Annotated in this window: 99 protein-coding genes, 1 tRNA gene and 3 pseudogenes (1 of these 103 only partly in view); 67 read left to right on the top strand and 36 right to left on the bottom strand. The window is 68.0% G+C overall.

The window, feature by feature from the left end; translation table 11 throughout:
• Positions 1–838, top strand: an 838-nt coding sequence (locus tag AC099J_RS26080; protein ID WP_479618199.1) for an efflux RND transporter permease subunit, incomplete at its 5' end; no start/stop codon positions are given.
• A 114-nt stretch (positions 839–952) separates the two neighbouring features.
• Here the strand turns inward: AC099J_RS26080 and AC099J_RS26075 are convergent.
• The 8 genes from AC099J_RS26075 to AC099J_RS26040 form a co-directional block, all read right to left on the bottom strand.
• Complete coding sequence (locus AC099J_RS26075; protein WP_479618198.1) at positions 953–1,609, bottom strand: DsbA family protein; 657 nt, start codon at positions 1,607–1,609, stop codon at positions 953–955.
• Positions 1,606–2,046, bottom strand: a complete 441-nt coding sequence (locus AC099J_RS26070; protein ID WP_479618197.1) for a disulfide bond formation protein B — start codon at positions 2,044–2,046, stop codon at positions 1,606–1,608. Before AC099J_RS26070 ends, AC099J_RS26075 begins: the two co-directional genes overlap by 4 nt.
• Positions 2,047–2,075: 29 nt before the next feature.
• Positions 2,076–2,576 carry a methyltransferase family protein gene (locus AC099J_RS26065; protein WP_479618196.1) on the bottom strand — a complete coding sequence of 167 codons (501 nt, stop codon included), beginning with the start codon at positions 2,574–2,576 and terminating at the stop codon, positions 2,076–2,078.
• A 147-nt stretch (positions 2,577–2,723) separates the two neighbouring features.
• Positions 2,724–3,776 carry a DMT family transporter gene (locus tag AC099J_RS26060; RefSeq protein WP_479618195.1) on the bottom strand — a complete coding sequence of 351 codons (1,053 nt, stop codon included), beginning with the start codon at positions 3,774–3,776 and terminating at the stop codon, positions 2,724–2,726.
• 4 nt (positions 3,777–3,780) lie between these two features.
• Positions 3,781–4,131: a DUF6488 family protein gene (locus AC099J_RS26055; RefSeq protein WP_479618194.1), complete on the bottom strand. Its 351-nt coding sequence runs from the start codon at positions 4,129–4,131 to the stop codon at positions 3,781–3,783.
• A 46-nt stretch (positions 4,132–4,177) separates the two neighbouring features.
• Positions 4,178–4,969, bottom strand: a complete 792-nt coding sequence (locus AC099J_RS26050; RefSeq protein WP_479618193.1) for a HupE/UreJ family protein — start codon at positions 4,967–4,969, stop codon at positions 4,178–4,180.
• Between the two features lie 182 nt (positions 4,970–5,151).
• A complete protein-coding gene (locus AC099J_RS26045) occupies positions 5,152–5,514 on the bottom strand; it encodes a hypothetical protein (RefSeq protein ID WP_479618192.1) in 363 nt (120 codons plus the stop codon).
• A gap of 46 nt (positions 5,515–5,560) precedes the next feature.
• The gene (locus AC099J_RS26040) at positions 5,561–6,544 is read right to left on the bottom strand and encodes an arsenic resistance protein (RefSeq protein ID WP_479618191.1); all 984 of its coding nucleotides are present in this window, start codon (positions 6,542–6,544) and stop codon (positions 5,561–5,563) included.
• A gap of 219 nt (positions 6,545–6,763) precedes the next feature.
• Here AC099J_RS26040 and arsN2 point away from each other — a divergent pair, with 219 nt between their 5' ends.
• From arsN2 to AC099J_RS26015, 5 genes and pseudogenes are all read left to right on the top strand, one after another.
• Positions 6,764–7,594: an arsenic resistance N-acetyltransferase ArsN2 gene (arsN2, locus tag AC099J_RS26035; protein ID WP_479618190.1), complete on the top strand. Its 831-nt coding sequence runs from the start codon at positions 6,764–6,766 to the stop codon at positions 7,592–7,594.
• Positions 7,594–8,313 carry an arsenical resistance protein ArsH gene (gene arsH, locus AC099J_RS26030; protein WP_479618189.1) on the top strand — a complete coding sequence of 240 codons (720 nt, stop codon included), beginning with the start codon at positions 7,594–7,596 and terminating at the stop codon, positions 8,311–8,313. Before arsN2 ends, arsH begins: the two co-directional genes overlap by 1 nt.
• Positions 8,310–8,801, top strand: a pseudogene (locus AC099J_RS26025) (chromate transporter); the annotation flags it as partial. The gene arsH and the pseudogene AC099J_RS26025, both read left to right, overlap by 4 nt.
• Positions 8,802–8,970: 169 nt before the next feature.
• The gene (locus AC099J_RS26020; protein WP_479618188.1) at positions 8,971–9,597 is read left to right on the top strand and encodes a chromate transporter; all 627 of its coding nucleotides are present in this window, start codon (positions 8,971–8,973) and stop codon (positions 9,595–9,597) included.
• 113 nt (positions 9,598–9,710) lie between these two features.
• A complete protein-coding gene (locus tag AC099J_RS26015; protein WP_479618187.1) occupies positions 9,711–10,013 on the top strand; it encodes a flagellar basal body protein in 303 nt (100 codons plus the stop codon).
• A gap of 34 nt (positions 10,014–10,047) precedes the next feature.
• On the opposite strand, the gene AC099J_RS26010 is transcribed toward AC099J_RS26015, so the two are convergent.
• Positions 10,048–10,317 (bottom strand): DUF2277 domain-containing protein, encoded by a 270-nt coding sequence (locus AC099J_RS26010; protein WP_479618186.1) that lies wholly within the window; start codon positions 10,315–10,317, stop codon positions 10,048–10,050.
• A gap of 87 nt (positions 10,318–10,404) precedes the next feature.
• Positions 10,405–10,718, bottom strand: a pseudogene (locus AC099J_RS26005) (transposase); the annotation flags it as partial.
• Here AC099J_RS26005 and AC099J_RS26000 point away from each other — a divergent pair.
• Both AC099J_RS26000 and AC099J_RS25995 read left to right on the top strand, forming a co-directional pair.
• Positions 10,714–10,850: pseudogene (locus tag AC099J_RS26000) on the top strand (arsenical resistance protein ArsH); the annotation flags it as partial. The pseudogenes AC099J_RS26005 and AC099J_RS26000 sit on opposite strands and share 5 nt — an antisense overlap.
• Positions 10,851–11,178: 328 nt before the next feature.
• Positions 11,179–12,021 (top strand): winged helix-turn-helix domain-containing protein, encoded by an 843-nt coding sequence (locus AC099J_RS25995; RefSeq protein WP_479618185.1) that lies wholly within the window; start codon positions 11,179–11,181, stop codon positions 12,019–12,021.
• A 112-nt stretch (positions 12,022–12,133) separates the two neighbouring features.
• Here the strand turns inward: AC099J_RS25995 and AC099J_RS25990 are convergent, their stop codons facing one another.
• On the bottom strand, positions 12,134–13,039 hold the full coding sequence (locus AC099J_RS25990) for a LysR family transcriptional regulator (RefSeq protein WP_479618211.1): 906 nt from the start codon (positions 13,037–13,039) through the stop codon (positions 12,134–12,136).
• Positions 13,040–13,276: 237 nt separating this feature from the next.
• Between AC099J_RS25990 and AC099J_RS25985 the strand changes: the two genes are divergently transcribed.
• Both AC099J_RS25985 and AC099J_RS25980 read left to right on the top strand, forming a co-directional pair.
• Positions 13,277–14,497, top strand: a complete 1,221-nt coding sequence (locus tag AC099J_RS25985) for an SGNH/GDSL hydrolase family protein (RefSeq protein ID WP_479618210.1) — start codon at positions 13,277–13,279, stop codon at positions 14,495–14,497.
• A 46-nt stretch (positions 14,498–14,543) separates the two neighbouring features.
• Entirely contained in the window at positions 14,544–15,338 is a 795-nt protein-coding gene (locus tag AC099J_RS25980; protein WP_479618184.1) for an SDR family NAD(P)-dependent oxidoreductase, read from the top strand.
• 192 nt (positions 15,339–15,530) lie between these two features.
• Here the strand turns inward: AC099J_RS25980 and AC099J_RS25975 are convergent, their stop codons facing one another.
• Positions 15,531–16,295, bottom strand: a complete 765-nt coding sequence (locus AC099J_RS25975; protein ID WP_479618183.1) for an SDR family NAD(P)-dependent oxidoreductase — start codon at positions 16,293–16,295, stop codon at positions 15,531–15,533.
• 401 nt (positions 16,296–16,696) lie between these two features.
• Here AC099J_RS25975 and AC099J_RS25970 point away from each other — a divergent pair, with 401 nt between their 5' ends.
• The 7 genes from AC099J_RS25970 to AC099J_RS25940 all read left to right on the top strand — a co-directional run bounded on the left by AC099J_RS25970 (position 16,697) and on the right by AC099J_RS25940 (position 29,246).
• The gene (locus tag AC099J_RS25970; protein WP_479618182.1) at positions 16,697–17,833 is read left to right on the top strand and encodes a family 1 glycosylhydrolase; all 1,137 of its coding nucleotides are present in this window, start codon (positions 16,697–16,699) and stop codon (positions 17,831–17,833) included.
• Between the two features lie 4 nt (positions 17,834–17,837).
• On the top strand, positions 17,838–19,409 hold the full coding sequence (locus tag AC099J_RS25965; protein ID WP_479618181.1) for a glucoamylase family protein: 1,572 nt from the start codon (positions 17,838–17,840) through the stop codon (positions 19,407–19,409).
• 121 nt (positions 19,410–19,530) lie between these two features.
• Positions 19,531–20,889, top strand: coding sequence for an extracellular solute-binding protein (locus AC099J_RS25960; RefSeq protein WP_479618180.1), 1,359 nt, complete (start codon positions 19,531–19,533; stop codon positions 20,887–20,889).
• Positions 20,886–21,761: a carbohydrate ABC transporter permease gene (locus tag AC099J_RS25955; protein ID WP_479618179.1), complete on the top strand. Its 876-nt coding sequence runs from the start codon at positions 20,886–20,888 to the stop codon at positions 21,759–21,761. The genes AC099J_RS25960 and AC099J_RS25955 overlap by 4 nt, the downstream gene beginning before the upstream one ends.
• Positions 21,761–22,594 (top strand): carbohydrate ABC transporter permease, encoded by an 834-nt coding sequence (locus AC099J_RS25950; protein WP_479618209.1) that lies wholly within the window; start codon positions 21,761–21,763, stop codon positions 22,592–22,594. The genes AC099J_RS25955 and AC099J_RS25950 overlap by 1 nt, the downstream gene beginning before the upstream one ends.
• Complete coding sequence (locus tag AC099J_RS25945; protein ID WP_479618178.1) at positions 22,594–25,782, top strand: discoidin domain-containing protein; 3,189 nt, start codon at positions 22,594–22,596, stop codon at positions 25,780–25,782. The genes AC099J_RS25950 and AC099J_RS25945 overlap by 1 nt, the downstream gene beginning before the upstream one ends.
• Positions 25,779–29,246 (top strand): GH36-type glycosyl hydrolase domain-containing protein, encoded by a 3,468-nt coding sequence (locus AC099J_RS25940; RefSeq protein WP_479618177.1) that lies wholly within the window; start codon positions 25,779–25,781, stop codon positions 29,244–29,246. Before AC099J_RS25945 ends, AC099J_RS25940 begins: the two co-directional genes overlap by 4 nt.
• 25 nt (positions 29,247–29,271) lie before the next feature.
• On the opposite strand, the gene AC099J_RS25935 is transcribed toward AC099J_RS25940, so the two are convergent.
• From AC099J_RS25935 to AC099J_RS25915, 5 genes are all read right to left on the bottom strand, one after another.
• Positions 29,272–29,718 carry an acyl-CoA thioesterase gene (locus AC099J_RS25935; protein WP_479618176.1) on the bottom strand — a complete coding sequence of 149 codons (447 nt, stop codon included), beginning with the start codon at positions 29,716–29,718 and terminating at the stop codon, positions 29,272–29,274.
• A 133-nt stretch (positions 29,719–29,851) separates the two neighbouring features.
• On the bottom strand, positions 29,852–33,016 hold the full coding sequence (locus AC099J_RS25930) for a PAS domain-containing protein (protein WP_479618208.1): 3,165 nt from the start codon (positions 33,014–33,016) through the stop codon (positions 29,852–29,854).
• Between the two features lie 15 nt (positions 33,017–33,031).
• Complete coding sequence (locus AC099J_RS25925; RefSeq protein ID WP_479618175.1) at positions 33,032–34,018, bottom strand: Bug family tripartite tricarboxylate transporter substrate binding protein; 987 nt, start codon at positions 34,016–34,018, stop codon at positions 33,032–33,034.
• 39 nt (positions 34,019–34,057) lie between these two features.
• Positions 34,058–35,692 (bottom strand): benzoylformate decarboxylase, encoded by a 1,635-nt coding sequence (gene mdlC, locus AC099J_RS25920; RefSeq protein WP_479618174.1) that lies wholly within the window; start codon positions 35,690–35,692, stop codon positions 34,058–34,060.
• Positions 35,693–35,756: 64 nt separating this feature from the next.
• Entirely contained in the window at positions 35,757–36,713 is a 957-nt protein-coding gene (locus tag AC099J_RS25915; protein WP_479618173.1) for a LysR family transcriptional regulator, read from the bottom strand.
• Positions 36,714–37,033: 320 nt separating this feature from the next.
• Here AC099J_RS25915 and AC099J_RS25910 point away from each other — a divergent pair, with 320 nt between their 5' ends.
• The 3 genes from AC099J_RS25910 (at position 37,034) to AC099J_RS25900 (ending at position 40,391) form a co-directional block, all read left to right on the top strand.
• Positions 37,034–37,435, top strand: a complete 402-nt coding sequence (locus AC099J_RS25910; RefSeq protein WP_479618172.1) for a DUF4398 domain-containing protein — start codon at positions 37,034–37,036, stop codon at positions 37,433–37,435.
• 37 nt (positions 37,436–37,472) lie between these two features.
• Positions 37,473–38,414 carry an OmpA family protein gene (locus tag AC099J_RS25905; protein WP_479618171.1) on the top strand — a complete coding sequence of 314 codons (942 nt, stop codon included), beginning with the start codon at positions 37,473–37,475 and terminating at the stop codon, positions 38,412–38,414.
• Positions 38,415–38,651: 237 nt separating this feature from the next.
• Positions 38,652–40,391 (top strand): alkaline phosphatase D family protein, encoded by a 1,740-nt coding sequence (locus tag AC099J_RS25900; protein ID WP_479618170.1) that lies wholly within the window; start codon positions 38,652–38,654, stop codon positions 40,389–40,391.
• 3 nt (positions 40,392–40,394) lie between these two features.
• On the opposite strand, the gene AC099J_RS25895 is transcribed toward AC099J_RS25900, so the two are convergent.
• Positions 40,395–41,270, bottom strand: a complete 876-nt coding sequence (locus AC099J_RS25895) for an alpha/beta fold hydrolase (RefSeq protein WP_479618169.1) — start codon at positions 41,268–41,270, stop codon at positions 40,395–40,397.
• A 171-nt stretch (positions 41,271–41,441) separates the two neighbouring features.
• Between AC099J_RS25895 and AC099J_RS25890 the strand changes: the two genes are divergently transcribed.
• The 4 genes from AC099J_RS25890 to AC099J_RS25875 are packed head-to-tail and all read left to right on the top strand — an operon-like array spanning position 41,442 to position 46,170.
• Entirely contained in the window at positions 41,442–42,986 is a 1,545-nt protein-coding gene (locus AC099J_RS25890; protein ID WP_479618168.1) for an ABC transporter ATP-binding protein, read from the top strand.
• Positions 42,973–44,058: an ABC transporter permease gene (locus tag AC099J_RS25885; protein WP_479618167.1), complete on the top strand. Its 1,086-nt coding sequence runs from the start codon at positions 42,973–42,975 to the stop codon at positions 44,056–44,058. The genes AC099J_RS25890 and AC099J_RS25885 overlap by 14 nt, the downstream gene beginning before the upstream one ends.
• Entirely contained in the window at positions 44,058–44,978 is a 921-nt protein-coding gene (locus AC099J_RS25880; protein ID WP_479618166.1) for an ABC transporter permease, read from the top strand. Before AC099J_RS25885 ends, AC099J_RS25880 begins: the two co-directional genes overlap by 1 nt.
• Before the next feature lie 37 nt (positions 44,979–45,015).
• Positions 45,016–46,170 carry a BMP family ABC transporter substrate-binding protein gene (locus tag AC099J_RS25875; RefSeq protein WP_479618165.1) on the top strand — a complete coding sequence of 385 codons (1,155 nt, stop codon included), beginning with the start codon at positions 45,016–45,018 and terminating at the stop codon, positions 46,168–46,170.
• Positions 46,171–46,260: 90 nt separating this feature from the next.
• Here AC099J_RS25875 and AC099J_RS25870 read toward each other — a convergent pair whose 3' ends face one another.
• Entirely contained in the window at positions 46,261–47,877 is a 1,617-nt protein-coding gene (locus AC099J_RS25870) for a right-handed parallel beta-helix repeat-containing protein (protein WP_479618164.1), read from the bottom strand.
• Between the two features lie 370 nt (positions 47,878–48,247).
• Here AC099J_RS25870 and AC099J_RS25865 point away from each other — a divergent pair, with 370 nt between their 5' ends.
• The 4 genes from AC099J_RS25865 to dcd all read left to right on the top strand — a co-directional run bounded on the left by AC099J_RS25865 (position 48,248) and on the right by dcd (position 54,690).
• A complete protein-coding gene (locus tag AC099J_RS25865; RefSeq protein ID WP_479618163.1) occupies positions 48,248–49,297 on the top strand; it encodes an adenosine deaminase in 1,050 nt (349 codons plus the stop codon).
• A 17-nt stretch (positions 49,298–49,314) separates the two neighbouring features.
• Positions 49,315–52,785 carry an SNF2-related protein gene (locus AC099J_RS25860; RefSeq protein WP_479618162.1) on the top strand — a complete coding sequence of 1,157 codons (3,471 nt, stop codon included), beginning with the start codon at positions 49,315–49,317 and terminating at the stop codon, positions 52,783–52,785.
• 246 nt (positions 52,786–53,031) lie between these two features.
• Positions 53,032–54,054, top strand: coding sequence for a BMP family ABC transporter substrate-binding protein (locus tag AC099J_RS25855; RefSeq protein ID WP_479618207.1), 1,023 nt, complete (start codon positions 53,032–53,034; stop codon positions 54,052–54,054).
• Positions 54,055–54,123: 69 nt separating this feature from the next.
• A complete protein-coding gene (gene dcd, locus AC099J_RS25850) occupies positions 54,124–54,690 on the top strand; it encodes a dCTP deaminase (RefSeq protein ID WP_479618161.1) in 567 nt (188 codons plus the stop codon).
• 12 nt (positions 54,691–54,702) lie between these two features.
• Here the strand turns inward: dcd and AC099J_RS25845 are convergent, their stop codons facing one another.
• Positions 54,703–55,914 carry an adenylate/guanylate cyclase domain-containing protein gene (locus AC099J_RS25845; RefSeq protein ID WP_479618160.1) on the bottom strand — a complete coding sequence of 404 codons (1,212 nt, stop codon included), beginning with the start codon at positions 55,912–55,914 and terminating at the stop codon, positions 54,703–54,705.
• Between the two features lie 177 nt (positions 55,915–56,091).
• On the opposite strand from AC099J_RS25845, the gene AC099J_RS25840 reads away from it, so the two are divergent.
• From AC099J_RS25840 to AC099J_RS25720, 25 genes are all read left to right on the top strand, one after another.
• The gene (locus AC099J_RS25840; RefSeq protein WP_479618159.1) at positions 56,092–56,385 is read left to right on the top strand and encodes a hypothetical protein; all 294 of its coding nucleotides are present in this window, start codon (positions 56,092–56,094) and stop codon (positions 56,383–56,385) included.
• Between the two features lie 87 nt (positions 56,386–56,472).
• Positions 56,473–57,363 (top strand): KPN_02809 family neutral zinc metallopeptidase, encoded by an 891-nt coding sequence (gene ypfJ, locus AC099J_RS25835; RefSeq protein ID WP_479618158.1) that lies wholly within the window; start codon positions 56,473–56,475, stop codon positions 57,361–57,363.
• Between the two features lie 178 nt (positions 57,364–57,541).
• A complete protein-coding gene (gene rpsO / locus AC099J_RS25830; RefSeq protein ID WP_479618157.1) occupies positions 57,542–57,808 on the top strand; it encodes a 30S ribosomal protein S15 in 267 nt (88 codons plus the stop codon).
• A 254-nt stretch (positions 57,809–58,062) separates the two neighbouring features.
• Positions 58,063–60,222, top strand: coding sequence for a polyribonucleotide nucleotidyltransferase (gene pnp / locus AC099J_RS25825; protein WP_479618156.1), 2,160 nt, complete (start codon positions 58,063–58,065; stop codon positions 60,220–60,222).
• An 85-nt stretch (positions 60,223–60,307) separates the two neighbouring features.
• Entirely contained in the window at positions 60,308–61,294 is a 987-nt protein-coding gene (locus tag AC099J_RS25820; RefSeq protein ID WP_479618155.1) for an NAD(P)H-quinone oxidoreductase, read from the top strand.
• 4 nt (positions 61,295–61,298) lie between these two features.
• On the top strand, positions 61,299–62,045 hold the full coding sequence (gene tpiA / locus AC099J_RS25815; RefSeq protein ID WP_479618154.1) for a triose-phosphate isomerase: 747 nt from the start codon (positions 61,299–61,301) through the stop codon (positions 62,043–62,045).
• Between the two features lie 33 nt (positions 62,046–62,078).
• Entirely contained in the window at positions 62,079–62,486 is a 408-nt protein-coding gene (gene secG / locus AC099J_RS25810) for a preprotein translocase subunit SecG (RefSeq protein WP_479618153.1), read from the top strand.
• A gap of 150 nt (positions 62,487–62,636) precedes the next feature.
• Positions 62,637–62,721 (top strand) — tRNA-Leu (locus AC099J_RS25805).
• Positions 62,722–62,780: 59 nt separating this feature from the next.
• Positions 62,781–63,140 carry an NADH-quinone oxidoreductase subunit A gene (locus AC099J_RS25800; RefSeq protein ID WP_479618152.1) on the top strand — a complete coding sequence of 120 codons (360 nt, stop codon included), beginning with the start codon at positions 62,781–62,783 and terminating at the stop codon, positions 63,138–63,140.
• 27 nt (positions 63,141–63,167) lie between these two features.
• Positions 63,168–63,650: a NuoB/complex I 20 kDa subunit family protein gene (locus AC099J_RS25795; protein WP_056175322.1), complete on the top strand. Its 483-nt coding sequence runs from the start codon at positions 63,168–63,170 to the stop codon at positions 63,648–63,650.
• A 7-nt stretch (positions 63,651–63,657) separates the two neighbouring features.
• A complete protein-coding gene (locus tag AC099J_RS25790; protein ID WP_479618151.1) occupies positions 63,658–64,266 on the top strand; it encodes an NADH-quinone oxidoreductase subunit C in 609 nt (202 codons plus the stop codon).
• Between the two features lies 1 nt (position 64,267).
• Positions 64,268–65,521: an NADH-quinone oxidoreductase subunit D gene (locus tag AC099J_RS25785; RefSeq protein ID WP_479618150.1), complete on the top strand. Its 1,254-nt coding sequence runs from the start codon at positions 64,268–64,270 to the stop codon at positions 65,519–65,521.
• Entirely contained in the window at positions 65,518–66,054 is a 537-nt protein-coding gene (locus tag AC099J_RS25780) for an NADH-quinone oxidoreductase subunit NuoE family protein (protein WP_479618149.1), read from the top strand. The genes AC099J_RS25785 and AC099J_RS25780 overlap by 4 nt, the downstream gene beginning before the upstream one ends.
• Positions 66,051–67,400 carry an NADH-quinone oxidoreductase subunit NuoF gene (nuoF, locus tag AC099J_RS25775; protein ID WP_479618148.1) on the top strand — a complete coding sequence of 450 codons (1,350 nt, stop codon included), beginning with the start codon at positions 66,051–66,053 and terminating at the stop codon, positions 67,398–67,400. The genes AC099J_RS25780 and nuoF overlap by 4 nt, the downstream gene beginning before the upstream one ends.
• A gap of 16 nt (positions 67,401–67,416) precedes the next feature.
• A complete protein-coding gene (gene nuoG / locus AC099J_RS25770) occupies positions 67,417–69,564 on the top strand; it encodes an NADH-quinone oxidoreductase subunit NuoG (protein ID WP_479618147.1) in 2,148 nt (715 codons plus the stop codon).
• Complete coding sequence (gene nuoH, locus AC099J_RS25765; protein ID WP_479618146.1) at positions 69,561–70,637, top strand: NADH-quinone oxidoreductase subunit NuoH; 1,077 nt, start codon at positions 69,561–69,563, stop codon at positions 70,635–70,637. The genes nuoG and nuoH overlap by 4 nt, the downstream gene beginning before the upstream one ends.
• A gap of 14 nt (positions 70,638–70,651) precedes the next feature.
• Entirely contained in the window at positions 70,652–71,161 is a 510-nt protein-coding gene (gene nuoI / locus AC099J_RS25760; RefSeq protein WP_479618145.1) for an NADH-quinone oxidoreductase subunit NuoI, read from the top strand.
• A gap of 29 nt (positions 71,162–71,190) precedes the next feature.
• Positions 71,191–71,841 (top strand): NADH-quinone oxidoreductase subunit J, encoded by a 651-nt coding sequence (locus AC099J_RS25755; RefSeq protein ID WP_479618144.1) that lies wholly within the window; start codon positions 71,191–71,193, stop codon positions 71,839–71,841.
• Complete coding sequence (gene nuoK, locus AC099J_RS25750) at positions 71,838–72,146, top strand: NADH-quinone oxidoreductase subunit NuoK (protein ID WP_056175349.1); 309 nt, start codon at positions 71,838–71,840, stop codon at positions 72,144–72,146. Before AC099J_RS25755 ends, nuoK begins: the two co-directional genes overlap by 4 nt.
• A gap of 9 nt (positions 72,147–72,155) precedes the next feature.
• Positions 72,156–74,192, top strand: a complete 2,037-nt coding sequence (gene nuoL / locus AC099J_RS25745; RefSeq protein ID WP_479618143.1) for an NADH-quinone oxidoreductase subunit L — start codon at positions 72,156–72,158, stop codon at positions 74,190–74,192.
• A gap of 18 nt (positions 74,193–74,210) precedes the next feature.
• Entirely contained in the window at positions 74,211–75,686 is a 1,476-nt protein-coding gene (locus AC099J_RS25740; RefSeq protein ID WP_479618142.1) for an NADH-quinone oxidoreductase subunit M, read from the top strand.
• A gap of 30 nt (positions 75,687–75,716) precedes the next feature.
• Positions 75,717–77,201, top strand: a complete 1,485-nt coding sequence (gene nuoN, locus AC099J_RS25735; RefSeq protein ID WP_479618141.1) for an NADH-quinone oxidoreductase subunit NuoN — start codon at positions 75,717–75,719, stop codon at positions 77,199–77,201.
• A gap of 18 nt (positions 77,202–77,219) precedes the next feature.
• Positions 77,220–77,522: a DUF2818 family protein gene (locus AC099J_RS25730; protein WP_479618140.1), complete on the top strand. Its 303-nt coding sequence runs from the start codon at positions 77,220–77,222 to the stop codon at positions 77,520–77,522.
• Positions 77,523–77,524: 2 nt separating this feature from the next.
• The gene (locus AC099J_RS25725) at positions 77,525–78,127 is read left to right on the top strand and encodes an NUDIX domain-containing protein (RefSeq protein ID WP_479618139.1); all 603 of its coding nucleotides are present in this window, start codon (positions 77,525–77,527) and stop codon (positions 78,125–78,127) included.
• Positions 78,128–78,134: 7 nt separating this feature from the next.
• Positions 78,135–78,599 (top strand): DUF1178 family protein, encoded by a 465-nt coding sequence (locus AC099J_RS25720; RefSeq protein ID WP_479618138.1) that lies wholly within the window; start codon positions 78,135–78,137, stop codon positions 78,597–78,599.
• Between the two features lie 68 nt (positions 78,600–78,667).
• Here AC099J_RS25720 and AC099J_RS25715 read toward each other — a convergent pair whose 3' ends face one another.
• Together AC099J_RS25715 and AC099J_RS25710 are read right to left on the bottom strand one after the other, a co-directional pair.
• Complete coding sequence (locus AC099J_RS25715; RefSeq protein WP_479618137.1) at positions 78,668–79,975, bottom strand: Glu/Leu/Phe/Val family dehydrogenase; 1,308 nt, start codon at positions 79,973–79,975, stop codon at positions 78,668–78,670.
• 211 nt (positions 79,976–80,186) lie between these two features.
• A complete protein-coding gene (locus tag AC099J_RS25710) occupies positions 80,187–81,983 on the bottom strand; it encodes an ABC transporter transmembrane domain-containing protein (RefSeq protein WP_479618136.1) in 1,797 nt (598 codons plus the stop codon).
• 81 nt (positions 81,984–82,064) lie between these two features.
• Here AC099J_RS25710 and AC099J_RS25705 point away from each other — a divergent pair, with 81 nt between their 5' ends.
• The 8 genes from AC099J_RS25705 to AC099J_RS25670 all read left to right on the top strand — a co-directional run bounded on the left by AC099J_RS25705 (position 82,065) and on the right by AC099J_RS25670 (position 89,279).
• On the top strand, positions 82,065–82,604 hold the full coding sequence (locus AC099J_RS25705; RefSeq protein ID WP_479618135.1) for a MarR family winged helix-turn-helix transcriptional regulator: 540 nt from the start codon (positions 82,065–82,067) through the stop codon (positions 82,602–82,604).
• Between the two features lie 251 nt (positions 82,605–82,855).
• The gene (locus AC099J_RS25700) at positions 82,856–83,626 is read left to right on the top strand and encodes an ABC transporter ATP-binding protein (RefSeq protein WP_479618134.1); all 771 of its coding nucleotides are present in this window, start codon (positions 82,856–82,858) and stop codon (positions 83,624–83,626) included.
• Positions 83,626–84,336: an ABC transporter ATP-binding protein gene (locus AC099J_RS25695; protein WP_479618133.1), complete on the top strand. Its 711-nt coding sequence runs from the start codon at positions 83,626–83,628 to the stop codon at positions 84,334–84,336. Before AC099J_RS25700 ends, AC099J_RS25695 begins: the two co-directional genes overlap by 1 nt.
• A 38-nt stretch (positions 84,337–84,374) precedes the next feature.
• The gene (locus AC099J_RS25690) at positions 84,375–85,568 is read left to right on the top strand and encodes an ABC transporter substrate-binding protein (protein ID WP_479618132.1); all 1,194 of its coding nucleotides are present in this window, start codon (positions 84,375–84,377) and stop codon (positions 85,566–85,568) included.
• A 71-nt stretch (positions 85,569–85,639) separates the two neighbouring features.
• A complete protein-coding gene (locus AC099J_RS25685) occupies positions 85,640–86,830 on the top strand; it encodes an ABC transporter substrate-binding protein (RefSeq protein WP_479618131.1) in 1,191 nt (396 codons plus the stop codon).
• Positions 86,831–86,882: 52 nt separating this feature from the next.
• A complete protein-coding gene (locus tag AC099J_RS25680) occupies positions 86,883–87,758 on the top strand; it encodes a branched-chain amino acid ABC transporter permease (RefSeq protein WP_479618130.1) in 876 nt (291 codons plus the stop codon).
• Entirely contained in the window at positions 87,755–88,732 is a 978-nt protein-coding gene (locus AC099J_RS25675) for a branched-chain amino acid ABC transporter permease (RefSeq protein ID WP_479618129.1), read from the top strand. The genes AC099J_RS25680 and AC099J_RS25675 overlap by 4 nt, the downstream gene beginning before the upstream one ends.
• A 307-nt stretch (positions 88,733–89,039) precedes the next feature.
• Complete coding sequence (locus AC099J_RS25670) at positions 89,040–89,279, top strand: PEP-CTERM sorting domain-containing protein (RefSeq protein ID WP_479618128.1); 240 nt, start codon at positions 89,040–89,042, stop codon at positions 89,277–89,279.
• Positions 89,280–89,373: 94 nt separating this feature from the next.
• On the opposite strand, the gene AC099J_RS25665 is transcribed toward AC099J_RS25670, so the two are convergent.
• The 13 genes from AC099J_RS25665 to AC099J_RS25605 all read right to left on the bottom strand — a co-directional run bounded on the left by AC099J_RS25665 (position 89,374) and on the right by AC099J_RS25605 (position 105,565).
• The gene (locus tag AC099J_RS25665) at positions 89,374–89,826 is read right to left on the bottom strand and encodes an SH3 domain-containing protein (RefSeq protein WP_479618127.1); all 453 of its coding nucleotides are present in this window, start codon (positions 89,824–89,826) and stop codon (positions 89,374–89,376) included.
• 128 nt (positions 89,827–89,954) lie between these two features.
• Positions 89,955–91,046: a lipocalin-like domain-containing protein gene (locus AC099J_RS25660; RefSeq protein ID WP_479618126.1), complete on the bottom strand. Its 1,092-nt coding sequence runs from the start codon at positions 91,044–91,046 to the stop codon at positions 89,955–89,957.
• Positions 91,047–91,050: 4 nt separating this feature from the next.
• A complete protein-coding gene (locus AC099J_RS25655) occupies positions 91,051–92,097 on the bottom strand; it encodes a PLP-dependent cysteine synthase family protein (protein ID WP_479618125.1) in 1,047 nt (348 codons plus the stop codon).
• A gap of 77 nt (positions 92,098–92,174) precedes the next feature.
• Complete coding sequence (locus AC099J_RS25650; protein ID WP_479618124.1) at positions 92,175–92,690, bottom strand: retropepsin-like aspartic protease family protein; 516 nt, start codon at positions 92,688–92,690, stop codon at positions 92,175–92,177.
• Positions 92,687–95,368, bottom strand: a complete 2,682-nt coding sequence (locus tag AC099J_RS25645; protein WP_479618123.1) for an ABC transporter permease — start codon at positions 95,366–95,368, stop codon at positions 92,687–92,689. Before AC099J_RS25645 ends, AC099J_RS25650 begins: the two co-directional genes overlap by 4 nt.
• Positions 95,355–96,026, bottom strand: a complete 672-nt coding sequence (locus tag AC099J_RS25640; RefSeq protein ID WP_479618122.1) for an ABC transporter ATP-binding protein — start codon at positions 96,024–96,026, stop codon at positions 95,355–95,357. Before AC099J_RS25640 ends, AC099J_RS25645 begins: the two co-directional genes overlap by 14 nt.
• Positions 96,017–96,979: a tRNA (adenosine(37)-N6)-dimethylallyltransferase MiaA gene (gene miaA / locus AC099J_RS25635; protein ID WP_479618121.1), complete on the bottom strand. Its 963-nt coding sequence runs from the start codon at positions 96,977–96,979 to the stop codon at positions 96,017–96,019. The genes AC099J_RS25640 and miaA overlap by 10 nt, the downstream gene beginning before the upstream one ends.
• A gap of 175 nt (positions 96,980–97,154) precedes the next feature.
• Complete coding sequence (locus AC099J_RS25630) at positions 97,155–98,075, bottom strand: DUF4394 domain-containing protein (protein WP_479618120.1); 921 nt, start codon at positions 98,073–98,075, stop codon at positions 97,155–97,157.
• A gap of 79 nt (positions 98,076–98,154) precedes the next feature.
• Entirely contained in the window at positions 98,155–100,014 is a 1,860-nt protein-coding gene (locus AC099J_RS25625) for a methyl-accepting chemotaxis protein (protein WP_479618119.1), read from the bottom strand.
• Positions 100,015–100,209: 195 nt separating this feature from the next.
• Entirely contained in the window at positions 100,210–101,103 is an 894-nt protein-coding gene (locus tag AC099J_RS25620) for an alpha/beta hydrolase (RefSeq protein WP_479618118.1), read from the bottom strand.
• Positions 101,104–101,298: 195 nt separating this feature from the next.
• The gene (gene mutL / locus AC099J_RS25615; RefSeq protein WP_479618117.1) at positions 101,299–103,272 is read right to left on the bottom strand and encodes a DNA mismatch repair endonuclease MutL; all 1,974 of its coding nucleotides are present in this window, start codon (positions 103,270–103,272) and stop codon (positions 101,299–101,301) included.
• A 166-nt stretch (positions 103,273–103,438) separates the two neighbouring features.
• Positions 103,439–104,584: a zinc ribbon domain-containing protein gene (locus AC099J_RS25610; protein ID WP_479618116.1), complete on the bottom strand. Its 1,146-nt coding sequence runs from the start codon at positions 104,582–104,584 to the stop codon at positions 103,439–103,441.
• 36 nt (positions 104,585–104,620) lie between these two features.
• Positions 104,621–105,565: a zinc ribbon domain-containing protein gene (locus AC099J_RS25605; RefSeq protein ID WP_479618115.1), complete on the bottom strand. Its 945-nt coding sequence runs from the start codon at positions 105,563–105,565 to the stop codon at positions 104,621–104,623.
• A 144-nt stretch (positions 105,566–105,709) separates the two neighbouring features.
• On the opposite strand from AC099J_RS25605, the gene AC099J_RS25600 reads away from it, so the two are divergent.
• The 4 genes from AC099J_RS25600 (at position 105,710) to AC099J_RS25585 (ending at position 108,572) form a co-directional block, all read left to right on the top strand.
• On the top strand, positions 105,710–106,372 hold the full coding sequence (locus AC099J_RS25600; RefSeq protein ID WP_479618114.1) for a DedA family protein: 663 nt from the start codon (positions 105,710–105,712) through the stop codon (positions 106,370–106,372).
• A 66-nt stretch (positions 106,373–106,438) separates the two neighbouring features.
• Positions 106,439–107,776: an SRPBCC family protein gene (locus AC099J_RS25595; protein WP_479618113.1), complete on the top strand. Its 1,338-nt coding sequence runs from the start codon at positions 106,439–106,441 to the stop codon at positions 107,774–107,776.
• Positions 107,777–107,823: 47 nt separating this feature from the next.
• Entirely contained in the window at positions 107,824–108,297 is a 474-nt protein-coding gene (locus tag AC099J_RS25590; RefSeq protein ID WP_479618206.1) for an aromatic-ring-hydroxylating dioxygenase subunit beta, read from the top strand.
• Positions 108,298–108,320: 23 nt separating this feature from the next.
• Positions 108,321–108,572 carry a hypothetical protein gene (locus AC099J_RS25585; RefSeq protein ID WP_479618112.1) on the top strand — a complete coding sequence of 84 codons (252 nt, stop codon included), beginning with the start codon at positions 108,321–108,323 and terminating at the stop codon, positions 108,570–108,572.
• A gap of 115 nt (positions 108,573–108,687) precedes the next feature.
• Here the strand turns inward: AC099J_RS25585 and AC099J_RS25580 are convergent, their stop codons facing one another.
• Entirely contained in the window at positions 108,688–109,590 is a 903-nt protein-coding gene (locus AC099J_RS25580; RefSeq protein WP_479618205.1) for a LysR substrate-binding domain-containing protein, read from the bottom strand.
• Between the two features lie 143 nt (positions 109,591–109,733).
• On the opposite strand from AC099J_RS25580, the gene AC099J_RS25575 reads away from it, so the two are divergent.
• Together AC099J_RS25575 and catA are read left to right on the top strand one after the other, a co-directional pair.
• Positions 109,734–110,921 carry a muconate/chloromuconate family cycloisomerase gene (locus AC099J_RS25575; RefSeq protein ID WP_479618111.1) on the top strand — a complete coding sequence of 396 codons (1,188 nt, stop codon included), beginning with the start codon at positions 109,734–109,736 and terminating at the stop codon, positions 110,919–110,921.
• 71 nt (positions 110,922–110,992) lie between these two features.
• Positions 110,993–111,566, top strand: the 5' portion of a protein-coding gene (gene catA / locus AC099J_RS25570; protein WP_479618110.1) for a catechol 1,2-dioxygenase. Its footprint extends 362 nt past the window's final position; 574 of the gene's 936 nt are visible here — the first part of the coding sequence; the start codon lies at positions 110,993–110,995; its stop codon lies off the right edge, out of view.

Genomic DNA, 111,566 nt, shown 5'->3' with positions numbered 1-111,566 from the left:
GATCAACGTGCGCTACCCGCGCGAGGTGCGTGACTCGCTCGAACGCCTGCGTCAGCTGCCGTTCGTGACCGAGCAAGGCGCGACGGTGCTGCTGCAGGACGTCGCCCGCATTTCCATTCAGGACGGCCCGCCGATGCTGCGCAGCGAGAACGCCCGGCTGTCCGGCTGGATCTATGTCGACGTGCGCGGGCGCGACCTGCGCTCGGTGGTGCACGCGATGCAGGCGGTCGTGGCCAGCCAGGTGGCGCTGCCGGCGGGGTACGCGGTGTCGTGGTCGGGCCAGTTCGAGTATCTGGAGCGCGCCACCGAACGTTTGCGCGTGGTCGTGCCGGCCACGCTGGGGCTCATCTTCGCGATGCTGTACCTGCTGTTCCGCTCGGCCGGCGATGCGCTGCTGGTGATGGTTGCCGTGCCGTTTTCACTTGTGGGCGGCTTTTGGCTGGTGTGGGCGATGGGGCATGCCGTCTCCGTCGCGACGGCGGTGGGGTTCATCGCGCTGGCCGGCCTGGCGGCAGAGTTCGGGGTGGTGATGCTGGTCTACCTGAAGAATGCCTACGCGCAGCGCCTTGCGGCAGGCGAGCAGGACGACGAACAGACCCTGCTGGCAGCCATTCGCGAAGGCGCCGTGCTGCGTGTGCGCCCCAAGGCCATGACGGTGGCCGTCGTCATGGCCGGCTTGCTGCCCATCCTGCTGGGGCAGGGCACGGGCTCGGAGGTGATGACGCGGATTGCCGCGCCGATGGTGGGTGGCATGGTGACGGCGCCGCTGCTCAGCATGCTGGTGGTGCCGGCGGCCTGGTACTTGGTCCATCGGCGCCGTGTGCGGGCGCGGCGATGACGTGATCGCCCTCGGCCGCGATGACGGCACGAGGACGATGCTGGCAGCACCGGCCGCGACGAGTTCGAAGCCGCTCCCACCCGGCCCCCCGGTGGCGGGGCTTCGGCTGCGTGATCAGCGCGCGCTGGCCACCGCGTCCCTGACCTGCTCGGCCAGCACGCGGGGATCGACCTCGCGCAGCGGCGCACCGTTGATGAAGAAGGTCGGCGTGGCGCGCACGCCGACCGCCTGCACATCGGCCATGTCCTGCTGCAGCAGCGCGTCGGCCGCGCCGGTGGCCACATGGGCACGCGCGCGCTCCATGTCCAGGCCGGCCGCGCGCGCGAATTCCCAGGCGCGGTCGGGCTGGGGCGCGCCGTGGCTGGCCCAGACCGGCTGGCCCTCCATCAGCGCCTGCAGCACGGGCTCGAAGAGGCCCTGCGCGCGCGCCGCCTCCAGGATGCGCACGCCCACGACCGACGCTTCCTGGTGGAACGGGGTGTAGCGCACCACCAGCCGCACGTCGCGCGGGTGCTCGGCCAGGATCTGCTTGACGTAGGGGTGAAAGGCGCGGCAGGCCTCGCAGGCCGGGTCGAAGAACTCGACGATGGTGACGGGCGCCGCAGCCGGCCCCAGCACCGGCGAGTGGGCGCGCACCATCACGTCCTGCTGGGCGCTGGCCTGCTCGGCCGCCTGTTGTTGGGTGTGGCGCTGGTACAGCAGCGCGGCGGCAACGAAGGCCGCCAGGGCGACGAGGGCAGTGATCAGAACGGTGAGGGTGCGTCGGGTCATGGGGTGGCTTTGGAACGTGAGAAGAGCACCAGCACGGCGATGGCGCTGAACGCGACCAAGGCCAGCAGCGGCAGCGGCAGGGCGCCGAGGACGGTCATGTCGGCGCCGGTGCACGGCACGCCCTGGCTGCAGGGCGTGATGCGCTCGGGGATGAGCCCGGCGTAGAGCAGGCTGTGAAAGCCCGCCACCAGCACGCCGCCGAGCGCCAGCGGCAGTGCGTAGAGCCAGGCGCCCGGATCCTGACGCAGGCACGCCACGCCCAGCACGATGGCCAGCGGAAACATGAACGCGCGCTGGAACCAGCACAGGTTGCAGGGCGCCTGGCCCATGACCTCGCCGACGAACAGCACCGCCAGCGTGGCTGTGAGTGACAGCAGCCAGGCAGCGAACAACGGCGCCCAGCGGGCGCGTGGCGGGGCGGGCAGGGTAGCGGCCACAGGGGCTGTGCCTGGGGCGCGCGCGGCCGTCACAGCCAGCGCCGCACGCGGGCGGCGTAGGCGTCGAAATCGGCGCCGAAGCGGGCGCGCAGGGCAGCCTCTTCTGGGCCGATCTGCAGGCGGTTCAGGTACAGCACGAACAGCGGCAGCACCAGCAGGGCCGACAGCGTGCCCAGCACGAGCGCCCAACCCAGCAGCACCAGCGCGAAGCCCAGGTACATGGGGTTGCGCGTGCGGTGGTAGATGCCGCGCACCACCAGTGTGCTGGCGGCGCCGGGGTGCATCGGGTCCACGGTCGTGCGGGCGCGGCGAAAGGCCAGCACGCCTGCCACGCACACCGCCACACCTGCCAGCGCGACGACGGCGGCGCACAACAGCCGCCATGGCCCGGCCGGGGGCAGTCGAACGCCCGCCGGCAGGGCCCACATGGCGGCAGCGGCCAGCGCAACCAGTGCCAGCGGCGGCAGTTTGAGTGCCAGCCAGGGCTGCGGCGGGCGTCGGCCCAGCGGGTGGTCGGTGCGTGGGGTCATGTGCGTAGGGGCATCGCGTGGCGCGACGTGGTGGCAGGGGAGGGCGCGACGATACGACCTGCAGCCACATGCGAGTCACGCGCCACGCCCAGCAGCCTTGGGAAGGCTCGGGATATGCGGCCCCGGCAAGGCTGAGCGGGGGGCGATTCAGTGCACATGTTGGTGGTGGGCATCGGGCACATGAGGATGGACATGCTCCATGGGACTGTGGCAATGCGGATGGCTGTGCGTGTCGGTGGGCATCACGCCATGGCTGTGCAGATGGTGACCATCGTCGTGGCTGTGCGCGTGCTCGTGCTCCAGGGCTTCATGCGTGTGGGCGTGCGCATGCCGCTCTGCCAGGTGCAGCACAACACCGCAGATCATGAACGCGCCCCCCAGCCCCATCAGCCAGGACCCTGAGCGTTCGCCCAGCGCGAAGGCGCCCAGGGCGCCGATGAAAGGCGCGAACGCGAAGACCGAACCCGTACGTGCAGCCCCGAACGCGCGCTGCGCGAGCAGGTAGAAGCGCAGGCTCAAGCCGTAGCCGGTGGCGCCCACGGCCATCAGTGCCAACGCCGCACCCAGGCCAGGCAGGGGCTCGCTCCACGCCCAGCCCATCAGCACGGTGGCCAGCGTGCCCAGCACGGCCTTGACCATGACCACCTGGCCGGGGTCGCGGTCTGCCACGCCCCGCGACAGCGTGTTGTCCACGCCCCATGCGACGGTGGCCATGGTGACCGCCAGCAGCCCGAGCAGCTGTGCCTGGCCGGCCAGGCCTTGCTCGAGCACGAGCACGACACCGCCGAGCAGCAGCAAGGTGAGGGCCGCGATGACACGCTTGTCCAGCGTCTCGCCATACCAGCGCCACGCCAGGACGGCCGTGAACACGGCCTCCAGCGTCAGCATCAGCGAGGCGCTGGAGCCGCTGGTGCGCTGGAGACCCCAGGCCAGCGCGACCGGCCCGACCACCGCGCCCATGCCGGCCATGGCCAGCAGGCGCGGCAGATCGCCACGCCGCAGTTGCGCCTCGCGCGTCGCAGGCCGGCGCAGCAGCATGGCCACCAATGCGGCGCCGGCATAGAGCAGCGCCGCCGTGGTGAACGGCCCGATGCCGGCCCCGAAGCCCTGCACCAGCGGCGTGCTCAGGCCGAACAGGGCTGCGGCCAGCAGCGCAAGCCCTCCGCCACGCAGCGCGGGTGAGGTCCGGTCGCGCCGCATGGCTTTACTGGCCCGTGAAGTTGGCGGCGATGAAGTTGCCAGGCAGGCTGTAGAACATGTACAGCGTCTGCTTGCTGGCGTCGGTCACCGCGGGGTTCTTGAAGGTCAGCTTCCACTCCTTGCCCTTCTTGCCATCGACGGTCTCGACCTTCTCGGGCTTGATGGCACTCCATGACTTGTCGATCTTGCCGCCCTTGACCAGCGCCTGTTTGCGTTGGTCGGCGCAGCCGGCGACGACCGACTCTTCGGCAGGCTTGGCGCCGTGGAAGTGGCAGCTGCCGCCCTCGTTGGCGTGGGCAGCAGGTGCCCAGGCAGCGGCGGACAGGACGATGGTGGCGATGAGAGATTTGGTCATGATGGGATCCTTGATGCGGTGAATGGAGGACGAAAGGAGGGCGGTCTTACTTGAGCGTGTTGCGGCTGTCATCCTGGGTGTTCTCGATGTTCATGTCGTCGTGCACATGGCGGTGTTCCAGGGCAGGGAAGCGAAAACTGTCGGGGTGCGCATCGTGCTGGTAGCCGTGCAGCTGGGTGAACAGCAGATACACGCCGGCGTAGACCAGCGCCAGGTTGGCCGCGTAGCTGAACCGCTTGAACGAGGGCCGATGCCGCCAGGCGGCCAGCAGTGCCACCATGGCCGCCAGCGCTGCGATCTGGCCCAGTTCCACGCCGACGTTGAAGGAGAGGATGCGCCCGAGCATCGCCATCGGGTCGTCGCCCAGCGGCAGCTGCTGCAAGCGCGTGGACAGGCCGAAGCCATGCAGCAGCCCGAAGACGAACACGGCCCCCAGCAGGTTCGGCGATTGCATGTCGAACACGCGTTGGAAGCCGCCGTTGTTGTCGAAGCCCTTGTAGATCACGCTTGCGGCAATGATGGCGTCGACCAGGTAGTAGTTCCAGGTGATCTGCAAGTAGGTCGCAAACACCAGCGTGATGCAGTGGCCGATGGTGAAGACGGTCACGAACTTGGCCACGTCCTTGAACGTGGTCAGGAAGAACACCACGCCGAACAGGAACAGCAGATGATCGTAGCCCGTCAGCATGTGGCTGGCGCCCAGGCCGACGTACTGCAGGTAGCCACCTTCGAGCATGCGCTGGCGGTCTTCCTCGGAAATGCCATGGGCCAAGCCCAGTAGCGGGATGCAGCCCAGCAGCAGCAATGCCGCCAGGCGATGTCGAATGGTTCGGGTCATGGACCAGGTCCCTGTGGGTGTTGGATCAGACCGGCCTGGCCCGTCGCGGTGCGACGGCTGGCCAGGTCGAAGATGTGCGTTCAAGACGCGGCGGCGCCTTGGGTGGGGCTGCCAGCGAGCGGGTAGGGTGTCAGCGAAACGCCGGCGTGGCGACGGCTAAGAGCGGCCGTCGCGAAAGCCCGTCAGGCCAGATCAGCGCTGCGCTGCGGAGGTCGCAAGGCGCGTTCGAGAAAGACAGGTGCGTGTCCGGCACCCGCGCTGGCCACCAGCACCGAAGGCTGGGGCTCGCCAGCGGCAAGCGCCATCGCGGGTGGCAGGCCGGGCAACTGCGCAGCCTGGTTGGCGTGCTGGTGGGGCGACTCGCTGTGGTCGTCTTCGAGGTGCAGCGTCTGGTCGGCGTGGTGGTGATGGTCCACCTCCTGCGCATGCACGACCATGTGCGCGATGCCAGCCTTCTGCTGGTCAAGATGGACCGGTGTCAGCCAGGCCAACACCTGCCAGACCATGGCAAGCAGCAACAAGAGGGCCCGGCGCTGGTTCGTCACGGCGCCAGTGTAGGGTTGAGCCGCTTCGATGCGGATTCGACGCCGTTTACCCACGCCCGTGCTGAGGCTTGGTGGGCTCACCCCAACGGCACAGCCAGCGCACGTACACCAGCTCGCAGACCAGCTCGACCAGCGTCTGCAGCACGATGACGGCCGGCAGCAGCGGTACCGCGCCCGGCACCGCCAGGGCCAGCGGCAGCACCACCAGCGAATTGCGCGTGGCGGCGCTGAACGCGACGGCGCGGCCCTGCGCAGGGGCCAGCCTCAAGGCGCGGGCGATGGCCCAGCCCATGAGCGGCGCCACCAGCGCGAAGGCCAGGTAGACCGGCAGTGCGGCCAGCGCAGCGTGCAGCGCCGCGCCCAGGCGCGGCACCACCGCCGCGACGACGACGAACAGCACGGCCGCCGTGGCCGGCACCGGCAGCCAGCCCAGAGCGTCGACCACGCGCGCACCTGCCGGGCGGCGTGCTGCCCAGGCCTGGCACGCCGCAGCCAATGCCAGTGGCACGGCGATCAGTGCCACGAACGCATGGGCGAACGGCTGCCAGCGCAGCAGGCCTGCCGCCGCATCGCCCAGCAGCAGCCACAGGTAGACCGGCAACAGCACCATCTGCAACGCCAGCAGCACCGGCGTGGCGGCCAGCAGCGCGCGGGCATCGGCCCGGCCCAGCTGCGCGAAGGTGACCACGTAGTCGATGCAGGGCGCCAGCAGCACCAGCGCCACGCCCAGGCGCAGCAGGGGCACATCGGGCAGCCAGGGCAAAAGCGCCGCTACCAGCAAGGGCACGGCCACGAAATTGGCCAGCAGCAGCGCGCTGAGGAAGCGCCGGTCGGCCCCCGCCCGGCGCAGCGCGGCCAGCGGCACCTGCAGAAAGGTGGCGAGCAGCATGAGCGCCAGCAGCGGGTCGATGGCGACCGACCAGGCTGCGGTGCCCGGCCACGCCCAAGCCAGCGCGGCGCCGGCCAGCACCGCGGCGAAGTACACGGCACTCTGGTGGTGTTCGAGCGTCTGGCGGGGGGGCACGGGCATGGGCAGCAGGGGGGCGCCAGGGAGGCAGTGGCGATGGCGCCGCGCATTGAAGCACGGGGGGCGCGGGACGGGGCGGCCGTCGGGAGTACTGTCCTCCGCACGGCCTGATAATTCAATGATCGTTGTACTATCGAGGCATGGTCGGCATGGCCGCCGTATCCTCACCCGCCGGGCCCGCCCAGGCCAGTGCGCACCCAAGCCCCTGACGCAGCACCACCGATGAGCACCTTCACGATCTTTCACAACCCCGACTGCGGCACCTCGCGCAACACGTTGGCGCTGCTGCGCGCGGCCGGTGCCGAGCCCACCGTCATCGAATACCTGAAGACCCCGCCCGACCGCGCCACGCTGCAATCGTTGATCGCGCGCCTGGGCATGCCCGTGCGCGACGTGTTGCGCCGCAAGGGCACACCCTACGACACGCTGGGCCTGGAGGCCGCGCATTGGACCGACGCGCAGCTCGTCGACCAGATGCTGGCCCACCCGATCCTGATGAACCGCCCCATCGTCGTGGCGCCGCGTGGCGTGCGGCTGTGCCGGCCGTCCGATCTGGCGGTGGGCTTGCTGCCCGAGGGCGCGCGCGTGGACCTGCGCAAGGAAGAAGGCACGGCCTTTCTGGCCGAATCCGCCATCGACGCTGCCGACCCGGCGTTGGCCGCGGCGCTGCACGAGGCGGGCCTGCCTGCCGACGACCTGGCAGAGCCGGGCCGCCGCTTCTTCGCCTATGACGCGCTGGACGGCACGCGCCTGGGCTATGGCGGCATCGAGCCGCTGGGCGACGACGCGCTGCTGCGCTCGCTGGTCGTGCTGCCGGCAGCACGCCGCCAGGGCGCTGGCGGCACCATCGTCGCGCTGCTGCAGCGGCGCGCCTTCGACACCGGCGCGCGCCGCGCCTGGGTGCTGACGACCGACGCCGCCGCGTATTTCGAACGGGCCGGCTACAAGCCCGTGGCGCGCGACGCTGCGCCCGCAACCGTGCTGGCCACCGCCCAGGCCACCCGCCTGTGCCCCGCCAGCGCCGTGCTGCTGCAGCGCAAGCTGGCCCTGTGATGACGGCGCCGCTCGACGATCTGCCGCAGCTGGTGGCCGAACACTTCCAGCTGCCGCAGCAGGCCCGCCTGCAGGCCGCGCCGCCTACGCACGCGCCGCGATTCCTGTTCCTCTACGGCTCGCTGCGTGAACGGTCCTACAGCCGTCTCGTGGCCGAAGAGGCGGCCCGCCTGCTGCGCGCCATGGGTGGCGAGACGCGCTTCTTCGACCCCACCGGCCTGCCGCTGGCCGACGGCGCGCCCGAGGACCACCCCAAGGTACGCGAGCTGCGCACCTTGGCCGCCTGGTCCGAAGGCATGGTGTGGTCGTCACCCGAGCGCCATGGCGCCATGACCGGCCTCATGAAGACGCAGATCGACTGGATTCCGCTGGCCGAGGGAGCGGTGCGCCCGACGCAGGGCAAGACGCTGGCGCTGCTGCAGGTCTCGGGCGGCTCGCAATCGTTCAATGCGCTGAACCAGATGCGCGTGCTGGGCCGCTGGATGCGCATGCTGACCATCCCCAACCAGTCGTCCGTGGCCATGGCCTACAAGGAGTTCGACGACGCCGGGCGCATGCGTGCATCGGCCTACTACGACCGCGTGGTCGACGTGATGGAGGAGCTGATGAAATTCACGCTGCTGACCCGCGCCGTCTCGCCCTATCTGGTGGAGCGCTACAGCGAGCGCAAGGAGAGCGCGCAGGCGCTGTCCAGGCGACTGGCGCAAACGTCGCTGTGAGCGTGCCGGCCGACACGCCGGCCAACACGCAGCCCGATGCGCCGGCCGATGGGGCCTGGCGCGTCTTTCTGATCTTCCTGAAGCTGGGCCTCACGTCGTTCGGCGGCCCGGTCGCGCACCTGGGCTACTTTCGCACCGAGTTCGTGGAACGCCGCCGCTGGCTGAACGACCGCGCCTATGCCGAACTGGTTGCGCTGTGCCAGTTCCTGCCCGGGCCGGCCAGCAGCCAGGTCGGCATGGCGCTGGGCCTGGGCCGGGCTGGCGGCTGGGGCATGTTCGCGGCCTGGGCCGGCTTCACGCTGCCCTCGGCCACCGTGCTGGTGCTGCTGGCCCAGGCCATCGTGCAGCAGCCGGACTGGGCCAACGCCGGCTGGGTGCACGGTTTGAAGGTGGCGGCCGTGGCCGTGGTCGCGCAGGCCGTGCTGGGCATGGCGCGCACGCTCTGCCCGGACCGCCAGCGCGCCACGCTGGCCATGGCTGCCGCGCTGGTGCTGCTGGCGTGGTCGTCTGCGCTGGCGCAGGTGGTTGCGGCTGCCGGCGGTGCCGGCGGGGGCGGATGCGTCCAAGTACGCCAACGCCGGCCATGCGGGCAACGCGGCCAACGCCGCCAGGGCGGCCGACGTGGAGAACGTGACGAACACGGCGAGGCCATCGATCGTGGCGCCGGCGCCCTTCTCGCGCCGGCTGGGCATCGCCGCGCTGGTGCTGTTCCTGCTGCCGCTTGCGCTGTTGCCCCTGTGGGCCGCCGCCAGTGGGTCGAGCACGGCCGCGCTGGTCGATGGTTTCTACCGCGCCGGTGCGCTGGTGTTCGGCGGCGGCCATGTCGTGCTGCCGTTGCTGCAGGCCACCGTGGTGCCCACGGGAGCCGTGGGCAACGCCGAGTTCCTGGCCGGCTACGGCGCGGCCCAGGCGGTGCCGGGGTCGCTGTTCACCTTTGCCGCCTACCTGGGCGCCGTGGCGCAGGGGCGGCTGCAAGGCTGGTGGGGCGGGCTGGCGATGCTGCTGGTGGTCTTCGCGCCGTCCGCACTGGTGCTGTTGGCCGCGCTCCCGTTCTGGCAGACGCTGCGCCTGCGTCCGGGTGTGCAGGCCGCGATGGCCGGCGTCAACGCTGCGGTGGTGGGCGTCCTGCTGGCGGCGCTGTACGATCCGGTCTGGACCAGCGGTATCCAGAGCCGGGCCGACTTCGGGCTGGCGCTGGCGGCCTGGGGCCTGCTGGTGATCGGCAAGCTGTCGCCGGTGTGGGTGGTGTTATTGGCAGGTGTCGCGGGCCAGCTGCTCGCCTAGCTGCGCAGCCGGTCGCTTTGGATTGACGCACGCTGGCACGTCTGTTCGATTAATGCGCCAATTCCGCCACATATTTGCTTGCATGTCGTGCATGTTTGGCGTGCAATCGCGCCATGGCCTCCATCTCTTCCATCGCGGGCAGCGGCATGCAGGCAGCGCAGCAGCAGCTGCAGGCGTCCGCGCACAACGTTGCCAATCTGCAGTCGCCGGGGTTTCAGCGTCACGAGGTGCAGCAGCAGGCGCGCCCTGACGGCGGCGGTGTGGACGCCACCACGCGCCGCGCGCCAGCGCCCGGTGCGTCCCTCGAAGCCGATGTGATCAACCAGCTCGCGGCGAAGAATGCTTTTGTCGCCAGCGTCGCCGTGTTCCGCACGGGGGACCGCATGGCCGGCGCGCTGCTGGATGAGCGCGCCTGACCCTTTCGGTCCTGGGGCCTGTGCCGGCAGCCGGCTAAGCGCCGAAGCGCGCGACCGATCGCGCGCGGGCCCTGGCCGCTTCCTCGTCCCGGTTCTTGGGCGGCGCCGACGTGACGAGCGACGCCACCAGCGCGCTGGCGGCCAGCGTCACCTGCTCCACCGCTTGCTCGAACGCCGCTTCGTTGGCCTTGGACGGCACGCTGAAGCCGCTGAGCTTGCGCACGAACTGCAGCGCCGCGGCACGCACTTCCAGCTCGGTCGCCGGGGGCTCGAAATTGAAGAGGGTTCGGATGTTTCTGCACATGGTGGGCTCAGCTGAATCGGTGGCCTTCGACTCTGCCTGAGATTTCAGCGGGCCGACACTGCAGGGACAGCCTTTGGATCTTCACGCCAGGATCTGCGGGGCCAGCCTGTGGTCTTCCAACAGCCTGCGGAACCGCAGAATCGTCGTCTCGTCGGGCACGACGGTGTCCCAGTTCAGGCCTGCGAATTCACGGAACAGCGGCACGTCGTGTAGCGCCTCTCCATCGCCGGATCGCTCAGCGCGAACCACTGCTGCATAAAGTGCACGCGCGGCATCGTCTCCACTGCGAAGGGCGGGCGACCGCGCGTGCCCTCCGGTGCGTATGGCGTGATCAAGGCAACCAGTGCTGCCCACGGCATCACGCGTTCCATCTCTGCAAGGAACTCGCGGTTGCGGCGCATGCGTGCATCGGCCTACTACGACCGCGTGGTCGACGTGAGGACCTGATGAAGTTCACGCTCCTGACCCGTGCCGTCTCGCGCTACCTGGTGGTGCGCTACAGCGAGCGCAAGGAACGCGCGCAGGCGCCGTAGCAGCGTTTGGCCCTGACATAGTTGTGAGCACGGCGGATGCAAACGTTACATTTGTTGGTGCTTCAATTGCACGAATAAGTCCGCCTATTGGCTTGCTTGTCGAGCGAGTTGGGCGTGCAATCGTGCTATGGCCTCCATCACTTCCATTGCCGCCAGCGGCCTGCAGGCAGTGCAACAGCAGCTGCAGCCGTCCGCGCACAACGCAGCGAATCGGAGTTTTGCCGGCAAGAGGTGCAGCAGCAGGCGCGGCGCCGATGGTCGCGTTGTGGACGCCACCAGCGGAAAGCACTGCCCCAAGCATTGACGCCAGTGCCAGGATGACCGACGTTTGAACTCAATTGCTCAAGTCGCGAAATCCTGGTGGGAGATTATCTTGAAACATATATGCAATGTATCAATCGCAGTTTTGGACGGTCAAGCCATTCGTCACGGCGACTTTCTACCTCGGCTGCAGCAGACCGAATACTTGCCTTCGATATTCTCGGATGCGTCAGCGCTGTTAACAGCGCTCGCTCTCGGACATCGATTCGAACTGTTGATGCTCCCCGTTCAGCAACAGGCTATGCAAATGGAGCAACTGACGATGGTGTGCAAGACCCTCAGTATGCCAATACTTGTGGTGACAATGCCGCGGCATGCGGACATGGAGCAATCGGGGGCTGAGGTGTTTTTACGGAGCTCTCACGTCGATCTTGTCAGTGCGGACGCTACGGACATTGAAATCGATTGGCGCGTACGCGCGCTGCTTCGGAGAACCCAAGCATCCACTCGGGTGCCGCACCGGCAGCGGGACCTGGTGGTAGGTGGCTACACGTTCGTCGAAGATCAGCGCGCCGTGCTTCTTCATGAGCGGCGCATCACTTTGCAGCCACGCCAGTTCGAGCTGGCGCGTGAGCTCTTTCTGAATGTTGATACGGTTTTGTCTCGTGATCGGCTATTGTTATCGTTATGGGGAATGGCATCGCCGCAAGAAGGCGCTCGGTCGCTGGATGTTTGCGTGACAAATGTGCGTAAGAAACTTGAACTTCGATACGAGAACGGATTCACTTTGCGTTCTGTCTATCGTCTTGGCTACATACTGTCTTCCATGCATCAACCAGCGCCGATTTCTAACCAGACCGTCCGCAGGGTGACCGACCGCCGTAGTCCGGCCACTTCAGAGTTGGCGTAAACCGGCGATTATTTCCGACGACGGGAGGTTGTCGGCGCCGATCGGGTGCGGGAGCTTGCCTCGCAGCGCCCGCTGGACCAACGCCCTTCGATTGCCCGATCGCAAGAACAAATCAGCCCAAATCCACTTTCTCAACGAGAAAATCGAGCAAGGCGCGCACTCGCGAGGGCAGATGACCTCCTTGCCCGAGGAAGACTGCATGTACTTCCTCCATGTCACCTGGGTTGGAATCTTCCAGCACCGTTTGGAGCCGTCCGGCCGCAATGTCGTCTTTGACTTGGAACGCCGCTAGTCGCGCCAGGCCGAGTCCGGCGAGGGCCAGGCGGCGCAGCGCTTCCCCATCGCTGACTTGAGCATTTCCGGTCGTCGCCACGTAGATGGTTTGGCCTTGGTCGAGCAGCGGCCATCCCTCCATCGCCCGCGCATAGTTGAAGCACAACCGGTTGTGCTGCTCCAGGTCGGCCGGGTGTATCGGCATGCCTTGGCGCTCTAGGTACGCAGGGGCGCCGACGATGACCATGCGGGTTGCGCCGAGCTTGCGTGCGAGCAGGCGCGAACTCTTGAGCGGACCGGCGCGTACGGCTACGTCTGCGCGCTGTTCGAGGATGTCGATCACCTCGTCCGTCAGCACGATGTCGAGCGTGATGTCGGGGTGTCTGGCCAAGAACTCAGGCACCAGCGGGAGCAGGAAATGCTGGCCGAACGGCACGTTGGCATTTACACAGAGCCGACCGCGTGGCGCATTGTTGGTGGCGGCGCCGCGCTCCGCTTCTTCCAGGTCGGCCAGTACGTTGACGCTCCGCTCGTAAAACACGCTGCCCTCGGGAGTGAGCTGAATCTGGCGCGTCGAGCGATTGAGCAAGCGCACTCCCAGCCGGCTTTCGAGCCGCCCTACCAACTTGCTCACAGCCGAGGGCGTCATGCGAAATGCCCGCGCGGCGGCTGAGAAGCCGCCTAGCTCGACCACGCGGACGAAAACCTCCATCTCTCCCGATCGGTTGACATCCAGACGCGCCATATGAAGTGAACTCACAAGTGCTGTGCCGTTGAGCAGTCTATCGCATAGGTTGATTTGAATTCACAATTTATTCATTCTCATCAAATGAATTCACAGATCGCCGACCCATACCACTCGCCCTCTAAGCTTCTCCCGAACCCAGTTGACTGAAAGCAAGGACCCACCATGACAACGAACCCTGTTGGCCGCCTTTTCGCTCACCGCTCTGTCCGCCGACTGGCATGGCTCCATCGACTCATGGCGCTCACGCTGGCGGCCGCGGTTGCCGTGCCTGGTGTCGTGAACGCGGCCGAACCCAGCGCCTGGATTGGCACGTGGACTGCCAGCCCACAACCGATCTGGGGGTCCGACTTCGCCTTTCCGACCAATATTCCTGCGACGTTGCAAGACCATACCCTCCGGCAGGTGGCTCGCATCAGTCTGGGCGGCGAGCGTATCCGCATCGTGCTGTCCAACGAGTACGGCACCCAGCCACTGGTAATCGGTGCCGCGCATATCGCGCTGGCTGCTGCTGGATCTGCGATCGTCACCGAAACGGACAAACCGATTACTTTCGGCGGCAAATCCTCTGCCGTCGTGCTGCCGGGTGCTCCGCTGGTGAGCGACCCAGTCGATTTGGCGGTCGCGCCCTTGGCTAGCGTAGCGGTCAGCGTCTTTCTACCGAAAGAAACACAGGCCACCACCTTTCACTGGGATGGTCGCCAAACGGCTTATCTGGTGAATGGCAATCAAGTCGCGGCTCAGCGCATCGATACAGATACCACCACGGACGCGCGCATCTTCCTTAGCGGCATCCAGGTCGAAGCTCCTGCAGCTGCCGGTGCCGTGGTCGTGATCGGCGACTCAATCACCGACGGCAATGGTGCAACCATCGACGCCAATTCGCGCTGGCCCGATTTCCTGGCCGCTCGCCTGGCTCCAAAACACGTGGCGGTGCTCAATGCCGGCATCTCTGGCGCACGCTTGCTCGGCGATCGAATGGGCGCCAATGCATTGGCGCGTTTCGACCGGGACGTGCTGAGCCAACCGAAGGTCAAGACTGTCATCGTGCTGCTCGGCATCAACGACATCAGTTGGCCGGGAACAGCGTTCGATCCCCACGGCATAACGCCATCGGCCGACGTACTGATCTCAGGCTATCGCCAGCTTGTCGCTCGCGCACATGCCCGTGGTGTTCGGGTCGTCGGCGCGACACTGACACCGTTCGAGGGTGCACTGCCTGGCACGCCGCTGGACAACTACTACCAAACTTACAAAGACGAGTTGCGTCAGCAAATCAATGCCTGGATACGCACCAGCGGCGAATTTGATGGAGTACTCGACTTCGATGCGCTGGCAAAAGATCCTTCGCATCCAACGCGTCTCAAGCCGGAATTCGACTCTGGCGATCATCTGCACCCAGGGGATCGCGGCAACAAGGCAATGGCCGAGGCCATCGACCTGGACGCGCTCTTCTAGATGGATCGGGCGCACCTTTCATCTACATCACAAAAGAAAGTCCCTCATGAAAATCGATCTCTCAAGCAAGACCGCCATCGTCACTGGCTCAACGGCCGGGATAGGCTACGCCATCGCAAAAGGCTTGGCGCAGGCTGGCGCCGAAGTGGTGGTGAATGGCCGCACGGCAGCCGCTGTGGAACATGCCGTTGCCAAGCTGACCTCGGAAGTTGCACAAGCGAACATCCGCGCTGTGGCGGCCGACGTCGGCACCGCCGATGGCTGCGCGGCACTGGTGGCTGCGCAGCCATCGGCCGACATTCTGGTGAACAACGTCGGCATCTACGGGCCGCAAGACTTCTTCGAGATTCCGGATGCCGAATGGACGCGCTTCTTCGAGGTGAATGTCATGTCGGGTGTGCGCTTGTCCCGTGCCTATCTACCGGGCATGGTGCAACGTCATTGGGGCCGTGTGTTGTTTCTGTCGTCGGAGTCGGCGCTGAACATCCCCGCCGACATGATCCACTACGGCTTCACCAAGACAGCGAGCCTCTCGATCTCGCGTGGTCTGGCCAAGCGCGTCGCCGGTACGGGCGTTACCGTCAATGCCATCTTGCCCGGCCCGACCTTGTCGGATGGCCTGGAAGCCATGCTGAAGGAAGAGCAAAAGGCATCGGGCCTGTCCATCGAAAAGACAGCTGCCGCCTTCGTGATGAAGCATCGCCCCAGCTCGATCATCCAGCGCGCGGCGACCGTCGAAGAGGTGGCCAATCTGGTTGTCTATGCCGCTTCTCCCCAGGCTTCGGCCACTACCGGCGCGGCGCTCCGGGTGGATGGCGGGGTGGTCGAGACAATCGCATGATGCTGTGAGAGCGCCACCTTGGCCTTGAATGCAGCTGAGCGGTGGCGACGGGGTCTTCTGCTCAGCTGTCAGCTCCTGATCACGGGCTCTGTCCTCGCCCAACGGAGCAGCCGATCCACATTGCCGCGTGTTCAGAATTGCGGAACCGGCTCTCCCTGCCGCAGCTCACCAACGACATGACCTACCCCGCCGTCAACAAGTCACCCCCCCATCGATCACCAGACTCTGCCCCGTCATGAACGCCCCCGCCTGCGACGCCAGAAACACCGCTGCGCCGGCGATCTCGTCCGGCTCGCCAATGCGGCGCAGCGGCGTGGTGGCGGTGCGCTTGGCGAGCGTCTCCTCGTCTTCCCACAGCGCGCGCGCAAAGTCGGTCTTGATCAAGCCTGGCGCGATGCAGTTCACGCGCACGTTGTGCGGCCCGTACTCCACGGCCAGGTTACGCGCCAGCTGCATGTCGGCCGCCTTGGAGATGCAATAGGCGCCGATGATGGGTGAGCCGCGCAGCCCGCCGATGGACGAGACGATGACGATGCTGCCGCGCTTGCGCTCGATCATCTGCGGCGCCACGAAGCCGATCAGCCAGTGGTTGGCGATGACGTTGTTCTCCAGGATCTTGCGGAACTGGTCGTCTTCGATGCCGGCCATCGGCCCGTAGTAGGGGTTGCTGGCGGCGTTGCAGACCAGCGTGTCGACCGGGCCCAGCTGGCGCGTGGTCTCTTCCACCAGCCGCCGCAGGTCGTCTTTGGACGAGATGTTGGCCGGGATGGCAATCGCCGCGCCCGCGCCGTGCGCCTTGCAGATCGCGTCGCGCACCTCTTCGCAGGCCGCAGCCTTGCGCGAGGAGATGACGACCTTGGCGCCTTGCTCGGCCATGCGCTCGGCAATGGCCCGGCCGATGCCGCGAGACGAGCCCGTGATGATGGCCACCTGGCCGGCCAGCGAGAACAGTGACATGTGTTGTCTCCTTCGGTTGTAGGGAGGCGGCAGCATGCCACGGGGCCGCAGGCCGCGCTGGCCCGCAGGTGACTGGCGCGCGAGCGGCCGGCCAGGGCTCTCCGCTGCACATTGCCTTGATGTCCAAGACTATCGCGTCCTGGTCCCTGCCCCATGCAGTGTTTTCGACCATGGCGCTGCAGCGCCTGGCGCCGCACACTGCGCGCTACCGTTTGTCGTCCGATCAATAGCCGCTCAGGCAGAGGGCATGGTCGTGTCGATGGAACTGCTGCGATCATGTGGCTGCGGGATCCGTCGGCAGGGGCCAGCCAGCCAGGCCGGCGCCAGGCGGAAGGTTTGGAAGGTCTGCATGTCCTGGGTCGTGCGGGCTGGCATCGACAGCGGTACAGGGGTGGACAGGCATGAAATTCCCAGACGATTTCCTGTGGGGTGCGGCAACCGCCGCCTACCAGATCGAAGGCTCGCCCCTGGCGGACGGTGCGGGGGCCTCGATCTGGCACCGCTTTTGCCACACGCCGGGCCTGGTGCGCGGCGGGGACACCGGCGATGTCGTCTGCGACCACTACCGCCGCTGGCCCGAGGACATCGCGCTGATTCGGCGCCTGGGGCTGCAGAGCTACCGCTTCAGCATCGCCTGGGGCCGCGTGCTACCGCAGGGCACGGGCGCCGTGAACCAGGCCGGCCTCGATTTCTACGAGCGTCTGGTCGACGCCCTGCTCGAAGCCGGCATCGCGCCCAACGCCACGCTCTACCACTGGGACCTGCCGGCAGCCCTGGACGACCGCGGCGGCTGGCTCAACCGCGACAGCGCCGACTGGTTCGCCGAGTACGCCGAGCGCGTGTTCCGCCGCCTGGACGGCCGCGTGAAGATGTGGACCACGCTCAACGAGCCCTGGGTCGTGATGGACGGCGGCTACCTGTCGGGCGCGCTGGCGCCGGGGCACCGCAACCTGTACGAGGCGCCGATCGTGTCGCACAACCTGCTGCGTGCCCACGGCAAGGCGGTGCAGGCCTACCGCGCCAGCGGTGCGCACCGCATCGGCCTGGTCGTGAACCTGGAACCCAAGTACCCGGCCACCGATGCGCCAGCGGACCGCGCCGCCACGCGCCGCGCCCATGCCTACATGAACCGGCACTTCATGGACCCGGTATTCCGCGGGCGCTACGACGAGGTGCTGGTGCGGATGTTCGGCGCAGCCTGGCCGGCGTTTCCACCACCTGACCTCGACCTCATCCGTACGCCCATCGATTTCCTGGGCATCAACTACTACACGCGCAACGTGGTGTGCGACGACGCGGGCCGCTTCCCGCTGCCCATCGACCGGCCGGTGCAGCCCGGTGCGACCTACTCGGACGACCTGCGCGGCTACTACGCCTGGTCGCTGCTGGACAACCTGGAGTGGTCGCACGGCTACTCCAAGCGCTTCGGCCTGGCGCATGTGGACTTCCAGAACCAGCGGCGCACGCTCAAGGAGAGCGGCGCCTGCTACGCGCGTGTGATCGCCAGCAATGGCCAATGCCTGGTCGACGAGATGTGATGCCATGACCTTCTCCATTTACCCCACCACCGCCATGCCCACGCTGGTCTCGCGCCGCCAGTTCTGCCTTGCCGCGTTGGCCGCGGCGTCCAGTCCGGCGTTGGCCGCAGCGCCCGCGCCCGCGCCCGCGCTGGCAGGCCTGCCCGTCGACACCACCCGGGCGGCGCCGGCCTTCGCGTTCGACAAGCTGCAGCGCCAGACTTTCAATTACTTCTGGGAGACCGCCCATCCGGTGACGGGCCTGGTGCCGGACCGCTTCCCCACGCCCACGTTCTGCAGCATCGCCGCGGTCGGCTTCGGCCTCACGGCCTACGGCATCGGCGCCGAGCGCGGCTACGTACGGCGCGTGCAGGCCGCGGCGCGCACGCGCAAAACGCTGCGCTTCCTGCTGAATGCACCGCAGGGCGAGGCAGAGGTGGGCATGGCCGGCCACCGTGGCTTCTTCTACCGCTTCCTGCATATGGGGAGCGGCCGGCGCTACGGGCAGATCGAACTTTCCAGTGTGGACACCGCGCTGTTGATGGCCGGCGTGCTGTTCGCCGGCCAGTATTTCGACGGCGACGGCCCGGTGGAGCAGGACATCCGCCGACTCAGCGCCGCCTTGTACGAGCGCGTGGACTGGCAGTGGATGCAGGCCCGCCCGCCGGCCATCGCCCACGGCTGGCTGCCAGACGTGCGCAAGGCGCCTGCGGACCTGCTGGTCGCGGGCAGCGACCACAGCGCCAGCGCGAAGGCGCGCCACGCGGGCTTTCTGAGCCTGGACTGGGTCGGCTACAACGAGTCCATGCTGGTCTACATCCTGGCGCTCGGCTCGCCCACCTACCCCGCGCGCGGCGACGCCTACGCCGCCTGGACGCGCGGCTTCGAAGCCCACTGGGGAACCGTCGAAGGCCAGACCCACCTGAGCTTCGGCCCCTTGTTCGGCCACCAGTACAGCCAGGTCTGGCTGGACCTGCGCGGCATCCGCGACGCGTTCATGCGCAGCAAGAACATGGACTACTTCGAGAACTCGCGCCGTGCGACCCACGCGCAGCGTGCCTATGCCGAGCGCAACCCCATGGGCTGGAAGGGCTACAGCGCCACCATGTGGGGGTTGGCCGCCTGCAACGGCCCGGCCGATGTGGTGCGCAACATCAAGGGCACGCCGCGGCGCTTTCGCACCTACGCGGCACGCGGCGTCGACCTGGCCGGCATCGTGGACGACGGCACGATTGCGCCCACGGCGGTCGCCGCGTCCCTGCCGTTCGCACCCGAGATCGTGCTGCCGACCCTGGCCAGCATGGTCAGCAAGCATGGCCCGTACATCATGGGTTCCTACGGCTTCTTCGACGCCTTCAACCAGAGCGTGCCGGCCGATGTGACGTTGAGGCACGGCAGCATCAAGCCGGGCTTCGGCTGGGTGGACACCGACTACCTGGGCATCGACCAGGGCCCCATCGTGGCCATGTTCGAGAACTACCGCAGCGGCCTGGTCTGGGAGCGCATGCGCAGCAACCCTGCGGTGCGGCTGGGCCTGGAGCGTGCCGGTTTCGAGGGCGGGTGGTTGAGCGAGGGCGACGCGGACGAGGTGTCGTGAGCGCCGCGCCGGGCCGCCCCAAGCAAGCTCGCACCGAAGGCGTAGCCGAAGGTACCCCAGTGAGCCTCGCCCGGCCGCCCGAAGAGGCACAGCACCGCAGCGCGCAGCGCGAGGTAACCCAGTGAGCCGCGTGCTCCAGTCAGCAGCGGCAGCACCGGCACCGCCTGGCGGCCTGCGCCGGCGCGCGCTGTTGCAGGGTGCCGGCGCGTCGATTGCGTTGAGCGGCTGCATGGGTTCTACGGCCCGGCAGCCCCTGCAGTTCTGGGCCATGGGCCGGGAGGCCGAGGTCGTCCGGCAGCTGCTGCCGGGCTTCGCGCAGCGGCATCCCGGCATTTCTGTGCAGGTACAGCAGATCCCCTGGTCCTCCGCGCACGAGAAGCTGCTCACGGCCTACGTGGGCAACAGCCTGCCCGACGTGTTCCAGCTGGGCAACACCTGGATTGCGGAGATGGCGCAGCTCGGTGTGCTGGCGCCGCTGCAGGCGCGCGTGCAGGCGTCTGCGGTCGTCGACACGGGCGACTACTTCCCCGGCATCCTGGCCACCAACCGGGCCACGCGCATCGCCGCCCGCGGGGCCACCGGTGCGCCGGCCCTGCTCGGGCTGCCCTGGTACGTGGACACGCGCCTGCTGTTCTACCGCCGCGACCTGTTGGCGCAGGCCGGCTTCGCGCAGGTGGCGCAGGACTGGGGCGCCTGGTCGCAGATGCTGGACGCGCTGAAGGCCCGCCTGGCGGGCAGCGGACACGCGGTGTTCCTGGCCGTCAACGAGTTCGAGCCTCTGCTGGCGCTGGCCTTGCAGCAGGACGAGGGACTGCTCAGGGAGCAGGACACGCGTGGCAACTTCGCAAGCCCCGGCTTCGGCCGCGCGCTGGACTTCTACAGCGCGTTTTTCCGCCGCGGCTGGGCCGACGTTCAGGGCAAGGAGCAGATCAGCAACCTGTGGACCGAGTTCGGCAAGGGCCGCTTCGCCTTCTTCGTGTCCGGCCCCTGGAGCATGGGCGAACTTAAGCGCCGCCTGCCGCCGCAGCAACAGGCCAGCTGGGGCTGCGCCGCGCTGCCCGGGCCCCACGGGCCGGGCGCGTCCATTGCCGGTGGCGCGAGCCTGGTGGTGCACAAGCACAGCCCGCGGCAGGACGCGGCCTGGCGCCTGGTCGAGTACATGGGTGAGCCCGCTGTGCAGGCCCGCTTCCATGCGCTGACCGGCAACCTGCCCGCGCGCCGCAGCGCCTGGCCGCTCGCCGGGTTGCATGCAGATGAGAGGGCGGCCGCCTTCGCCGACCAGTTGCAGCGCGTCAAGCCCGCCCCCGCCGTGCTCGAATGGGAGCGCATCGCCGTGGAGATGCAGCGCGCTGCCGAGCAACTGGTGCGTGGCCCGGGTGCGCTGGCGCCTACACAGGCCGCACTCGATGCCCAGGTCGACGCAATCCTGGCCAAGCGCCGCTGGCTGCTGCAGGCGCCAGGCGCCGAGGCGCGTGCATGACACAGCGCTGGGCGGCCTGGGTGTTCGCGGGGCCCGCGCTCGCGCTGATCGCCGTGTTCTTCCTGCTGCCCGTGCTCATGGCGCTCGTGCTCAGCATCACCGACTTCGACCTGTATGCACTGGCCGACATGCGCCAGCTGCGCTTCGTCGGGCTGCAGAATTACCTGGCCCTGCTGCGCTCGGCGGAGTTCTGGAACGCCCTGGGCAACACGGTGTATTTCGTGCTGCTCGGTGTGCCGCTGTCGCTGGGGCTTTCCCTGCTGTGCGCGTTGCTGCTGCATGCGGCGGCCGCGCGCGTGCAGGGCTTCTTCCGCACGGCGGTGTTCGCGCCCGTGGTGGCGACCATGGTGGCCGTGGCCGTGATCTGGCGCTACCTGCTGCACACGCGCTATGGCTGGGTCAACCACCTGATGGCGCAGGTCGGCATTGCGCCGGTGGACTGGCTCGGCGATCCGCGCTGGTCCATGCCGGCCATCGTGCTGTTCGCGGTGTGGAAGAACTTCGGCTACAACGCCGTGATCCTGCTGGCCGGGCTGCAGGGCATCCCGCGCGATCTCTACGAAGCCGCAGCGATGGATGGCGCCGGCGCCTGGCAGCGCTTTTGCCGCGTGACCCTGCCGCTGCTGGGCCCCACGCTGTCCATGGTGGGCATCCTGACGGTGACGGGCTACTTCCAGCTGTTCGGCGAGCCCTATGTGATGACCCAGGGCGGGCCGGCGCGCAGCACCGTCAGCGTGCTCTACCTGATGTACGAGGAAGGCTTCAAGTGGTGGAACCTGGGCTCGGCCAGCGCCGTCGCCTTCCTGCTGTTCATGCTCATGATGGTCTTCACGAGCGCCTTGCTGGCGCTGCGCCGGTGGAGGCGCTGGTGATGCAGGGGCATGGCAGCGCGTTCAACGGGCAGGGCATCGCCGTGCACGGCCTGCTGCTCTTGATCGCGCTGTTCGCGCTGAGCCCCCTGGTCTGGATGCTCAGCGTCTCGTTCATGGCCCCCGGCGAGGCCAGCACGGTGCCGCCGCCCCTGCTACCGGCGCAGGCCACGCTGCAGAACTACCGCGAACTTTTTGCACTGGAAGGGCTGTGGCGCTACATCGCCAACAGCGTGCTGCTGGCCAGCGCGAGCACGCTGCTGTCGCTGGCCTTCAACAGCGCCGCGGGCTACGCATTCGCCAAGCTCGCGTTCGCCGGCAAGGAGCGCATCTTCCAGCTGCTCGTGAGCGCGCTGGTCATCCCGGGCCAGGTCGCCATGCTGCCGCTGTTCCTGCTGCTCAAGAACATGGGCCTGGTCAACACCTACCTGGGTGTGCTGATCCCCGGCATGGCCAGCATCTTCGGCATCTTCCTGATCCGCCGCCAGGCCGAGACCATTCCCGACGAGCTGCTGGAGGCCGCGCGCATCGACGGCGCGAGCGAGTTCTACATCTTCCGACGCATCGTGCTGCCGTTGCTGCGCCCCGCGCTGGCGACGCTGGCCGTGCTGACCTTCCTCGCAAGCTGGAACGACTTCATGTGGCCTCTGATCGTGCTGACCGGCGACCGCCTGCACACCTTGCCGCTGGCGCTGGCCTCGTTGTCGCGCGAGCATGTGCAGGACAGCGAACTCATGATGGCCGGCGCCGTGGTGACCGTGGCGCCCGTGCTGCTGCTGTTCCTGTGCACCCAGCGCTTCTACGTGAGCGGCGTTCTGTCGGGCGGGGTGAAGTGATGAAGGTGCCCGGCTGGCTGCTGGTGGTGTGCGCCTTGCTCGTGCCGGCGCTGCTCCAGGCGCGGAGCCTGGCCGATTTCGCGGACCTGCAGGCGTGGACGCTGTCGGCCACCGACCAGGTGCAGGCCGAGCTGCGGCCCGCGCCTGACAGCCGCAGTGCGGCCTGCGTGCGCTACGACTTCGGCCGCGTCGCGGGCCATGTGGCCCTGAGCCGCGCGTTGCCGCTGGACTTCGAGGGCAACTTCGCGCTTGGCATCCCGGCGCGCGGGCAGGGCGCGCTGACGGCGCTCGAACTCAAGCTCGTCGACGCGAGCGGCTACAACGTCTGGTGGCACCGGCGCGCGGATTTCAGCGCACCGGCGCAGTGGACGGCCCTGGCCACCAAGCGCCGGCACATCGCATTCGCCTGGGGCCCTGCGGCGGACAAGACCCTGCGCCACACCGAGCGCATCGAGCTGGTGCTGGTCGGCGCACAGGGCGCACGGGGCGAACTGTGCTTCGACGCGCTGGCGATGGAGCCGCTGCCGGAGCCGCCCGCGCAGTGGCCCGATCCGGTGTGGCAGGCGGGCACCGATGCGCCGCAGCCGATGCCCTGGAGCGCTGCGGCGCCCACGGCCGGCCGGCCCGTCGTGCTGCAGACCGACTTCGGCCAGCCGCGCGAACTCAGCGGCATGGTGCTGCACTGGGCACCGGGGCAACACGCCAGCCGCTACCGCGTCGAGGGTTCGCTGGATGGCCGGGACTGGCGGATGCTGCAGACCGTGGCGGCGGGCCTGGGTGGGCACGAGGTGCTCTACGCCCCGGAGCAGGAGGTGCAGCAGCTGCGCCTGGTGGTGGAGCAGGGGGTGGGCGAACGCCTCGCGCTGCGGGGCGTCGAGTTCCTGGGCGCTGGCGCGCTGGGCTCGCTGAACGCCCTGGTCGAGAAGCAGGCGGCGTTCGCCCGGCGCGGGCAGTTCCCGCGCGGTTTCAAAGGCGAGCAGGCCTACTGGACGGTGCTGGGCGTGCCGGGGGGGGCCGAGCAGGCGCTGATGTCGGAAGACGGCGCCGTGGAACCGCTGAAGGCCGGGCCCTCGGTCGAACCCTTCGTCGAGATCGATGGGCAGCTGCACGGCTGGGCCGATGTGCAGCTGGCACACAGCCTGTACCGTGGCTACATGCCGATGCCGCAGGTGTCCTGGACGCACCCGCAGTTCCGCCTGGAGACCACGGCCTTCGCCGACGACCAGGGCGGCTTGCAGACGCAGGTGCGCTACCGGCTGCACAACCCCACGTCGCAGGCCCGCGCCATGACGCTGTGGCTGGCGGTGCGCCCCTTCCAGGTCAATCCGCCGACGCAGTTCCTGAACATCCCGGGCGGCGTCGCGCCACTGCACCGGCTGGACTGGCAGGCGGGTAGCCTGGCGCGCGACGGCCAGCCCCTGCTGGCGACCACCACCCGGCCCACGCGGCTGCTGTTCGGCCAGGGCGGGGCGGGCGGCCTGCACGCGCTGCGGCAGCCGGCCGACGCCGACCAGGCCGTGCGCTGGGAAGACCCGCAAGGCTTCGCGTCGGTCGCGCTGCAATACGACATCCAGCTGCCCGCAGGCGCCAGCCGCGACATCGTGCTGGTGCTGCCGCAAGCGGGACCCGCCCGCCTGCCGCAGGCCGTGGCGCCGGCCGCCTGGTTCGAGGCCGCGCAGCAGCGCAGCGCCGCGCGCTGGGCCTCGCTCCTCCACCGCACCGGTCTGCGGTTCGAGGGCGATACGCAGGGCCTGGCCGATACGGCGCGCACGGCGCTGGCCCACATCCTGATCAACCAGCAGGGCGCGGCCATCCGGCCCGGCACGCGTTCTTACGCGCGTTCTTGGATCCGCGATGGCGCGATGACCAGCGCCGTGCTGGCCAGCCTGGGCCATGTGCAGGCGGCGCAAGACTATGCCGACTGGTTCACGCCGCAACTCTTCGCCAATGGCAAGGTGCCCTGCTGCATCGATGCGCGCGGTGCCGACCCGGTGCCTGAGAACGACAGCATGGGCGCCTACCTGCATCTGCTGGCCAACACCTACCGCCACACCGGCGACCTGGTCTGGCTGCGCGGCCAGTGGCCGGCGGCGAGCAAGGTGCTGGGTTACATGGACAGCCTGCGCGCCGAGGAGGGCGCGCACAAGAACGGCGCGCCCGGGCGCCGTCTCTACCTGGGGCTGTTGCCCCCGTCCATCAGCCACGAGGGCTACTCCGACCAGGCCGCGTACGCGTACTGGGACAACTTCTGGGGCCTCCTGGGCTATGCGGACGGCGTGGCGATGGCGCGGGCGCTCGGCGAGACGGCGACCGCAGCGCACTGGCAGGCGCAGCAGGCCGACTTCCAGCGCGACGTGCTGGCCTCCATCGCACAGGCGCAGCGCCAGTACGACATGGCGGCGATCCCCGGCGCGGCCGACCGTGGCGACTTCGATCCCACCTCCACCACCGTGGCACTGGCGCCGGGTGGCCTGCAGGGCGTGCTGCCGCCGGCCGCCCTGCGCGCCACGTTCGCGCAGTACTGGCAGCACTTCACCGAACGGCGTGACGGCCCCCAGACCTGGGATGCCTACACCCCCTACGAATGGCGCACGGTCGGGGCGCTGCTGCGCCTGGGCGAGCGCGGGCGCGCGCTGGCTGCGGCGGACTACTTCCTGCGCGACCGCCGACCGCTGGGCTGGAAGCAGTGGGCCGAGGTGGTCGGCCGCGACCCGCGCGCGCCGCGCTTCGTGGGCGACATGCCGCATGGCTGGGTGGCATCGGACTTTCTGCGCGCCACGCTGGACCTGTTCGCCTACGAGGCGCCGGAGCGCGCTGCCTGGGTGCTCGGCGCGGGCGTGGCCCCGGCCTGGCTGCTGGGCCAGGGCCTGGCCCTGAGCGACCTGCACACACCGCTCGGGCGGTTGAGCTACCGTGCCCGCCGCGTGGGCGCGACCACCACCGTGGACATTGCGGGTGGCATGCGCCCGCCCGCCGGCGGTCTCGTCATCGCGCTGCCCGGCAGCGCCGCGCCCGCGCGCGCCAGCATCGACGGCATGCCGCTGGCCTGTCTGCCGGCCTCCGGCCTCGTGGTCCACACGCTGCCGGCGCGGCTGCGCTTCACGGCGGCCGCAGGCGGCCGCACGCTGAGGGCGTGCCGCTCCACACCCGGCGATTCCCTCCACCGCTCTCTCCTCCCGCCTCCATGACCGATTCCCCCGATCCAGGCACGCTCTCGTTGCACAGCGCCGGCGGCCTGTCCGCAGACTTCCACGCCAATGGCACGCTGCGCCGCCTGGGCTTCGGCGAGACCACCATCAACCTGTTCGCCGGCAACGCGCTCGAAGCGGCGGTCACGGCCCTGCTGCTGCGGCGCAGGGATGGCGACGTGGTGCTGGACAGCCTGAACCTGCTGTCACCGTCCAGTGGTGCGCAGTGGCGCGTGCACGGCGATGCCTGGCAGGCGCGCGGGCGCTGGGGCGATTTGCGTTACCAGGTGCGCCTGCAGCTGCATGCGACTGCGCCGGTCTGGTCCTGGCATGTGGACCTGCACAACGAGGGCGACAGTTCACTGACGGTGGACCTCGTGCTGCTGCAGGACGTGGCGCTGGCGCCGTATGCCGCGACCCGGATCAACGAGTACTACGTGAGCCAGTACCTGGACCATGTGCCGCTGGCGCACCCGCTGCATGGCCCCGTGCTGGCGACGCGGCAGAACCTGGCGGGAGAGGGCCAACGCCACCCCTGGCTGCTGATGGGCTCGCTGCGGCGTGCGGTCGGCTACGCGACCGATGCGCTGCAGTCCATCGGCCTGGGCTGGCGCAGCGGCGCCGCGCCCGCAGTGGCCACGGCCGACCTGCCGGGCCAGCGGCTGCAGCACGAACACGCCATGCTGGCCTTGCAGGACGAGGCGTGCGTGCTTGCCGCGCACGGGCACGCCCGCCTGGGCTTCTTCGCCGGCGTGCAGGCGGACCATCCCGATGCGACGAGTGCGGCCGACCTGGCGCAGGCCGATGCCTGGGCGGCGCTGGCGGCTGCCGTGCCGGCCGGGCCGGCCACGACCAGTGCGGCCGATCTGGCGCCGGCCGATGCGTGGACGGCGTTGGCCGCTGCCGTGCCGGCCGAGGCCGAGACGAGTCCGCCGTGGCGCGAGGCCGTGCCCAGCCTGTTCACGCAGGCCGGCATGCTGCAGGCGCACGACCTGTCGGAGGCGCAGCTGGCCCAGCGCTTCCCCCGTCCCTGGCGCCACGTGGAGCGCAGCGCGGACGGTCGGCTGTTGTCCTTCTTCACGGCCGGCGGGACGCATGTGGCCTTGCCACACAAGGAGCGGCAGACGCTGCGCCCGCATGGCCAGCTGCTACGCACGGGCGCGCACCTGGTGCCCGACGAGCGCGGCCTCGCCACCACCTGCTGGATGGGCGGCGTATTCCATTCCATGGTGACCGAGGGCCATGTCGGCATCAACCGGCTGCTGTCCACCGTGCGCAGCTATGTTGGGCTGAACCGCAGCAGCGGCCAGCGCGTGCTGGTGGACATCGGCGGGCAATGGCAGCTGCTGGGCCTGCCGTCGGCGTTTGCCATGTACGACCGGCAATGCCAGTGGGTCTACGCCCACGCGGACGGCGTGCTCACGGTCAGCGCCAGCGCCGCAGACGAGGACCATGTGCTGTCGCTCGCGCTGCAGGTGGACGAAGGCCCCGCGCTGCGCTTGCTCGTCACCCACCACCTGGCCCTGCAGGGCGACGATGGCCTGGCACCGGGCATGCCGGCCTGGCAGCGCGGCGAGGACGGCACGGTGACCGTTGCGCCCGTGCCCGGCAGTGACGCGCAGCAGCAGTACCCGGGTGGCTGTTTCCAGCTGCAGCCCGGTGCGCACAGCGCGGCGCTGCTGGACGGGGTGGGTGCGGATGAGATGCTGTACCTGGACGGCGGTTCGCGCGGCCAGCCTTTCCTGTGCCTGCGGACCTTGCCGTGCCAGGCCTTCGGCCTGGCCATCCGCTCCCGGCTGCTCGGCCTGATGGCAGCGCCCGATGGCGCCTTGCCCCGCCTCGCCGCACTGGCCCTGCCGCAGCTGGATTTGCCGACGGGCGCGTCCCGGGCCAAGGTGGCGGCGCTGTCTGAGTGGCTGCCCTGGCTGCGGAACAACGCGCTGGTGCACTACCTCTCGCCGCGCGGCCTGGAGCAGTACACGGGCGGTGGCTGGGGCACGCGCGACGTGAGCCAGGGGCCGGTGGAACTGCTGCTGGCGCACGGCTGCCTGCTGCCGCTGCGCGACCTGCTGCTGCGCGTGTTCGCCGAGCAGCAGCAGGACGGCGACTGGCCGCAGTGGTTCATGTTCTTCGCGCGCGACCGCCTGGTGCGCGCCGACGATTCGCATGGCGACATCGTGTTCTGGCCGCTCGTGGCGCTGGGCCAGTACCTGCAGGCCTCGGGCGACAGCGGCCTGCTCGACGAGGTGCTGCCCTTCTTCCATGGCGAGGGCCCCGCACAGGCCGAGCAGGCCACCGTCTGGCAGCACGTGGAGCGGGCCCTGGGCGTGGTCGCGCGCCGGCGCATTGCGGACACCCAGCTCGCGGCCTACGGCCATGGCGACTGGAACGACTCGCTGCAGCCGGCCGACCCGCGCCTGCGCGAGCGGCTGTGCAGCGCCTGGACCGTGACGCTGCACTACCAGATGCTGCGCACGCTGGGGCAGGCGCTGCAGGGCCTGGGCCGCGCGGCCGACGCCAGCGCACTGCTGGCGCAGGCCGTGGCCGTGCTGCATGACTTCCAGCAGCAGCTGATGCCCGATGGCGTGCTGGCAGGCTATGCCCTGTTCGAGACCGAAGGCGCGCCGCGCTACCTGCTGCACCCGCGCGACGCGGCCACGGGCGCGCACTACAGCCTGCTGCCCATGGTCCACGCCGTGATCAACGAAATGCTGGACCCGGACCAGGCCGACCGGCACCTGGCCCTGGTCCGCGCGCATCTGCTGGGCCCCGACGGTGCCCGCCTGTTCGACCGCCCGCTGGCCTACCGCGGCGGGCCGCAGACGCTGTTTCAGCGGGCCGAGAGCAGCAGCTTCTTCGGCCGCGAGATCGGCCTCATGTACACCCACGCCCACCTGCGCTATGCCGAGGCGCTGGCGCGGCACGGCGACGCAGAGGCATTCTTCGATGCCTTGTGCCAGATCAACCCCATCAGCATGCGGGCCTGGCTGCCGCAGGCGCGGCAGCGCCAGGCCAACTGCTACTACTCCAGCTCCGACGCCGAGTTCAGCGACCGCTACGAGGCTGCAGTGCAATACAACCGCCTGCTGGCCGGCGAGGTGGGCGTGCAGGGCGGCTGGCGTGTGTACTCCAGCGGCGCTGGCATCGCGCTGAGCCTGGTCGTGTGCCAGTTGCTGGGGCTGCGCTGCAGCCACGGCGCGGTGCAGTTCGACCCGGTCATGCCGCAGGGCCTGGACGGCCTGGCCGCACAGGCCACGCTGCGCGGAATGCCCTTGGAGGTGTGCTACCGCGTCGGCCCGCGCGGCTGCGGCGTGCAGCAACTGGTGCTGAACGGGCAGCCGTTGGCGTTCACGCGACTGGACAACCGCTACCGCCCGGGTGCGGCCAGCGTGGCGCTGCAAGACTGGACGTCCGCGCTCGCGCAAGCCGCAGGCAGCGCGAGGCTGGAGATCGTGCTGGGCTGATCAGCCCCGCGGATGCCGCGCGGGGTCAGCCTTCGCACATGGCCCGGATGTCCTGCGGAATCGGCACCGCGCGGATGCCCGGCGCGTCTTGCCGCCGGCTGGCGAAGATGCGGATCTCGTCGCACTCCAGGATCACGTCGGGTTCCAGCGCCGCATCGGCCTGGGCGCGCAGCACGCGGTGGCGCAGCACGAAGCTGCTGCGCCGCCACTCGGTGACGGTGGTGGCGATCTGCAGCATGTCGCCGTAACTGGCGGTCTTGAGGAAGCGCACGTGCGTGTCGACGATGGGCGTGCCGAGGATGCCCGTCTGCTTCTCCAGCACATGCCAGGCGGGCACGCCGCACTGGGTGAAGAAGTGGTGCCCGGCGGCGTCCAGCCAGCGGAAGAAGTTGGGAAACCAGACGATGCCGGCGGGGTCGCAGTCGCCAAATTCGACGCGGATGGTGTGGACGGTGGTGCGGGGCGTGGACATGCGCGGCATTGTGCCAACGGGTGTGCGCGCGCGTGCTTTGCGCGTCCCCCGCCGCGTCCCCCCGCGCGTCACCGGTGTGGCATCGGCGCGGCATCGGCGTGCCAGCGCCAGCGCCAGGGCGAAGGCGTCTGCGCTACGGCGCCGCGCTGCGCGACTGCGTCGCGGCATGCAGGTGCTGGAGTGCGGCGTCGAAGTCGAAATCGGCCAGCGCGCGCTCGAGCGCGGCCAGGGCCGGCGTGCCCAGCAGCGGGCGCAAGGTGTCGCGCTGCGCGGCGAAGAAGTCGGCGGCTTCGGCGTCGTCGGCAGTGAGCAGCCGGGTCAGCGTCGCGGCGTGCTCGGTGGCCAGTGTCAGATCGGTCGTGTCGGTGCCGGCACCGGCCTGGGCCTGGGCAGCGGCCTCCGCTGCAGTCGCTGCCGCAGCCGCCGCCGCGCTGGCCCTGGCTTCGCCCTCGCGCAGCGCCGCGCCAAGCGACTGCAGGGCCTCGCGCAGCTGCGTTTCGAAAGCGCGCAATGCGTCGGCGTGGGGTTCGCCATGCGCCAGTGCCTGCTCCAGCGCGGCAGCGGCCTGTTGCAGCGGGCCCAGGCCCAGGTTGCCGGCCACGGCGCGCACGGTATGGGCCGCACGCTGGGCCGCCGCCGGCTCCCCGGCGGCCAGCGCCTGCGCCACGCGGGCCGGCGCATCGCTCTGGCGCTCCACGAACTGCTGCAGCAGTTGGCGGTACAGCGCGTGGTTGCCTGCCACGCGCGACAGGCCGGTCGCGGCATCCAGCCCCGCCACCTGGGCCAGCGCCGCGTCTGCCAGCGCCGGCGCCGCTGCCGCAGGCGCTGAAACGGCATCCGCAGCGGGCGCGGGGGCCGGCCGCTGCGGTACATGCAATCCGGCGCGGGATGCCTGCTGCGCGTCGCGCCAGCCCAGTTGCACCGTGAAGGCGAACACGCTGCCCGCGCCAGGGGTGGAGTGCACCTCGATCTGCCCGCCCATGGCCTGCACCAGGCGCTTGCAGATGGTCAGCCCCAGCCCGGTGCCGCCGTACTTGCGCGTGGCCGTGCCATCGGCCTGCGAAAACGGCTCGAACAGTTCAGCGCACTGCGCCTGGCTCATGCCGATGCCGGAATCGCGCACTTCCACCCGCAGCACCAGCCCTTCGTCCGTGCGCGAGAGCTGCGTCGCGCTCACCTGCACCTGGCCCTGGGCGGTGAACTTGATGGCGTTGCCGACCAAGTTGCTGAGGATCTGGTCCAACCGCCGCGCATCGCCCAGCAGCACCGGGGGCAGCCCCGGGTCGGCCTGCATCTGCAGCGCGAGGCCCTTGTCCGCGGCCTTGTCGGCCAGCGCGTGGGCCACGCCCTGCAGCAGATCGTCCAGCCGGAAGGGGCTGGCCTCGATCTCCATGCGGCCGGCCTCGATGCGCGAGAAATCCAGGATGTCGTTGACCACGCGCAGCAGCGCGGTGCCGGCGCCGTGCACCTTGCTGACGTAGTCGCGCTGGCGCGCGGTCAGATCGGTCTTCAGCGCCAGGTGCGACAGGCCGATGATGGCGTTCATCGGCGTGCGGATTTCGTGGCTCACATTGGCCAGAAACCGGGACTTGGTGGCCACCGCTTCGTCCGCCAGGCGCTTGGCCTCGCGCAGGGCTTCGGCGGCGGCGTTCTCCTCGGTCACGTCCTCCATGACCCAGACGCTGCCGTGTGTGGAGTTTGGGTCGATGAACTGCGCGCGCATGCGGCACCAGAACATCTCGCCGTTCTTGCGGCGCACCCACTGGTCATGGCGCTGGCCGCTGCCAATGCTTGCGTTGGCCAGCGCGCGGCCGCTCTCGTAGGCGGCGTCGCTGGGGTACCACACGCGCGTGCGCTGCTGCACCAGCTCGCCCGGCTCATAGCCGAAAATGCGTTCGAGCTCGCGGTTGCAGCGCAGCACGATGCCCTGGTGCAGGATGCAGATGCCGACGCTGGCGGTCTCGAAGACGGCCATCTGTGCGGCGTGGGCCACGCGCAGGGAATCCTCGGCGGCCTTCAGCGGCTCCATGTCGACCACCGTGCCGACGATGCCGCCCGGGCTGCCGTCGGGCCGGCGAAACCCGTTGACCGAATACAGCGTGCGGTGCGTCTTGCCGTCGGCAAAGGTCCACCGCGCCTCGCGTTGCAGCGTGGCGGCCGTGGCCAGCACGGTGTCGTCCTCGCGCTGCAGCTGCTCGCGCAGCGGGGCCGGCAGCTGGTCGAGCTCGTCCACGCGCTTGCCGACCAGGTCTTGCAGGCGAAAGCCGAACATCTGCTCGAAGGCCTGGTTGCAGCCCAGCAGCCGCGCGTCCGGGCCCTTGTAGAACACGGCGTTGGGGATGTGGTCGATGCTGCGCTGCAGGAATGTGGTCATGTCCTCCACCGACTGCTGCGCGGCGCGCGCGCTGGTCACGTCCAGCAGCGTGAACTGCAGCAGCGTGCGGCCCTGGAAGCGAAAGCGCACGACCCGGGTGTCGGCGATCCATTCCTGGCCGTCTGGGCGGCGGTGCGGCCAGACGATCTGGCGCGCGTGGTGCTCGTCGTCTGCATTGGCCTGCTGGCAGGCGGCCAGCGCCTCCAGCGTCGTGCCGCCCGCAGTCGGCAGGGGCGACACGTCCCACACCGTCTTGCCCACCAGTGCGGCGCGATTGGCCAGCCCGTAGAGCCGCGCGGCAGCGTCGTTGGCGTCCACGAAGCGGTGGGCCTGCAGGTCGTACACCGCCATGGCAATCGTGGAGTCGCGGAACAGCATGCGGTTGAAGGCTTCGCTGTCGCGCAGCGCCTTCTCGGCCTGCTTGCGCTCGGTGATGTCCAGCACCCAGGTGGCGATCAGCGTCTGGCCGCCCACGGTGATCGGTGTCGCATCGAGCAGGCCCCAGTAGGCTGAGCCGTTCTTGCGCATGAGCCGCACCTCGCGCCCACGCACCTGGCCATCGCGCTCCAGAGCGTGCAGAAACTGGGCGCGCCGCTGCGCGCCTTCTGCGTACAGCGCGAGCGCGCTCAGCGAGCGCGTTTCCTCGCGCGTGTAGCCATGCAATGCCAGCCAGCGTTCGTTGACATCCAGGATCTGACCTTGCGGATCGGTCAGGATCAGGCCGGCAGCGCTCGAGTCGGTCAGCGTCTTGCGCAGCGCCTCGCTCTCGTCCAGCGCCGCACTGCGCCGCGCCAGGTCGGCCTCGAGGGACAGCACCTGGCTGCGCAGCGCGTCACGCTCGCGCAGGCCCCGCCATACGAGCCCGGCCAGCGCGAGCAGCGCCAACAGCGCCAGCGCCAGCGTGCTTTGCACGAGCCAGCCCATCGTGGCCACGCGACATCAATCCGCGCGAATGCCCCGCGTGCGGATCAGCGCGCCGAAGCGCGTCGAATCGTCCACGGCGCGCTGGTGGAACTGCTCGGGCGTGAGCGCCAACGCCTGGCCACCCAGGCTGGTCATGCGTTCGGCCAGGGCCGGCGTGCGCAAGATGGTGTTGATCTCGCGGTTCAGCCGGGCCACCACCTCGGCTGGCGTGCCGGCCGGCGCGTAGAAGCCGAACACGGTGTCGGCGTCGAAGCCGGCCAACCCGGCTTCGGCCAGCGTCGGCACCTCGGGAAACGCGGCCGAGCGCGTGGGGCTGCCCACGGCCAGCAGCTTGAGCTTGCCGGCGCGCACCTGGTTCAGGCCGATGCCGGGGTCGAAGAAGAAATCGATCTGCCCGGCCAGCAAGTCCTGCAGTGCCGGCGCGGCGCCGCGGTAGGGCACGTGCACGGCGAACACGCCGGCCTGGGCCTTCATCATCTCGCCTGCCAGGTGCGGCGAGCTGCCGTTGCCGGGCGAGCCATAGCTGAGCTTGCCTGGGCGGGCCTTCAGGTGGGCAATGAACTCGGCGGCGTTCTGCGCCGGAAAGTCCGGCCGCACCAGCAGGTAGACCAGTACGCGCGCTGCGGCGGCCACCGGCACCAGGTCGCGCGCCGGGTCGAAGGCCATGCGCGCGTACAGATGCGGGTTGACCGAGACCATGCCGCCTGAGCTCATCAGAAGGGTGTGGCCGTCCGGCGCAGCCTTGGCGACGGCCTCGCCACCGATGTTGCCGTTGGCGCCGCCCCGGTTTTCCACCACGACCGGTTGGCCCAACGCCTGCGCCAGCGGCACGCCGACGGCGCGCGCGATCTGGTCGGCCGCGCCGCCGGGCGGGAAGTTGACGACCAGGCGAATCGGCCGGGACGGCCAGGCCTGGGCTTGCGCCTGCGCGGTGTTGGCCAAGGCGGCGGCGGCCAGGGCCGCCAGGAGGGTGCGTCGTTGCAGCGGTTGGGGCAATGGCATGCGGGGTGTCTCCGGTGTTGTTCGATGGGTCACGGCTTGTCAGGCGATCTCGATGTCCAGCAGCGTGGGGCCGGTGGCCGCCAGCGCTTGGGGCAGCAGCGCCTGCAGGCTGGCCGGGTCGGTGGCGCGCAGGCCGGCGCAGCCCTGCGCCTGCGCCAGGCCGACGAAGTCCAGCCCCGGCAGCGCCGTGCCGGGCAGCTCGGCGCCGGGCGTGAAGCCGAAGGCCGGCGCGAACATGTTCAGCGCCGCGTAGCTGCGGTTGTTCAGGATCAGAAAGGTGATCGGCAGGCGCAGCTGGGCCGCGCTCCACAGCGCCTGGATGCTGTACATGCTGGAGCCGTCGCCGATCAGCGCGATTACCTTCTCACCCGGCCGCGCCAGCGCCACGCCGACGGCGGCCGGCAGGCTGTAGCCCAGGCCGCCGCTGCACATGGTGTAGAAGCTGCCGCTCGTGCGCATCGGCAGGTGCTGCTGCATGACGGGGCGGGCGCTGGGCGCCTCTTCGACCACGATGTCGCCGGGCCGGCGCACCTGGTTCAGCACGTGCAGCACGTAGGCGGCCGACATGCGCTCGCCGGCGGCGGGCGCGGCCGGCACGGCGGGGGCAGGGCGGCGCTGCGGCGCGTTGCGGGGCGCACCGGCCACCGGCCGGGCCAGCAGGTCCAGCACCGCCAGGTGGATGTTGGCGACCACGGCCAGGCCGACCGGGCTCCACGCGGCAATCGCAGGGTCGTCGATCAGCTGCGCCAGCTGCGCGCCGGCCGGCAGGTGCGGGCCTTCGCCCTCGACGTGGTAGGTGAACACCGGCGCGCCCACGGCCAACACCTGGTCATGGCCGCCCAGCAGCTCGACGATGCGCTCGCGCATGGCGGGCAGGAAGCCGGCGAACAGCGCGTGGTCTTCCGGAAACCCGGCGCGCCCCGACATGGGCGCGACCCAGACGCGGGCCTGGTAGCGCTCGGCCAGCGCGACCACGGCGTCCCAGGCGCCGGCACGGTCGACGGCGGCGCCCACCACCAGGGCCGGCCGGCGGCTGGCGTCCAGCTGCTGGCCGATGCGCTCGAGCAGCGCCGGCTCCGGCCGCGCCATGGTGCTGACGGTGCGCGGGGCCACCGGCTGGCAGGGCCGCGCCCAGTCGTCCGCCGGGATCGACACCAGCACCGGGCCACGGGGCTCCTGCATCGCCATGTAGTAGGCGCGGGCGATGGCCAGCGGCACGTCTTCGGCACGGGCCGGCTCGCAGCTCCATTTGACGTAGGGCTTGGGCAGTTCGGTGGCCTGGGCCGAGAACAGGAAGGGCTCGAACGGCAGGATCGAGCGTGCCTGCTGGCCGGCGGTGATGACCATCGGCGTGCGGTTCTTGTGCGCCGTGAAGATGTTGCCCATGGCATGGCCCACGCCGGCGGCCGAGTGCAGGTTCACGAATGCGGCGTTGCGCGTGGCCTGGGCGAAGCCGTCGGCCATGCCGACGACCACCGACTCCTGCAGGCCCAGCACGTAGCGAAAGTCGGCCGGGAAATCGAGAAACAGCGGCAGCTCGGTCGATCCCGGGTTGCCGAAGATGGTGGTCATGCGCAAGCTGCGCAGCAGGTCGAGCACGGCCTCGCGCACGGTCGGGGTGCTGGCGGCAGCGGGCTGGGCGGGGGCAGGGTGGGCGATGTGGGTGCTGGGCATGGGGTGGGTGGTGGGGCGGCGGTCGATCTTCCGTGTTTGTGGCTCGTGCATCAACTGTTCCTAATCAAGCGTCTGATCCGCGCAGAGCTTGAACGACGGCCGGCCCGATGGCCTGCATCACGACCTTGATGCGCATGGCGTCGCGCAGCTCCTTGTGCGTGATGAGCCACAGCGGGGTGCGCAGCGCGGCGATGGGCTCGGTCAAGGGCTGCAGTTCGGGGCAGGTGTGCTGCAGGAACGCGGGCAGCAGGGCAATGCCCAGGCCAGCGCGCAGCATGGCCAGCGCGTGCGGGAAGCCGTCCACCCGCAGCACGATGGAGGAGGCGGGTACCGTGGTATCGATCCAACGGTCGAACTTGAGGTCGCGCGCGTCGCTTTCGAAGGCGATCCAGCGCTTGTGCGGCAGCAGCGCTGCGAGCGGGCGAATCGGCTGGCGCAGGCCCGGCTGCTTCAGTCCGTAGACACGGAAATCAAGCAGCGCCAGCTGGCGGCCGATCAGCCAGTCGGGCACGGTATCGCTCACGCGCAGTGCCACGTCGGCCTCGCGGCGCGACAGGCTCAGGTGGTTGCGCGTGGCCAGCAGCTCCAGCGTCACCTCTGGATACGCAGCGGCGAACTGGCGCACCACCTGCGGCATCAGGTAGCTCACCAGCACGCTGGCCGCCGTGATGCGCACATGGCCGCTGGGCTTCAGGTCCTGCCCGAGCACGCGCATCTCGGCCTGCTGGGCCAGCGGCGCCATGGCCTGCGCCGCCCGCACCAGCTCTTCGCCGGCGCCGGTCGGCGTGTAGTGGCCGCGCGTGCGGTCGAACAACCGGGTCTTCAGCCGCGTCTCGATCGAGGCAAGCTTGCGCAGCAGCGTGACGTGGGAGGTGGCCAGCGCCTTGGCGGCTTGCGAGAGCTGGCCGGCTTCTGCCACCGCCAGCACCACCTGGAAGTCGCCCCACCCCAGTCGAAAGCGGCCGGGGGCGGTACGCGGATCGGTGGGCCGGGCCAGGGGGTCTTCGTCGGACGTTGTCATTTTTGAAAACCTGGTTTGTCTTTAATGTACGTTGAAGCTCATTTTTGCAAGCGACAATGGCGCCACGTTGTGCCCTGTACGCCCACGCTGCGATGCGTCCGCGTCCCACAGCCGGCCCGCCGGGCGCCACGTACTGTGTGCAGCACTGGCAGCGCATTTCGACTTCGCCGATGCCCACGTGCTCTATGTGCTCTGTCGCAACACTGCCAATCTGCACCCCGCATGCCGGTCGCCGCCTAACTGGCGCATCGACTGGGCATGGGCAGCTGAGACCTCCGCGGTCTTCGCCGCCAACCATCTTTGTTTTGAAAGGACATCACATGACCACCACCACTTCCACCGCACGCCGCGTGCTGCGCCCGACTGCCGCCGTTCTCGCTCTGTCGGCCACGCTGTTCCTGGGCGCCTGCGCCAGCAAAGGCCCGCCGCCCGTGGACGCGATGACCACGGCGCGCGCCGCGATCACCCAGGCCGAGGCCGCGCAAGCCGGCCAGTTGGCACCGGTGGAACTGCTGGCCGCACGCGACAAGTTGGTGCAGGCCGATGCGGCCGTGCGCGCCGAAGAGTTCGGCAAGGCCCGCCGCCTGGCCGAGCAGGCCGCCGCCGACGGCATGCTGGCCGAGCGCATGGCGCGTGCTGCACGTGCACGCCAGGCCGCCACCGAGCTGGACCGCTCGAACGCCGCGCTGAAGAACGAAGCCACGAACCGCGCGCCCCGCTGAGCGGCCGCCGTCACCGAACCGAACTGAAAGACCCGATATGAAGAACATCCGCTCAACCCTCACCCTGAACCGCGGCCTGGTCCTGGCGCCGCTCGCCGCGCTGCTGCTGGCCGCCTGTGCGTCTTCGCCCGCGACCAACCCCGCGCTGGAGCAGGCGCGTGGCCTCTACACCCGCGCCTCGACCGACGCCGACACCGCCCGCACCGCCCCGCTGGACCTGCGCCGCGCGCAGGAAGCGCTGCGCCAGGGCGATGCGGCGTTGAAGTCGGGTGAAGACCTGGCGACCGTGGAGCACTACGCGTACCTGGCACGCCAGAGCGCCTCGACGGCACTGCAGTCCGGCGAGATCGCCCGTGCCGAGCAGGCCGTGACGACGGCCGGCGCCGAGCGCAGCCGCATCCTGATCTCGGCGCGCGGTGCCGAGGCCGATCAGGCCCGCGCGCAAGCCGAGCGTGAGCGCCAGCAGGCCGACATGGCCCGCAACCAGGCAGAGGCCGCCCGCACCCAGGCCGAAGCCGCCCGCAACCAGGCCCAGCAACAGGGCGCGGCGGCCCAGGCAGCGCAGGCGCGTGTCGCCAGGCTGCAGGCGGAAATGGCCGCGCTGCAGGCCAAGCAAACCGAGCGCGGCATGGTGCTGACGCTGGGCGACGTGCTGTTCGACACCGGCCGTGCGCAGTTGAAGACTGGCGCCTTCGCCACGCTGGACCGCCTGGCCACGTTCATGCGCGACAACCCCGAGCGCACGCTGCAGATCGAAGGCCACACCGATTCCACCGGCTCGGATGCGCTGAACATGTCGCTGTCGCAACAGCGGGCAGAGTCTGTGCGCGGCGCGCTCGTCAGCCGCGGTGTGGACGGCGGCCGCATCATGACCAAGGGCATCGGCCCGGCGTCGCCTGTGGCCAACAACGGCACGGCCGAAGGCCGTCAGCGCAACCGTCGCGTGGAGATCGTGATCTCCAACACGCAGACGGGCTAAGCGCAGCCTGGCGGTCGGCCGCGATATACCGGCCGCCGGCTTTCGCCGGCCCCGCTGCTCGCCGCTGCGCTTGATGCGCACGCGCGCACAGCAGCCACTCAGCCAGCCCATCTGGCGCACAGCCGCTTCAACGGCGCATCGGTTCAGTTCTGGATCGATGCGCCGTTGTGCTTTCACGCGCGCGTCATGTTGCGCTGCCAAGCTGCCGGGTTTTTGCTCTGACCCGAGGCGCTTGCGATGAAAAACGTTCCCCCGATGGTGAATTTGCTGGCCGAGGCCGCGCCCGCGCAGCCGGGCCGCCGCCGCTTCGTGCGCCAGGTGGCAGCGGGCGCTGCGGCGCTCGGCGGGCTGGCGTTGGCCGGCTGCGGCGGTGGCGACGACGATCCGCAGGTGGACTACGCACACGGCGTGGCCAGCGGCGACCCGCTGGCAGACCGCGTGGTGCTGTGGACGCGCGTCAGCACAACCGCCACGCAGGAGATCGCGCTGCGTTGGGAGGTGGCCAGCGACAGTGCATTCACCACGCTGGTGGCCAGTGGCGAGGTGCGTACCTCGGCCGCCCGCGACCACACGGTCAAGGTCGATGCAACCGGGCTGGCGCCGGGGCGCGGCTATTGGTACCGCTTCAACGCGTACGGCCAGCTGTCGCCGGTGGGCCGCACGCGCACACTGCCCGCAGCAGGCGTGGCGCAGGTGCGACTGGCAGTGTTCTCGTGCGCCAACTACCCGGCCGGGTTCTTCAACGTCTATGCCGAGGCCGCCAAGCGCAACGACCTGGATGCCACCGTGCACCTGGGCGACTACCTGTACGAGTACGAGCGTGGTGGCTACGCGTCGGAGAACGCGGCCGCGCTGGGCCGGCTGTCGCTGCCCGCCACCGAGGTCCTGAGCCTGGCCGACTACCGCCAGCGCCATGGGCAGTACCGGACCGACCGCGACCTGCAGGCCCTGCATGCCGCCGCGCCCATGATCGCCGTGTGGGATGACCACGAGATCACCAACGACACCTGGCGCAGTGGCGCGGAAAACCACCAGGCCAGCGAAGGCGATTTCGCTGCGCGCAAGGCTGCTGCGCTGCAGGCCTACCACGAGTGGATGCCGATCCGCAGCGGCGCCGATCTGGCGCAGATCTACCGCAGCTTCGACTTCGGCGGCCTGCTGGCGCTGCACATGCTGGACACCCGCGTGGTCGGGCGCGACGAGCAGATCTCGTACGCGCCGTACTTCACGCCCACGGGTCTGGACGCAACGGGTTTTGCCGCTGCCATTGGCCAGCCTGCGCGCCAGCTGCTGGGCAGCACGCAGGCCGACTGGCTGCGCCAACAGATGACGGCCTCCACGGCCCGCTGGCAGGTGCTTGGCCAGCAGGTGCTGATGGGCCGCATGCTGATGCCCGCGCCCATCCTGCTGGGCCTCCTGGCGCCCAGCAGCCCGGGCAGCGTGACACTGGCCGAATACCAGGCCATCGGCGTCAAGGCGCAGACGGCGCCACAGACCCTGACGGCCACCGAGCTGGCCGTGCTGCAGGCGCCGGCGATCCCGTACAACCTGGACGCCTGGGACGGCTACCCCGCCGCGCGCGAGGCCGTGCTGGCGATGGCGCGCGACCTGGACAAGAACCTCGTGGTGCTGGCCGGCGACACGCACAACGCCTGGGCCAGCGATCTGCTGGACGCGCAGGGCCGACCGGTCGGCGTGGAGTTCGCCACGCCGTCGGTCAGCTCACCGGGCTTCGAGGCGTACCTGTCCGACCTCGACCCGGCCGTGCTGGCAGGGGCGTTGACACAGTTGATCGGCCCGCTGCAGTACACCGACACCGAGCGGCGCGGCTACCTGGTGCTGACGGCCACCGCCGCCGAATGTCGGGCGGACTGGACCTACGTGGACAACATTGCCAGCCGCAGCTACCAGGCCGTGACGGACCAGGCATTGCGGGTGCTGCCGGGCGCGGGGAACCGGCGCATCGTGGCGGTGTGAGGGTCAGGCGGACGCGGCCGTCGCGTCCAGCCACCCCAGCATGCAGGCGTTGAACGCCTCCTGCCGGTTCAGCATCACCCAGTGCCCGGTGGGCAGTGCCTGCACAGCGCTGCCGGGCCGGGCCTGCAACTGTTCCAGCCACTGCGGTGAATGGAACATGAAGTACTTGCGCTCGCCATAGACGAACAGCATCGGGCAGGCCAAATCGGCTACCGGGGCCAGGCCCGCAAACCCACCCGCCGTGCCGAACCAGCGCATGGCGTACGGGTAGCCCATCTGCGCGCCGACCTGCGCCGGCGGCACCGGGCAGCGCAGCCGCGGCGCCATCCAGCGCGCCATGCGGTCGCCCAGCGTTCCCCCGGTCTTGTAAGCCAGCGCCAGCCACACCTGGTACTGCCACACCATGCGCCGGCCCTTGCGGCCGAGTGCGCGCTGCAGCTCGGCACTCTGGTGGTCCCCCACATCCACTCCGACGACCCGCGCCACACGCGCCGGCCGCCGCGCGGCGTACTCATAGCCGAAGGCGCAGCCCCAGTCGTGCGCTAGCAGCGTCACGCGCTGCCCCGGGCAGGTGGCGTCCAGCACGGTGTCGATCAGCTGCACCATGCGCGCGACCGAGGTCGCGCGCGAGGGCTGTGCCAGGTCGAAGCCCGGCAGCGTGAAGCGGATGCAGCGGTACCGTGCGGCCAACGCGGCGACGGTGCCGTCCCACAGGCGCAGTGTGTCGGGCCAGCCGTGCAGCAACAGGATGGGCGGGCCATCTGGCGGGCCGTCGCATTCCACGTCAACGCCGTCGACACGCAGCCGCTGCGGCGCGGTGAGGGCCGTGGGGTTCGGCGCCGGGCGGGGAACTTTTGCGTCTGCAGGGGGCAGGTGCATGGGGTTTCCATGGGCAGGGGGGAGGGGCCATGGTAGCCAGCGGGCACGTAATATCGCGCCGCTTGCCCGCTTTTGGTGCAGCCTGCGCCGGTCCAAGCCGCGCAAGGTGGCATCGAGCTTGCTGTCATGCACGCAGACCGACCACGTCCCCGACCAGGTGCCTTCTCATCCATGACCGAACCCAGACTGGCACTCGCCCACATCACCAAGGCCTACCCGGCGGTGGTGGCCAACAGCGATGTTTCGTTGACCGTGCTGCCCGGCGAGACCCATGCGGTGCTGGGCGAGAACGGCGCCGGCAAGTCCACGCTGATGAAGATCATCTACGGCTCCGTCAAGCCGGACCAGGGCACGGTGCACTTCAACGGCCAGCCGGTGCACATCCGCAACCCGCAGGAGGCGAGGGCGCTGGGCATCAGCATGGTGTTCCAGCACTTCAGCCTGTTCGACACGCTGACCGTGGCCGAGAACGTCTGGCTGGGGTTGGACAAGAGCCTGAAGCTGGCCGAGGTGACGCAGCGTGTGCACGCCAAGGCGGCCGAGTACGGGCTGGACATCGACCCGGCGCGGCCCGTGCACACGTTGTCGGTCGGCGAGATGCAGCGCGTGGAGATCATCCGCGCGCTGCTGACCAACCCCAAGCTCCTGATCCTGGACGAGCCCACTTCGGTGCTGACACCGCAGGCGGTCGACAAGCTGTTCGTCGTGCTCAAGCAGTTGTCATCCGAGGGCTGCAGCATCCTCTACATCAGCCACAAGCTGCACGAGATCCGCGAGCTGTGCACGGCCTGCACGGTGCTGCGCGGCGGCAAGGTGACGGGCGTTTGCAATCCGCAGAACGAGAGCAACGCCTCGCTCAGCCGGCTGATGATCGGCGCCGAGCCGCCGGCCTTGCAGCACCGTGCGTCCAACGCCGGTGATGCCGTGCTGCAGGTGCAGGGGCTCAGCCTGGCGCGCGAAGACCAGTTCGGCGTGGACCTGGACGGCATCGACCTCACGGTGCGGGCCGGCGAGGTGGTGGGCATCGCCGGTGTCTCGGGCAACGGGCAGCGCGAACTGCTGTATGCGTTGTCGGGCGAGGACTGCCGCGCCGCGCCGCGCATGGTGCGCATCTTCGGGCGCGAGGCGGCACGCTTGCGGCCCGGCCAGCGCCGCAAGCTGGGCCTGCATTTCGTGCCGGAAGAGCGGCTGGGCCGCGGCGCCGTGCCCACGCTGAGCCTGGCGCACAACCTCTTGCTGACGCGCAACGACGCCATCGGCAAGAGCGGCTGGATCGGCGTGCGCAAGCTGACCAGGCAGGCGCAGGCCATCATCGAGCGCTTCAACGTCAAGGCCGGCGGGCCGCAGTCGGCGGCCAAGTCGCTGTCGGGCGGCAACCTGCAGAAGTTCATCGTCGGGCGTGAGATCGACGCCGGCCCCAGGCTGCTCATCGTCTCGCAGCCGACCTGGGGCGTCGACGTGGGCGCGGCGGCGCAGATCCGCGGCGCCATCCTGGCGCTGCGCGATGCCGGCTGCGCCGTGCTGGTGGTCAGCGAGGAGCTGGACGAGCTGTTCGAAATCAGCGACAGGCTGCATGTGATCGCCAAGGGCCGGCTCTCGCCCTCGGTGGCGCGGGCCGATGCCACGGTGCCGCAGATCGGCGAGTGGATGTCCGGCCTGTGGAGCGGCGCCGGCACGCAGGCCATCGCGCAGGAGGCGACCCATGCTGAAGCTTGAGGCACGGCCGCAGCCCTCTGCCTTCTGGGGCTACGCCTCGCCTCTGCTGGCGCTGGCGATCACGGTGCTGATCGGCACCCTTTTGTTCATCGCGCTGGGCAAGGACCCGGTGCGCGGCCTGGGCGTGTTCTTCTGGGAACCACTGCGCACCACCTATGCGCTGGGCGAGCTGATGGTGAAGGCGACACCGCTGTTGATCGTCGCGCTGGGGCTGGCGGTGTGCTTTCGCTCCAACGTGTGGAACATCGGCGCGGAGGGGCAGTTCGTGATCGGCGCCATCTGCGCCGGGGGCGTGGCGCTGCTGGCGGGCAAGGGCACGGGCGGGTGGATCGTCGTACCCATTCTGTTGGCCGGCATCCTCGGCGGCATGCTGTGGGCCAGCATCGTGGCGCTGCTGCGCGACCGCTTCAACGCCAGCGAGATTTTGGTCAGCCTGATGCTGGCCTATGTGGCCATCCAGCTCCTGGGCTACCTGGTGCAGGGGCCGTGGAAAGACCCGGGCGGCTACAACTTTCCGCAGAGCAAGACCTTCGAGGCCGTGACGCAGATCCCGCGGCTGATGAAGGGCTCGCGCGTGAGCATCGGCCTGATCATCGCGCTGGTGGGCGCCGGGGTGCTGTGGATCTTTCTGTTCCGCACGCGGGCCGGCTTTGCGCAGCAGGTCGGCGGGCTGGCGCCGGCGGCGGCGCGCTATGCAGGCTTCTCGTCGCGCCGCGCGCTGTGGATCGCGTTGCTGACTTCCGGCGGCGCCGCCGGCCTGGCCGGTGCGCTGGAGGTGGCCGGCCCCATCGGCCAGCTCACGCCCTATGTGCCGGCCGGCTACGGCTTTGCGGCCATCATCGTCGCCTTTGTCGGGCGGCTGCATCCCATCGGCATGGTCTTCTCGGCGATTCTCATGAGCATGTTCTACATCGGTGGCGAGCTGGCGCAGTCGCGCATGGGCCTGCCCAAGTCGCTGACCGGCGTGTTCCAGGGCCTGCTGCTGTTCACGCTTTTGGCCTGCGACACGCTGATCGCCTACCGCGTGCGCTTTACCGGCGGCACGCGGCCGGCCACGGCAGGGGCACGCTGATGGAAGCCTACGCGCTGCTGCTGGCCGCCACGCTGAATGCCGGCACCGTGCTGGCGATCGCCGCCCTGGGCCTGCTCATCAACGAGAAGGCCGGCATCATCAATCTGGGGGCCGAGGGCATGATGCTGTGCGCCGCCATCGCCGGCTTTGCGGCCGTGGTGCACAGCGGCAACAGCTGGGTCGGCTTCGCGGCCGGTATGGCGGCCGGTGCGGCGCTGGCCGCGGCGTTCGGCGTGCTGGTGATCTGGTTCAACACCAACCAGTACGCGACCGGGCTGGCACTCTCCCTGTTCGGCACCGGCTTCTCGGCCTTCGTCGGCGTCTCGTACGTGCAGGAGAAGATTGCCACCGCGCCGCGCTTTGCCATCCCGCTGCTGGCCGACATTCCGTGGGTGGGGCCGGCGCTGTTCCGCCACCACCCGGTGGTCTATCTGACGGTGCTGTTCACCGGCGCGCTGGTCTGGTTCCTCATGCGCACGCGCAGCGGGCTGGTGCTGCGCTCGGTGGGCGAGTCGCCCGAGTCGGCGCATGCGCTGGGCTACCCGGTGCGGCGCATCCGCTTCATGGCGGTGCTGGCCGGTGGCGCGCTGTGCGGGCTGGCGGGGGCGTACCTGTCGGTGGTCTACACGCCGCTGTGGGTCGAGGGCATGGTGGCCGGCAACGGCTGGATCGCGCTGGCGCTGACGACGTTCGCCACCTGGCGGCCGGCGCGCGTGCTGCTGGGCGCTTACCTGTTCGGCGGCGTGGGGCAGCTGGGCTTTTTCCTGCAGAGCCAGGGCGTGCAGGTGCCCAGCCAGTTCCTCTCGATGCTGCAGTACCTGGCACCCGTGGTGGTGCTGGCGATCATCTCGCGCAACCCCGCGTGGATCCGCGCGAACATGCCCAATTCCATCGGCAAGCCGTTTTACCCCGGCTCATAATCTGCCGGTTTTTTCGTTGCAACCCCCAGGAGATTTCATGACCGACCTGTCCAAACGTTCCATCCTCAGAGTGGCCGCGCTGAGCGCGGTGGCCGCCGCCGCGCTGGTCGGCTGCGGCAAGAAGGAGGAGCCCGCGCCCGTGGCGGCAGCACCCGCCGCCGCCCCCGCTGCTGCGCCCAAGGCCGATCCGCTGAAGATCGCGTTCGCCTACGTGGGCCCGGTGGGCGACGGCGGCTGGACGTTTGCGCACGACAACGGGCGCAAGGCCATCGAGAAGGAATTCGGCGACAAGATCGTCACCAGCTTCGTCGAGAAGGTGCCCGAGTCGGCCGACGCCGAGCGCGTGTTCCGTGACCTGGCAGGCCAGGGCAACAAGCTGATCTTCGGCACCACCTTCGGCTACATGGAGCCGATGCTGAAGGTATCGGCCGACCACAAGGACGTGAAGTTCGAGCACGCCACCGGCTACAAGACCGGCGAGAACATGCGCACCTACGACAGCCGCACGTACGAGGGTGCCTACATGGCCGGCGTGATTGCCGGCGCCATGACCAAGACCAACACGCTGGGCGTGGTGGCGTCGATCCCGATCCCCGAAGTCGTGCGCAACATCAACAGCTTCACGATGGGCGCGCAGTCGGTCAATCCGAAGATCACGACCAAGGTGGTCTGGGTCAACGAATGGTTCAACCCGCCCAAGGAGACCGAGGCCGCCACGGCGTTGATCAACGGCGGCGCCGACGTGCTGATGCAGAACACCGACTCGGCCGCCGTGCTGAAGACCGCGCAGGAGCGCGGCAAACGCGCGTTCGGCTGGGATTCGGACATGACGGCCTATGGCCCGCAGGCGCACCTGGGCTCGGCCATCATCAACTGGGCGCCGTACTACATCAAGGCCACCAAGGACGCGCTGGAAGGCACCTGGTCCACCGGCGCGCAGTGGTGGGGCGTGAAGGAGGGCGCGATCGACATGGTGTCGGTCGCCGACGACGTGCCCGCCGACATCAAGGCCAAGGTCGAGACCATCAAGGCCGGCCTGAAGGACGGCACTTTTTCGATCTGGAAAGGCCCCATCGTCGACAGCGCCGGCAAGGAAGTGCTGGCCGCCGGCGCCGTGGCCGATGACCAGTTCCTCTCGGGCGTGAAGTTCTACGTCAAGGGCGTGGAAGGCAAGGTGCCGGGCGACAAGTGAGCCAGCGCCAGCGCTGACCGCTGACCCCAGAACGGCCGCCTTCTGGCGGCCGTTGCGTTGTATGCCCCTGATGGGCCGCGCGCGTGGGCCTCAGCTGGAGGCGATTTCGCAGGATTTGACGACCCCTGCGATCGGGTCGCCGAACGACGCGTTGTTGCAGCTCACTTGGCCGGTAACAGTCTTGACAACGTACCTGCCGTTGGCGCCGTAGCGCACTTGGCGGGTACCCGTCACGTTGCAGCGGCTGGCTTCCGCAGCACAGAAACTCCAGGTTTGGGCCACCGGCGTGTCAGCCTCGACAGTACAGGTTTTGACGACGCCGGGAATCGGATCGCCGAATGTCGCGTTGTTGCACGTGACCTGGCTCGCCACCGTCTTGTAGACGTACTTCCCGTTGGCCCCGTAGCGGATGGTGCGCACGCCGTCCACGGCGCAGACGCCGCTTTCCTGAGCGCACTGAGACCATGTGCCATCGACCGGGGGGGTGATGGGTGCGGGTACCGCGCTGCCGCCTGTCGTGACCGCCGCCGACGTGCTTTCGTAGGCACCGATGTCGATCTTGCCGCCCGCCGCGCGCGTCCGTGACCGTGCGACCGGCAGGTATTCCATGGCTGGCGTCAACGACGTGCCCGACGAAGACGCGCCGGGGGCCGTACCGGTATCGGCGGCCTGGGTGCGAGCCGCAGGGCGCAGGTCGAAATTGGCACGGTCCACGAAGGCGTAGTACGCGACCTTCAGGTTGTTGTGATCAACGGTGCTGCCCTGTGTCGAAAGCGTTCCGGTGCCGACGAACAGATTGTTCCGTGCCACAACGGGAACCGTGACGCCGGAGCCGATCAACAGGAAGGTGCCGCCCGAGCTGCGGTCGTTGATGAAGGTGTTGTTGACGACGTACAAGTCCTTGCCCGTGTTGGAGGCACCTTCCATACCGAAGCTCACCACACCCGGGTTCTCGTTGTCTGCCGGCTGTTGAATCACGTTGCCGATGATGGTCGTGGTGCCGGCGTTCGGCAGATCGATCTCGTAGCTCGGCTTGCCAGTGCTGCTGGAGAACCGGCTGTAGGCGATGGTGTTGGTGTTGGCGCGCGACTTCAGGTTGTGGCCCACGTTGGCGTCGTGCGAGAAGTTGCCACGAAAGACCAGGCTCTTGACCTTGCCGACGTAGAGGTTGTGCGAGTACCCGTCGCCATACCCGTTGAAGCCGAATTCGGTGTTGTCGATGACGATGTCGGAGACACCATCGTTGTTGGTCAGCAGGCCGTTCTCGTTGTGGTGCAGATGGCTGTTGCGCAGCGTCAGGTGCTTGCCGTCCAGACGCAGGGCGGCGCCATTTCTATCGGGAACCTTGGCGCCGAACATTTCGACGTTGTCGATGGTGGTGCCGGTGCCGCCGACGACCCAGATTCCTTTGCCGTTGGCGTTCTTGCCGGCGGCATCGATCTTGGGGCGACCGTTGACGCCGCGAATGGTCAGGTTGTTGGCAAAAAAGGCGCAGACATCACCTGTGTAGGTGGTGCCGCCTGCGATTTCCACCGTGTCGCCAGCCATCGCACGGGTCAGCGCCTGGCAGGGGGTGGTATAGGTTTTGCCCGGGCCGACCGCCAAAGTGGCGGCGGTGGCCGGAAGGCCAACAGAAAGCATGAGGAGAGAGGCGACCGTTGCACCGGTCAGGGAGAGGGTTGAAATGCGAGGAGAAATAGCGTTCACCGTGACGTCAAGTTGAGGTGCCCAAGTGTGTATGCAGGTTTAGCAACAACTCTGTGACCAAAAGTGATGACTGCGGCAGGGGTCACGGACCACCGGATTTCTTTGAGAGCCGCTCCCTGCGCCAAAAAGCGCGCCGTGCAGCGTAGCGGAACGTGTTATTGCTAGTGGACGCTCACTTACACAGTTCACATTGCCTAGCGCGGTTGGCCGCATTTTGATGTGCATGCGTACAGTTGTTGCCTGCGCTCCGGCATGCACTGCGACGTTGCAGACACCGTGACCGCGCTCCTATACGGGGCGCTTGACGTGGGGCAAGCGGAGCCGGGCGCGGGCCCGCCGGCCGCCCCGCACATTGAGTAGAGTTGCGCCCATGACACCGCACGCACCCGACTGCTCCCGAATCGCCGCCGACCGCCTGCCCGCGCTGCTGCGCAGCATGCCCAAGGCCGAGTTGCACATGCACATCGAAGGCTCGCTGGAGCCCGAGCTGATCTTCGCGCTCGCGCAGCGCAATGGCGTGCAGATCCCCTATGCCAGCGTGGAGGAGCTGCGCCGCGCCTATGCGTTCAGCAATCTGCAGAGCTTTCTGGACATCTACTACGCAGGCGCCAGCGTGCTGCTGCACGAGCAGGATTTCTATGACATGGCGTGGGCCTATCTGCAGCGCGCCGCCGCCGACAACGTGCTGCGCACCGAGATGTTCTTCGACCCACAGACGCACACGGCGCGCGGCGTGGCGATGGCCACCGTGGTCAACGGCCTGCACCGGGCTTGTGTCGATGCGCAGGCTCAGCTTGGCGTCAGCGCGGCGTTGATCCTGTGCTTCTTGCGCCACCTCAGCGAAGAGGATGCGTTCGAGACGCTGGAGCAGGCGCTGCCGATGCGCGACAAATTCATCGGCGTGGGCCTGGATTCCAGCGAAGTCGGCCACCCGCCGGAGAAGTTCGCCCGCGTGTTCGCGCGTTGCCGCGCGCTGGGCTTTCATCTGGTCGCGCACGCGGGCGAGGAGGGGCCACCGGCCTATGTGTGGACGGCGCTGGACCTGCTGAAGGTCGAGCGCGTGGACCACGGCGTGCAGTCCACCAAGGATGCAGCGTTGATGCGCCGGCTGGCGGCCGACCGCATTGCGCTGACGGTGTGCCCGCTGTCCAACCTGAAGCTCTGCGTGTTCCCCGATCTGGCGCAGCACAACCTGGGCGCGCTGCTGGAAGCGGGGCTGGTGGCCACGGTCAACAGCGACGACCCGGCCTACTTCGGCGGCTACGTGAACGAGAACTTTGTGCAGACCTTCGCGGCCACCGGCCTCGCGGCGCGCCAGGCCTGGCAACTGGCCGACAACAGTTTTGCCGCCAGCTTTGCACCGGCGGCCGAACGGCAGGCCTGGCGCGACCGGCTGCAAGCGCACTTCGCCACGTTCTGACGCGGGCGCGGTGTGCCGTGGCACTGCTGATCGACCCCCATTCCATCGCCTCGCACCTGCCGCCGGCGACCTACACGCGCGGCCTGCAGGTCTACCTGAACCAGGGCGTCCTGGAACACGCACTGCTGCCCGCCAGCGCCTATGTGTGGCAGGTCGACGGCGTCGTTCGCGGCAGCGAACGCGAACCCTACGACACCAGCCTGACGCTGGAGGTCGCCGAGAACGGTCAGGTGGTGGGCTTCGAGGCCACCTGCTCCTGCCCGGTCGGCAGCAACTGCAAGCATGCGGTGGCACTGGCGCTGAAGGCGGCCTATGCGGCGGGCGCGGCGCGGCGTTCATCTGCAGCTGCGGCTGCGGTTGCGGGCGAGGGCGGCGCCACGCCGCCGGTGGTTGAGACTGCGGCGGCGCCCCGACCAACGCCACCGCCACCGGCACCGGCGCCTTCGCATGGGCACGAGGAGATGCGCCAGTGGCTCGATCTCTTCGACGCCGATCGGGCGGTGCATGCTGCGGTGGCTGCCAACCCGGACATGCCGCTCTACCTGCTCTCCGAGGTGCCGCGCAACCGGTTCGGCCGGCACGAGCCGGCGCGCCTGCAACTGGGCTGGAAGGTCTCGCGCCTGCTCAAGCGCGGCGGCTGGGCCAAGCCCAAGCCACCGGCCTACGACGCGCACTACCGCGTGCCGGTGCTGGCCGCCACCGAGCCCAACGACGACCGCGAGTGCGTGCACCTGATCCAGTCGCTGCGCACGCAGCAGACCAGCTACGGGGAAGGGCGTGTCGGCGTGGTCGATGGCACGATCGGCTCGCTCGCGCTGCAAGCGGCCGCACGCACCGGGCGGCTGTTCGCAGTCGATGCCGAGGGCGACATCGACTTCCAGCCGCTGGCGTGGGGCGCCGCGCGCCGCCTGGTGTGGCAATGGCACGAGGTGACGCAGGTGCGCGAGACCGAAAGCCTTTGGATGCTGCGCGCGGGCGCGGCCGCGCCTGGCACGCAGGCAGCCGATCAGCCGGCGCCCGAGGTGCGCGTGTTCGGCAGCCAGCCGCCGCTGTACCTGGACCGAGAAGCCCACACCTGCGGCCCGTTGGAGCACGCAGGGCTGGATGCCACGCAACTGCACCTGTTGCTCAGTGCGCCGCCGTTGCCGCAGTCGGCCTTCGGCGAATCGCAGAGCCGGCTGCTGGAGCGCTTGGCCGGCCTGCCGTTGCCGCCCGTGGTCACGCCGCCCGAGCGTTGGCCCGACAGCGCGCCGGTGGCCTGCCTGCGTTTGACGCGGGTGCCGGCCGCCGAGCGCGGGCAGCTGGGGCTGTTGCGCGCCACGCTGGCCTTCGATTACGCGGGTCTGCGCGGCCACTGGAGCGGCGACCAGGTCCATCTGCTGGTGGCGCACCAACAGCGCCGCGTGTTGCTGCGCCGCGACCCGGCGGCAGAGCGCGCCGCTGAAGCGCGCCTGCGCGGCCTGGGCCTTGCGGGCGATGCGCTGGCGCGCTTTCACGCGCCGACCGGCATGGCGTGGCTGGAATGGGCGTTGGCAGACTGGGCGCCGCTGCGCGATGCCGGGTTCGTGGTCGAGACCGATGGCGACCTGGCCGGCTTCGTGCAGCAGGCCGACACGCTGGATGTTGCCGTCGCTGCGCCGCCGGGCAACGACGACGCGCTGGGAGACGCGCTGCGCACCGACGCGCAGGCCGCCTGGTTCGACCTCTCGCTGGGCATCGAGATCGAAGGCCAGCGCCACAACGTGCTGCCCTGGTTGCCCGGCCTGCTGGCCCAGGTGGAGCAGACGCCCGAGGGGCCGCAGCTGCCGGCCTGGCTCTGGCGCGAGCTGCCCGATGGCCGCTGGCTGCGATTGCCGTCCGCGCCGCTGCGCCCCTGGCTGCAGGCCCTGCTCGAACTGGTGGGCGAGCGACCGGCGCGCGACCTGGAGGCCGAGGCCTTGCGCCTGTCGCGGCTGGAGGCCCTGCGCGCCGGCGTGCTGCTGGGCGAGGGCGCCGTCTGGCAGGGCGCCGACGGCCTGCGCGCCATGTTGCGCCAGTTGGGCAGCGGTGAACTGCCTGCGGTCGTACCGCCAGCCGGCCTGCAAGCGCAGTTGCGGCCCTACCAGCAGCACGGGCTGAACTGGCTGCAGTTTCTACGCCGCTCGGGCCTGGGCGGCCTGCTGGCCGACGACATGGGCCTGGGCAAGACGCTGCAGACACTGGCCCACCTGCTGCGCGACCATGAGGACGGTGTGGCCGACCGCCCCAGCCTGGTGCTGGCGCCGGTCAGCGTGCTGGGCACCTGGCGACGTGAGGCCGAGCGCTTCGCCCCTGCGCTGCGCACGCGCGTGTGGCATGGCGGTGACCGGCACGGGCAGGATTTCAGCGACGCCGACCTCGTCATCGCCCCCTATTCGCTGCTGCAGCGCGACCGCGCGCTGTGGCAGCAGCAGCGCTGGCACCTGGTGGTGCTGGACGAGGCCCAGCACATCAAGAACGCCAGCACGCAGGCCGCCCAGGTGGTGGCAGCGCTGGACGCGCGCCAGCGCCTGTGCCTGACCGGCACGCCGATGGAAAACCACCTGGGCGAGCTGTGGAGCCTGTTCCACTTCCTGATGCCTGGCTTCCTGGGGAGCCAGGCGCGGTTTCGCGAGGTGTTCCGCATCCCCATCGAAAAGCAGGGCGACACGCAGCAATTGGTGCAGTTGCGCCGCCGCGTCACGCCCTTCATGCTGCACCGGACCAAGTCGGCCGTGGCGACCGAGCTGCCCGACAAGATGGAGAGCATCACGCCGGTCACGCTGCAAGGCCCGCAGGCCGACTTGTACGAGACCATCCGCCTGACCACCGAGAAAGCGGTGCGCGAAGCATTGGAGGGCCGGGGGCTGGCGTGCTCGCAGATCCAGGTGCTGGACGCATTGCTCAAGCTGCGCCAGGTCAGCTGCGACCCGCGTCTGGTCAAGGCCGCGCCGCAGGCGGCCATGAGCGCCGGCTCGGCCAAGCTGGAGCTGCTGATGGAGATGCTGCCCGAGCTGCTGGACGAAGGCCGCCGCGTGCTGTTGTTCTCGCAGTTCACCGGCATGCTGGCGTTGATCGAGGAGGCTTTGCGTGAGCGCAAGATCGCGTTCGTCACGCTGACCGGCCAGACGCAAAAGCGCGACGAGGTCATCCAGCGCTTCACCAGCGGCGCCGTACCGCTGTTTCTGATCAGTTTGAAAGCCGGCGGCACCGGGCTGAACCTGCCCGAGGCCGACACCGTCATCCACTACGACCCGTGGTGGAACCCGGCCGTGGAAGAGCAGGCCACGGCCCGCGCGCACCGCATCGGCCAGACGCGCCAGGTGATGGTCTACAAGCTGGTGGCCGAGGGCACCATCGAAGAGCGCATCCTGGGGCTGCAGGCGCGCAAGGCGGCGCTGGCGCAGGGGCTGCTTCATGGGGCGGCGTCGCGCGAGACGCCGCTGTTCACCGAGGACGACGTGGCCGAGCTGCTGCGGCCAATCGGCTGACGGGCTGCCAGCGTGCTGCGCCCGCAAAGCCGCGCATGGCGGGTTGAGGGACAATCAATGTCCCTTTCCTTGTCCCTGGTGGACACCATCATGAAGAGCGTCACTTCTAAAATACGCAGCAGCGGCCTTGGCCGCGCTTTCATTTCTGCCGACCGCTGCACGGCAACCACCCCCTCTGCATCCGCGCCGCCCGCGCTGTCGCGCCGGCATCTGCTGGCCACCGTGGCGGCCTGCTGGCTGCCCGGCATGGCGGCGGCGGCCGACCCCTTGAGGATCGGCTTCGTCTACGTGGCCCCGCTGACGGATGCCGGCTGGGTGCGCCAGCACGAAGAGGGCCGCAAGGCAGTGCAGGCCGCGCTGGGCGAGCAGGTGCAGACCCGCTACGTGGAGAACGTGGCCGAGGGCGCCGACGCCGAGCGTGTGATCCGCGAGCTGGCGCAGCAGGGCTGCGGCTTGATCTTCACGCCCAGCTTCGGCTACATGGAGCCGACGTTGAAGGTGGCGCGCGACTTTCCGGACGTGCGCTTCGAATCCATCACCGGCTACAAGACCGCGCCCAACGTGGCCACGGCCAACGCGCGCTACTACGAAGGCCGCTACCTGGCGGGCATTGCGGCGGGGCGCATGACGCGCAGCGGCGTCGCGGGCTACGTGGCGGGCTTCCCGGTGCCTGAGGTGCTGCAGGGCATCAATGCGTTCACGCTGGGCTTGCGCTCCGTGGCGCCGAAGGCCGGTGTCAAGCTGATCTGGTTGCAGGCCTGGTTCGACCCGCCGCGCGAGCGCGATGCGGCCATGACGCTGATGAACCAGGACGCGGACGTGATGGCGTTCCATACGGGATCAGGCGCCGTCATGACGGCCGCGCAGGAGCGTGGCCGGCTGGCCATCGCCTACCACTCAGACATGCGCAAGACCGGCCCCGATGCCCAGGTGCTGGCCGTCAAGCACGAGTGGGGCAACTACTACACCCAACGCGCGCGCGCCGTGGTGGACGGCAGCTGGAAGAGCGGTTCGGTCTGGGGCGGTATCCGTGAGGGCATGGTGCGTGTCGGCGATTTCGGCAGCCGCGTGCCCAAGCTGGTGCAGCAGGAGGTGATGGCGCGCCAGGCCGACATCGCGGCGGGGCGCCTGCACCCCTTCCGTGCTGGCGCGGCGGTGCGCGACAACACGGGCCGCGAGGTGATCGCGGCCGGCCAGGTGCTGACCGATCCGCAGATTCTGGCCATGAACTGGCTGGCCGAGGGCGTGGCCGGTGGGCTGCCGAAGTAGCTGAACGCAGGGCGCAAGGCGCAGTGCGCCTTCCTACAATCGCCGCTTCCCAAGGGAGAGAGCTTCAACATGACGATCAAGAGCGACAAGTGGATCCGGCGCATGGCCGAGCAGCACGGCATGATCGAGCCGTTCGCGCCGGCCCAGGTGCGCCAGCAGGACGGCCACAAGATCATCAGCTACGGCACCAGCAGCTACGGCTACGACATCCGCTGCGCGCCCGAATTCAAGGTCTTCACGAACATCCACAGCACGGTGGTCGACCCGAAGAACTTCGACGAGAAGAGCTTCGTGGATTTCCACGGCGACAGCTGCATCATCCCGCCCAACAGTTTCGCGCTGGCGCGCACGATGGAGTACTTCCGCATCCCGCGCAATGTGCTGACCATCTGCCTGGGCAAGAGCACCTATGCGCGCTGCGGCATCATCGTCAACGTGACGCCGTTCGAGCCCGAGTGGGAAGGCTATGTGACGCTGGAGTTCTCCAACACCACGCCTCTGCCGGCCAAGATCTACGCCGGCGAGGGGTGCGCGCAGGTGCTGTTCTTCGAGAGCGACGAGGTGTGCGAGGTCAGCTACAAAGACCGCGGCGGCAAGTACCAGGGCCAGGTCGGGGTCACACTGCCCAAGGCCTGACGGGCTGCTTTGTCAGGACGGCGCGCTCCGCAGCGCGTCCAGTGCGGCCTGCAAATCCTGCAGGGCGCGCGCCCGCGTCTCTTCGGTCAGCCGGGCCGGCTCCAGCGTGAGCTGCAGCCCGGCATAGTTGTGGCGCAGGCCGGGGCGCTGTTCGGCTTCGTCCGGATGGATGCCCTGCAGCGCGAAGCACCGCACGTCGCGCGAGACGCCCTTGGCGGCCAGCGGCTCGCGCTCCTCGGCCTGGAACTCGTCCTTCACCAGCGCATACGTTTCGTAGGACATGACCACCCCGTCGGGGCTGCCGTTTTGCTCCAGACGGGCCGCGATGTTGACCTCGCTGCCGATGATGGTGTAGTCCATGCGCTGTTCGCTGCCGAAATTGCCGACGTGGCAAAAGCCGGTATTGATGCCGATGCGCACCTGGAACGGCTGGCGGTAGCCCTTGTCGCGCCAGACGGCCTGCAGCTCGCGCATGCGGCGCTGCATGGCGACAGCCATGCGCACACACTGGCGCGCGTCCTCCTCGACGCCGCGAGTCTCCGGGTCGCCGAAAAAGATCACGATGGCGTCGCCGATAAACTTGTCGATGGTGGCGCCGTATTCGAGCGCGATCTTCGACATCTCGGAGAAGTAGTTGTTCAGGAAGTAGGTGAGGTCTTCCGGTTGCATGCGCTCGGCGTTGCGCGTGAAGTCCTTGATGTCGGAGAAGAAAATCGTCAGCTTCTTGCGCACGGCCGAGATCGAGACATCCTGCGCGCCCTCGAAGATCGACTTGTAGATCTGCGGCGACAGGTAACGCGACAGCTTGTCCGACAGCGATCGCAGCATGCGCGTGCGGGTGCTCAGCGCGATGTGGTTGTGCACCCGGGCTAGCATGATGGGCGGGCTGATCGGCTTGGTGATGTAGTCGACCGCGCCCAGCTCGAAACCCTTTTCCTCGGAATGCTCGTCCGACATGGCTGTCAGGAAGATCACCGGGATGTGGGCGAGTGCCGGGTCGGCCTTCAGGCGTCGGCAGACTTCATAGCCATCGACCTCGGGCATCATGATGTCCAGCAGGATCAGGTCCGGCGCCGCATTGGCGGCGGTCGCCAGCGCCTTGGCGCCGTGGTTGACCACCTTGACGCGACAGCTGTCGCGCAGCAGCGCGGCCATGAGCGTGAGGTTGTCGGCTGTGTCATCCACCACCAGAACGGTGGGTTTCTCAGCCAATGTCAGGTCCATGGTTGTGCTCCTCATTGCGCCACATGCAGACTGAAGCGGTTGATCGCCTGGGCATCCTAACTGCTTCCGACGGCACTGGGGGGAGCCTGTGTCCTACATGCGCATGCGCCGGTTGCGCGGGCCCTGCGCGGCACCGGTGGCTAGCATCGCCTGCAGCAATTTCACAGGAGCAGCACCGTGATCACTTCCGCCTTCGACAAGTTTCGCGACGAGCCGGGCCACGCATTTGCTGCCATGTTCGGCGTGTTGCTGATCGTCGGCCTGCTCTGGGCAATCGGCCATGTCGTGCAGGGCCAGGTGCTTCAAGCGCAGGTCCGCGGTCACCAGCAACTGCAGGCTCAGGCCATGGCCCTGCGCTGCGGCGCGCCGGGTGCCGCGACGGCTTCGGCGGCGTGCGCCGACCGCGATGCATGGTCGGGTGACAGTGAGGGTGCCGCCATGGGCCAGCCGGTCTACGTGTCGTACCGGTGAGGTAGGCGGACGTTCGCGGCGCCCGGGGCGCCGCGCGTCGGCACGGCTCGGCAGTACCATCGCGCCACTGAACGGCAGGAGAACACCATGCGATGGGAAGGCAACCGCGAATCCGACAACGTCGAGGACAGGCGCGCACAAGGCGGAGGCGGGCGGGGCGGCGGCATGCTTGGCGGGCGCAGCATCGGCATCGGCACCATCGTCATCGCGCTGGTTGGCGGCTGGGTGCTGGGGGTCAATCCGCTGACCCTGCTGGGCATGCTGAGCGGTGGCGCGCCGGTGGAGATGCAGCAACCACAAGGCTCGCAAGGGCCGGCGCAGCGCCCGCCGGCGGACGACCAGATGGCCAAGTTCGTCTCGACCGTGCTGGCCGACACCGAAGACGTGTGGCGCGGCCTGTTCAAGCAGGCCGGCGGCACCTACAAGGATCCGACCCTCGTGCTGTTTCGCGGCGCCACGCGCACGGCCTGCGGCCAGGGGCAAGCGGCCATGGGGCCGTTCTACTGCCCAGCGGACCAGAAGGTCTACATCGACCTGGGCTTCTACGAAACGCTGAAGACCCGGCTGGGCGCGCCCGGCGAGTTCGCGCAGGCCTACGTGATCGCGCATGAAGTGGGTCACCATGTCCAGAACCTGCTGGGCATCACGACCAAGATGGACGAAATGCGCGCGCGCATGAGCCAGACCCAGTACAACGCGATGAGCGTGAAGCTGGAACTGCAGGCCGACTGCTTCGCGGGTGTCTGGGCCAACCGCGCGCAGGAGTCGCGCAAGATCCTGGAGAACGGCGACGTCGAATCGGCCATGAACGCGGCCGCCAAGATCGGCGACGACGCGATGCAGCGGGGCGGGGGCGGCGCGATCGTGCCGGAAAGCTTCACGCACGGCAGCAGCGCCCAGCGCCAACGCTGGTTCGCCACCGGCCTAAAAACCGGCAGCGTCAAGGCCTGCGACACGTTCAGCGCGAGCCAGCTCTGACGGCGCGCGCGCACTGCGCGCCGGCTTGTTGCGGCTACTGGCTATAATCCCGGGGCTTTGCCCTGTGCAGGGCGCACGTTGGCGTCAGTTCCGGCAGCCAACGCAAGTGAAAACCCGCCGGTGCCCTCGCGCAGCAGTTTGCCGCGCGGCAAGGCACGTGCCCATCTGGGAAACCAACATGATTGCATCTTCCATCAAGGCCGAGGTCGTCCAGGCCAACGCACGCAGCGCTACCGATACCGGCAGCCCTGAAGTCCAGGTTGCGCTGCTCACCGCGCGCATCAACGAACTGACCCCGCACTTCAAGACCCACGCCAAGGACCACCATGGTCGCCGTGGTCTGCTGCGCATGGTCAGCCGTCGCCGCAAGCTGCTGGACTACCTGAACGCCAAGGACCACGAGCGTTACGTGGCCCTGATCGCCAAGCTCGGCCTGCGCAAGTAAGTCGCGCTGGAGATTGCGAAGCGCCTGAGTTGGTTCGCTGGCTCAGGCGCTTTGCACTTGTTTTTTGAGACAGGTGCCTGACACGGGTACGCGCTGTGTCATTCCACGAAAGGTCGGGTCGACCATTGGTGGAATGGCATCGTACTTTCGCAGGCACTGCGACGCGGTTCGATCAAGGCCGCATTCACCGGGCGCGACGCGTCCGACCACCCGCAGGCACAGCCCCGATGGCCTGCCACCAGGAGAAAACACACATGTCGATGTTCAATAAAGTCACCAAGACCTTCCAATGGGGTTCGCATACCGTCCGCATGGAGACGGGTGAGATCGCCCGCCAGTCCAACGGCGCCGTGCTGCTGGACATCGAGGGCACCGTGGTGCTGGCCACCGTCGTCGCCAAGAGCGAAGGCAAGGCAGGCCAGGACTTCTTCCCGCTGACGGTCGACTACATCGAGAAGACCTACGCCGCCGGCAAGATTCCCGGCAGCTTCTTCAAGCGCGAAGGCCGCCCCAGCGAGTTCGAGACGCTGACCAGCCGCTTGATCGACCGTCCGATCCGCCCGCTGTTCCCTGAAGGCTTCTTCAATGAAGTCCAGGTCGTGATCCACACCGTGTCTCTGAACCCCGAAGTCGATGCCGACATCGCCGCCCTGATCGCCACCAGCGCTGCGCTGTCGGTCAGCGGCATTCCGTTCGCCGGCCCCATTGGTGCGGCGCGCGTGGGCTACATCAACGGCGAATACGTGCTGAACCCGGGCCAGACCGACCGTAAGAATTCCGTGCTGGACCTGGTCGTGGCCGGCACCGAAGCCGCTGTGCTGATGGTCGAGTCCGAAGCCCAGCAGCTGAGCGAAGAAATCATGCTCGGCGCCGTGGTGTTCGGCCACGAGCAGGGCCGCATCGCCATCGAAGCCATCCACGAACTGGTGCGCGACGCCGGCAAGCCGGTGTGGAACTGGCAGGCCCCGGCCCGCGATGAAGACCTGATCGCCAAGGTCGGTGCACTGGCCAACAGCAAGCTGGAGGCCGCCTACCAGATCCGCAACAAGCAGGCGCGCACGCAGGCTTGCAAGAGCGCCTATGCCGAGGTGATGAGCGCGCTGAAGGCCGAGGGCCTGACATTCGACAGCGTCAAGGTCGAAGGCCTGTTGTTCGACATTGAAGCCAGCATCGTGCGTGGCCAGATCCTGGCCGGCGAGCCCCGCATCGATGGCCGCGACACGCGCACCGTGCGCCCCATCGAGATCCGCAACAGCGTGCTGCCCCGCACCCACGGATCGGCGCTGTTCACGCGCGGCGAGACGCAGGCCCTGGTGGTCACCACGCTGGGTACCGAGCGCGACGCGCAGCGTATCGACGCCTTGTCGGGTGATTTCGAAGACCGCTTCATGATGCACTACAACATGCCTCCCTTCGCCACCGGCGAAACGGGCCGCGTAGGCAGCCCCAAGCGTCGCGAGATCGGCCATGGCCGCCTGGCCAAGCGGGCGCTGATCGCCGTGTTGCCGACCAAGGAAGACTTCCCCTACACGATGCGTGTGGTCAGCGAGATCACCGAGTCCAACGGCTCGTCGTCGATGGCGTCCGTCTGCGGTGGCTGCCTGTCGATGATGGACGCCGGCGTGCCGCTGAAGGCGCACGTGGCCGGCATCGCCATGGGCCTGATCAAGGACGGCAACCGCTTCGCCGTGCTGACCGACATCCTGGGCGATGAAGATCACCTGGGCGACATGGACTTCAAGGTGGCCGGCACGACCAATGGCGTGACGGCGCTGCAGATGGACATCAAGATCCAGGGCATCACCAAGGAGATCATGCAGGTCGCCCTGGCCCAGGCCAAGGAAGCGCGCATGCACATCCTGTCGAAGATGCAGGAGGCCATGGGCGCCGCCAAGACCGAGGTGTCCAGCTTCGCGCCGCGTCTGTTCACGATGAAGATCAATCCCGAGAAGATCCGCGACGTGATCGGCAAGGGCGGCTCTGTCATCCGCGCGCTGACCGAAGAGACCGGCACGCAGATCAACATCGAGGAAGACGGCACGATCACGATCGCGTCCGCCGATCCCGAGAAGGCCGAAATGGCCAAGCGCCGCATCGAGCAGATCACGGCAGAGGTCGAGATCGGCAAGGTCTACGAAGGCGCCGTCACCAAGATTCTGGATTTCGGCGCGCTGATCAATCTGCTGCCCGGCAAGGACGGCCTGCTGCACATCAGCCAGATTGCCCATGAGCGTGTGGAGCGCGTGACCGACTATCTGAGCGAAGGCCAGATCGTCAAGGTCAAGGTGCTGGAGACGGACGAAAAGGGCCGCGTGAAGCTGTCGATGAAGGCCTTGATGGACCGCAGCGAGCGCCCGGCAGCCGCGCCCGCGCCTGCTCCTGCACCCTTCGAGCCGCAAGGCCAGATCGGCTGACGCACCGCCGCGCTTCGGCATTGCTGCCAAGGCATGAAGCTTGGCGGCGTGCCGGGCCGTCCCAACGAACCCTTTCGGAGCCGCCATGAAAGCCATCGAAATCACGTCCTACGGTGCACCCGAGGTGCTGCAGCAGGGCGAGCGTCCCGATCCGGTCGCCGCGGCCGGTGAGGTGCTGTTGCGCGTGCGCGCCAGTGGAGTGAACCGACCCGACGTGCTGCAGCGCACCGGCAATTACCCGGTGCCGCCAGGCGCGTCGGACATTCCGGGCCTCGAGGTATCTGGCGTGATCGAATCCGGCGATGCCGAAGCGCTGCGCGAGGCGGGTTTGCAGGTCGGCGACAGGGTTTGCGCCTTGGTCGCCGGTGGCGGCTACGCAGAGCTCTGCGTCGCGCCGATCGTGCAGTGCCTGCCGGTGCCCACGGGGCTCACCGACGAGGAAGCGGCCTCGCTGCCCGAAACCTTCTTCACGGTGTGGAGCAATGTGTTCGACCGTGCGCGACTGCAGCCCGGTGAGACGTTGCTGGTGCAGGGTGGCTCCAGCGGTATCGGCGTGACGGCCATCCAGATCGCCAAGGCGCTCGGCGCCCGCGTGATCGTGACCGCCGGCAGCGACGACAAGTGCGCCGCCTGTGTGGCGCTTGGCGCCGACCACGCCATCAACTACAAGACCACCGACTTCGCCGAGGCCGCGCTGCAGCTGACGGGCGGCAAGGGCGTGGACGTGATTCTCGACATGGTCGCCGGCGCCTACGTGCCGCGCGAGATCAGCTGCCTGGCCGAAGATGGCCGGCTGGTGATCATCGCCGTGCAGGGTGGCACCAAGAGCGAGATCAACGCTGGGCTGGTGTTGCGTCGCCGGCTGACCGTCACCGGTTCAACGCTGCGGCCACGGCCGGTGGAGTTCAAGGCGGCCATTGCACGCTCGTTGCGCCAGCACGTCTGGCCGTTGATCGAATCCGGCCAGATCAAGCCGGTGATCCACAGTTCGTTCCCGGCCGCGCAGGCCGCCAAGGCTCATGTGCTGATGGAGTCGAACGAGCACATCGGCAAGATCGTTCTGACCTGGTGACACCATGAAGCAACTGATTGCAGGCAACTGGAAGATGAATGCCAGCCTGGCTGGCAGCGAAGCGCTGGTGCGCGCCATTCTCGACGGCCTGCGCGCGGCGCCGGCGTGCGACGTGGCGGTCTGCGTGCCTGCGCCCTATCTCGCATCGGCGCAGGCCTGGCTGCAGGGTCAGGATCGGCTGAAGCTGGGCGCGCAGGACGTGTCGCGCCATGCCGTCGGTGCGTTCACCGGTGAGGTCAGCGCCGACATGCTGCGTGAGTTCGGCACCCGCTACTGCATCGTGGGCCATTCCGAACGGCGCCAATACCACGCGGAGAGCGATGTGGCTGTGGCGGAGAAAGCCCAGCGTGTACTGGCTGCAGGCATCACGCCCATCGTCTGCGTCGGCGAGACCCTGGCAGAGCATGACGCCGGGCACACGCAAGAAGTGGTGCGGCGCCAGTTGGCGGCGGTGATCCATCTCAATGGCCACTGCATCACCGAGGTGGTGGTCGCGTACGAGCCCGTCTGGGCGATTGGCACTGGCAAGACCGCGACGCCCGAGCAGGCCCAGCAGGTGCACGCCGTGTTGCGTGCGCAACTGCAAGCTGCCAGCGCACATGCAGACCGCATCCCGCTGCTGTATGGCGGCAGCATGAACGCGGCCAATGCGGCCAGCCTGCTGGCACAACCCGACATCAACGGGGGGCTGATCGGTGGCGCTTCGCTGAAGCCGGCTGACTTTCTGGCCATCGTGGCCGCTGCGGGCTGATGGCCTGCGCCAACTGAATTCTGGAGTCTTGAGATGAATGTTTTGTTGAATGTCGTGCTGGCGGTGCAGATGCTGTCGGCCCTCGGCATGATCGGCTTGATCCTGGTGCAGCACGGCAAGGGTGCCGACATGGGTGCGGCGTTCGGCAGTGGCGGTGCGGGCAGCCTGTTCGGTGCCAGCGGCAGCGCTAATTTTCTGTCTCGCACCACGTCGGTGCTGGCGGTTGTGTTCTTCGTCTGCACGTTGGCATTGGCATATTTCGGCAACGCCCGGCCCGCCAGCTCCGGCAGTGTGTTGGAGCGCGCCGCGACGATGCCAGCGGAAGTGCCCACGCCAGCCTCGCAGATCCCCTCTGGTGCGATCACGGCACCCGCTGCGCCTGCATCGGCAGCTGCACCGACCGTCCCTGCGTCCGGCGCTGGGCAGATCCCGACGAAATGACAGTCGACGGTGCGCTGTCGCGGCGTACCAAAATTACCCTGATCGCCCCCGATAGCGTGGGTGTTTCAGGGTAAACTCGAATGCTGCCCGGAAAGCCAAAATCCAAGCTTGACAGCTTGGGTTCCTCATGCCATCCGGGCACGAAAAACCGCCGTCGTGGTGAAATTGGTAGACACGCTATCTTGAGGGGGTAGTGGCGAAAGCTGTGCGAGTTCGAGTCTCGCCGACGGCACCAACAAGAGTCGGCACGCAACCTGCGTGCGTGCCGACGCAAGCGGTGAAGAAGTCCTTCAGATGAACCTCGACCAATACCTACCCGTCCTCTTGTTCATCTTGGTTGGTATTGGTGTTGGCATCGCACCGCAGGTCCTGGGCTACATCCTCGGCCCCAACCGGCCCGACGCGGCCAAGAACTCCCCGTATGAGTGCGGCTTTGAGGCCTTCGAGAACGCGCGCATGAAGTTCGACGTGCGCTACTACCTCGTCGCCATTCTGTTCATCCTGTTCGACCTCGAGATCGCATTCCTTTTCCCGTGGGCCGTGGCCTTGAAGGATGTCGGCCTGGTCGGCTTCTGGGCGGTCGTCATTTTTCTGGCGATCCTGGTCGTGGGGTTCATCTACGAATGGAAGAAGGGTGCCCTGGACTGGGAGTGATTCCGGCGGCGGCAACTGGAGAAAACAATGGCCATTGAAGGTGTGTTCAAAGAAGGCTTTGTCACGACGTCGTATGACGCTGTCGTGAATTGGGCCAAGACCGGCTCGTTGTGGCCCATGACCTTCGGTCTGGCCTGCTGCGCGGTCGAGATGATGCATGCGGCTGCCGCGCGCTACGACATCGGCCGCTTCGGCGCCGAGGTGTTCCGCGCCAGCCCGCGCCAGTCCGATCTGATGATTGTGGCCGGCACGCTGTGCAACAAGATGGCCCCGGCCCTGCGCAAGGTTTATGACCAGATGGCCGAGCCGCGCTGGGTGTTGTCCATGGGCTCGTGCGCCAATGGCGGTGGGTACTACCACTACAGCTATTCCGTCGTGCGCGGCTGCGATCGCATCGTGCCAGTCGACGTGTATGTGCCGGGCTGCCCACCCACGGCCGAGGCGCTGATCTACGGGATCATCCAGCTGCAGCAGAAGATCCGCCGCACCCAAACCATTGCCCGCGTCTGAGCTGCCCATGACTGTTTTTGCGATCGATCCCGCAGTCCTCAAGGACACCGTCGCCACCGTGCTGGGCGACAAGGTGCATAAGCTCAGCCTGGCGCTGGGCGAAGTCACGTTGACGCTCAAGGCTGCGGACTACCTGCAAGCCATGCAGACCCTGCGCGACGCGCCCGGCTGCAAATTCGAGCAACTGGTGGACCTGTGTGGCGTCGATTACTCCGCCTACCGTGACGCCGTGTGGGAAGGCCCGCGCTACTGCGCCGTGTCGCACCTGCTGTCGGTCACCCTCAACCAGCGCCTGCGCGTCAAGGTGTTCTGCCCGGACGACGACCTGCCGGTGTTGCCTTCGGTCATGCATCTGTGGAACTCGGCCAACTGGTTCGAGCGCGAAGCCTTCGACCTGTACGGCATCCTGTTCGACGGCCACATCGACCTGCGCCGCATCCTGACCGACTATGGCTTCATCGGCCATCCTTTCCGCAAGGATTTCCCGTTGTCGGGTCACGTGGAGATGCGCTATGACGACGAACTCAAGCGCGTGGTCTACCAGCCCGTGAGCATCGAGCCTCGCGAGATCACGCCCCGCGTCATCCGCGAAGACAACTACGGCGGATTGCACTGACATGGCCGAGATCAAAAACTACACCCTGAACTTCGGCCCGCAGCATCCTGCGGCGCATGGCGTGTTGCGCCTGGTGCTCGAGTTGGACGGGGAAGTCGTGCAACGTGCCGACCCGCACATCGGCCTGTTGCACCGTGCCACCGAGAAGCTGGCGGAGAGCAAGACGTACATCCAGTCGTTGCCCTATATGGACCGGCTCGACTACGTCTCGATGATGTGCAACGAGCACGCCTACTGCCTGGCCATCGAGAAGTTGATGGGCCTGCAGGTGCCGCTGCGTGCGCAGTACATCCGCGTGATGTTCTCCGAGATCACGCGCTTGCTCAATCACCTGATGTGGCTGGGCTCGCACGGCAACGACTGCGGCAGCTCCACGATTCTCATCTACGCGTTTCGCGAGCGCGAAGACCTGTTCGACATGTACGAAGCCGTGTCCGGTGCGCGCATGCACGCGGCCTATTTCCGGCCCGGCGGCGTCTACCGCGACCTGCCGGACACCATGCCGCAGTACAAGGTCAGCAAGATCAAGAACGCCAAGGCCCTGGCGCGCATGAACGAGGACCGTCAAGGGTCCATGCTCGACTTCATCGACAGCTTCACCAAGCGCTTCACGACCTACCTCGGCGAGTACCACACCCTGCTCACCGACAACCGCATCTGGAAGCAGCGCACGGTCGGCATCGGCGTCATGACGCAGGAGCGCGCGTTGAGTCTGGGTCTGACCGGCCCGATGATCCGCGGCTCCGGCATCCCATGGGACTTGCGCAAGAAGCAGCCGTACGACGTCTACGACCGCATGGACTTCGACATCCCCGTCGGCAAGACCGGCGACTGTTATGACCGCTACCTCGTCCGCATGGAAGAGATGGCGCAGTCCAATCGCATCATCAAGCAGTGCGTCGACTGGCTTCGCGTGAACCCTGGCCCCGTCATCACCGACAACCATAAGGTGGCGGCGCCCTCGCGCGAGGGAATGAAGGCCAACATGGAGGAGCTGATCCACCACTTCAAGCTCTTCACCGAAGGTTTCCACGTGCCCGAAGGCGAGGCGTATGCCGCCGTCGAGCATCCCAAGGGTGAGTTCGGCATCTACCTCGTGAGCGACGGTGCCAACAAGCCGTACCGCCTGAAGATCCGTCCGCCTGGCTTTGTGCACCTGGCTGCGCTCGACGAAATGTCGCGCGGCCACATGATTGCCGACGCCGTTGCCGTGATCGGCACGCTGGACATCGTGTTCGGAGAGATCGACCGATGAGTTCTGTTTCGCATTCCGCCGCACCGGCGCCTGCGCTGTCGCAGGAGACCCTGGACCGTTTCGCACGCGAGGTCGCCAAGTTTCCGCACGAGGGCCGCGCCTCGGCCGTGATGCCCTGCCTGGCGATCGCGCAGCAGCAGCACGGCCATGTGTACCCCGAGCACGAGAGGATCATCGGCGACATGCTGGGCATGCCGACGATCGCCGTGCACGAGGTCACGACCTTCTACAACATGTACAACCAGCAGCCCGTGGGCCGCTTCAAGCTGAACGTCTGCACCAACCTGCCGTGCCAGCTGCGCGACGGCCAGCAGGCTCTGCACCACCTCGAGAAGAAGCTCGGCATCACGATGGGCGAGACCACGCCCGACGGCGTGTTCACGCTGCAGCAAAGCGAGTGCCTGGGCGCCTGCGCCGATTCGCCTGTGATGCTGGTCAATGACCGCACCATGTGCAGCTTCATGAGTAACGAGAAGCTGGACCAGTTGGTCGACGGCCTGCGCACGGCGGCCGCATCGGAGGGCAAGGCATGAACGCTGATCAAGTGCTCGCGCAGTTCGCCGCCACCGGCGTGCAAACCTGCTTCCACGGCCGCCACATCAGCCCGCAGATCTACGCCGATCTGAACGGCAGCAATTGGCGCCTGAAGGACTACGAGGCGCGCGGCGGTTACGAGGCTCTGAAGAAGGTTCTGGGCATCGATGGCGGCGACGCGCTGACGCAAGACCAGGTGATTGCCACCGTCAAGGAATCGGCCCTGCGTGGCCGTGGCGGCGCGGGTTTTCCGAGCGGCCTCAAGTGGAGCTTCATGCCCCGCCAGTTCCCCGGCCAGAAGTACCTGGTCTGCAACTCGGACGAGGGCGAGCCTGGTACCTGCAAGGACCGGGACATCATGATGTACAACCCGCACATCGTGATCGAGGGCATGATCATCGCGGCCTACGCGATGGGCATCACGGTCGGCTACAACTACATCCACGGCGAGATCTTCCAGGTCTACGAACGCTTCGAAGAAGCCCTGGAGGAAGCCCGCGCGGCCGGCTACCTGGGCGACAAGATTCTGGGCAGCGGCTTCAGCTTTCAGCTGCATGCCTCGCACGGCTTTGGCGCCTACATCTGCGGTGAAGAGACCGCGCTGCTGGAGTCGCTGGAAGGCAAGAAGGGCCAGCCGCGCTTCAAGCCGCCGTTCCCGGCCAGCTTCGGCCTGTATGGCAAGCCGACCACGATCAACAACACCGAAACCTTCGCGGCCGTGCCGTGGATCATCCGCAATGGCGGCCAGGCCTACCTCGAGTGCGGCAAGCCCAACAACGGCGGCACCAAGATCTTCTCGGTGTCCGGCGACGTCGAAATGCCGGGCAACTTCGAGATCCCCATGGGCACGCCGTTCACCACGCTGCTCGAATTGGCCGGTGGCGTGCGCAAGGGGCGAACGCTCAAGGCCGTGATCCCGGGCGGCTCATCGTCGCCTGTGCTGCCGGCCGCAATCATGAACACCTGCACGATGGACTACGACTCCATCGCCAAGGCCGGCTCCATGCTGGGTTCAGGTGCGCTGATCGTGATGGACGACAGCCGTTGCATGGTCGAGTCCTTGAAGCGCCTGTCCTACTTCTACATGCATGAGTCCTGTGGTCAGTGCACGCCCTGCCGTGAAGGCACGGGCTGGCTGTGGCGCCTGGTCGACAAGGTGCACCGTGGCCAAGGCAAGTCCAGCGACATGGACCTCTTGAACTCCATCGCCGACAACATCCAGGGCCGCACCATCTGCGCGCTGGGCGACGCGGCGGCGATGCCGGTGCGCGCCATGATCAAGCACTTCAGGCCCGAGTTCGAAGCCATGATTCCCAAGACGACGGCTGTGGCGGCGCAGGCCTGAAAGAGAAGCATCCGATATGGTTGAAATCGAAGTCGACGGCAAAAAAGTCGAGATCGCCGAAGGCAGCATGGTCATGCATGCGGCCGACAAGGCGGGCACCTACATCCCGCACTTCTGCTACCACAAGAAGCTGTCCATCGCGGCCAATTGCCGCATGTGCCTGGTCGAGATCGAGAAGGCGCCCAAGCCCATGCCCGCCTGCGCGACCCCGGTCACGCAGGGCATGATCGTGCGCACCAAGAGCGACAAGGCGATCAAGGCGCAGAAGTCCGTCATGGAGTTCCTGCTGATCAACCACCCGCTGGATTGCCCCATCTGCGACCAGGGCGGTGAGTGCCAGTTGCAGGATCTGGCGGTTGGCTACGGCGGTTCGTCCTCGCGCTACCAGGAAGAAAAGCGCGTTGTCTTCCACAAGGACGTCGGCCCGCTGATCTCCATGGAAGAGATGACCCGCTGCATCCACTGCACCCGCTGCGTGCGCTTTGGCCAGGAAGTGGCCGGCGTCATGGAGCTGGGCATGATCCACCGCGGCGAGCATTCCGAGATCACGACCATCGTCGGCGACAGCGTGGACTCCGAGCTGTCGGGCAACATGATCGACATCTGCCCGGTCGGCGCGCTCACCAGCAAGCCCTTCCGCTACAGCGCCCGCACCTGGGAGCTGTCACGCCGCAAGTCGATCAGCCCCCACGATTCCACGGGTGCCAACCTGATCGTGCAGGTCAAGAACCACAGGGTCATGCGCGTCGTGCCGCTGGAAAACGAGGCCGTCAACGAATGCTGGATCGCCGACCGTGACCGCTTCTCCTACGAGTCCCTCAACGGTGACGAGCGCCTGACCCAACCCATGCTCAAGCAGGGCGGCCAGTGGCAGACCGTGGATTGGCAGACCGCGCTCGAATACGTCGCCAACGGCCTGAAGCAGATCACGGCCCAGCACGGCGGCGCCAGCGTCGGCCTGCTGGCCAGCCCGCACAGCACACTCGAAGAGCTGGCATTGGCCGGATCTTTTGTACGCGGGCTGGGCAGCGACAACATCGACCACCGGCTGCGCCAGGTCGAGTTCGCCGCCACCGAAGGCGTGCACTGGCTCGGCATGCCGATCGCCGCGCTGTCCACGCTGCAACGCGTGTTGGTCGTCGGCTCCAACCTGCGCAAAGACCATCCGCTGTTCGCGCAGCGCATCCGTCAGGCCGCACGCAAGGGCTGCAAGGTCGCGGTGCTCGGCTCAGCGACCGAGTTGGCTTCTGCTGACGCCTGGGCCATGCCGATCGCCGCTTCGGTGCAGGCAGACAGTTCCGGCTGGGTGCAGGCACTGGCCGACGTGGCCGTTGCGATTGCGGCCGACAAGGGCATCGACGCACCGGCCAACGGCAACGCCGATGACAACGCCAAAGCTATGGCCAAAGCGCTGCTGTCGGGCGACCGCAAGGCCGTGCTGCTGGGCAATGCCGCTGCCCACCACGCGAACGCCTCCAGCTTGTTGGCGCTAGCCCAGTGGATCGCCGAACACACCGGTGCCAGCTTCGGCTACCTGACGGAAGCGGCCAACACCGTGGGCGCGCAGTTCGTCGGCGCCCAGCCGAAGGCCGTTGGCCAGAACGCCGCCCAGATGCTGGCCGGAGGCCTCAAGGCGCTGGTGCTGCTGAACAACGAGCCGGTGTTCGATTCCGCCGCTGGCGCCGCGGCGGCGCAAGGCGTGAACAAGGCCGAGATGGTCGTCACGCTGAGCCCGTTCAAGGCCAACATGGAGTTCTCTGACGTGCTGCTGCCGATTGCGCCGTTCACGGAAACCTCCGGCAGTTTCGTGAATGCCGAGGGCAGGGTGCAGAGCTTCCACGCCGTTGTGCGTCCCCTGGGCGAGGCGCGCCCGGCCTGGAAGGTGCTGCGCGTGCTGGCCAACCTGCTGGGTCTGCCGGGCTTCGACTTCGAATCGTCGCAGGACGTGCTGGGCTCGCTGGGTCTGTCGCAGGTCGATGGCCAGAGCCGCGTGCCGGCCGAGCGTCTGTCCAACGCGACGCGCGCGGCCATGGCCCCGGCGGCTGCGGCCGATGTGCGTCCGGCGGTTGCCAGCATCTACCAGCTCGACGGTCTGGTGCGTCGGGCCACGTCCTTGCAAATGACCGCAGATGCGCGGCAGGCCATGGGAGCGGCCGCACCATGATCGATTCGATTCACAGCGCCGGCCAGGGCTTGATTGGCGCGAACTGGTGGGCCACCATGGCCTGGCCTGTGCTTTGGGGCCTCATCAAGATCATCTGCGTGCTGGCGCCGCTGATGGGCGCTGTCGCCTACCTGACCTTGTGGGAACGCAAGTTCCTCGGCTTCATCCAGGTGCGCCACGGCCCCAACCGCGTGGGCCCCATGGGCTTGCTGCAGCCGATTGCCGATGCGCTCAAGCTGCTGACCAAAGAGATCATCAGCCCTTCAGCCGCCAGTTCCGGCCTGTTCCGCCTCGGCCCGGTCATGGCGATCATGCCGGCGCTTGCGGCCTGGGTGGCGGTGCCGTTCGGGCCTGAGGCGATCATCGCCAACGTCAACGCCGGCCTGTTGCTGATCATGGCCATCACCTCGATCGAGGTCTATGGCGTGATCATCGCGGGCTGGGCGTCCAACTCGAAATACGCTTTCCTCGGCGCGCTGCGGGCCTCGGCACAGATGGTCAGCTACGAGATCGCCATGGGCTTTTGCCTCGTGGTCGTGATCATGGTGTCGGGCAGCCTGCACCTGGGTGAGATCGTCGCCGGGCAGGCCAAGGGCATGGGCGCTAGTGCCGGCCTCGGGTTCCTGTCCTGGAACTGGCTGCCGCTCTTGCCGATCTTCGTCGTCTATGTGATCTCCGGCGTGGCCGAGACCAACCGTCACCCCTTCGACGTGGTCGAAGGCGAGGCCGAAATCGTGGCCGGCCACATGGTCGAGTACTCAGGCATGGGCTTTGCCATCTTCTTCCTGGCCGAATACGCCAGCATGTGGCTGATCGCCATCCTCGCGACGCTGATGTTCCTGGGGGGCTGGCTGTCGCCGTTCGCTTTCCTCGACTTCATCCCCGGATGGATCTGGCTGGGCATCAAGACCTTCTTCGTGGTCTCGCTGTTCATCTGGATCCGTGGCACCTTCCCGCGCTTCCGCTATGACCAGATCATGCGTCTGGGCTGGAAGATCTTCATCCCGGTCACCCTGGTGTGGCTGCTGGTGGTCGGGGGTTGGATGCAGACGCCCTGGAACATCTGGAAATGAGCGGAGAAGCAAAGATGACAACCGCAACTGCCTCCACGTTCTCGGTCAAGGACTTCCTCAAGAGCTTCATGCTCGCGGAGTTGTTCAAGGGCATGGTGCTGACCGGGCGCTACGCGTTCAAACGCAAGATCACGGTGCAGTTCCCCGAGGAAAAGACGCCGCTGTCGCCGCGCTTTCGCGGCCTGCATGCGCTGCGCCGCTATGAAAACGGCGAAGAGCGCTGCATCGCCTGCAAATTGTGCGAAGCCGTCTGCCCGGCAATGGCCATCACCATCGAATCCGAGGTGCGCGACGACGGCTCGCGCCGCACGACGCGCTACGACATCGACCTGACCAAGTGCATCTTCTGCGGCTTCTGCGAAGAAAGCTGCCCGGTCGATTCCATCGTCGAGACCCACATCCTCGAATACCACGGTGAGAAGCGCGGCGACCTGTACTTCACCAAAGACATGTTGCTGGCCGTGGGCGACCGCTATGAATCCGAGATCGCGGCCGCCAAGGCGGCTGACGCTCCGTACCGCTGACCGCCGGCGCTTCCCAAGAAAAAATCTCCATGGACGTCAAGACTGGCTTCTTCTATCTGTTTTCGCTCGTGCTGCTGTTCGCGGCGTTCCGGGTGATCACAGCGCGCAATCCGGTGCATGCGGTGCTGTACCTGATCCTGGCCTTTTCGCAGGCTTCTGCCATCTGGCTGATCCTGCAGGCCGAGTTCCTGGCCATCGTGCTGGTGCTCGTCTACCTCGGGGCGGTGCTGGTGCTGTTCCTGTTCGTCGTCATGATGCTGGACGTCGACGTCGAAGGCTTGCGACAGGGCTTTTGGCGGCACTTCCCACTGGCCGGCACGATCGGCGCGCTGATCGCGCTGGAAATGGCCGCTGTGCTGATGGGCGGGTTCCGTGTGACCGAGGACGCCCGCACGTTGGCCGGTGCGGCCCCGGCGGCTGCCAACTATTCCAACACCAAGGAGTTGGGCATCCTGCTCTACACCGAGTACCTGTACCCGGTGCAGATCGCGGCCTGCATCCTGCTGGTGGCCATGGTCGCCGCCATCGCGCTGACCCTGCGTGAGCGCAAGGACACCCGCAACGTGCGCCCTGAGGACCAGGTCCACGTGCGTGCCGGCGACCGGTTCTCCGTCGTCAAGATGGATCCCACGCGCCCGGCGCCGCCGCCGGCCCCCGTGGTCGAGGAGAAGAAGCCATGACGCTCAGTCTCGGACATTTCCTGTCGCTGGGCGCGATGCTGTTCGCGCTGTCGGTGATCGGCATCTTCCTGAACCGCAAGAACCTGATCGTGCTGCTGATGGCCATCGAGCTGATGCTGCTGGCGGTCAACATGAACTTCGTGGCGTTCTCCTACTACCTGAACGACATGCACGGGCAGATCTTCGTGTTCTTCATCCTGACGGTTGCGGCGGCCGAGTCGGCCATCGGACTGGCCATCCTGGTGCTGCTGTTCCGCAACCGGTCCAGCATCAACGTGGACGAACTCAACACGCTCAAAGGCTGAGACAAGAACATGAGCCAAACTCTCTCAGCCGCCACCCTGTTGGCGGTGCCGATGGCGCCGCTGGTCGGCTCCGTGCTGGCCGGCATTCTGGGCACATCGTTCGGCGGCAAGTGGATCGGCCGGCGCCTGTCGCATACGCTCACGATCCTGGGCGTCCTGGTGGCCTTCATCATCTCGGCGATGACGCTCAAAAGCGTCGCCCTGGATGGCGCGCGCTTCAACGAGACGCTCTACACCTGGATGGTCGTGGGCAACCTCAAGATGGAGATCGGCTTCCTCGTCGATGGCCTGACGGCCATGATGATGGTCGTCGTCACCTTCGTCTCGCTGATGGTGCACATCTACACCATCGGCTACATGGAAGAGGACGAGGGCTACAACCGCTTCTTCGCCTACATCTCGCTGTTCACCTTCTCCATGCTGATGCTCGTGATGAGCAACAACATGCTGCAACTGTTCTTCGGCTGGGAGGCTGTGGGCCTGGTGTCCTACCTGCTGATCGGCTTCTGGTTCAACAAGCCGACGGCGATCTTCGCCAACATGAAGGCCTTTCTGGTCAACCGTGTGGGCGACTTCGGCTTCATCCTGGGCATTGGCCTGATCGCCGCCTACGCCGGCACGATGAACTACACCGAGATCTTCGGCAAGGCCGGCGAGCTCGGCAAACTCGGCTTCCCCGGCACCGAGTGGATGCTGATCACCGTGATCTGCATCTGCCTGTTCATCGGCGCCATGGGCAAATCGGCCCAGTTCCCGCTGCATGTGTGGCTGCCCGACTCGATGGAAGGCCCGACCCCCATTTCCGCGCTAATCCACGCCGCCACCATGGTGACGGCCGGCATCTTCATGGTTGCGCGCATGTCGCCGCTGTTCGAGCTGTCCGACACGGCGCTCAACTTCATCATGGTGATCGGCGCCATCACAGCCCTGTTCATGGGCTTCCTGGGCATCATCCAGAACGACATCAAGCGCGTCGTCGCGTACTCCACGCTGTCGCAGCTGGGTTACATGACGGTGGCGCTGGGCGCCTCGGCCTATTCGGTCGCGGTGTTTCACCTGATGACGCACGCGTTCTTCAAGGCGCTGCTGTTCCTCGGTGCCGGCTCGGTCATCATGGGCGCGCACCACAACCAGGACATCCGCTGGATGGGCGGCATGCGCAAGTACATGCCGATCACCTGGATCACTTCGCTGCTGGGCTCGCTCGCTCTCATTGGCACGCCACTGTTCTCCGGCTTTTATTCCAAGGACAGCATCATCATCGCCACGCACGCCAGCACGCTGCCGGGCGCGGGCTTTGCGTACTTCGCGGTCATGGCCGGCGTGTTCGTCACGGCGTTCTACTCGTTCCGCATGTACTTCCTGGTGTTCCACGGCAAGGAGCGCTTCGACCAGAACCCGGATGCGCACCACGACGACCACCACGACGACCACCACGGTCACGGCGACCATGGCCACGGCCATACCCCGCATGAATCGCCCTGGGTGGTCACCGGTCCTTTGGTGCTGCTGGCAATCCCGTCGGTCGTGATCGGCTACCTGACCATCGGCCCCATGCTGTTCGGCGAGTTCTTCAAGGATTCCATCTTTGTGAATGGCACGCTGCACCCGGCCATGGCCGCGCTGGCTGAGGAGTTCCACGGCCCGGTGGCCATGGCGCTGCACGGCCTGCAGACCGCGCCGTTCTGGCTGGCGGTGGCCGGTGTCGCGCTGTCCTACTACATGTACATGGTCAACCCGGCGCTGCCTGCTGCGATCAAGCGCGCCTGCATGCCGATCTACACCTTGCTGGAGAACAAGTACTACCTGGACTGGTTCAACGAGAACGTGCTGGCCAAGGGCGCACGGGGCCTGGGCTTCGGGCTGTGGAAGGCTGGCGACCAGGCCATCATCGATGGCGCCGTGGTGAACGGTTCGTGGAGGCTGGTGGGTTGGGTGGCCGGTGCCGTGCGTCGCCTGCAGACCGGCTTCATTTATCACTACGCGCTGATGATGATCCTCGGCATCTTCGTGCTGATGACGTATTTCGTCTGGTTCAACAAGTAGGCCGGGAGAACAAGAAAAATGGGATTGTTGAGCCTTGCGATCTGGACGCCGATATTCTTCGGCGTCGTACTGCTGGCCTTGGGGCGGGATGAGCAGGCGCGTGCAGTGCGCTGGCTGGCTCTGCTGGGCGCTGTCGTCAGCCTCCTGGTGACGCTGCCCTTGTACAGCGGCTTTGCCCTCGATACGTCGGCCATGCAGTTGGTCGAGAAGACGGCCTGGATCGACCGTTTCAATGTCAGCTACCACCTCGGCGTGGACGGTATCTCGCTGTGGTTCGTGCTGCTGACTGCGTTCATGACGGTGATCGTCGTGCTGGCTGGCTGGGAGGCGATCACCTCGCGTGTGAACCAGTACATGGGCGCCTTCCTGATCCTGTCGGGCCTCATGATCGGCGTGTTCTCGGCTCTGGACGGTCTGCTGTTCTACGTGTTCTTCGAAGCCACCCTCATCCCGATGTATCTGATCATCGGTATCTGGGGCGGCCCGAACAAGATCTACGCCGCCTTCAAGTTCTTCCTGTACACCTTGCTCGGCTCGCTGCTGCTGCTGATCGGGCTGATCTACCTGTACATCCACTCGGGCGGCAGCTTCGACATCCTGACGTGGCACCGCCTGCCGCTGTCGGGGACGGCGCAGACGATGCTGTTCTTCGCCTTCTTCTCGGCGTTCGCCGTCAAGGTGCCAATGTGGCCCGTCCACACCTGGTTGCCGGATGTGCACGTCGAGGCGCCCACCGGTGGCTCGGCGGTGCTGGCGGCGATCATGCTGAAGCTGGGCGCCTACGGCTTCCTGCGCTTTTCCATGCCGATCGCCCCCGACGCCGCACGCGAATGGGCCTGGCTGATGATCGCGCTGTCGCTGATCGCCGTGATCTACGTCGGCCTGGTCGCCATGGTGCAGCAGGACATGAAGAAGCTGGTGGCGTACTCGTCGGTGGCCCACATGGGTTTCGTGACGCTGGGCTTCTTCATCTTCAACGACCTGGGCGTATCCGGCGGCCTTGTTCAGATGATTGCGCACGGCTTCGTCTCGGGTGCCATGTTCCTGTGCATCGGCGTGCTGTATGACCGGGTGCATTCACGCGAGATCGCCAGCTACGGTGGCGTCGTCAACACCATGCCCAAGTTCGCCGCCTTCGCGCTGTTGTTCGCGATGGCCAACTGCGGCCTGCCCGGCACCGCGGGGTTCGTGGGCGAGTGGATGGTCATCCTCGGTGCGGTGCAAGCCAACTTCTGGATTGGCGGCGCGGCCGCTACGGCATTGATCTTCGGCGCGGCCTACACGCTGTGGATGTACAAGCGCGTCTACCTGGGCCCTGTCGCGAACGACGACGTCAAGGGCCTGGAAGACATCAACAGCCGCGAATTCCTGATGCTGGCGCTGTTGGCGATCGCCGTGCTGGCCATGGGCATCTACCCCAAGCCTTTCACCGACGTGATGAACGTGTCTGTCGCCGACCTGCTCAAGCACGTCGCGGCAACCAAGCTGAACTGAGCGGCCAAAACGAGAAGATATCGAGAAGATATGGACAAACTCAGTTGGATCACTGTCTACCCTGAAGTCGTGCTGCTGGTCATGGCCTGCGTCATCGCGCTGGTCGATCTGTCGGTCAAAAGCCCGCGCCGCACGTCCACCTATGTGCTGACGCTTGTGTCGCTCGGCGTGGTCGCCGTGCTGCAAGGGCTGTACGCCTCGGGCAACACGACGCTCTACGGCTTCGGCAACATGGTCGTCAGCGACCCCATGGGCAACTGGCTCAAGTGCTTCGCCACCCTCGCGGTGATGGTCAGCTTGGTCTACGCCCGTCCTTACGCGGGCGACCGCGGCATGCTGCGCGGAGGCGAGTTGTTCATCCTGTCGATGTTCGCGCTGCTGGGCATGTCCGTGATGATCTCGGGCAACAACTTCCTCGTGATCTACATGGGGCTTGAGTTGCTCACGCTGTCTACCTACGCGCTCGTCGCGCTGCGCCGCGACAACGCCGTTGCGAGCGAAGCGGCCATGAAGTATTTCGTGCTGGGTGCAATGGCCTCAGGCTTCCTGCTCTATGGCCTGTCGATGATGTATGGCGCCACCGGATCGCTGGACCTGACGGAGGTCTTCAAGGCGGTCGCCTCGGGCCAGGTCAAGCACCAGGTGCTGGTGTTCGGTCTCGTGTTCATCGTCGCCGGCCTGGCGTTCAAGCTGGGTGTGGTGCCGTTCCACATGTGGGTGCCAGACGTCTACCACGGCGCGCCGACCGCGATCACGCTGATGATCGCCGGTGCGCCCAAGCTGGCGGCGTTCGCGATCGTGATCCGCCTGCTGGTCGAAGGCTTGCTGCCGCTCGCCTTCGACTGGCAGCAGATGCTCGCGGTGCTGGCGGTCGGCTCCTTGCTGGTCGGCAATCTGGCCGCCGTGATGCAGAGCAATCTGAAGCGCATGCTGGCCTATTCGACCATCTCGCAGATGGGCTTCGTGTTGATCGGCTTGCTGTCGGGCGTGGTCAACGGCAACACGCTGTCGGCTGCGAACGCCTACAGCTCGGCGATGTTCTATGTCGTCACCTACGTGCTGACCACGCTGGCCACCTTCGGCGTGCTGCTGCTGTTGGCGCGTGAGGGCTTCGAGAGCGAGGAGATCACCGACCTGGCCGGCTTGAACCAGCGCAGCCCGCTCTATGCGGCGGTCATGGGCATCTGCATGTTCTCGCTGACGGGCATTCCGCCGATGGTGGGTTTTTACGCCAAGCTGTCGGTGCTGCAGGCGCTGGTGTCCTCGGGCGATACGGCGTCGATCGTGCTGGCCGTGTTCGCCGTGATGATGTCGCTGATCGGCGCCTTCTATTACCTGCGGGTGGTCAAGGTCATGTACTTTGATGCGCCCATCACCGCCACCACCGTGTCGGCACCGCTTGACGTGCGCGCCGTGCTGACCATCAACGGTGCCTTGGTGCTGTTGCTGGGCGTCTTGCCGGGTGGGCTGATGGCGCTGTGCGCGCAGGCCATCGTGCTGACGCTCGGCACCTGACGCACAGGCGCATCAGGCGTGTTGCCCAATGCGGCCGTTTGGCTGGTGATCCTGGCGGCAGTGGTTGGCGCCAACCTTCCGTTCCTGACGCAACGTCTGTTGTTGGTCTGGCAGCCGCGCGGGGACAAGACGCTGGCCCACCGGCTGCTCGAACTGCTGGCCTACTATTTTCTCGTCGGCGGTCTGGGCTTGCTGCTGGAGCGCAACCTGGGCCGGATCGCGCCACAGGGGTGGGAGTTCTACGCCATCACCGCGGCGTTGTTCCTGACGTTGGCCTTTCCCGGCTTTGTCTGGCGCTACCTGCTCAAGCACCGGAGCTGACCTTGGTAGCCCCGGCTGACCAGCACCTGATCGAGCACACCACGCAGCAGGAGGAGCTTCTACGCGGCCGCTTCCTGCATGTCCTGCGCGACACCGTGCGCCTGCCCGATGGCGGAAGCGATACGCGCGGGTACGTTGTCCATCCGGGCGCCGTCATGGTCGTGCCGCTGCTCGACGATGGCCGTCTGGTGCTGGAGCGCCAGTACCGCCACCCCATGGGGCGCGTGATGATCGAATTCCCGGCGGGCAAGCTCGATGCCGGCGAGGACACCTGGACCTGCGGTCGCCGCGAACTGCTGGAAGAGACCGGCTACACGGCCCGTGAATGGGCCCGCGCCGGGGTGTTGCATCCGGTCATTTCCTATTCCACCGAGTTCATCGAAATCTGGTTCGCCCGTGGCCTGCAGTTGCAGCAGCGGCATCTGGAGGCAGGCGAATTCCTGGACGTGTTCAGCGCCAGCCTGGACGAACTGCTGGCGTGGTGTCGCGACGGCCAGGTCACCGATGCCAAGACGCTCAGCGCCGCGCTGTGGTTGCAGAACCTGCGTTCCGGCCAGTGGGACTTGACCTGGCAAGCCAACCCCGATCTGGACGCGGCCGGATAATCGGCCCATGAAAGTCCTGGACCTGTCGTGCGCGCACGGCCACAGTTTTGAAGGCTGGTTCGGCTCGGAAGACGATTTCCAGTCGCAGCTGGCACGCCAGTTGGTGGAATGCCCGCTGTGCGGCGACACGGCCGTGGCCAAGAAGCTGTCGGCGCCGAGGCTGAATTTCGGTGCCACTGCGCCCGTATCTGCGCCCAAGCCTTCCGCTTCCCCATCGCGCGAGGTCGCGGCCATTCCGTCCGACCCGCAGTTGCAGGCCGCGTGGATGAAGATGGTGCGCCACGTCATGGCGAACACCGAAGACGTCGGCAAGCAGTTTGCCGAAGAGGCGCGCCGCATCCACTACGGCGAAGCAGACGAGCGCAACATCCGCGGGCAGGCCTCGCGCGAAGAGACCGAGGCGCTGATCGATGAGGGCATCTCGGTGATGCCCTTGGCGATCCCCGAGGCGATGAAGGGGCCGCTGCAGTAACCCCCACGTGTCCTGGGCCCCTGCGGCCGCGGGCGCAGGGTGCGACCGCCTTGCAGCGGCCGCAGCGCTCAGGGGTACAGGCCGCGCAGTTCGCGCGTGTGCAGGATGCGCTGGCAGGCCACGATGAATGTGGCAGTGCGCAGGCTGACCTTGTGTTGATCGGCCACTTGCCACACACCGGCAAAGGCCTGCTGCATCACGCGCACCAGGCGCTTGTTGATCTCGTCCTCGTCCCAGAAGAAGGACGAGAAGTCCTGCACCCATTCGAAGTAGCTGACCGTCACGCCGCCGGCGTTGGCGATCACGTCGGGCAGCACCAGCACATTGCGCTCGTGCAGGATGTCGTCGGCCTCGGGCGTTGTGGGGCCGTTCGCGCCCTCGATCACCATGCGGGCCTGGATGCGGTGCGCGTTGGCCTTGGTGATCTGCTGCTCCAGCGCGGCCGGAATCATGATGTCGCAGGGCACGTCCCAGAATTTCTCCACATCCATGACCTCGGCATGCTCGAAGCCGGCCACCGTCCCCTTGTCGGACACGTGCTTGAGCAGCGAGGGCACGTCCAGGCCCGCTTCGCGGTAGATGGCGCCACCATGGTCCTGCACGGCCACGATGCGGGCGCCGGCTTCTGCGAAGAGCTTGCCGGCGATGCCGCCCACATTGCCGAAGCCCTGCACGGCGACGCGGGCCTTGGAGATGTCCAGCCCGATGTTGCGTGCCGCTTCGGCGCCCACGGTGTAGACGCCGCGCCCGGTGGCCTCGCGCCGGCCCAGCGAGCCGCCCAGATCCACCGGCTTGCCGGTGACGACCCCGGTCGCGGTCGAGCCTTGGTTCATGGAATAGGTGTCCATCATCCAGGCCATGATCTGTTCGTTGGTGTTGACATCCGGCGCCGGAATGTCCTTGGTCGGGCCGATGATGATGCCGATCTCGCTGGTGTAGCGGCGCGTCATGCGCTCCAGCTCGCCGCGCGAAAGGGTCTTGGGGTCGACACGGATGCCGCCCTTGGCGCCGCCGTAGGGCACGTTCACCGCAGCGTTCTTGATCGACATCCAGGCCGACAGCGCCATGACTTCGGACAGCGTCACGTCCTGGTGGAAGCGCACGCCACCCTTGCCCGGGCCGCGCGAGGTGTTGTGCTGCACGCGGTAGCCCTCGAAGTGGGCGATGCGCCCGTCGTCCAGGTGGATCGGCACGTCCACCACCAGGATGCGCTTGGGGCGCTTCAGCGTCTCGACCCAGCGCGCCAGGTTGCCCAGGTAGGGCTCGACCCGGTCCACCTGCTGCAGGAAGATGCCCCAGGGGCCGAGGTGGTCGGCCTGCAGGTACGAGGGCAGGGGATGGACGGTGGGCGCCGGGAGAGACGAGGTGTCGGACATGGCTGGGCTCCTGTTGATAAGGTGCGCCAAGCTTAGGGGGCCGCCCCCTGACTTGTCCAAGCCGAACAGGGGCCGAGGCGCGGACTATGCGCATAAGGCATAACCTGCCGGCTGCCGGCTGCCGGCTGCCGGCTGCCGGGCGTCGGGCGCTCGTGGTTGGAGCCCAGGCGAGAGTCGAAGTCGAAGCCGAAGTCGAACCCGGGAGCCGCGCCTACTGCGTGAACTGCATCGCCGCCAGCCGCGCATAGGTGCCGCCGGCCGCCACCAGCGCCGCGTGCGTGCCTTGCTCGACGATGCGGCCCTGTTCCAGCACGACGATGCGGTCGGCCTGTTGCACGGTGGCCAGCCGGTGCGCGATGACCAACGTCGTGCGGCCCTGCATGGCCGATTCCAGTGCCGCCTGCACCATGCGCTCGCTTTCTGCGTCCAGCGCGCTTGTGGCCTCGTCCAGCAGCAGCAAGGGGGCGTTCTTGAGCATGGCGCGCGCGATCGCGATGCGCTGGCGCTGGCCGCCCGACAGGCGCACGCCGCGTTCGCCCAGGAAGCTGTCGTAGCCCTGGGGCAGGGCGCTGATGAAGTCATGCGCAAACGCTGCACGCGCGGCCGCCTCGACCTCGGCATCGCTGGCCTGGGGCCGGCCGTAGCGGATGTTCTCGCGGGCACTGGTGGAGAACAGCACCGGGTCCTGCGGCACGAGGCCAATATGCTCGCGCAGGTCGGCCAGCGCCAGGTCGCGCGTGGACACGCCGTCGATCAGGATCTGCCCCGTCTCCTGGTCGTAGAAGCGCAGCAGCAGCTGGAACACGGTGCTCTTGCCCGCGCCGCTGGCGCCGACCAGGGCCACGGTCTCGCCGGGCGCGACGTCGAGGCTGAAGTCGCTGAGCGCCGCCTGCGCCTGCCGCGAGGGATAGTGAAAGCCCAGGGCCTGGATCTGCACGCTGCTGCCTGCGGTGCGCGCAGGCGCCTGCACCGGTCGCTCGGGCGAAGTAATGGGCGATCGGTTGTGCAGCAGCTCCATCAGCCGCTCGCTGGCGCCTGCGGCGCGCAGCAGGTCGCCGTAGATCTCGCCCAGCACGGCGGTGGCGCTGGCCAAGAGAATCACGTAGACGATGGTCTGGCTCAAATGGCCCGCCGTGATGTCGCCGCGCATGACCGCCTGCGTGCCCTGGAACAGCCCCCACAGCAGCGCGGCCGACGTGGCGATGATGATGAAGGCCACCAGCGCGGCACGCGCCTTGGTGCGCCGCACGGCGGTCTGGAAGGCACTTTGCGTGGAGGCCGAGAAGCGTGTGGCCTCGCGCCCTTCGGCCGTGTAGCTCTGCACCACGGGAATCGCGTTCAGCACCTCGGCTGCGATGGCGCTGGAGTCGGCGACCCGGTCCTGGCTGGCGCGCGACAGCTTGCGCACGCGCCGGCCGAACCACACGCTTGGCAGCACCACCAGCACCAGGATGCCCATCACCTGCGTCATCACGTAGGGGTTGGTCCAGACCAGCATGCCCAGCGCGCCCACGCCCATGACGAGGTTGCGCAGCCCCATGCTCAGCGACGAGCCGACCACCGTCTGCACCAGCGTCGTATCGCCAGTCAGGCGCGACAGCACTTCACCGGTCTGCGTGGTCTCGAAGAATTCCGGGCTCTGCTGCACCACATGGGCGTAGACCGCGTTGCGCAGGTCGGCGGTCACGCGCTCGCCCAGCCAGCTGACGACATAGAAGCGCCCGGCCGAAAACAGCCCCAGCGCCGCCGCCACCGCGAACAGCTCGAAGAAATGCGTGCGCAGGCCGACCAGCCGCGTGCCTGCGTCCATGGGCGCGCCGCCACTGACCAGGCCGTTGTCGATCAAGCTGCGCAGTGCCAGCGGGAACAGCAGCGTGGCGCCGGCCGCGAGCACCAGAAACATCACAGCGAGTGTGATCCGGCCACGGTACGGACGCAAAAAGGGCAGCAGGCCGCGCAGCGATTGCGGTGAACCCTTGGCGGGTTCCGCTGGGGAAGAGGTGGACATGGGGCGAGAGTGTAGCCAGCGACCAATTGCTTGGGCAATCATCGCCTTGACAATAAATGCCTAGGCAATTAAATTTTCGGCATGCCCAAACGTAGCGACGTCGCACGCCGACCGGCCAGTCGATCCGTGGCCACCACCGGCGCTGCGCCAGCCGAGTTGTGCTCGGCCACCGACTACAACCCGAGCGACAGCGTGGGCTATCTCATGCGCCGCATCCTCTCGGCCGTGGCCGGTGCGGTCGAGCGGGAACTCGAGCCCACCGGCCTGACGCATGCCCAGTGGATTCCGCTGTTCAAGATGATGGACCACGCAGGCATCACCGTGGCCGAGCTGGCGCGCCAATGCGAGCTGGACGCCGGCTCCATGACGCGGCTGCTCGACCGGCTGGAGGCCAAAGGCCTGTGCCGGCGCGAGCGATCGTTGCAAGACCGACGTGTCGTGCAGCTGGTGCTGACGCCGCAGGGCCAGGCCGTCGCCGAGCAAATCCCCGGCGCATTGAGCCGCGCCCAGAACGCCTATCTCGCCGGCTTCTCGCGGGATGAGTGGCTGCTGCTCAAGAGCCTTCTCGCCCGCATCCTGGACAACGCGCAGCCGCCGGGCTGCGCCGCAAGGAAGCCATGACCGCTTGCCAATCGACCTGCCGCGACAGCGCATGGAGGTCGATTTGCCGAGGGTGATGTCAGTTTCGCGTCAAGCTTGCCGGCAGGGCGACACTGGCGCCCAACCTTGCTTAAAGTTTCAGCAATATCGCAGTGCAGCATAGGCGTTTTACCTAGTGCCCCGGCCCTCGGCGCAACCGTACATTCGCCGCAACGTTTCGCCACCCCGGCGGTACATATGCTTCAACGGCTGGATGCGGAAGGCGCGGAAAATTGGCGGACATCATTCTGCAAACCACAGACCTCACCAAAGAGTTCAAGGGCTTCACGGCCGTCAGCAAGGTCAACCTGGCGGTGCAGCGCGGCAGCATCCACGCGCTGATTGGCCCCAACGGTGCCGGCAAGACCACCTGCTTCAACCTGCTGACCAAGTTTCTGGAGCCCACAACGGGCACCATCACTTTCAACGGCCACGACATCACGCGTGAGCGTCCGGCGCAGATCGCACGGCGCGGCGTGATCCGCTCGTTCCAGATCTCGGCTGTGTTTCCACACCTCACGCTGATGGAGAACGTGCGCCTGGGTCTGCAGCGCAAGCTGGGCGTGTCCTACCACTTCTGGAAGAGCGAGAAATCGCTGAACCGTCTGAACGACCAGGCCCTCGCGCTGTTGGACCAGGTCGGCCTGTCCGACGTGGCGCAAGAAGTCACCGTGAACCTGCCCTATGGCCGCAAGCGCGCACTCGAGATCGCCACCACGCTGGCCATGGAGCCCGAGCTCATGCTGCTGGACGAGCCCACGCAGGGCATGGGCCATGAGGATGTGGACCGCGTCGCGCAGCTGATCAAGAAGGTCTCGCAAGGCCGCACCATCCTGATGGTGGAGCACAACATGGGCGTGGTCTCGACCATCGCCGACACCATCACCGTGCTGCAGCGTGGCGCCGTGCTGGCCGAAGGCCCGTATGCCGAAGTGTCACGCAACCGGCAGGTGATGGAGGCCTACATGGGCACGACCGATGGCCAACTCCAGGGAGCGCATTGATGAGCTCTCCTGCATTGGAGATCAAGGGCCTGCAAGCCTGGTATGGCGAATCGCACGTGCTGCACGGCGTCGACATGGTCGTGCAACCCGGCGAAGTCGTCACGCTGCTCGGCCGCAATGGCGCCGGCCGCACCTCGACGATGCGTGCGGTGCTTGGCCTGACCGGCCGGCGCGAAGGTTCCGTGCGCATCCACGGCACCGAGACGGTGGGCATGGCCACGCACCGCATTGCGCACCTGGGCGTGGGCTACTGCCCCGAAGAGCGCGGCATCTTCGCCAGCCTGTCGTGCGAAGAAAACCTGCTGCTGCCGCCTGCGCTCAAGGGCATGGGTGCAGGCATGTCGGTCGACGAGATTTACGCCATGTTCCCCAACCTGGCCGAGCGCCGCAACAGCCAGGGCACGCGCCTGTCGGGTGGCGAGCAGCAGATGCTGGCCGTGGCCCGCATCCTGCGCACCGGCGCCAAGCTGCTCTTGCTCGACGAGATCTCCGAAGGCCTGGCCCCGGTGATCGTGCAGGCCCTGGCACGCATGATCACCATGCTGCGCAGCAAGGGCTACACCATCGTCATGGTCGAGCAGAACTTCCGCTTTGCCGCGCCACTGGCCGACCGCTTCTACGTGATGGAGCACGGCCGCATCGTCGAACGTTTCGACGCCGCGCAACTCGACGAGAAGATGCCCGTGCTGCACGAATTGCTGGGCGTCTGACGCCTTCTTTTTTTGATTTTTACCCCTAGGAGATTGCCATGACCCGCCAACTCACCACGCTCGCCTTGATGCTGGCCGCCGCTGGCTTCGCTACGCAGGCCGCCGCCCAGGAAAAGGTCAAGATTGGCCTGATCACCGACATGTCCAGCCTGTACTCGGACGTTGAGGGCAAGAACGGCGCGCTGGCGATCCAGATGGCCATCGATGATTTCGGCGGCAAGGTGCTGGGCCAGCCGATCGAGTTGCTGTCGGCCGACCACCAGAACAAGGCCGACATCGCCGCCAGCAAGGCACGCGAATGGATCGACACCGCCGGCCTGACCATGGTGTTCGGCGGCACGAACTCGGGCACGGCCCTGGCCGTGGCCAAGGTCGCGCAGGAGAAGAAGCGCGTCTACTTCAACAATGGCGCAGCGTCCTCGGCGCTCACCAACGACCAGTGCACGCCCTACACCGTGCACTATGCCTACGACACTGTGGCGCTGGCCAAGGGCACAGGCGCTGCCGTGGTGGATGCGGGTGGCAAGAGCTGGTTCTTCCTGACGGCCGACTACGCCTTCGGCCACGCACTGGAGGCCGATACCAGCCGGGTCGTGAAGGAAAAGGGCGGCACCGTCGTGGGCGTCGTGCGCACGCCGCTCAACGCGTCGGACTTCTCGTCCTTCCTGCTGCAGGCGCAGAGCTCCAAGGCGCAGATCCTCGGGCTGGCCAACGCCGGCGGCGACACCATCAATTCGATCAAGGCGGCCCGGGAATTCGGCATCAACAAGACCATGAAGACGGCCGGCCTGCTGGTCTTCCTCTCGGACATCCACAGCCTGGGCCTGAAGAACACCGAAGGCCTGTTGCACACCACCAGCTGGTACTGGGACCTGAACGACAAGACGCGCGAGTTCTCCAAGAAGTTCTTCGCCAAGGCCCAGCGCATGCCCACCGACGTGCAGGCTGCCGACTACTCGGCCACCATGACGTATCTGAAGGCGGTCGAGGCCGTCAAGTCCACCGACGCCGACAAGGTCATGGCCCAGCTCAAGAGCATGAAGATCGACGATTTCTACGGCAAGGGCCAGATCCGCGCCGATGGCCGCTACGTGCACGACATGTACCTGGTCGAAGTCAAGTCGCCCAAGGAATCGACCAAGCCCTGGGACTACCTGAAGGTCGTCAAGACCTTGCCGGGCGACCAGGTGTTCACCACCAAAGCCGAGTCCAAGTGCCCGCTGTGGAAGTGATGGTGGCGCGGGCCTGATCGCAGCGCCCGCGCGTTTTTCGTTCCTTTTCGTTTCCGTTTTCCGAGCCAGCCATGACCTCCACGTTCCGTCTTTCCGCCCTGATGCTTGCCGCCCTTGCCGCCACGGCCGTGCAGGCGCAGGACAAAGTCCGCATCGGCTTCGTCACCGACATGTCCAGCCTGTATGCCGACGTCGACGGCAAGGGCGGCGCCCTCGCGATCCAGATGGCCATCGACGATTTCGGCGGCAAGGTCAATGGCATGCCCATCGAGCTGCTGTCGGCTGACCACCAGAACAAGGCCGACATCGCCGCGTCCAAGGCGCGCGAGTGGATCGACACGCAGAACCTGTCGATGCTGATCGGCGGCACCAGCTCCGGCGCGGCGCTGGCCATGGCCAAGGTGGCCCAGGAGAAAAAGCGCGTCTACATCGTCAACGGTGCGGGCAGCTCTGCACTGACCAATGACCAGTGCACGCCTTACACCGTGCACTACGCCTACGACACCGTGGCGCTGGCCAAGGGTACGGGCGGTGCCGTGGTCGGGCAGGGCGGCAAGAGCTGGTACTTCCTGACGGCCGACTACGCCTTCGGCGCGGCGCTCGAGGCCGACACGGCCCGGGTCGTGCAGGGCAAGGGCGGCACAGTCGCCGGCAGCGTCAAGCACCCGCTGAACGCGTCGGACTTCTCTTCGTTCCTGCTGCAGGCGCAGAGCTCGAAGGCCCAGATCCTCGGGCTGGCCAATGCCGGCGGCGACTTCATCAGCGCCGTCAAGGCCGCACGCGAATTCGGCATCAACAAGACGATGAAGATGGCCGGTCTGCTGGTGTTCGTGACGGATGTGCACAGCCTGGGCCTGAAGAACACTGAAGGCCTGCTGCTCACGACCAGCTGGGACTGGAACCTGGACGAGCCCAGCCGGGCTTTCGGCAAGCGCTTCTTCGAGAAGGTCAAGCGCATGCCGACCGACATCCAGGCGGCCAACTACTCCGCCACCACGACCTATCTGAAGGCGGTGCAGGCCACCAAGACGCTGGACGCCGACAAGGTCATGGAACACCTGAAGAAGACGCCGATCGACGACTTCTACGCCAAGGGGCAGATCCGTCCCGATGGCCGCTTCGTGCACGACATGTACCTCATGCAGGTCAAGTCGCCGGCCGAGTCCAAGCAGGCGTGGGACTACTACAAGGTCGTCACCAAACTGAAGGGCGACGACGTCTACACGACCAAGGCCGAAAGCAAGTGCGCGCTGTGGAAGTGAGGGCCAACGCTGCCCGCGCGCGTGACATCGACACAGCCGCCATGAGCCCGACATGACGATCTCACTACCCGCCTTGCTGAGCCAGCTCCTTCTGGGGTTGGTCAACGGCTCCTTCTACGCCATCCTGAGCCTGGGGCTCGCCGTGATCTTCGGCCTGCTGAACGTCATCAACTTCGCACACGGTGCGCTGTTCATGATGGGTGCCATCGTCACCTGGATGGCGATGAACTATTTCGAGGTCAACTACTGGGTCATGCTGCTGGTAGCCCCGCTGTTGATCGGCCTGTTCGGCGTGTTGATCGAGCGGCTGCTCTTGCGCTGGATCTACAAGCTCGACCACTTGTACGGCCTGCTGCTGACGCTGGGCCTGACGCTGTTGATCGAGGGCGCGTTCCGCTCGGTCTACGGCGTCTCCGGCCTGTCGTACGACACGCCCGAGTTGCTGACCGGCGCGACCGACATGGGCTTCATGATGCTGCCCAACTACCGCGCCTGGGTCGTCGTGGCCTCGCTGACCATCTGCTTTCTTACCTGGTTCGTGATCGAGAAGACGCGGCTGGGTGCCTACCTGCGCGCAGGCACCGAGAACCCGCGGCTGGTCGAGGCCTTCGGCGTCAATGTGCCGCTGATGATCACGCTGACCTACGCTTTCGGGTGCGCGTTGGCCGCGTTCGCCGGCGTGCTGGCCGCACCGGTGATCCAGGTCTCGCCGCTGATGGGGCAGAACCTCATCATCGTGGTGTTCGCCGTCGTCGTGATCGGTGGCATGGGCTCCATCATGGGCGCCATCCTCACGGGCCTGGGCCTGGGCATCATCGAAGGGTTGACCAAAGTGTTTTATCCCGAAGCCTCCTCCACGGTGGTGTTCGTGATCATGGCGATCGTGCTGCTCATCCGCCCTGCGGGCCTGTTCGGGAAAGAAAAATGAGCAAGAGCACCATTGGCTACGCCCTGCTGCTGCTGGCACTGATCGCCGCGCCCTTCCTGGGCGCCTATCCGGTGTTCATGATGAAGCTGCTGTGCTTCGCGCTGTTCGCCTCGGCGTTCAACCTGCTGCTGGGCTACACCGGCCTGCTGTCCTTCGGGCACGCCGCCTTCCTGGGCGGTTCGGCCTACGCTGCCGGCTACGCGATGAAGTCCATGGGGTTGACGCCCGAAGTGGGTCTCATCGCCGGCACGCTGGCGGGTGCTTTCCTGGGCTGGGTGTTCGGCTTCTTCGCCATCCGGCGCCAGGGCATCTACTTCTCGATGATCACGCTGGCACTGGCGCAGATGGTGTTCTTCGTGGCGCTGCAGGCCAAGTTCACGGGTGGCGAAGACGGCATGCAGGGCGTTCCGCGTGGATCGCTGTTCGGCGTGATCTCGCTGGCCGACGACCTGACCATGTACTACGTGACGCTGGTGATCGTGGTGCTCGCGTTCGCACTGATCGTGCGCACCATCCATTCGCCATTCGGGCAGGTGCTGAAGGGCATCAAGGAGAACGAGCCGCGTGCGATCTCGCTCGGCTACGACACCGACCGCTTCAAGCTGCTGGCCTTCGTGCTGTCGGCCGCGCTGTCCGGCCTGGCCGGTTCGCTGAAGACGCTGGTGCTGGGCTTTGCCACGCTGACCGATGTGCACTGGACGTCCTCTGGCGGCGTCATCCTGATGACGCTTGTCGGTGGCCTGGGCACCTTGTCTGGCCCGCTGGTGGGCTCGGCCGTCGTCGTGCTGCTGGAGAACAAGATCGGCGAGTTGGGCAACGGGCTGGCCGCGTTGACCGGCGTCGAGTGGTTCAACACGCTGGGCGAGTCGGTGACCATGGTCACTGGCCTGATCTTCGTGATCTGCGTGCTGGCCTTCCGGCGCGGCATCATGGGCGAGATCATCGCGCTGCTGCAGCGGTTCAAGAAGGCGTGAGGGTCCCGGGGCCGGGCGGGGGCGCTCGCCATCGGGCCCCGCGGAGCCTACCCACCCCGCCTGGCCTCAGCCGCCGGCAGGACTGAAGAGTCTGTGCGCCGGTCCACCGGGTTATAGCGTCGACAGCGTTACAAGAGTTGCACCGCGCAACGATCCGTTCTGCATCGCAAACGCGGACACTGATCCCGCATGACCGCCAGCGCATTCGACAGGTGCAGGTCGTGCGCGGGGAGGCGTGGTTGCAACAACGATCAGAAGCACGGCCGTACGCGCGGTGGACGGACTTGGCGCCACGCGAGCCCTGGACTTGAACGCCCTCATCGCGCCGAACCAGCTCGGAGCTGACTGGGTGTTGCGAGAAGCCCATGACATCAACAGCAGAGGCTGGATTGTGGGCGATGCCGTCAACACGCTGACGGGCGATACGCGGGGCTATGTGCTGACGCCGCTGGACGTGCAGGCCGTGCCCGAACCGCCCGTGCTGTGGCTGATCCTCTCGGCCATGGGTCTGTCCACGCTTGCCGCGCGCCGCCAACGTCGCCGCTGACCTGCGGCTGCGCAAGCGTCGCTCTGCCCAGCGGGTGCCCAGGGTGGCGCAGGGGGCCAGTGACGTAGCGTGTAGCAGCCACTCCGCGTGGGCGCTAGCCGCCCCACAACAGCCGGGCCGCGACCCAGCCGCGCCGGCCACCCTCGCGCTGCACCTGCACCCACTCGCCGCGGCGCGCCACCCGCTTCACGATGTCGCCGCGCTCCAGCTTGCCGAGCAGGCGGCCGCCGATGCGCGGGTGCGCGCGCAGGTTGGCCACCGGCGCCCGCACGACTTTGTGCGTGCTCTTGCCGGTGACGCGACGGTGCACCCAGCCACTGTCCTGCTCGAAGTCGCGCACGTTCAACCACTCACCGCGGCGCGCAATCACCTGCAATGGGTAACCACGGCTCAGCTGCCAGCACACGGCGTGCTGCGTGCCTGGCCCGGCGCGCATGTTGGCCTCGCGCACGCTGATGCCAATGTAGGGCTGCGCCCAGGCGCCGAAGGAATGCAGCGCGAACGCTGCGACGAAGATGCGGAGTACCTTGGGAAATGGAGAAGACATGGCGTGGGGAGACACAGGCCCGCATCAAAGTTCCCGCTCGTTACGTCTTTGGTCGGGCAAGGCTCCAACTCCCGCAGGCGTTGCCCAGGCGCATCCGCAGGGTGATCTGGCGCCCCTGCGGACAGCGCCTACAGCTTCAGTCGCGCCGCGTACCCCGTCATCTCCAGGTACCCGCGCCCCACCAGTCGCTCCTGCGCGTCCAGCAGGTCCGACAGGCCCTCCCAATACACTGCGCCGGTCGAGCCGCGGCTGTCCAGCTCCTGCGCGTCGAGCACGGCGCGCACGGTGAAGGTGCCGGCCGGCGTCTCCACCTGCCACTGCACCGGATAGCGGCCCCGGCTGGCCGGGCTGCTCCACCAGCGCTGTGGCACGAAGCGCACCTCACCCTGGCCGAAGATGCGCGCAGCCTGGCCACTGGCGCGGAACGAGCCGCCGTCCCACAGCGCCGACCCATCGGAGCGCCGCAGGTGGAAGGCCGTCAGCGCGCTGCCGTCGAAAAGGTTCATGCCGATCCAGTCCCAGCCCACCGCCTCGGGATGCATCAGCGCCTCGCTCCACTCGTGGTCGAGCCAGGCGCGGCTGCGCAGGGTCGGGTCGGCCGCATCGGCATCCAGCCCAAAACGCTGGCCCTGCAGCGTGAGCTGGCCCGACACCGCCAGCTGCGGCACGCTGTAGTAGTAGCTGGCCTGCTCCGGCTGCGGCCCCTTGCGCGACAGGCCGTCCTGCCCCTGCAGCAGCAGCGGCTGGGTCTGGGCAAAGCGCAGTTGCAGGCCGAAATCGCGCGACGGCAGTGTGGCCACCAGATCGGCACCCTCGCGGCGCAGCGACCAGTCGTGCAGCCGCACACCGGTGTCCGCCTCGTCGGCCTGCGCCACGCCGAAGCCGGCGCGCGCGATGCGCTGGTCGTGCCAGAGCTTGCTGCCCTGCGGGTCGGTGATGGCCGCGTGCGCGAACAGCAAGTGCCGCGCTGCGAAGCGCGAGGTCATGCCCTGCGTCGCGTCCACCCGTGAGCGAAAAAACGTGACCTGAAAGCCGAACACCCGGCCGCCGCTGGTGGCCTGGCCGGTGATGTACCACCACTCGGTGCGCAGCTCAGGGTGGCTACCCAGATCGCGCGGGAACTGCAGCGTGCGCGGCGGCAGCGCAATGGCCGTGCCGCTGACCGGCAGCAGACCGGTGGCCGCCAGCCATCCCAGAACCTGCCTGCGGCCGTGCGTCAAGTTCTCAGCCCTCCAGCAGGGCCTCGATGCCCTGCTGCGCCACCGTGCAATCGCCGATGTGCGCATCCACCCAGTCGGGGTCGTGGAAGGTGGGCAGGTAGCGCTCGCCCGCATCGCACAGCAGCGACAGCACCGAGCCGTGCGCGCCGCGCGCATGCATCTCGTGCGCCAGCACCAGCATGCCGACGAAGTTGGTGCCGGTGGACGGGCCGACGCGTCGGCCCAGCAGTTTCGACAGCACGCGCATCGCCGCCACCGAGGCGATGTCGGGCACCTCGACCATGCGATCGACCACCGAGCGGATGAAGCTGGGCTCCACGCAGGGCCGCCCGATGCCCTCGATCAGCGAGCCCTGCGACGTCAGCGCGGCATCGCCGCTTGCGTGGTACTGCGCGAACACCGAGCCCTCCGGGTCGACCACGGCCAGCTGCGTGGCGTAGCCGCGGTAACGCACAAAGCGCCCGATGGTGGCGCTGGTGCCGCCGGTGCCGGCGCCCGCCACGATCCACGCCGGCACCGGGTGCCGCTCGTGCGCCATCTGCTGGAACATGCTCTCGGCGATGTTGTTGTTGCCGCGCCAGTCGGTGGCCCGCTCGGCGTTGGTGAACTGGTCCATGTAGTGGCCGTCGCAGTCGCGCGCCAGCGCCCAGGCTTCGTCGTCGGCCTCGTCCGCATGGTCGACGAAATGGCAACGCCCGCCGTAGAACGCGATCTGCGCGAGCTTCTCGGGCGAGGTCTTGCGCGGCACCACGGCCACGAAGGGCAGGCCCAGCAGCCGCGCGAAATACGCCTCACTGACGGCCGTGGAGCCGCTGGACGCCTCGACGATCGTCGTGCCCTCGCGCACGTGGCCGTTGACCAGCGCGTAGAGAAACAGCGAGCGGGCCAGCCGATGCTTGAGGCTTCCGGACGGGTGCGTGGATTCGTCCTTGAGGTACAGGTCAATGCCGGCGGCGTGGAACACGGGCAGCGGCAGCGGGATGAGGTGCGTATCGGCGCTGCGTTGCAGGTCGGCCTCGATACGGCGCAGGGCGGTGGACAGCCAGGTCACGGGATGTTGCGTTCGTCGAATCGATGAAGGCGTGGACGATACACGGTCGGGCGATGCCCTCCAACGCTGCGCGCGCCTCACCCGCCCCGCGGCCGCAGCACCATGCGTTCACGGCCCATCTCCACGTCGAAGTACTGCAGGAAGTTCTGACCGAGCAGCGCCTGCGCGTCGTCCCCCATGCCCAGGCCGGTGGCCACGCGCAGGTCGGTCACGGCCAGCCCGCCCTGCAGGCTGACGCTGTCGGCGCGCACCATGCGGCCGGTGCGCACGCCGTTGGCGGTGCGAAACGTGGCGCTCTCGCCGCCCGACAGGCCGGCGCGCTGCGCCAGCGCGGCGCTGACGCTGACGACGCTCGCTCCGGTGTCCACGAGGAACATCACCGGCTCGCCGTTGACGGCGCCGGCCACGCGGAAATGCCCGTCGGTGTGGCGCTCGATCACCAGCGCGCCGCTGGCCGTCACGCGCGCGGCACGCGGCTGCTGCCAGCGTTCCATCGCCCAGTACAGGCCGGCCATGACGACCAGCCAGAAGGCCACGATGCCCACTGCCCCGCGCAGCACGAAGCCGCGCGACTGTCTGTGTCCCGTAGTCACCAATCCTCCTTGACGGCCAGCACCGCGTCGCGACCGGCGGCCGCGCGGCCCGACACCCAGGCCGTGAGCGTACCGGCTGCCACAACAGCCCCACACAAGACCAGCAATCGGCCCCACGGCAGCAGCAGGTCCATCGTCCAGTGGAAGCTCTGCGGATTGACCACGTGCACCAGCACGACGGAGACCGCCAGCCCCAGCCCCAGCCCGGCGATCGAGCCGATCAGCGTCCAGGCCGCGCCTTCGCCGGCCACCACGGTCAGCACCTGGCGCCGTGTCAGGCCGAGGTGGGCCAGCAGCCCGAACTCCTTGCGCCGCGCCAGCACCTGGGCGCTGAAGCTGGCCGCCACGCCGAACAGGCCGATGCCGATGGCCACGGCCTGCAGCCAGTAGGTGACGGCAAAGCTGCGGTCGAAGATGCGCAGCGAGGTGGCGCGCAGATCGGACACCGAGGCGAACTCCAGCAGGGCGCCGGCACCGGGCGACTGCACCTCCACCAGCGCGCGCAGGCGCGTCTGCAGGTCGGCCAGGTCGGCACCCGGCGCCAGCCACAGGGCGACGTCGTTGACGCGCCGGTCGCCGGACAGGCGCTCGAAATCGGCCTGCGCAATGACCACCGCGCCGAACTGGCGGACGTAGTCGCGCCAGACACCGGCCACGAAGAAGCGCGGCGCGTGAGGCTGAGCCGAAGCCGAAGCCGAAGGCGAAGCCGATGCCGGAGCCTGAGCCTGAGCCGGAGCCGGAGCCGGAGCCTGGGCTTGCGTCGGCGCCTGCCCCTGCACCAGCGCTTGCGGAAACGCGGCGCCCAGCGCGTCCATCGTCGTACCTGGCCGGGCGCCGTACAGGTCGACCATGGGCTCGCTCACGTAGACGCCCAGCATGCCCGGCGGCACCGGCAGCGCAGGCCCCACCAGCGGCAGGCTGGTGGCCGGGTCGTCCAGCGGGCGCGCCAGCAGCTGCACGGCCGGTTGGCCGGCCGCCAGTTGCAGCGCCCGCTGGCGCGTGGTGGAGACACGGGCCACGCCGGGCGCGGTGGCCATGGCGGCCACCGTTTCGGGCGAGAAGAACACCGTGTCGCCACTGCCGGTGCCGCCTGCGGCTGCGCGCAGGTACAGATCGGCCGGCAGCACCACGTCCAGCCAGCCGATCATGGAATCGCGAAAGCTGGCCACCATCACCGTCAGCGCCACCGCCAGGCTCAGCGAGGCGACCACGCCACTGACGGCCACGGCCGCGCTCTCACGCACGCGGCGCGCGCGCTCCACCGCCAGCATCGGCAGCAGGCGGCCGGCCACGCGCGGCGCCAGCCGGTCGTACAGCAGCGCGATCAGGCCCGGCAGTGCCGTGATGCCGCCCACCAGCAGCAGCGCCACCGAGAAATAGGCGCCCAGCGGCAGGCCGAACACCGGCGGCAGCAGCGCCAACGCTGCACCCAGCACCAGCAGCGCCGCACTGGCCAGCTGCCTGCCGCCGGTGTGCAGCGGCGCGCCCAGGCCCTTGAGCGTCTGCGCCGGCGGCAGCGCCTGCGCAGCCCGCGCCGGCCACCAGCCGCCGGCCAGCGCGGCCGCCACGCCGAGCGCGCCGTAGATGGCCGCTGCGCCGCTCTGCCACTGCAGGCGCGGCGCCACGCCTGCAAAGTAGCCGCCGCCCAGGTCGCCACCCAAGAGCCGCAGCGCCGCCGCCGCCAACGCCGTGCCCAGCCCAATGCCGGCCACGCTGCCGACCACGCCCAGCACCAGCGACTCGCCCAGCACGATCTGCTGGCGTTCGCGCCCCGAAAGACCCAGCACGCCCAGCAGCGCGAACTGTTGCGCCCGCCGCGCCACCGACAGCGACAGCACCGAGAACACCAGAAACGCGCCCGTGAACAGCGCAACCAGCGCCAGCACCGTCAGGTTCACCCGGTAGGCGCGCGACAGGTTGCTGACGCGCTGTGCATCGTCGCCCGGCACCTGGGCACTCACTTGCGGCGGCAATGCCAGCGCCCGCAGCAGCGCGGCCGGGTCGGCGCCCTCGGCCAGCCGCAAATCGATGCGTGTGAGCTCGCCGACGCGGCCGAACAGCTCTTGCGCGGCGCCGATGTCCATCACCGCCAAGGGCCCGCCGCCGGCCGCCACGGTGCCGGCCACGCGCACCGTCTGCAGCGCCAGGCCCTGCTGCAGGCGCAGCGTGGTGGCGTCGCCGAACGCCTGGCGCGCGGCCGGGTTCAGGAACACCTGACCGGGCGCGAACAGCGCGGCGCTGGCATCGGCCTGCCCAGCCGTGGGCACCGGCTGCAGGGCAGGGGCCACGCGCGCGACCAGCAGCGCGTCCACACCCACCACGCGCAGCGGCTGGCGCTTGCCGCCCTCATCGGCTGCCTGCGCCAGGGTCTGCAGCTCCAGGACCGGGCTGGCCAGCGCCACCTGGGGGTGGGTGGCGACGCGGCCGTACAGCGCCTCGTCGAAGCCGCCCTGCACGGCGCGCAGCTCCAGGTCGGGCTGGCCGTTGACGGCGCGCACGGCGCTGGCGAATTCGTCCAGTGCCGAGGCGTTGATCAGCTGCACCGAGAACGCCAGCGCCACGCCCAGCATCACCGCCAGGACAGCGGCGGCGTTGCGCCAGGGGTGGTGCAGCAGTTCCTGCCACGAGAACGTGGCCAGCAGCGCGCCCAGCGGCGCGCGGCGTTCAGACTGCGGCATCGGCGATGCCTTCGCTGGTCAGGTGCAGGGTGCGGTCGGCGCGGGCAGCGGCAGCCACCGAGTGCGTCACCAGCACCAGCGATGCGCCGGTCGCCCGCACCTGGCCGACCAGCAGGTCCAGCACGCGGGCGGCGGTGGTGGGGTCCAGGTTGCCCGTGGGCTCGTCGGCCAGCAGCAGGGCCGGGCGGTGCACCAGCGCGCGCGCAATCGCCACGCGCTGCAGCTGGCCGCCGCTCAACTGCTGCGGCAGCCGCGCGCCCAGGCCGGCGAGGCCCACGGCGTCCAGCATCGCCGTGACCTCGGCCTTTGTGTCGCGTTGGCCCAGCAGCATCAGCGGCAGCGCCACGTTCTGCGCCACGTCCAGATGCGGCAGCACATGGAAGGCCTGGAACACGAAGCCTAGCGCACGCCGGCGCAGCAGCGCGCGGGCGTCGTCGGACAGACCGGCCAGGTCCTCGCCGGCCAGCCGCACCGTGCCGCTGTCCCAGTGGTCCAGCCCGGCCATGCAGTTCAGCAGGGTAGATTTGCCCACGCCCGATTCGCCGACGATGGCGACGAACTCGCCGCGCTGCACGGCGAGCGTGACGTTGCGGAACACTTCGGTGTCGCCATAACGCCTGGCGAGGGACTGGATGTCGAGGGTGGGAGCTAACTGCATCCCACGCGTTGTAGCACCTGCGTGAGGGCGTCCGGCGCGTCGCAGGCGATGGCCTCACGCTGCGCCATGGAGCGCAGCCAGGTCAGCTGCCGTTTGGCCAGCTGGCGAGTGGCGGCGATGCCCTGCTCGCGCAGCATGGCCAGCGCTGCGGCGGGCAACGGCGCACCGGCCGCAGACGCGGCGTCGCCGAGGCCATCCAATATCTCCCACGCCTGGCGGTAACCCACGCAGCGCATGGAGGGCAGGTCAGGGTGCAGGTCGCCGCGTGCGCGCAGCGCCCGCACCTCGTCGACGAAGCCGCCTGCCAGCATCGCGTCGAAGCGCTGGGCAATGCGCTCGTGCAGCCAGGCGCGGTCCTGCGGCTCCAGCGAGATCAGTTGCCCGGCCAGGGTACCGCGCGGGCGCTGCGAATGGAACGACGACAGCGGCCGGCCGCTCACGCGGTGCACTTCCAGCGCGCGCTGGATGCGTTGCGAATCGCCCGGTGCCAGGCGCGCGGCGGTGACAGGGTCCACGGTCGCCAACTCGGCGTGCAGGGCCGGCCAGCCGAGCGCCTGCGCCTGCGCTTCGATCGCTGCGCGCACGCTGGCGTCGGCCCGCGGCATGTCGTCCAGGCCGTCGACCAGCGCCTTGAAGTACAGCATCGTGCCGCCCACCAGCAGCGGCAACGCGCCGCGCGCGCGGATCTCGCCGACCAGCCGCTGTGCATCGGCCGCAAACTCGGCCGCGCTGTAGGGCTGCAGCGGGTCGCGGATGTCGATGAGGTGGTGCGGCACGGCGGCCAGCTCGGCCGCCGTCGGCTTGGCGGTGCCGATGTCCATGCCACGGTAGACCAGCGCCGAATCGACGCTCACGATCTCCACCGCGCGCCGCTCTGCAATCGCCAGCGCCGCCGCCGTCTTGCCCGAAGCCGTGGGCCCGGCCAGGCCGATCCATTTAAAGTCAGTTGTCACCCGCGCAGTGTGCCACCCGAGTCCAAGCAGCTAGATCGCAAGCCACACCTCCCAAGCCCGCAGGCCAGCCCGGCCAGGGCACCCGCGGAACTGGCTCTGCCAGGCCGCTGGGTGCGTCCCCCTTCGCGCAGCAGAAGGGGGAAGCGGCGAAGCCGCGCAGGGGGTTGTTCTCTACCTACGGCTCGATCGCCAGGCCCAGCAGAGGGCGGCCATTGCCGACCGTGCCCAGCACCGTGGCCTTGCCGGTCTTCAGGTCCACCAGGTACAGCCGCGCGCGCAGATCCTGCGCCGTGCGCACCACAGCGAACGCAGCGTTGGAGAGGTCGGCGATGTCGAACGACACATCGCGCAGCCCGGCCAGGCCCAGCGGGCCGACGGTGCGAAGCGCACCGGTGTTGGGCGAGACGACCGGCGTTTCGCCTTCGATCGAGCCCTGCATCACCAGCGCGCCCAGATCGCGGTCGACGGCGTAGTTGGTGGTGATCTTCTCGTTGGTCTTGTTGTAGGTGTAGCCCGCCGCGATCACGCTGGGCTTCTTGCCGGCGTTGGCGTCGCCCACCGCGTAGGTCAGCGTGCCGTCGGGCTGCATGCCAGGCTGCGCCGGGTCGGCGTCCACGGCCATGCCGGTGTCCGGGTGCAGGCGCAGGTTCATGCCGGTGTCGCTGACCACGCGGATGCGGTCAGCCGCTGGGTTGAAATCGAAGCCGTACTGCGTGCCCGCCAGCGCGAAGCCGGCCACCGCCATCGGCGCGCCGGGCGTGCCGCTGCCGACCTTCTTCAGTTCGGCGGTGGTCGTGTCCAGCGTGTAGAGCTGGCCGTTGTGCGACAGCGTGTACAGCACGCCGCGCGCCACGCGAAAGTCGATGCCAATCAGCCGGTCACCGGGCGTCAGCCCCTTGACCGGCTTGCGCTCCAGGATCTGCTGCGGATGGCCGGTGTTGAACTTGATCAGCTCGAGGTCTTCGGTCAGGCCGAAGGCGATCTCCTTGCGCGGCGTGGGCGTCGGTTCGGGGATGCTGGCGCAGCCGGCCATCAGGGCGGCCAGGACGACGGGAACGAGAGCGCGCACGGCGCTGGAACGGATCGGCAGGGTCATGGGTCGGGTGGGGTGTCTCGGCACGCAAGCGGGTGGTCGAAGTGGAGTGGCCCAGGGCGAGGCGTCGCCAGGCCGGGAATCAGAAGCTTTCCCAGTCGCCGTCGTGCGTGGCTGCCACCGCAGCCTTGGCGGGCGCTGCAGTGGGCTTGCGCACGGGCGGCAGGGCCTTGGTGGCGGGGCCAGCGCTGGGCGCTGGCCGCGCGGCACTGCGGGCGGTGGCGGTGGCTGCTACCGATGCGCGCGGCTTGTCCAGCGCGGCTGGGGCGGCGCGGTTGGCGATTGCAGGCGCTGCCCCCGGGCGGATCTTCGGTGGCGCCACCGTGCGCAGTGCCGCTGGCGCACTCGGGCGAAACGCCGGGGCCGGCGCGGCGCGCGGCGTGGCGACCAGCCCGCTGTCGCCGCTCAGCTTGAAGATGGCCATGGCCTGCACCAGCTGCTCGGCCTGATGGCGCAGGCTGTCGGCGGCGGCGGCCGACTGCTCGACCAGCGCGGCGTTCTGCTGCGTCGTCTGGTCCATCTGCGTGATGGCTTCACCGATCTGAGAGACACCGGCGCTCTGTTCGCCGCTGGCCGCGCTGATCTCGCCCATGATGTCGTTGACCCGGCGGATCGCGGTCACCACCTCCTGCATCGTGGTGCCGGCCTCATCGACCAGCGCCGTGCCCTGCTGCACGCGTTCCACGCTGGCGCTGATCAGGCCCTTGATCTCGCGCGCAGCCTCGGCCGAGCGTCCTGCCAGGCTGCGCACCTCGGTGGCCACCACCGCGAAGCCGCGCCCCTGCTCGCCGGCGCGGGCGGCTTCCACCGCTGCGTTCAGCGCCAGGATGTTGGTCTGGAAGGCGATCGAGTCGATCACGCCGATGATGTCGGAGATCTTGTCCGAGCTCTGGTGGATGCCCTTCATCGTGTCCACGACGCGGGCCACCACGTCGCCACCGCGCACCGCCACGCTCGAGGCGTTCGTGGCCAGCGCGTTGGCCTGGCGAGCGTTGTCGGCGTTCTGCTTGACGGTGGCACTGAGTTGCTCCATCGAGGCGGCCGTCTGCTGCAGGGCCGAGGCCTGCTGCTCGGTGCGGCCGGACAGGTCGTTGTTGCCCTGGGCGATCTCCGCGCTGGCCGTGGCCACGCCATCGGCGTTGCGGCGCACGTTGGCCACCACCGTGCCCAGCTGCGTCTGCATGTCTTTCAGTGCCTTGAACATGTCGGCGGCTTCGTCGCGGCCCTGCACGACGCTGTCGTCCGTGAGGTCACCGTCGGCGATGCGGCGGGCCACGCCGCCAGCCTGGTGCAGCGGGCCGGTGATCGAGCGCGTGATCAGCACCGCGAACAGCAGGCCCAGCAGCAGCGCGGCAATGCCGCAGCCGATCAGAATGGCCTCGCCGGTGACTGCAGCGGCCGCGGTCTCGGCCAGCGCGGCGTCGTAGATCTCGCGCTGGCGTTGCTCGAACCGCTGGATCGAGGCGTCGTAGGCGTTGGCCAGCGGGCGCAGGTTCGTCTCCACCAGGGCGGCGACGTCGTCGCCGGCGATGCGGCGCTTGATGAGATCGGAACGTGGGCCGCGGTAGGCTTCACGCCGCACGTTGATGTCGGCCAGCAGCGCCTTCTCGTCGTCCGATTGGGCCAGCTCGCGAATCTTGCCGCTGAGGGTCGTGACATTGGCCGATGTCTTGTCCATCAGCACCTGCAGCGCAGGGATGCGCCGCGTGTCCGAGTCGAGCAGAACGGACTGCGTGCGGCCCCAGTTCAGCTCGATATTCAGGCGCCACACTTCGGCCAGGCGCAGCTTCTCGCTGTCCACCGTGCCCAAGGTCTGCGCCGAGTGGGCCAGTGACTGCAGACGCCAGACGCCGACGGCCGCACTGGCCGCAATGATCAGCAGGATGACGCCGAATGCCAGGCCCAGGCGCGCGCCGATGCGCATGCTGCGCAGGCCGTTCATGGCGCCTTCCCCGGGTTCAGCCGCACAGAGTTTTTGGAGAGGGCCGTTCGGGCCAGCGGGATGATGTGCACGGCGTTTCCTTCTTGTGTGTCACGGAGCAACCGCACATTATGGGAATTTGCGCTGCCCGTGTAAGGAAACTAGAAGGCTTTTAGGGCACTTTTCGAGCGAAGGATGGGCGGTGTTGTCGCACGGCTACTCGGCACCCTGTTCAATCTGACGGGTAGGCCAACCAAAAAGAGACTGCAGCGCCGCTCGGTAGTGCGTGCGCGCCCGGTCGATGGTGTTGTAGTGCGTGCCGCCGTCCACGGCCACGAACGCCTTGGGCTGTTGCGCCGCGTCGAACAACTTGCGGGCGATGTCGATCTTGATCAACTGGTCGTCGGCACCATGCACCACCAGCAGCGGCGAGCCGATGGCGCCGACCTTGTTGACCGATTCCATGCGCTGCGTGATCAGCCACCCGAACGGCAGCCAGCCCCATTTCATGCTGGCCACCACCTCGGGGATCGAAGTGAACGTGCCTTCGACCAGCACACCGCGTTCGTCCTTCACCTTGGCCGCCAGGTCGATCGCGACGGCGCCGCCCAGTGAGTGGCCGAAGATGTAGCGCGGCCGGTCCGGGTAGCGCTGTGCCAGCCAGTCCCAGGCGGCGCGAGCGTCTTCGAAGGCGCGCTCCTCGGACGGCAGCTCGCGCGTGCTCTTGCCGAAGCCCCGGTAGTCAATGGCCAGCACCGAGAAGCCCAGGTCCTGCATGCGGCGCATGCGTGGCGCGGAGGACTTCACGTTCCAGCGTGCACCATGCAGGTACAGCAGCACCGGCGCGGGGCCTGGCTCACCGGCATCGGCTGCGGCGCTGGCGGGCAGCCACAGGCCGTGCAGGCGGACCGGGTGGCCCGAGGCGCGCGACTGGAAGTCGATCCACACCTCGTCCATGCCCTCGGCCTGCGCGGCGCTGCCGCCCCAGCTGCGGTCGCCGGGCTGGAAGATCCAATCGCGCTGGCGCTCGTCCAGCGCACTGCAGCCAACCATGGCGCCGGCCAGCGCCAGCGCAGAGACAAAAGATGCCAGGAGGGAAAAGCGTCGCATGGCTTGCACAGATTCCGGTTCAGTCCCACAAGTTCATTGCCGCAAAGTAAAGCAGGAACGAGGCCAGCCGGGGCACCGCCGACACTTGAGCATTCGGGCCATCGGCCATCGGCCATCGGCCATCGGCCATCGGGCCTGCGGGCCTTCGGTTCGTCTGGCCCCTGGCGCGTGCCGGTGCGCCGGTCTGGCCACGGCTCACCGGCCGCGCAGGAACAGCTGGTCCAGCTCGCGCACGCTGATCTGGCGCCAGGTGGGTCTGCCATGGTTGCACTGGTCCGAGCGCTCCGTCGCCTCCATCTGGCGCAGCAGTGCGTTCATCTCGTCCAGCGTCAGCCGTCGGTTGGCGCGCACCGCGCCGTGGCAGGCCATGGTGGCCAGCAGCTCGTTGCGCGCACGCTCGACGACGCCGCTGGCGTCGTGCTGGGCCAGTTCGGCCAGCACGCTGCGGGCCAGCGCCACGGCGTCGCCCTGGGCCAGGCTGGCAGGCACGGCGCGCACCGCCAACGTGCGGGCCGAGAACGGGGCGATGTCCAGGCCCAGCGTCGACAGCGTGTCGGCATGGCCCTCGGCCGTGGCCAGCTCGGCCGGCGTGGCAGCGAAGGTGGCGGGGATCAACAACGGCTGGCTGGCCATGGCCGCGTCGGCCGCCTGGGCCTTCAGCCGCTCGTAGACGATGCGCTCGTGCGCGGCGTGCATGTCGACGACGACCAGGCCCTGGCGGTTCTCGGCCAGGATGTAGATGCCCTGCAGTTGGGCCAGCGCGCGGCCCAGCGGCCAGGCGTCCTCGGATGAGGCAGCGGACGCGGGCGATGCGGCAGACGAAGCGCCCACCGGCGCCGGCTGGGGCGCAGCAGCAGGCATCGTCGGCAGGGCCGTCACCAGCGGCGCGGCAGCGGCCACGCCCTCACCACCGTCGCCTGCGCCCCACAGCGCCCGCAACTCGGCCACGTGGTCGGTGGTGGGCGCACGCGGCGCCCAGGCCGCGAGGGCCGGCGCTGGTGCGGCCCGATCGGTGAAGGCCATGGCCGGCTGGCGCCAGTCACGCATGGCAGGGGCGGCTGGCGCGGGCAGCGCTGACGGCTCGGACGGCCCGGAGGATGGCGCCGCCATACCGGCCGGCCGCAGTGCCTGGCCGGCACGCGGGGCCGCCAGCGCGTTGTCGATGGCCCGGCGCACGGCCTGGTGCACCTCGCGGCTGTCGCGAAAGCGCACCTCGATCTTGGTCGGGTGCACGTTCACATCCACGCGCGCCGGGTCCATGTCCACGTACAGCGCATACACCGGCTGGCGCTGGCCGTGCAGCACGTCTTCATACGCGCTACGGGCGGCGTGGCCCAGCACCTTGTCGCGCACGTAGCGGCCGTTCACGTAGGCGAACTGGTGGTCGGCGCGGGCGCGCGCGGCGTCGGGAATGCCGGCCCGCCCGCGCACGCGGATGGCCGGGCCGCCGCCCTCGCGCGCCGCGGGCGAGGTGTAGTCCACGGCCACCGAGCGTTCGCTGAAATCATCGCCCAGCACATCGGCCAGGCGCTGCAGCAGGCCGCCATCGTCGCCATCGGCGCAGGCGCGCCACTGCTCGACCAGCTTGCCTTCGTGCCAGATGGCAAAGCCCACATCGGGCCGCGCGAGCGCGTGGCGGCGCACGGCCTCGATGCAATGCGCCAGCTCGGTCGCATCGGTCTTCAGGAACTTGCGGCGCGCCGGTGTGCTGAAGAACAACTCCTTGACCTCCACCGTGGTGCCCACGGCGCGCGCCACGGGCCGGATCTCGCCGGTCTGCCCGTCCAGCTGCATGGCGAGCGGTTGGTCGGCCGGGCGCGAGGCCACCGTCATGTCAGAGACGGAGTTGATGGCCGCTAGAGCCTCGCCGCGAAAGCCCATGGTGCCCACGGTCTCCAGGTCGAGCAGGCTGGCGATCTTGCTGGTGGCGTGGCGCTTGAGCGCCAGCGGCAGGTCGGCCGCGGCCATGCCGGTGCCGTCGTCCTCCACCGCAATCAGGCGCACGCCACCGGCCGACAGGCGCAGCACGACCTGGCGAGCGCCCGCGTCCAGCGCGTTGTCGACCAGTTCACGCACCACCGAGGCGGGGCGTTCCACCACCTCGCCGGCGGCGATCTGGCTGATCAGTTCATCGGGCAGTTCGCGGATCACGCGGGGCGAGTCGGTCATATCAGTGAGCGCCCGGCCGCCCGAAGCCACTGAGTGCCCCCTCGGGGGGGCAGCGATACGCGAAGCGATGAGCGTGGGGGTTTCATGTCGTGAGCGCCCGGCCGCCCGAAGCCACTGAGCGCCCCCTCGGGGGGCAGCGATACGCGAAGCGATGAGCGTGGGGGTTTCATTTCAGATAACTGCCGCAGGCGGCGCAGTAGGTGTCCCGGCGCTGCACCGGGGTGGCGCATTGCGGGCACAGCACGGGCGTAGGGGCTTCGGGCGTGTCCGCGGGCGTGGCGGGCTCGACCGGGCCGGGCTCGGCCGACGGCGCTGCGGCAGCCGCAGCGGCGTTGCGCGCGCGCTCGGCCACCTGCTGGGCGCGGGCCTGTGCCTGCGCCTGCATCGCGCGTGCCTTGTCGCGCGCGACGGTCAGATGGGCGTCGACGAAAGCCTGCTCGAACGCCAGGTCCAGCCCGTCGATGGCCCGCAGGTAGACCATGCTGACACCTTGCAGATACACCAGGCCCGGCAGCGTGCAGGCCGCCGCAAACAGCACGCCGCCACCCAGGCCGGCCGCAGTCGCATAGGGGCCGGCACTGCCCATGCCGAAGGCGCCCATGCTGCCAATCGCCATGGCATCGGCGCTGCCCAGGATGGGGGCCGAGACACCGGCGGTGACAGCGGCGCCGGTGAACAGCACCGCGCCGAGCAGCAGGCCCACCATGCCGGCGATGAAGGCCACGGCCAGCATCAGCACCAGCACCATCAGCAGCCGGCGGCGCGCAATCGCGACCAGCTGGGTGGCGCATTCCATGGCGCTGGCGCCGTTCCAGACGGCGGGCGCCGACAGCGGAAACACCACGACTGGCAGTGCGAACAGGGCCACGCCGGCCACCAGCACCGAGACCGGAAACACCACCGCGTACAGGATCGGGCCGAGGATGGGGAGCTTGCAGACCACCAGCACCAGCGCCAGCAGGACCAGCCCGGCCAGGTACACCCCCGCCAGCAGCAGGTAGACCAGGATCAGCCGGTGCGAGCTGGCGAGCGACTGGCCGATGGCGTCCAGCATCGACAGCGAGGGCCGGCCCCGCGCTTCGTCCATCAGCAGGATGCCGACCGCGTTGGCGCCGTAGAACAGCACGGCATAGGCGGCCAGCGCGAACATGGCGACGAACACGTAGCCGACATCGGCCAACAGCGTGCCCAGGCCCATGACCATGGCCGCTGCCACCAGCGTCACCAGCAGCAGCAGCACGGCGCGCCAGTTGCGCAGGGCGTCGATGCTGTCCAGCAGCGTGCCGCTGTCCTTGATTTGTTGCGAAAGCATGGTGGTGGGGGCGATCTGGAAAAGGGAAGGTGGCGGTCAGCCGTCGGTGCCGTTGGCGCGCTCGATTTCCAGGCGCTGGCGCTCTTGGTCGCGCAGCCGCACGCAACTCGGATGGTCGCGGAACTGCGACTTGATGCATTGCACGCTGACGCAGAACGGGCGGGTGAAGGTGCTGCTGGTCGCGCAGGCCTGCTCAGGGCCGGCAGGCGCACGCGCGACCCGCGCGGGCGGCGCTGTCCGTGCTGCCGCTGGCGGGCGCGGCGCTGACGTGCCTTGCGCCGGGCCGGCCCCGGCCGCCGCTGGCGCGGAAGCAGGCGCAGGCGCGAGAGTCGGGGCGGGCGCCACCGCAGAGGCGGGCGCGAGCGCAGATCCGGGCACGGTCGCAAGCGGCGACGTGGTGGCCGGGTAGGTGACGGCGGCCGCCGGGCCCTGTGCCGCCAATGGTGCGGTCGCGACCGGCGCCACCAGCAGCGTGCCCGGTGCAGGCGCGACTGGCGCGGCCGACGGCGCGACAGGTTCGGCGATGACTTCCAGCGTGAGCGGCGGCAATGCCGACGAGAGGCCGGACGAGGGCGCCTGCGCGGAAGCCGGCGCCGATGCTGGTGCGGCGCCCGCGCCCGGGGCCGCACTGCCACGCTGGGTCGACCAGAACCAGCCCGCGATCAGCAGCAGCGCCAGCGAGACGGCCAGCGCGACGCCGCCCAGGCGTGAGGCCAGGGCCGCCGGCTCGGCAGCCACATCCGGGGGGGGCGCCGGCGTGGGCCCCTCGGGCATCGCCGAGGCGCGCAGGGGCACGCCGCACAGGCTGCAAAAGCGAGCACCCGGCGCGCAGGCGTGCCCGCAGGCCGGGCACTCCACCGGGGTCTCGGGTGCAGCGGCGACGACGGTGGGCGCCGCCTCGGTCAACGATGTGCCGCAGCGTTTGCAGAATCTGGCGCCGATCCGGTTCTCGGTCTGGCAGGCCGGGCAGGTGTGTGGCATGGGCGCAGGGGGATGGCGAAGAAGGCGGGAGGTCTCGGCGTGGAGGGGCGCAGGGGCCGCTGCCGGGATGCATCCATGCTAGCAAAACCTCGCGGCCGCCCGCCTGTCATGGATCTGTGCAGGCCGGCCCCGATAATGCGCCGCATGGAAATTGCCAGCTTTCTGATCGACTTCATCCTGCACGTGGACCGCTACCTGGAGGCCTTCGTGCGCGACTACGGCCCCTGGGTCTATGCCCTGCTGTTCCTGATCGTGTTTGTGGAAACCGGTGTCGTGGTGATGCCCTTCCTGCCCGGTGATTCGCTGCTGTTCGTGGTGGGTGCGCTGTGCGGCGCCGGCCTCATGAGCCTGCCGATCGCCATCGGCGTGCTGCTGGTGGCCGCCATCCTCGGCGACCAGTGCAACTACAGCATCGGCCGCTACTTCGGGCCCAAGGTGTTCCAGTGGGAAGACTCGCGCTTCTTCAACAAGAACGCCTTCGACCAGGCCCACGCCTTCTACGAGCGCTATGGCGGCATCACCATCATCCTCGCGCGCTTCATGCCGTTCATCCGCACGTTCGCGCCCTTCGTGGCCGGCGTGGCGGCCATGGGCCGGGTCAAGTTCACCACCTACAACGTGGTGGGCGCGGTGATCTGGGTGGTGGGCATCTGCACGGCTGGCTACTTCCTCGGTGGGCTGCCGTGGGTCAAGGCCAACCTGGACAAGATCATCTGGGCGATGATCTTCATCCCCGGCGCGCTGGCCATTTACGGCGCCTGGCGCGCCAAGCGCCAGGCCGAGCAGGAGACGGCCCGCGCCTCCTGAGCGCACCGCACGGCGGGGTGTGGCGCACGCAGCGGGCCACGAACACTGAAGCCAAGGAGACCTCGCATGAACGCGGCGCAACCCCTCGCGCGCTGGAGCCGTCCCGGCAGCAGCCGCGTGCCGTTCTGGGCCTACACCGACCCGGCGCTCTACCAGCGCGAGCTCGACCGCATCTTCTACGGCGCGCATTGGAGCTATGTCGGCCTGCTGGCCGAGATCCCCAACGTCGGCGATTTCCGGCTGACCACCATCGGTGAGCGGCAGGTGATCCTGGTGCGCGACCGCGTGGCCCCACGCGAGCGCGCCACCGACCACGGCATCCGCGTGGTGGAGAACCGCTGCGCCCACCGTGGTGTGCGTTTCTGCCAGCAGCCGCACGGCAATGCGCGCAGCTTCGTATGCCCCTACCACCAGTGGACCTACAAGCTCAACGGTGAGCTGGCCGGCCTGCCATTCAAGGACGGTGTGAAGGCCACAGGCGCGGAAGGCGAGAGCGTGCAGGGCGGCATGCCGGCCGATTTCGATCTGCGCGCGCATGGCCTCACGCGGCTGAAGGTGGGCGTGCTACACGGCCTGGTGTTCGCCAGCTTCTCCGACGAGGTGGAGCCACTGGAAGACTACTTCGGCCCGGCCGTCGTGCCCTGGCTGGACCGCATCTTCAAGGGCCCCGATGGCGCACGAGAGCTGACGCTGCTGGGCTACAACCGCCAGCGCATTCCGGGCAACTGGAAGTTGATGATGGAGAACATCAAGGACCCCTACCACCCGGGCCTGCTGCACACCTGGTTCGTCACCTTCGGCCTGTGGCGCGCCGACCAGAAGAGCCGCATGGTGATGGACGCGCACGGCCGGCACGCGGTGATGGTCTCGCGGCGCGACGAGAGTGCCCCGGCGGCGGCTGCCGTGACGGTCGGCGTCACCTCGTTCAAGGCCGGCATGACGCTGCACGACGACCGGCTGCTCGACGTGGTGGCCGAGCCGTGGTGGAAGATCCCGGACCCGTCGCGGCCGGGGCAAGAGATCAACCCCACGGTGACGATGATCACGCTGTTCCCAGGTGTCATCGTGCAGCAGCAGGTCAACTCGCTCAGCACGCGGCAGATCGTGCCGTGCGGGCCGGACAGCTTCGATTTCGTGTGGACGCATTTCGGCTTTGCCGACGACACGCCCGAGATGACGCAGCGCCGCCTGCGCCAGGCCAACCTGTTCGGGCCGGCCGGTTTCGTGAGCGCCGACGACGGTGAGGTGATCGAGCTCAGCCAGGCCGGTTTTCGCCAGTGGGGCGAGGGCGGCGAGACGCTGTGCGAGCTGGGCGGCACAGGCACCGAGGCGACCGAGCACATGGTGACAGAGACCTTGATCCGCAGCATGTACGCCTACTGGCGCAAGGTGGTGAACCCATGACAGCCGACGGCGCCGACACCGCCGCCGACCACACCGATGGTGCGGCGCTGGCCAGCCTGCTGCTGCACCACCAGATCGACCAGTTCAACTCCGCCTATGCTGCCGCCCTGGACGAGCGCCGCTTCGACGCCTGGACCGAGCTGTTCGTGCCGGATTGCCGCTACACCGTGCAGGCGCGCGAGAATTTCGACCGGGGCCTGCCGTTGGCGCTGATCGCGCTGGAAAGCCAGGGCATGCTGCGCGACCGGGTCTACGGCATCACGCAGACCATCTACCACCAGCCCCACTACACGCGCCATGTGCTGAGCCCGGCGCAAGTGCTGCAAGAGCATGGCGGCGACATCCGCGCGCAGACCCACTACGCCGTGTTCCGCACCAAGCCGGGGGGCATCAGCGAGGTCTACAACGTGGGCCGCTATGTCGATGAGTTTGTGCGCACGGCAGCGGGCTTGCGACTGCGCAGCCGCCTGTGCATCTACGACAGCGAGCTCGTGCTCAATTCGCTGATCTACCCTGTTTGAACCCAACCCTGGAGCTGCCCCGTATGAAGCTGTCTATTTCTCTCGCAGGCGCTGCGTGCGTCGTCGCCGTGGCCGCTGCCGCCACGCTGGGCTGGCAAGCGCCGGCTCAATCGCAGGTGCGCGTGACGCCGGCCCTGCAGCCGGTGGGCGCGGCCTCCGGCGCCGCCACGACGGCATGGTTTCAGGACACCGCCAGCGGGCGCGTGGTGGCCTGCCAGACCACCGGCAGCGGCACCAGCTTGACGGTGGCCTGCGCGGCGGCGGCGCTACCGTAGGCCGCGTCGCCCACACCCGCTTTGAACGATTTGCTCAGCCGCCCAGTTCGCCACCGGCATCAGGTGACGAGCCCTTAGCCTTGTCGGGCGCCAGACCCGATGGAACGGCGTCGGTCTAAAAGTCCAGCCACGGTGGCTTTTGCGCATACATCTCGACGATGAGCTGTTTGATCGCCACCACGTACCACGAGTCGTCGTTGAGCCGGTGGCTGAGGATGATGGGCGATGTCACCTTCTCGTCTGCGATCAGCCGGTAGACGAGGTCCGAGCGCAGCCGCGAGGCAACCGGCACGATGCACAGCCCCACCTCTGCGGCGACCAAGCTCAACGCGGCATGCAGCTCGCGCACCTCTTGGACTTCGGCCAGGCTGATGCCTCTCTCATGCAGCAGGCCCAGCACATGGTCTGCAAAGCTGGGGCGTGGCTCTTTCGGGAACACGATCAGCTTGGGATGATCGAGGTCCTCCAGGTTCACCGGTCCATTGGAAGCCGCCAACGGCCAGGCTGGCGGGATGGCCAGCACCAGCCTTTCCTCGCGGAGCACCGTGCGCGCCACTGACGTGTCGTTGGTTCGAATGCGGCCAAAGCCCAGGTCGATGCGACCCGACTTGAGCTCGCTGATCTGCTGGATCGACCCCAGATCGACCAGGTGCACGTCGGTGTCGGGGTAACGCTGGCGAAACATCCGCACCAGCATGGGCAGCCCGCCATAGAGGGTGGAGGGGACGTAGCCGATGGAAATGGATTGCCGGTGGTTGCGGCCTGCTTGCCGCGCCGTGTTCTTCATCTGGTCGACCCGGTGCAGCACCTGCAGCGACTGTTCGTAGAACAACCTGCCGGCCTCGGTCAGGCGCACCGGGCGGCTATTGCGCAGGATGAGCTGTACTTCCAGTTCCTCTTCCAGCAACTGGATCTGGCGGCTGAGTGGGGGCTGTGCAATGTGCATCAGCTCCGCAGCACGCGTGAAGTTTTTGGTGGTGGCCACCGCCACGAAGTACCGGAGTTGACGCAAATCCATAGGGGAAAACCATACTCTCTCGAGTAGGGTGCGCTCCAAGTGGTTGTTCTTCAAAAGAAAACGGCCACATGATACCTAATAGGTATCGCATCAGATGAATTCGGTGTTGGCTGGAAAACGACTGCAGTCGTCCAATACAGCCCATGCAACATACTGCCTGTCACCAAGCCGCCGCCGGCTTCGTCCGCATCGAACATGTCGAGACGATGCTGGTCGATCTACCGACGATTCGTCCGCACAAACTGTCCATGGCCGTCATGGACGGCCAGACCTTGATGCTTGTGCGCATCCGCTGCTCGGACGGCACCGTGGGCATCGGCGAGGGCACGACCATCGGTGGCCTGGCGTACGGCGCTGAATCGCCCGAGGGGATGAAGCTGGCCATCGACACCTACTTCGCCCCCCAGCTCATCGGCGCGGACGCGAACCGCGTTCCGGCGTTGATGGACCGACTGCACACCGCCTTCCGCGACAACCGCTTCGCCAAGTGCGCGATCGAGACCGCACTGTTTGACGCGCTGGGCCACCGCACGGGCCTGCCGGTGTCGGAGCTGCTCGGCGGGCGCCTGCGTGACCGGTTGCCGGTGGCGTGGACCCTGGCCTCTGGCGATACCGGCAAAGACATCGAGGAAGCCCAGCGCATGCTGGCAATGCGCCGCCACAACATCTTCAAGCTCAAGATCGGCCGCCGCTCGGTGCGCGAAGACGTGGCCCATGTCGCCGCCATCAAGAAGGCGCTGGGCGACACGGCCTCGGTGCGCGTGGACGTGAACATGGCCTGGAGCGAGCTTGACGCCCAGCACGGGCTGGCGGGCCTGGTGGACGCCGGCTGCGAGCTGGTCGAGCAGCCGGTGGCCAGCGTGGACGCACTGGCCCGGCTCACCGGCAAGTACCCGATCGCGGTGATGGCTGATGAATCCCTGGTCGGCCCCGAGAGCGCCTTTGCGCTGGCACGCGTGGCCGGTGCCAACGTGTTCGCCATCAAGACCGAGCAGTCCGGTGGCCTGCAGGCCGCCCAGCGCGTGGCGGCCATTGCCGACGCGGCCCACATCGAGTTGTACGGCGGCACGATGCTGGAGGGGGCGGTCGGCACGATCGCCTCGGCCCATGTGTTCGCAACCTTCCGCGAGTTGCGCTGGGGCACCGAACTGTTCGGCCCGCTGCTGCTGACCGAAGAAATCCTGGCCCGGCCGCTCGAATACAAGGACTTCCACCTCACCGTTCCCGCCCTGCCTGGCCTTGGCATCGCGCTGGACGAGGAGCGTGTCGCGCACTTCCGCCGCGACCGCACGCGCACCACTGTCGGCCCCGCCGCCACATCCCTGACCTGAGCGGACACCTGCGCCCCCGAGCCCATCCCGCACGACCCACTTTCAACCCCCCCCACGAAACGGAGACTCCCATGAGCGTTCAAATTTTCAACACCGCCGAAGTCCAGGACTTCCTGCGTCTGGCCGCCGGACTCAACCAGGAGGGCGGCAACGCCCGCACCAAGAAGGTCGTCCACCGCATCCTGTCCGACCTGTTCAAGGCCATCGAAGACCTGGATGTCACGTCCGACGAATACTGGGCCGGCATGGCCTACCTGAACCAGCTCGGCGCGCGTGGCGAAGCTGGCCTGCTGTCGCCGGGCCTGGGCCTGGACCGCTATTTCGACATGCGCATGGATGCACAAGATGCGGCGCTGGGCGTCGAGAACGGCACGCCGCGCACCATCGAGGGGCCGCTGTATGTGGCCGGCGCACCGGTGGAAAAGGGCTTTGCGCGGCTGGACGACGGCAGCGACAAGGCCGGCCACACACTCGTCATGCACGGCACGGTCTACAGCGCCAATGGCAAGCCCATGCCCAACGCCACGGTCGAGGTCTGGCATGCCAACACCAAGGGCTTCTACTCGCACTTCGACCCCACCGGCGAGCAACAGCCGTTCAACATGCGCCGCACCATCGTCACCGACGCGCAGGGCCGGTACAAGT

Source organism: Rhodoferax sp. RT4P68, from assembly GCF_056521305.1.
Note: the sequence above shows the minus strand (reverse complement) of the source record. Positions and strands in the feature narration are given on the sequence as shown.

Excerpts from the sequence above, each read along its gene's own strand:
- AC099J_RS26075 (WP_479618198.1), bottom strand. The coding sequence starts at position 1,609 with ATGACCCGACGCACCCTCACCGTTCTGATCACTGCCCTCGTCGCCCTG.
- AC099J_RS26065 (WP_479618196.1), bottom strand. The coding sequence starts at position 2,576 with ATGACCCCACGCACCGACCACCCGCTGGGCCGACGCCCGCCGCAGCCC.
- AC099J_RS26060 (WP_479618195.1), bottom strand. The coding sequence starts at position 3,776 with ATGCGGCGCGACCGGACCTCACCCGCGCTGCGTGGCGGAGGGCTTGCG.
- AC099J_RS26055 (WP_479618194.1), bottom strand. The coding sequence starts at position 4,131 with ATGACCAAATCTCTCATCGCCACCATCGTCCTGTCCGCCGCTGCCTGG.
- AC099J_RS26050 (WP_479618193.1), bottom strand. The coding sequence starts at position 4,969 with ATGACCCGAACCATTCGACATCGCCTGGCGGCATTGCTGCTGCTGGGC.
- AC099J_RS26040 (WP_479618191.1), bottom strand. The coding sequence starts at position 6,544 with ATGCCCGTGCCCCCCCGCCAGACGCTCGAACACCACCAGAGTGCCGTG.
- arsN2 (WP_479618190.1), top strand. The coding sequence starts at position 6,764 with ATGAGCACCTTCACGATCTTTCACAACCCCGACTGCGGCACCTCGCGC.
- arsH (WP_479618189.1), top strand. The coding sequence starts at position 7,594 with ATGACGGCGCCGCTCGACGATCTGCCGCAGCTGGTGGCCGAACACTTC.
- AC099J_RS26015 (WP_479618187.1), top strand. The coding sequence starts at position 9,711 with ATGGCCTCCATCTCTTCCATCGCGGGCAGCGGCATGCAGGCAGCGCAG.
- AC099J_RS26010 (WP_479618186.1), bottom strand. The coding sequence starts at position 10,317 with ATGTGCAGAAACATCCGAACCCTCTTCAATTTCGAGCCCCCGGCGACC.
- AC099J_RS25990 (WP_479618211.1), bottom strand. The coding sequence starts at position 13,039 with ATGGCGCGTCTGGATGTCAACCGATCGGGAGAGATGGAGGTTTTCGTC.
- AC099J_RS25985 (WP_479618210.1), top strand. The coding sequence starts at position 13,277 with ATGGCGCTCACGCTGGCGGCCGCGGTTGCCGTGCCTGGTGTCGTGAAC.
- AC099J_RS25980 (WP_479618184.1), top strand. The coding sequence starts at position 14,544 with ATGAAAATCGATCTCTCAAGCAAGACCGCCATCGTCACTGGCTCAACG.
- AC099J_RS25975 (WP_479618183.1), bottom strand. The coding sequence starts at position 16,295 with ATGTCACTGTTCTCGCTGGCCGGCCAGGTGGCCATCATCACGGGCTCG.
- AC099J_RS25970 (WP_479618182.1), top strand. The coding sequence starts at position 16,697 with ATGAAATTCCCAGACGATTTCCTGTGGGGTGCGGCAACCGCCGCCTAC.
- AC099J_RS25965 (WP_479618181.1), top strand. The coding sequence starts at position 17,838 with ATGACCTTCTCCATTTACCCCACCACCGCCATGCCCACGCTGGTCTCG.
- AC099J_RS25955 (WP_479618179.1), top strand. The coding sequence starts at position 20,886 with ATGACACAGCGCTGGGCGGCCTGGGTGTTCGCGGGGCCCGCGCTCGCG.
- AC099J_RS25950 (WP_479618209.1), top strand. The coding sequence starts at position 21,761 with ATGCAGGGGCATGGCAGCGCGTTCAACGGGCAGGGCATCGCCGTGCAC.
- AC099J_RS25945 (WP_479618178.1), top strand. The coding sequence starts at position 22,594 with ATGAAGGTGCCCGGCTGGCTGCTGGTGGTGTGCGCCTTGCTCGTGCCG.
- AC099J_RS25940 (WP_479618177.1), top strand. The coding sequence starts at position 25,779 with ATGACCGATTCCCCCGATCCAGGCACGCTCTCGTTGCACAGCGCCGGC.
- AC099J_RS25935 (WP_479618176.1), bottom strand. The coding sequence starts at position 29,718 with ATGTCCACGCCCCGCACCACCGTCCACACCATCCGCGTCGAATTTGGC.
- AC099J_RS25930 (WP_479618208.1), bottom strand. The coding sequence starts at position 33,016 with ATGGGCTGGCTCGTGCAAAGCACGCTGGCGCTGGCGCTGTTGGCGCTG.
- AC099J_RS25925 (WP_479618175.1), bottom strand. The coding sequence starts at position 34,018 with ATGCCATTGCCCCAACCGCTGCAACGACGCACCCTCCTGGCGGCCCTG.
- mdlC (WP_479618174.1), bottom strand. The coding sequence starts at position 35,692 with ATGCCCAGCACCCACATCGCCCACCCTGCCCCCGCCCAGCCCGCTGCC.
- AC099J_RS25915 (WP_479618173.1), bottom strand. The coding sequence starts at position 36,713 with ATGACAACGTCCGACGAAGACCCCCTGGCCCGGCCCACCGATCCGCGT.
- AC099J_RS25910 (WP_479618172.1), top strand. The coding sequence starts at position 37,034 with ATGACCACCACCACTTCCACCGCACGCCGCGTGCTGCGCCCGACTGCC.
- AC099J_RS25905 (WP_479618171.1), top strand. The coding sequence starts at position 37,473 with ATGAAGAACATCCGCTCAACCCTCACCCTGAACCGCGGCCTGGTCCTG.
- AC099J_RS25900 (WP_479618170.1), top strand. The coding sequence starts at position 38,652 with ATGAAAAACGTTCCCCCGATGGTGAATTTGCTGGCCGAGGCCGCGCCC.
- AC099J_RS25895 (WP_479618169.1), bottom strand. The coding sequence starts at position 41,270 with ATGCACCTGCCCCCTGCAGACGCAAAAGTTCCCCGCCCGGCGCCGAAC.
- AC099J_RS25890 (WP_479618168.1), top strand. The coding sequence starts at position 41,442 with ATGACCGAACCCAGACTGGCACTCGCCCACATCACCAAGGCCTACCCG.
- AC099J_RS25885 (WP_479618167.1), top strand. The coding sequence starts at position 42,973 with ATGCTGAAGCTTGAGGCACGGCCGCAGCCCTCTGCCTTCTGGGGCTAC.
- AC099J_RS25880 (WP_479618166.1), top strand. The coding sequence starts at position 44,058 with ATGGAAGCCTACGCGCTGCTGCTGGCCGCCACGCTGAATGCCGGCACC.
- AC099J_RS25875 (WP_479618165.1), top strand. The coding sequence starts at position 45,016 with ATGACCGACCTGTCCAAACGTTCCATCCTCAGAGTGGCCGCGCTGAGC.
- AC099J_RS25865 (WP_479618163.1), top strand. The coding sequence starts at position 48,248 with ATGACACCGCACGCACCCGACTGCTCCCGAATCGCCGCCGACCGCCTG.
- AC099J_RS25855 (WP_479618207.1), top strand. The coding sequence starts at position 53,032 with ATGGCGGCGGCGGCCGACCCCTTGAGGATCGGCTTCGTCTACGTGGCC.
- dcd (WP_479618161.1), top strand. The coding sequence starts at position 54,124 with ATGACGATCAAGAGCGACAAGTGGATCCGGCGCATGGCCGAGCAGCAC.
- AC099J_RS25845 (WP_479618160.1), bottom strand. The coding sequence starts at position 55,914 with ATGGACCTGACATTGGCTGAGAAACCCACCGTTCTGGTGGTGGATGAC.
- ypfJ (WP_479618158.1), top strand. The coding sequence starts at position 56,473 with ATGCGATGGGAAGGCAACCGCGAATCCGACAACGTCGAGGACAGGCGC.
- rpsO (WP_479618157.1), top strand. The coding sequence starts at position 57,542 with ATGATTGCATCTTCCATCAAGGCCGAGGTCGTCCAGGCCAACGCACGC.
- pnp (WP_479618156.1), top strand. The coding sequence starts at position 58,063 with ATGTCGATGTTCAATAAAGTCACCAAGACCTTCCAATGGGGTTCGCAT.
- AC099J_RS25820 (WP_479618155.1), top strand. The coding sequence starts at position 60,308 with ATGAAAGCCATCGAAATCACGTCCTACGGTGCACCCGAGGTGCTGCAG.
- tpiA (WP_479618154.1), top strand. The coding sequence starts at position 61,299 with ATGAAGCAACTGATTGCAGGCAACTGGAAGATGAATGCCAGCCTGGCT.
- secG (WP_479618153.1), top strand. The coding sequence starts at position 62,079 with ATGAATGTTTTGTTGAATGTCGTGCTGGCGGTGCAGATGCTGTCGGCC.
- AC099J_RS25800 (WP_479618152.1), top strand. The coding sequence starts at position 62,781 with ATGAACCTCGACCAATACCTACCCGTCCTCTTGTTCATCTTGGTTGGT.
- AC099J_RS25795 (WP_056175322.1), top strand. The coding sequence starts at position 63,168 with ATGGCCATTGAAGGTGTGTTCAAAGAAGGCTTTGTCACGACGTCGTAT.
- AC099J_RS25790 (WP_479618151.1), top strand. The coding sequence starts at position 63,658 with ATGACTGTTTTTGCGATCGATCCCGCAGTCCTCAAGGACACCGTCGCC.
- AC099J_RS25785 (WP_479618150.1), top strand. The coding sequence starts at position 64,268 with ATGGCCGAGATCAAAAACTACACCCTGAACTTCGGCCCGCAGCATCCT.
- AC099J_RS25780 (WP_479618149.1), top strand. The coding sequence starts at position 65,518 with ATGAGTTCTGTTTCGCATTCCGCCGCACCGGCGCCTGCGCTGTCGCAG.
- nuoF (WP_479618148.1), top strand. The coding sequence starts at position 66,051 with ATGAACGCTGATCAAGTGCTCGCGCAGTTCGCCGCCACCGGCGTGCAA.
- nuoG (WP_479618147.1), top strand. The coding sequence starts at position 67,417 with ATGGTTGAAATCGAAGTCGACGGCAAAAAAGTCGAGATCGCCGAAGGC.
- nuoH (WP_479618146.1), top strand. The coding sequence starts at position 69,561 with ATGATCGATTCGATTCACAGCGCCGGCCAGGGCTTGATTGGCGCGAAC.
- nuoI (WP_479618145.1), top strand. The coding sequence starts at position 70,652 with ATGACAACCGCAACTGCCTCCACGTTCTCGGTCAAGGACTTCCTCAAG.
- AC099J_RS25755 (WP_479618144.1), top strand. The coding sequence starts at position 71,191 with ATGGACGTCAAGACTGGCTTCTTCTATCTGTTTTCGCTCGTGCTGCTG.
- nuoK (WP_056175349.1), top strand. The coding sequence starts at position 71,838 with ATGACGCTCAGTCTCGGACATTTCCTGTCGCTGGGCGCGATGCTGTTC.
- nuoL (WP_479618143.1), top strand. The coding sequence starts at position 72,156 with ATGAGCCAAACTCTCTCAGCCGCCACCCTGTTGGCGGTGCCGATGGCG.
- AC099J_RS25740 (WP_479618142.1), top strand. The coding sequence starts at position 74,211 with ATGGGATTGTTGAGCCTTGCGATCTGGACGCCGATATTCTTCGGCGTC.
- nuoN (WP_479618141.1), top strand. The coding sequence starts at position 75,717 with ATGGACAAACTCAGTTGGATCACTGTCTACCCTGAAGTCGTGCTGCTG.
- AC099J_RS25720 (WP_479618138.1), top strand. The coding sequence starts at position 78,135 with ATGAAAGTCCTGGACCTGTCGTGCGCGCACGGCCACAGTTTTGAAGGC.
- AC099J_RS25715 (WP_479618137.1), bottom strand. The coding sequence starts at position 79,975 with ATGTCCGACACCTCGTCTCTCCCGGCGCCCACCGTCCATCCCCTGCCC.
- AC099J_RS25710 (WP_479618136.1), bottom strand. The coding sequence starts at position 81,983 with ATGTCCACCTCTTCCCCAGCGGAACCCGCCAAGGGTTCACCGCAATCG.
- AC099J_RS25705 (WP_479618135.1), top strand. The coding sequence starts at position 82,065 with ATGCCCAAACGTAGCGACGTCGCACGCCGACCGGCCAGTCGATCCGTG.
- AC099J_RS25695 (WP_479618133.1), top strand. The coding sequence starts at position 83,626 with ATGAGCTCTCCTGCATTGGAGATCAAGGGCCTGCAAGCCTGGTATGGC.
- AC099J_RS25690 (WP_479618132.1), top strand. The coding sequence starts at position 84,375 with ATGACCCGCCAACTCACCACGCTCGCCTTGATGCTGGCCGCCGCTGGC.
- AC099J_RS25685 (WP_479618131.1), top strand. The coding sequence starts at position 85,640 with ATGACCTCCACGTTCCGTCTTTCCGCCCTGATGCTTGCCGCCCTTGCC.
- AC099J_RS25680 (WP_479618130.1), top strand. The coding sequence starts at position 86,883 with ATGACGATCTCACTACCCGCCTTGCTGAGCCAGCTCCTTCTGGGGTTG.
- AC099J_RS25675 (WP_479618129.1), top strand. The coding sequence starts at position 87,755 with ATGAGCAAGAGCACCATTGGCTACGCCCTGCTGCTGCTGGCACTGATC.
- AC099J_RS25665 (WP_479618127.1), bottom strand. The coding sequence starts at position 89,826 with ATGTCTTCTCCATTTCCCAAGGTACTCCGCATCTTCGTCGCAGCGTTC.
- AC099J_RS25645 (WP_479618123.1), bottom strand. The coding sequence starts at position 95,368 with ATGCCGCAGTCTGAACGCCGCGCGCCGCTGGGCGCGCTGCTGGCCACG.
- AC099J_RS25640 (WP_479618122.1), bottom strand. The coding sequence starts at position 96,026 with ATGCAGTTAGCTCCCACCCTCGACATCCAGTCCCTCGCCAGGCGTTAT.
- AC099J_RS25630 (WP_479618120.1), bottom strand. The coding sequence starts at position 98,075 with ATGACCCTGCCGATCCGTTCCAGCGCCGTGCGCGCTCTCGTTCCCGTC.
- AC099J_RS25625 (WP_479618119.1), bottom strand. The coding sequence starts at position 100,014 with ATGAACGGCCTGCGCAGCATGCGCATCGGCGCGCGCCTGGGCCTGGCA.
- AC099J_RS25620 (WP_479618118.1), bottom strand. The coding sequence starts at position 101,103 with ATGCGACGCTTTTCCCTCCTGGCATCTTTTGTCTCTGCGCTGGCGCTG.
- mutL (WP_479618117.1), bottom strand. The coding sequence starts at position 103,272 with ATGACCGACTCGCCCCGCGTGATCCGCGAACTGCCCGATGAACTGATC.
- AC099J_RS25610 (WP_479618116.1), bottom strand. The coding sequence starts at position 104,584 with ATGCTTTCGCAACAAATCAAGGACAGCGGCACGCTGCTGGACAGCATC.
- AC099J_RS25605 (WP_479618115.1), bottom strand. The coding sequence starts at position 105,565 with ATGCCACACACCTGCCCGGCCTGCCAGACCGAGAACCGGATCGGCGCC.
- AC099J_RS25600 (WP_479618114.1), top strand. The coding sequence starts at position 105,710 with ATGGAAATTGCCAGCTTTCTGATCGACTTCATCCTGCACGTGGACCGC.
- AC099J_RS25595 (WP_479618113.1), top strand. The coding sequence starts at position 106,439 with ATGAACGCGGCGCAACCCCTCGCGCGCTGGAGCCGTCCCGGCAGCAGC.
- AC099J_RS25585 (WP_479618112.1), top strand. The coding sequence starts at position 108,321 with ATGAAGCTGTCTATTTCTCTCGCAGGCGCTGCGTGCGTCGTCGCCGTG.
- AC099J_RS25580 (WP_479618205.1), bottom strand. The coding sequence starts at position 109,590 with ATGGATTTGCGTCAACTCCGGTACTTCGTGGCGGTGGCCACCACCAAA.
- AC099J_RS25575 (WP_479618111.1), top strand. The coding sequence starts at position 109,734 with ATGCAACATACTGCCTGTCACCAAGCCGCCGCCGGCTTCGTCCGCATC.